The 100,032-nt window shown below is 52.0% G+C and carries 100 protein-coding genes and 1 pseudogene; 54 read left to right on the top strand and 47 right to left on the bottom strand.

Going from position 1 to position 100,032, the window contains the following annotated elements; genetic code table 11:
* Window positions 1-197 precede the first annotated feature (197 nt).
* Window positions 198-566, top strand: coding sequence for a hypothetical protein (locus KGB03_RS06815; protein WP_164484835.1), 369 nt, complete (start codon window positions 198-200; stop codon window positions 564-566).
* Window positions 567-605: 39 nt separating this feature from the next.
* Here KGB03_RS06815 and KGB03_RS06810 read toward each other — a convergent pair whose 3' ends face one another.
* Complete coding sequence (locus KGB03_RS06810) at window positions 606-1,376, bottom strand: hypothetical protein (RefSeq protein WP_124356277.1); 771 nt, start codon at window positions 1,374-1,376, stop codon at window positions 606-608.
* A 98-nt stretch (window positions 1,377-1,474) separates the two neighbouring features.
* Between KGB03_RS06810 and KGB03_RS06805 the strand changes: the two genes are divergently transcribed.
* The 3 genes from KGB03_RS06805 to KGB03_RS06795 all read left to right on the top strand — a co-directional run bounded on the left by KGB03_RS06805 (window position 1,475) and on the right by KGB03_RS06795 (window position 2,309).
* A complete protein-coding gene (locus tag KGB03_RS06805) occupies window positions 1,475-1,744 on the top strand; it encodes a hypothetical protein (RefSeq protein ID WP_223526639.1) in 270 nt (89 codons plus the stop codon).
* Entirely contained in the window at window positions 1,741-1,920 is a 180-nt protein-coding gene (locus tag KGB03_RS06800; RefSeq protein ID WP_223526638.1) for a hypothetical protein, read from the top strand. The genes KGB03_RS06805 and KGB03_RS06800 overlap by 4 nt, the downstream gene beginning before the upstream one ends.
* 83 nt (window positions 1,921-2,003) lie before the next feature.
* Window positions 2,004-2,309, top strand: a complete 306-nt coding sequence (locus tag KGB03_RS06795; protein WP_115487633.1) for a hypothetical protein — start codon at window positions 2,004-2,006, stop codon at window positions 2,307-2,309.
* 58 nt (window positions 2,310-2,367) lie between these two features.
* On the opposite strand, the gene KGB03_RS06790 is transcribed toward KGB03_RS06795, so the two are convergent.
* The 3 genes from KGB03_RS06790 to KGB03_RS06780 are packed head-to-tail and all read right to left on the bottom strand — an operon-like array spanning window position 2,368 to window position 3,833.
* Window positions 2,368-2,910 (bottom strand): hypothetical protein, encoded by a 543-nt coding sequence (locus tag KGB03_RS06790; protein WP_223526637.1) that lies wholly within the window; start codon window positions 2,908-2,910, stop codon window positions 2,368-2,370.
* 15 nt (window positions 2,911-2,925) lie between these two features.
* Window positions 2,926-3,462, bottom strand: coding sequence for a hypothetical protein (locus KGB03_RS06785; RefSeq protein ID WP_223526636.1), 537 nt, complete (start codon window positions 3,460-3,462; stop codon window positions 2,926-2,928).
* Complete coding sequence (locus KGB03_RS06780; RefSeq protein ID WP_008438373.1) at window positions 3,459-3,833, bottom strand: hypothetical protein; 375 nt, start codon at window positions 3,831-3,833, stop codon at window positions 3,459-3,461. Before KGB03_RS06780 ends, KGB03_RS06785 begins: the two co-directional genes overlap by 4 nt.
* Window positions 3,834-4,011: 178 nt before the next feature.
* On the opposite strand from KGB03_RS06780, the gene KGB03_RS06775 reads away from it, so the two are divergent.
* The gene (locus KGB03_RS06775; protein ID WP_411739985.1) at window positions 4,012-4,332 is read left to right on the top strand and encodes a helix-turn-helix domain-containing protein; all 321 of its coding nucleotides are present in this window, start codon (window positions 4,012-4,014) and stop codon (window positions 4,330-4,332) included.
* Between the two features lie 47 nt (window positions 4,333-4,379).
* Here the strand turns inward: KGB03_RS06775 and KGB03_RS06770 are convergent, their stop codons facing one another.
* Entirely contained in the window at window positions 4,380-4,571 is a 192-nt protein-coding gene (locus tag KGB03_RS06770) for a hypothetical protein (protein WP_057021746.1), read from the bottom strand.
* Window positions 4,572-5,000: 429 nt separating this feature from the next.
* Between KGB03_RS06770 and KGB03_RS06765 the strand changes: the two genes are divergently transcribed.
* Both KGB03_RS06765 and KGB03_RS06760 read left to right on the top strand, forming a co-directional pair.
* A complete protein-coding gene (locus KGB03_RS06765; RefSeq protein WP_032899769.1) occupies window positions 5,001-5,336 on the top strand; it encodes a hypothetical protein in 336 nt (111 codons plus the stop codon).
* 247 nt (window positions 5,337-5,583) lie between these two features.
* The gene (locus KGB03_RS06760; RefSeq protein ID WP_219022204.1) at window positions 5,584-6,054 is read left to right on the top strand and encodes a GNAT family N-acetyltransferase; all 471 of its coding nucleotides are present in this window, start codon (window positions 5,584-5,586) and stop codon (window positions 6,052-6,054) included.
* A 51-nt stretch (window positions 6,055-6,105) separates the two neighbouring features.
* Here the strand turns inward: KGB03_RS06760 and KGB03_RS06755 are convergent, their stop codons facing one another.
* A complete protein-coding gene (locus tag KGB03_RS06755; RefSeq protein WP_223526634.1) occupies window positions 6,106-6,765 on the bottom strand; it encodes a hypothetical protein in 660 nt (219 codons plus the stop codon).
* Window positions 6,766-7,256: 491 nt separating this feature from the next.
* On the opposite strand from KGB03_RS06755, the gene KGB03_RS06750 reads away from it, so the two are divergent.
* The gene (locus KGB03_RS06750; RefSeq protein ID WP_223526633.1) at window positions 7,257-10,022 is read left to right on the top strand and encodes a TrlF family AAA-like ATPase; all 2,766 of its coding nucleotides are present in this window, start codon (window positions 7,257-7,259) and stop codon (window positions 10,020-10,022) included.
* A gap of 35 nt (window positions 10,023-10,057) precedes the next feature.
* Here KGB03_RS06750 and KGB03_RS06745 read toward each other — a convergent pair whose 3' ends face one another.
* Genes KGB03_RS06745 through KGB03_RS06735 form a run of 3 tightly spaced genes read right to left on the bottom strand, consistent with a single transcriptional unit; the run spans window position 10,058 to window position 13,525 of the window.
* The gene (locus KGB03_RS06745) at window positions 10,058-12,283 is read right to left on the bottom strand and encodes a hypothetical protein (RefSeq protein WP_223526632.1); all 2,226 of its coding nucleotides are present in this window, start codon (window positions 12,281-12,283) and stop codon (window positions 10,058-10,060) included.
* Window positions 12,280-13,080: a hypothetical protein gene (locus KGB03_RS06740; RefSeq protein ID WP_223526631.1), complete on the bottom strand. Its 801-nt coding sequence runs from the start codon at window positions 13,078-13,080 to the stop codon at window positions 12,280-12,282. Before KGB03_RS06740 ends, KGB03_RS06745 begins: the two co-directional genes overlap by 4 nt.
* Window positions 13,081-13,090: 10 nt before the next feature.
* The gene (locus tag KGB03_RS06735) at window positions 13,091-13,525 is read right to left on the bottom strand and encodes a hypothetical protein (protein ID WP_008438352.1); all 435 of its coding nucleotides are present in this window, start codon (window positions 13,523-13,525) and stop codon (window positions 13,091-13,093) included.
* A gap of 1,144 nt (window positions 13,526-14,669) precedes the next feature.
* On the opposite strand from KGB03_RS06735, the gene KGB03_RS06730 reads away from it, so the two are divergent.
* The 5 genes from KGB03_RS06730 (at window position 14,670) to KGB03_RS06710 (ending at window position 20,517) form a co-directional block, all read left to right on the top strand.
* Window positions 14,670-15,179 (top strand): hypothetical protein, encoded by a 510-nt coding sequence (locus KGB03_RS06730; protein WP_124399777.1) that lies wholly within the window; start codon window positions 14,670-14,672, stop codon window positions 15,177-15,179.
* Entirely contained in the window at window positions 15,176-16,342 is a 1,167-nt protein-coding gene (locus KGB03_RS06725) for a hypothetical protein (RefSeq protein ID WP_223526630.1), read from the top strand. The genes KGB03_RS06730 and KGB03_RS06725 overlap by 4 nt, the downstream gene beginning before the upstream one ends.
* A gap of 79 nt (window positions 16,343-16,421) precedes the next feature.
* Window positions 16,422-16,973: a hypothetical protein gene (locus KGB03_RS06720; protein WP_223526629.1), complete on the top strand. Its 552-nt coding sequence runs from the start codon at window positions 16,422-16,424 to the stop codon at window positions 16,971-16,973.
* 122 nt (window positions 16,974-17,095) lie between these two features.
* Window positions 17,096-20,212, top strand: a complete 3,117-nt coding sequence (locus KGB03_RS06715) for a hypothetical protein (RefSeq protein ID WP_223526628.1) — start codon at window positions 17,096-17,098, stop codon at window positions 20,210-20,212.
* Window positions 20,209-20,517, top strand: a complete 309-nt coding sequence (locus KGB03_RS06710) for a hypothetical protein (protein ID WP_223526627.1) — start codon at window positions 20,209-20,211, stop codon at window positions 20,515-20,517. The genes KGB03_RS06715 and KGB03_RS06710 overlap by 4 nt, the downstream gene beginning before the upstream one ends.
* A gap of 365 nt (window positions 20,518-20,882) precedes the next feature.
* On the opposite strand, the gene KGB03_RS06705 is transcribed toward KGB03_RS06710, so the two are convergent.
* From KGB03_RS06705 to KGB03_RS06680, 6 genes are all read right to left on the bottom strand, one after another.
* Window positions 20,883-21,347 (bottom strand): hypothetical protein, encoded by a 465-nt coding sequence (locus tag KGB03_RS06705; protein ID WP_223526626.1) that lies wholly within the window; start codon window positions 21,345-21,347, stop codon window positions 20,883-20,885.
* 165 nt (window positions 21,348-21,512) lie between these two features.
* On the bottom strand, window positions 21,513-22,238 hold the full coding sequence (locus tag KGB03_RS06700; RefSeq protein ID WP_223526625.1) for a hypothetical protein: 726 nt from the start codon (window positions 22,236-22,238) through the stop codon (window positions 21,513-21,515).
* 105 nt (window positions 22,239-22,343) lie between these two features.
* Entirely contained in the window at window positions 22,344-22,697 is a 354-nt protein-coding gene (locus KGB03_RS06695; protein WP_223526624.1) for a hypothetical protein, read from the bottom strand.
* A 69-nt stretch (window positions 22,698-22,766) separates the two neighbouring features.
* Window positions 22,767-23,618, bottom strand: coding sequence for an N-6 DNA methylase (locus KGB03_RS06690; RefSeq protein WP_223526623.1), 852 nt, complete (start codon window positions 23,616-23,618; stop codon window positions 22,767-22,769).
* Entirely contained in the window at window positions 23,615-24,490 is an 876-nt protein-coding gene (locus KGB03_RS06685) for an N-6 DNA methylase (RefSeq protein WP_223526622.1), read from the bottom strand. Before KGB03_RS06685 ends, KGB03_RS06690 begins: the two co-directional genes overlap by 4 nt.
* Window positions 24,491-24,602: 112 nt before the next feature.
* Window positions 24,603-24,890 carry a hypothetical protein gene (locus tag KGB03_RS06680; protein WP_223526621.1) on the bottom strand — a complete coding sequence of 96 codons (288 nt, stop codon included), beginning with the start codon at window positions 24,888-24,890 and terminating at the stop codon, window positions 24,603-24,605.
* 258 nt (window positions 24,891-25,148) lie between these two features.
* Between KGB03_RS06680 and KGB03_RS06675 the strand changes: the two genes are divergently transcribed.
* The 3 genes from KGB03_RS06675 (at window position 25,149) to KGB03_RS06665 (ending at window position 27,872) form a co-directional block, all read left to right on the top strand.
* Window positions 25,149-25,580 carry a LexA family protein gene (locus tag KGB03_RS06675; RefSeq protein ID WP_223526620.1) on the top strand — a complete coding sequence of 144 codons (432 nt, stop codon included), beginning with the start codon at window positions 25,149-25,151 and terminating at the stop codon, window positions 25,578-25,580.
* Window positions 25,581-25,691: 111 nt separating this feature from the next.
* Window positions 25,692-26,585 carry an abortive infection family protein gene (locus KGB03_RS06670; RefSeq protein ID WP_223526619.1) on the top strand — a complete coding sequence of 298 codons (894 nt, stop codon included), beginning with the start codon at window positions 25,692-25,694 and terminating at the stop codon, window positions 26,583-26,585.
* 3 nt (window positions 26,586-26,588) lie between these two features.
* The gene (locus tag KGB03_RS06665; protein WP_223526640.1) at window positions 26,589-27,872 is read left to right on the top strand and encodes a Y-family DNA polymerase; all 1,284 of its coding nucleotides are present in this window, start codon (window positions 26,589-26,591) and stop codon (window positions 27,870-27,872) included.
* A 16-nt stretch (window positions 27,873-27,888) separates the two neighbouring features.
* On the opposite strand, the gene KGB03_RS06660 is transcribed toward KGB03_RS06665, so the two are convergent.
* Window positions 27,889-28,479, bottom strand: a complete 591-nt coding sequence (locus KGB03_RS06660; RefSeq protein ID WP_223526618.1) for a hypothetical protein — start codon at window positions 28,477-28,479, stop codon at window positions 27,889-27,891.
* A gap of 93 nt (window positions 28,480-28,572) precedes the next feature.
* Here KGB03_RS06660 and KGB03_RS06655 point away from each other — a divergent pair, with 93 nt between their 5' ends.
* The 3 genes from KGB03_RS06655 (at window position 28,573) to KGB03_RS06645 (ending at window position 32,692) form a co-directional block, all read left to right on the top strand.
* Window positions 28,573-30,918 carry a hypothetical protein gene (locus KGB03_RS06655; protein ID WP_223526617.1) on the top strand — a complete coding sequence of 782 codons (2,346 nt, stop codon included), beginning with the start codon at window positions 28,573-28,575 and terminating at the stop codon, window positions 30,916-30,918.
* Between the two features lie 115 nt (window positions 30,919-31,033).
* A complete protein-coding gene (locus tag KGB03_RS06650; protein ID WP_008438316.1) occupies window positions 31,034-31,615 on the top strand; it encodes a hypothetical protein in 582 nt (193 codons plus the stop codon).
* Between the two features lie 603 nt (window positions 31,616-32,218).
* Window positions 32,219-32,692: a hypothetical protein gene (locus tag KGB03_RS06645; RefSeq protein WP_124399789.1), complete on the top strand. Its 474-nt coding sequence runs from the start codon at window positions 32,219-32,221 to the stop codon at window positions 32,690-32,692.
* Between the two features lie 267 nt (window positions 32,693-32,959).
* On the opposite strand, the gene KGB03_RS06640 is transcribed toward KGB03_RS06645, so the two are convergent.
* The 4 genes from KGB03_RS06640 to KGB03_RS06625 all read right to left on the bottom strand — a co-directional run bounded on the left by KGB03_RS06640 (window position 32,960) and on the right by KGB03_RS06625 (window position 36,085).
* The gene (locus tag KGB03_RS06640) at window positions 32,960-33,418 is read right to left on the bottom strand and encodes a hypothetical protein (protein ID WP_223526616.1); all 459 of its coding nucleotides are present in this window, start codon (window positions 33,416-33,418) and stop codon (window positions 32,960-32,962) included.
* Between the two features lie 19 nt (window positions 33,419-33,437).
* A complete protein-coding gene (locus KGB03_RS06635; protein ID WP_223526615.1) occupies window positions 33,438-34,415 on the bottom strand; it encodes an AAA family ATPase in 978 nt (325 codons plus the stop codon).
* 303 nt (window positions 34,416-34,718) lie between these two features.
* Window positions 34,719-34,883: a hypothetical protein gene (locus KGB03_RS06630; RefSeq protein ID WP_181427915.1), complete on the bottom strand. Its 165-nt coding sequence runs from the start codon at window positions 34,881-34,883 to the stop codon at window positions 34,719-34,721.
* On the bottom strand, window positions 34,880-36,085 hold the full coding sequence (locus tag KGB03_RS06625) for a zincin-like metallopeptidase domain-containing protein (protein WP_223526614.1): 1,206 nt from the start codon (window positions 36,083-36,085) through the stop codon (window positions 34,880-34,882). Before KGB03_RS06625 ends, KGB03_RS06630 begins: the two co-directional genes overlap by 4 nt.
* Window positions 36,086-36,322: 237 nt before the next feature.
* Between KGB03_RS06625 and KGB03_RS06620 the strand changes: the two genes are divergently transcribed.
* The 4 genes from KGB03_RS06620 to KGB03_RS06605 all read left to right on the top strand — a co-directional run bounded on the left by KGB03_RS06620 (window position 36,323) and on the right by KGB03_RS06605 (window position 39,171).
* On the top strand, window positions 36,323-36,844 hold the full coding sequence (locus KGB03_RS06620; RefSeq protein ID WP_223526613.1) for a hypothetical protein: 522 nt from the start codon (window positions 36,323-36,325) through the stop codon (window positions 36,842-36,844).
* Between the two features lie 65 nt (window positions 36,845-36,909).
* On the top strand, window positions 36,910-37,278 hold the full coding sequence (locus KGB03_RS06615) for a histone-like nucleoid-structuring protein, MvaT/MvaU family (protein ID WP_223526612.1): 369 nt from the start codon (window positions 36,910-36,912) through the stop codon (window positions 37,276-37,278).
* A gap of 128 nt (window positions 37,279-37,406) precedes the next feature.
* Window positions 37,407-37,967: a hypothetical protein gene (locus KGB03_RS06610; RefSeq protein WP_223526611.1), complete on the top strand. Its 561-nt coding sequence runs from the start codon at window positions 37,407-37,409 to the stop codon at window positions 37,965-37,967.
* 79 nt (window positions 37,968-38,046) lie between these two features.
* Window positions 38,047-39,171 carry a restriction endonuclease gene (locus KGB03_RS06605; protein WP_223526610.1) on the top strand — a complete coding sequence of 375 codons (1,125 nt, stop codon included), beginning with the start codon at window positions 38,047-38,049 and terminating at the stop codon, window positions 39,169-39,171.
* Window positions 39,172-39,276: 105 nt separating this feature from the next.
* Here KGB03_RS06605 and KGB03_RS06600 read toward each other — a convergent pair whose 3' ends face one another.
* From KGB03_RS06600 to KGB03_RS06585, 4 genes are all read right to left on the bottom strand, one after another.
* Window positions 39,277-40,941, bottom strand: coding sequence for a DUF262 domain-containing protein (locus tag KGB03_RS06600; RefSeq protein ID WP_044268121.1), 1,665 nt, complete (start codon window positions 40,939-40,941; stop codon window positions 39,277-39,279).
* A 67-nt stretch (window positions 40,942-41,008) separates the two neighbouring features.
* Window positions 41,009-41,833: a GIY-YIG nuclease family protein gene (locus tag KGB03_RS06595; protein ID WP_223526609.1), complete on the bottom strand. Its 825-nt coding sequence runs from the start codon at window positions 41,831-41,833 to the stop codon at window positions 41,009-41,011.
* Window positions 41,834-42,045: 212 nt separating this feature from the next.
* Window positions 42,046-43,647, bottom strand: coding sequence for a tyrosine-type recombinase/integrase (locus tag KGB03_RS06590; RefSeq protein WP_223526608.1), 1,602 nt, complete (start codon window positions 43,645-43,647; stop codon window positions 42,046-42,048).
* Window positions 43,648-43,925: 278 nt separating this feature from the next.
* Window positions 43,926-45,092: an MFS transporter gene (locus KGB03_RS06585; protein WP_218536531.1), complete on the bottom strand. Its 1,167-nt coding sequence runs from the start codon at window positions 45,090-45,092 to the stop codon at window positions 43,926-43,928.
* A 297-nt stretch (window positions 45,093-45,389) separates the two neighbouring features.
* Between KGB03_RS06585 and KGB03_RS06580 the strand changes: the two genes are divergently transcribed.
* The 3 genes from KGB03_RS06580 to KGB03_RS06570 all read left to right on the top strand — a co-directional run bounded on the left by KGB03_RS06580 (window position 45,390) and on the right by KGB03_RS06570 (window position 47,307).
* Entirely contained in the window at window positions 45,390-45,734 is a 345-nt protein-coding gene (locus KGB03_RS06580) for a hypothetical protein (RefSeq protein WP_218536399.1), read from the top strand.
* 290 nt (window positions 45,735-46,024) lie between these two features.
* Complete coding sequence (locus KGB03_RS06575; protein ID WP_008074435.1) at window positions 46,025-46,216, top strand: YegP family protein; 192 nt, start codon at window positions 46,025-46,027, stop codon at window positions 46,214-46,216.
* A gap of 170 nt (window positions 46,217-46,386) precedes the next feature.
* Window positions 46,387-47,307 (top strand): LysR family transcriptional regulator, encoded by a 921-nt coding sequence (locus KGB03_RS06570; protein ID WP_218536400.1) that lies wholly within the window; start codon window positions 46,387-46,389, stop codon window positions 47,305-47,307.
* 62 nt (window positions 47,308-47,369) lie between these two features.
* Here KGB03_RS06570 and KGB03_RS06565 read toward each other — a convergent pair whose 3' ends face one another.
* Entirely contained in the window at window positions 47,370-48,074 is a 705-nt protein-coding gene (locus tag KGB03_RS06565) for a ribonuclease T2 family protein (protein ID WP_223526607.1), read from the bottom strand.
* 198 nt (window positions 48,075-48,272) lie between these two features.
* Between KGB03_RS06565 and KGB03_RS06560 the strand changes: the two genes are divergently transcribed.
* On the top strand, window positions 48,273-48,638 hold the full coding sequence (locus KGB03_RS06560) for a 5-carboxymethyl-2-hydroxymuconate Delta-isomerase (RefSeq protein WP_192406631.1): 366 nt from the start codon (window positions 48,273-48,275) through the stop codon (window positions 48,636-48,638).
* Window positions 48,639-48,641: 3 nt separating this feature from the next.
* Here KGB03_RS06560 and KGB03_RS06555 read toward each other — a convergent pair whose 3' ends face one another.
* The 3 genes from KGB03_RS06555 to KGB03_RS06545 form a co-directional block, all read right to left on the bottom strand.
* Entirely contained in the window at window positions 48,642-49,577 is a 936-nt protein-coding gene (locus tag KGB03_RS06555; protein WP_223526606.1) for a LysR family transcriptional regulator, read from the bottom strand.
* A gap of 131 nt (window positions 49,578-49,708) precedes the next feature.
* Window positions 49,709-50,626 carry a DMT family transporter gene (locus KGB03_RS06550; RefSeq protein WP_223526605.1) on the bottom strand — a complete coding sequence of 306 codons (918 nt, stop codon included), beginning with the start codon at window positions 50,624-50,626 and terminating at the stop codon, window positions 49,709-49,711.
* 15 nt (window positions 50,627-50,641) lie between these two features.
* Window positions 50,642-51,826 carry a cyanate transporter gene (locus KGB03_RS06545; RefSeq protein WP_223526604.1) on the bottom strand — a complete coding sequence of 395 codons (1,185 nt, stop codon included), beginning with the start codon at window positions 51,824-51,826 and terminating at the stop codon, window positions 50,642-50,644.
* 536 nt (window positions 51,827-52,362) lie between these two features.
* Here KGB03_RS06545 and KGB03_RS06540 point away from each other — a divergent pair.
* The 6 genes from KGB03_RS06540 (at window position 52,363) to KGB03_RS06515 (ending at window position 58,913) form a co-directional block, all read left to right on the top strand.
* Window positions 52,363-53,745: a glutamine synthetase family protein gene (locus tag KGB03_RS06540; protein ID WP_008153110.1), complete on the top strand. Its 1,383-nt coding sequence runs from the start codon at window positions 52,363-52,365 to the stop codon at window positions 53,743-53,745.
* 179 nt (window positions 53,746-53,924) lie between these two features.
* Entirely contained in the window at window positions 53,925-55,574 is a 1,650-nt protein-coding gene (locus KGB03_RS06535; protein ID WP_223526603.1) for a phosphoethanolamine transferase, read from the top strand.
* Window positions 55,575-55,650: 76 nt separating this feature from the next.
* Window positions 55,651-56,313, top strand: coding sequence for a class I SAM-dependent methyltransferase (locus tag KGB03_RS06530; protein WP_111450815.1), 663 nt, complete (start codon window positions 55,651-55,653; stop codon window positions 56,311-56,313).
* Between the two features lie 123 nt (window positions 56,314-56,436).
* Window positions 56,437-57,570 (top strand): ribonuclease D, encoded by a 1,134-nt coding sequence (gene rnd / locus KGB03_RS06525; protein ID WP_192406639.1) that lies wholly within the window; start codon window positions 56,437-56,439, stop codon window positions 57,568-57,570.
* On the top strand, window positions 57,567-57,860 hold the full coding sequence (locus KGB03_RS06520; RefSeq protein WP_007898694.1) for a YcgL domain-containing protein: 294 nt from the start codon (window positions 57,567-57,569) through the stop codon (window positions 57,858-57,860). Before rnd ends, KGB03_RS06520 begins: the two co-directional genes overlap by 4 nt.
* Before the next feature lie 120 nt (window positions 57,861-57,980).
* Window positions 57,981-58,913 carry a D-2-hydroxyacid dehydrogenase gene (locus tag KGB03_RS06515; protein WP_223526602.1) on the top strand — a complete coding sequence of 311 codons (933 nt, stop codon included), beginning with the start codon at window positions 57,981-57,983 and terminating at the stop codon, window positions 58,911-58,913.
* Window positions 58,914-59,039: 126 nt separating this feature from the next.
* On the opposite strand, the gene KGB03_RS06510 is transcribed toward KGB03_RS06515, so the two are convergent.
* Complete coding sequence (locus KGB03_RS06510; RefSeq protein ID WP_008153118.1) at window positions 59,040-59,633, bottom strand: nitroreductase family protein; 594 nt, start codon at window positions 59,631-59,633, stop codon at window positions 59,040-59,042.
* Window positions 59,634-59,798: 165 nt separating this feature from the next.
* Here KGB03_RS06510 and KGB03_RS06505 point away from each other — a divergent pair, with 165 nt between their 5' ends.
* Complete coding sequence (locus KGB03_RS06505) at window positions 59,799-60,248, top strand: YcgN family cysteine cluster protein (protein ID WP_223526601.1); 450 nt, start codon at window positions 59,799-59,801, stop codon at window positions 60,246-60,248.
* Between the two features lie 90 nt (window positions 60,249-60,338).
* Window positions 60,339-61,568 carry a hypothetical protein gene (locus KGB03_RS06500; RefSeq protein ID WP_218536408.1) on the top strand — a complete coding sequence of 410 codons (1,230 nt, stop codon included), beginning with the start codon at window positions 60,339-60,341 and terminating at the stop codon, window positions 61,566-61,568.
* Between the two features lie 142 nt (window positions 61,569-61,710).
* Here KGB03_RS06500 and KGB03_RS06495 read toward each other — a convergent pair whose 3' ends face one another.
* The 4 genes from KGB03_RS06495 to KGB03_RS06480 form a co-directional block, all read right to left on the bottom strand.
* Window positions 61,711-62,088, bottom strand: a complete 378-nt coding sequence (locus KGB03_RS06495; protein WP_192406642.1) for a DUF2892 domain-containing protein — start codon at window positions 62,086-62,088, stop codon at window positions 61,711-61,713.
* Window positions 62,089-62,180: 92 nt separating this feature from the next.
* Entirely contained in the window at window positions 62,181-62,651 is a 471-nt protein-coding gene (locus KGB03_RS06490) for an RNA methyltransferase (RefSeq protein WP_008153126.1), read from the bottom strand.
* 208 nt (window positions 62,652-62,859) lie between these two features.
* Window positions 62,860-63,231 carry a YajD family HNH nuclease gene (locus tag KGB03_RS06485; RefSeq protein WP_111450808.1) on the bottom strand — a complete coding sequence of 124 codons (372 nt, stop codon included), beginning with the start codon at window positions 63,229-63,231 and terminating at the stop codon, window positions 62,860-62,862.
* 48 nt (window positions 63,232-63,279) lie between these two features.
* Entirely contained in the window at window positions 63,280-63,966 is a 687-nt protein-coding gene (locus KGB03_RS06480; protein WP_111450806.1) for a spermidine synthase, read from the bottom strand.
* Between the two features lie 98 nt (window positions 63,967-64,064).
* Here KGB03_RS06480 and KGB03_RS06475 point away from each other — a divergent pair, with 98 nt between their 5' ends.
* Window positions 64,065-64,355, top strand: coding sequence for a hypothetical protein (locus tag KGB03_RS06475; RefSeq protein ID WP_111450805.1), 291 nt, complete (start codon window positions 64,065-64,067; stop codon window positions 64,353-64,355).
* Here the strand turns inward: KGB03_RS06475 and KGB03_RS06470 are convergent.
* Window positions 64,352-64,825: a cyclic nucleotide-binding domain-containing protein gene (locus tag KGB03_RS06470; protein ID WP_033053557.1), complete on the bottom strand. Its 474-nt coding sequence runs from the start codon at window positions 64,823-64,825 to the stop codon at window positions 64,352-64,354. The two genes, KGB03_RS06475 and KGB03_RS06470, sit on opposite strands and share 4 nt — an antisense overlap.
* A 221-nt stretch (window positions 64,826-65,046) precedes the next feature.
* Complete coding sequence (locus tag KGB03_RS06465; protein ID WP_223526600.1) at window positions 65,047-67,101, bottom strand: S9 family peptidase; 2,055 nt, start codon at window positions 67,099-67,101, stop codon at window positions 65,047-65,049.
* 216 nt (window positions 67,102-67,317) lie between these two features.
* Here KGB03_RS06465 and KGB03_RS06460 point away from each other — a divergent pair, with 216 nt between their 5' ends.
* Genes KGB03_RS06460 through KGB03_RS06450 form a run of 3 tightly spaced genes read left to right on the top strand, consistent with a single transcriptional unit; the run spans window position 67,318 to window position 69,178 of the window.
* Window positions 67,318-67,815 carry an MFS transporter gene (locus tag KGB03_RS06460; protein WP_111450802.1) on the top strand — a complete coding sequence of 166 codons (498 nt, stop codon included), beginning with the start codon at window positions 67,318-67,320 and terminating at the stop codon, window positions 67,813-67,815.
* Between the two features lie 31 nt (window positions 67,816-67,846).
* Entirely contained in the window at window positions 67,847-68,623 is a 777-nt protein-coding gene (locus KGB03_RS06455; protein WP_111450801.1) for a class II glutamine amidotransferase, read from the top strand.
* A 12-nt stretch (window positions 68,624-68,635) separates the two neighbouring features.
* Complete coding sequence (locus KGB03_RS06450) at window positions 68,636-69,178, top strand: DUF2937 family protein (RefSeq protein WP_218536411.1); 543 nt, start codon at window positions 68,636-68,638, stop codon at window positions 69,176-69,178.
* 162 nt (window positions 69,179-69,340) lie between these two features.
* On the opposite strand, the gene KGB03_RS06445 is transcribed toward KGB03_RS06450, so the two are convergent.
* Window positions 69,341-70,255: a LysR family transcriptional regulator gene (locus KGB03_RS06445; RefSeq protein ID WP_111450798.1), complete on the bottom strand. Its 915-nt coding sequence runs from the start codon at window positions 70,253-70,255 to the stop codon at window positions 69,341-69,343.
* 148 nt (window positions 70,256-70,403) lie between these two features.
* Between KGB03_RS06445 and KGB03_RS06440 the strand changes: the two genes are divergently transcribed.
* The 4 genes from KGB03_RS06440 (at window position 70,404) to KGB03_RS06425 (ending at window position 74,157) form a co-directional block, all read left to right on the top strand.
* Window positions 70,404-71,690 (top strand): MFS transporter, encoded by a 1,287-nt coding sequence (locus KGB03_RS06440; protein WP_111450797.1) that lies wholly within the window; start codon window positions 70,404-70,406, stop codon window positions 71,688-71,690.
* Between the two features lie 90 nt (window positions 71,691-71,780).
* Entirely contained in the window at window positions 71,781-72,533 is a 753-nt protein-coding gene (locus KGB03_RS06435; RefSeq protein WP_218536412.1) for a 5-oxoprolinase subunit PxpA, read from the top strand.
* On the top strand, window positions 72,530-73,234 hold the full coding sequence (locus tag KGB03_RS06430) for a 5-oxoprolinase subunit B family protein (protein ID WP_192406651.1): 705 nt from the start codon (window positions 72,530-72,532) through the stop codon (window positions 73,232-73,234). Before KGB03_RS06435 ends, KGB03_RS06430 begins: the two co-directional genes overlap by 4 nt.
* Window positions 73,231-74,157, top strand: coding sequence for a biotin-dependent carboxyltransferase family protein (locus KGB03_RS06425; RefSeq protein WP_218536413.1), 927 nt, complete (start codon window positions 73,231-73,233; stop codon window positions 74,155-74,157). The genes KGB03_RS06430 and KGB03_RS06425 overlap by 4 nt, the downstream gene beginning before the upstream one ends.
* A gap of 117 nt (window positions 74,158-74,274) precedes the next feature.
* Here KGB03_RS06425 and KGB03_RS06420 read toward each other — a convergent pair whose 3' ends face one another.
* Both KGB03_RS06420 and KGB03_RS06415 read right to left on the bottom strand, forming a co-directional pair.
* Window positions 74,275-75,453 carry a vWA domain-containing protein gene (locus KGB03_RS06420; protein ID WP_008153157.1) on the bottom strand — a complete coding sequence of 393 codons (1,179 nt, stop codon included), beginning with the start codon at window positions 75,451-75,453 and terminating at the stop codon, window positions 74,275-74,277.
* A 33-nt stretch (window positions 75,454-75,486) separates the two neighbouring features.
* Window positions 75,487-76,332 (bottom strand): AAA family ATPase, encoded by an 846-nt coding sequence (locus KGB03_RS06415; RefSeq protein ID WP_223526599.1) that lies wholly within the window; start codon window positions 76,330-76,332, stop codon window positions 75,487-75,489.
* 202 nt (window positions 76,333-76,534) lie between these two features.
* Between KGB03_RS06415 and KGB03_RS06410 the strand changes: the two genes are divergently transcribed.
* Both KGB03_RS06410 and KGB03_RS06405 read left to right on the top strand, forming a co-directional pair.
* Window positions 76,535-76,765 (top strand): DUF4160 domain-containing protein, encoded by a 231-nt coding sequence (locus KGB03_RS06410; protein WP_076030093.1) that lies wholly within the window; start codon window positions 76,535-76,537, stop codon window positions 76,763-76,765.
* Window positions 76,753-77,256, top strand: a complete 504-nt coding sequence (locus KGB03_RS06405; RefSeq protein ID WP_192406654.1) for a DUF2442 domain-containing protein — start codon at window positions 76,753-76,755, stop codon at window positions 77,254-77,256. The genes KGB03_RS06410 and KGB03_RS06405 overlap by 13 nt, the downstream gene beginning before the upstream one ends.
* On the opposite strand, the gene KGB03_RS06400 is transcribed toward KGB03_RS06405, so the two are convergent.
* Window positions 77,253-78,329 carry a DUF748 domain-containing protein gene (locus tag KGB03_RS06400; RefSeq protein WP_223526598.1) on the bottom strand — a complete coding sequence of 359 codons (1,077 nt, stop codon included), beginning with the start codon at window positions 78,327-78,329 and terminating at the stop codon, window positions 77,253-77,255. The two genes, KGB03_RS06405 and KGB03_RS06400, sit on opposite strands and share 4 nt — an antisense overlap.
* 126 nt (window positions 78,330-78,455) lie before the next feature.
* Between KGB03_RS06400 and cysK the strand changes: the two genes are divergently transcribed.
* Together cysK and KGB03_RS06390 are read left to right on the top strand one after the other, a co-directional pair.
* On the top strand, window positions 78,456-79,430 hold the full coding sequence (gene cysK, locus KGB03_RS06395) for a cysteine synthase A (RefSeq protein WP_134097854.1): 975 nt from the start codon (window positions 78,456-78,458) through the stop codon (window positions 79,428-79,430).
* Window positions 79,431-79,640: 210 nt separating this feature from the next.
* On the top strand, window positions 79,641-80,579 hold the full coding sequence (locus tag KGB03_RS06390) for an aspartyl/asparaginyl beta-hydroxylase domain-containing protein (RefSeq protein ID WP_008153168.1): 939 nt from the start codon (window positions 79,641-79,643) through the stop codon (window positions 80,577-80,579).
* Between the two features lie 53 nt (window positions 80,580-80,632).
* Here KGB03_RS06390 and KGB03_RS06385 read toward each other — a convergent pair whose 3' ends face one another.
* Both KGB03_RS06385 and KGB03_RS06380 read right to left on the bottom strand, forming a co-directional pair.
* Window positions 80,633-80,830, bottom strand: coding sequence for a hypothetical protein (locus KGB03_RS06385; protein ID WP_134097859.1), 198 nt, complete (start codon window positions 80,828-80,830; stop codon window positions 80,633-80,635).
* A complete protein-coding gene (locus KGB03_RS06380) occupies window positions 80,827-81,372 on the bottom strand; it encodes a hypothetical protein (RefSeq protein ID WP_223526597.1) in 546 nt (181 codons plus the stop codon). Before KGB03_RS06380 ends, KGB03_RS06385 begins: the two co-directional genes overlap by 4 nt.
* A gap of 456 nt (window positions 81,373-81,828) precedes the next feature.
* Here KGB03_RS06380 and KGB03_RS06375 point away from each other — a divergent pair, with 456 nt between their 5' ends.
* Window positions 81,829-82,692, top strand: a complete 864-nt coding sequence (locus KGB03_RS06375) for a DMT family transporter (RefSeq protein WP_218536416.1) — start codon at window positions 81,829-81,831, stop codon at window positions 82,690-82,692.
* Between the two features lie 187 nt (window positions 82,693-82,879).
* Here KGB03_RS06375 and KGB03_RS06370 read toward each other — a convergent pair whose 3' ends face one another.
* Window positions 82,880-83,788: a DMT family transporter gene (locus tag KGB03_RS06370; RefSeq protein WP_223526596.1), complete on the bottom strand. Its 909-nt coding sequence runs from the start codon at window positions 83,786-83,788 to the stop codon at window positions 82,880-82,882.
* A 129-nt stretch (window positions 83,789-83,917) separates the two neighbouring features.
* Here KGB03_RS06370 and aceK point away from each other — a divergent pair, with 129 nt between their 5' ends.
* The 3 genes from aceK (at window position 83,918) to KGB03_RS06350 (ending at window position 91,228) form a co-directional block, all read left to right on the top strand.
* Window positions 83,918-85,636 (top strand): bifunctional isocitrate dehydrogenase kinase/phosphatase, encoded by a 1,719-nt coding sequence (gene aceK / locus KGB03_RS06365; RefSeq protein WP_111450786.1) that lies wholly within the window; start codon window positions 83,918-83,920, stop codon window positions 85,634-85,636.
* 248 nt (window positions 85,637-85,884) lie between these two features.
* Window positions 85,885-89,796: an ATP-dependent RNA helicase HrpA gene (gene hrpA / locus KGB03_RS06360; RefSeq protein WP_223526595.1), complete on the top strand. Its 3,912-nt coding sequence runs from the start codon at window positions 85,885-85,887 to the stop codon at window positions 89,794-89,796.
* 310 nt (window positions 89,797-90,106) lie between these two features.
* Window positions 90,107-91,228, top strand: a complete 1,122-nt coding sequence (locus tag KGB03_RS06350) for a beta-ketoacyl-ACP synthase III (RefSeq protein ID WP_223526594.1) — start codon at window positions 90,107-90,109, stop codon at window positions 91,226-91,228.
* Between the two features lie 301 nt (window positions 91,229-91,529).
* Here KGB03_RS06350 and KGB03_RS06345 read toward each other — a convergent pair whose 3' ends face one another.
* Window positions 91,530-92,846: a putative porin gene (locus tag KGB03_RS06345; protein ID WP_218536419.1), complete on the bottom strand. Its 1,317-nt coding sequence runs from the start codon at window positions 92,844-92,846 to the stop codon at window positions 91,530-91,532.
* Window positions 92,847-93,128: 282 nt separating this feature from the next.
* On the opposite strand from KGB03_RS06345, the gene KGB03_RS06340 reads away from it, so the two are divergent.
* Window positions 93,129-94,253, top strand: coding sequence for a GNAT family N-acetyltransferase (locus KGB03_RS06340; RefSeq protein WP_223526593.1), 1,125 nt, complete (start codon window positions 93,129-93,131; stop codon window positions 94,251-94,253).
* Between the two features lie 112 nt (window positions 94,254-94,365).
* Here the strand turns inward: KGB03_RS06340 and KGB03_RS06335 are convergent, their stop codons facing one another.
* The 4 genes and pseudogenes from KGB03_RS06335 to KGB03_RS06320 all read right to left on the bottom strand — a co-directional run bounded on the left by KGB03_RS06335 (window position 94,366) and on the right by KGB03_RS06320 (window position 98,585).
* The gene (locus KGB03_RS06335; protein WP_223526592.1) at window positions 94,366-96,198 is read right to left on the bottom strand and encodes an ABC transporter ATP-binding protein; all 1,833 of its coding nucleotides are present in this window, start codon (window positions 96,196-96,198) and stop codon (window positions 94,366-94,368) included.
* Between the two features lie 82 nt (window positions 96,199-96,280).
* Window positions 96,281-96,838: a peptidylprolyl isomerase A gene (locus KGB03_RS06330; RefSeq protein ID WP_008153188.1), complete on the bottom strand. Its 558-nt coding sequence runs from the start codon at window positions 96,836-96,838 to the stop codon at window positions 96,281-96,283.
* A gap of 3 nt (window positions 96,839-96,841) precedes the next feature.
* Window positions 96,842-97,647, bottom strand: a pseudogene (locus KGB03_RS06325) (alpha/beta fold hydrolase).
* A 14-nt stretch (window positions 97,648-97,661) separates the two neighbouring features.
* Window positions 97,662-98,585 carry a LysR family transcriptional regulator gene (locus KGB03_RS06320; protein WP_074874335.1) on the bottom strand — a complete coding sequence of 308 codons (924 nt, stop codon included), beginning with the start codon at window positions 98,583-98,585 and terminating at the stop codon, window positions 97,662-97,664.
* A 49-nt stretch (window positions 98,586-98,634) separates the two neighbouring features.
* Between KGB03_RS06320 and KGB03_RS06315 the strand changes: the two genes are divergently transcribed.
* Both KGB03_RS06315 and KGB03_RS06310 read left to right on the top strand, forming a co-directional pair.
* Window positions 98,635-98,964, top strand: coding sequence for a 3-phosphoglycerate kinase (locus tag KGB03_RS06315; protein WP_223526590.1), 330 nt, complete (start codon window positions 98,635-98,637; stop codon window positions 98,962-98,964).
* Between the two features lie 229 nt (window positions 98,965-99,193).
* The gene (locus KGB03_RS06310) at window positions 99,194-99,793 is read left to right on the top strand and encodes an FMN-dependent NADH-azoreductase (RefSeq protein WP_223526589.1); all 600 of its coding nucleotides are present in this window, start codon (window positions 99,194-99,196) and stop codon (window positions 99,791-99,793) included.
* Window positions 99,794-100,032: the final 239 nt, after the last annotated feature.

Below are 100,032 nucleotides of genomic sequence, written 5' to 3'. Positions count from 1 at the left end.
CAGCACCAGCACCAGCACCAGCACCAGCACCAGCACCAGCACCAGCACCAGCACCAGCACCAGCACCAGCACCAGCACCAGCACCAGCACCAGCACCAGCACCAGCACCAGCACCAGCACCAGCACCCATCGTAGCGCCTGCAGTAGCCTCTGTTGAGCCTTCGCAAGGCATCGGGGATGATGAGTGGCCTGTCGTTGTGCCTGACGTGATTGTGCCCCTTGGTGTGAGCGAATCGTATGAGCCTGTGGGGCACGTCCAGGTTGAAGAGGATGTAAACCTGGATGTATGCATAGCAACGCCACCGGCTGCGCCTGTGGAACAGAAAGGCGGGACTTTGAGCGATTACAAGCGCTGGGCTCTTGAGTACAAGAAAGAAGAAGAAGCGCTTTTGCGTGATGCTTTTAAAACAGCACAGATTTTAGTCAGTTACGATTTTGACCCTACGGCAACAGAATTCGATTATTTAGAGAATGTGCTGAAAATGGCTTTTATCAAACGGGGAGTCTACAACGAATGTAGACATGAAATCTCAAGGCGTCTGTTCGACCAATTCATAAGTGAGTGATAAGCTTAAAAATAATAAAGGCCCCATATGGGGCTTTTTTTACACCTGAAGCCCTAGCTTGGTCATAGTCCCTTGAACTATGACAATGGTGTGAACTAAATCGACTATTAATGTAGAAGCGCAGAGTTGTCCCATAACGCCTATAAAGCTACGTTGTCCTGAACCCGTGGAAATTTTATGAAGGGCAAATAAAGCATTCACGAAAAATAGAAAGCCCACCATCTGTAAACCGGATATTACATTTTTAAGATTCCCTTCTAGCTCTCCTGAATGTTGCGAATCAATCATTGATTTCACCTTATCAAAGGTTGGTCCTGATATTTGACTGCTTGCAACACTCCAGCACATATCCTTATTTTTACCGATTTTCCAATCTTCAAATGCATCTTCATTGGTTATATAGCAAGCCCCTTTAGATTCTGAGTTGAAGGTTTTAACGACAGAATCCACGGTAGAAGTGATGTTGAGCATTAAAACACCAATGATCAAACCGAAAATCATCTTGTTCTTAACTTCGTGTTTGCCCTGTGCGCCTACTTCAGTGTAAAGAACCATATTTTTAAAGGCTATGACTATAAATATTAGTCCTCCAAATACACTGATTGTTTTTGTTAGCCAGATTATTATTGAAATTAAATATTGATATTCGTCCTCGTTGGAATTATCCATCACTGCGTCATAGTCATCGTCGTTGTCATCTGTTCCTACAAAACTGCTTGTTCGATCTGATGCTGTTTGGCCTGTTATTGGCTCTGCAAAGCTATTGGGGATTGTTGTAAGTGAAATGGCGACGATTGCTAAAAGAATCATTAGCCATCTTTTTATTGTTTTCATTGTTTAAGAAGGTTTGTTTCTCAAATTATACCATTTTTAAAATGCTATAATAAATACAAACAAACAAGCCAAAAATGAAAAAGGAAATAACTGTCGATGATGTAAATGCGCTAAATGCTTTTAGTCTTGAGGTCGAAGGTGATCAGCTAAAGAGACTGTCGATCCTGGTGAAAGCCAGAATCAAGGGGGATAAGTTTTTAAGCTTTACTAAGAAAATGCAGAAGATAACAAAAATCAAAGTGATGAATTTCAGAACGCCTATATTTATCTCTTTCAGTGAGTCAGCAGTTTCTGCGCTCCATGACTTAAGTCTTGAGCTTATCAGTATGGAGGCTGTTAAATGAAAATAGGGAAAAAGAAGCCATTTAATTATTACGATGATGATTTAGAGCCGATTAAACATAAAAAAACAAATGATGAGATTGACGAATGTTTGAGTCTGGATCTGAATATCCAGCTTGAGCGGAAAAAGCATCAAGATTTTAGAGAGAATTGGAAACCTATTAATACAGACCTTTGAGTCTGTTTTTTTTATTTTTGCTTAATGGTAAATTTGGTTGAAGTGAAATGCTATAATTCGCTTAACAACAAACTTTACTAAAAATGAATACATATGAAACGATTGCTTTAGAGCTGGAAGATAAGAAAGATAATGACTACGTTAAGGCTGTGAGGCTTCACAATCAAGAAGCCAAAAGAAGACGATTAGCAGAGGAATTGGCTAGATATGACTTGGTTGTTGAAGCTGACAGATTAGCTAATCTATATTTCCACAATTTTGAAGATGAATTTGCTCAAAGCCTTCCATCTACCAAGGACGCTTACCTTTTTGCAGTAGGTAAACTGTCTAAAATGAATTTAACACCCGATGAGAAGAAAATCATCAGGTTGAAAATCATCGGTGGATAAGGCTTAATCTCGTTGCTTTTTAGAAGGCAGTAGCTTTGTTCTACTGCCTTTTTTGTTCTTAAAAAATCCTGTCTTTGTATTTTTCTGTGAGTGGTATATCTCGTTTGATTTCGTTGACCTGTTGGAGCGGTGTTGTGCTTCCGTTTTTGTTGATTATATAAAGCTTGTTTTCTGAATCCATACCTAAATCGAATTCGTAAGGTCTTTCATCGTCTCTATCCATTTTTACTATTTTGATTGCATTATTGTATTTACTGGGTGTGAACGTACTTACTTGAGTTCGCCCTGGTGTACCGTCCACAAATAACTGCACCTTAATAAAGCGCACGCCCTTCATGTCTGAAGGGTTGCCCGTGTACTGAATATCACCTTCTGCATAGCGAGTAATGGTATATGCGTATTCGGTTTTTTGTTGGTCGAACTTTATGTATTTAGATTTGCCGACTTGATCTATTACTTTGTTACCAAAGCCCTGAATATCCGCGCTGACTTGGTTTTCATTGTAGCTATCGTTTTTCGAAAAGCTGGTGTCAGCTTGTACGACTGTGGCTGTTGAAAACAGCATAGCTGTAAATACGAGACTGCTGATTTGTTTGATCATGGTATGAAATTCCATTTAGAAAGCGTAAGGGCTTTTTTTGTCTTTTCTTGAAATGTACTTCTTAATTGTATCGACCTGCTCTAGGTGGGTCGTAGACGTAGGGTCGTCGATTAAGAACAACCGTTTGTCTTCATCCATTCCAAGGTCGAACTCGTAAGGGCGATCATCATTACGGTCCATTTTTACAATGCGGATCGCATTATTATATTTGCTAGGTGTAAAAGTACTGACCTGTTTTGGAAGCTCAAAACCGTCTTTGAAAGCTCTCACATTAATAAAAATGACACCATTTAGGTCTTTAGCATTTCCCGTGTATTGCACATCGTTTGAACCAAGACGTTCAATGATGTAGGCATATTCAGTTCCTTGTAAATCGAATTTTAGATACTTTGATTTTCCTGCCTGATCTAAAATCTGATTGCCGAAACCTTGTATGTCTGCACTCACCTGTTCCACCCGATAGCTTTCATTCTTCGAAAAGCTAGGGGCAGCATGAACAAGCGTGGCAGTAGAGAAAATCAAAGCTGAAAGCATTAGGTCAGTGATTTTCATTTAACGATTCCTCGCACCAGCATCGTTATTGAAATCACCGCAATGATGAAGATTGTCCATCCGAACACTCGGTCTCTTTGTTCTTGTGTGAATTTGTTGACGAATTTGGTGAGCGCGTACAAACCCCAAATCATCGGGAGAAGAAGGACGTACCCCAGGCCACTCTCAAAGCCCTGCGCACCCGCAAATACAAGGACGCAGACGACAAGGTAGATAATCTGGACAAGGTTGCCTTTCAGGCTGACTTCTTTCTGAAAGGTCTCACGCATTTCCTTGCCGTGGGCTTTGTCACGCTCGTTGGCCTGAAAATGGGTTTCGTGCTTCTGGCCGTCATACGACAACCATTTATCATTCTCATCGCGATCTGCCATTCCCTGAATCCTCAACCATATCGAACGTAGCGCCCCTGACAGACGGCATGGTGGCCGTCTGATACCTAAAGCGGAGTCTACGCCAGCCATCGTATTCTTAGCAAAAAATCCGATGGCACAGAGCGTTTGTAGACAAGGATTTTTACTGTGAAGTGCTTGTTTGAAATATGTGAACAGGCTGAAAACTGTGGTGCTTGCAAAAGCGATTAAGAAATACCGCCTAGGGAAGGGAATCACACAAGCGGAGCTAGCCAATCGGTCAGGGTTCGACCCCAAGACGATCAGTCGATTTGAAACGGGCGAGTACGTCCCAACCGTGGAGGCTGTGTACAAATTTGCTGAAATTTTAGGTGTGCCAGTTAAGGATTTTTTTGCGGATTTGGATGGCGAGATTGAGCAGAGGGCGTTTCTTTTTGAAGTTATCCACAACGCTGATGCTGATGAGCTTCGGAGGCTGGTTGCGTTGGTAGGGAAAGCTCGTAAGGCGCCGAAGCCCTAGAGTGTTCCTGGGCAGTGTTTTATAAGCCAGCCTTCACCCTCTCTGGATCACCTTTCTAATTTGTCTTCAACCTCTTGGAAGGAGCGAGCTATCTCCAGCAGCTCGCTTGCTGCTTGCTCATCGCCAGTTGCCTTCATACGGTCAGCTACTGCCACCAGATCAACGCCAGCCCACTTGAGGGTGGCTGCAGCTTCTTTAAGATCGTCGCGCAATGCTTGTTTGGGCTTCGTGAGGGGCATGGTGCTATCCGTAGATTTCAGTTCCTGGTGAGTAGACCAAGGGAGAATGAGGATCTCAAGAATCCACCCTGATCAATTGCGTTTGTCGCTACGAAGCTAGTGAGGAAGAACGGGCACGTTGCGTGCTATGGATGGCAGTGTTACTGAACGCATCCTGGCTATTCGATGTATCGATGGCTTGCATGAGACCGTGGGCCTGATTGCTGAGTAAAGCGAAGCCCCGAATTCGCCATACCTCCGGGGCTTCTGTTCTCACCACATCCCTCAATGTCAGCGAGCGTAGCGCGACGGTAGCAAAATGACCTGCGGGTGCCAACCCTCGCCGCGTTTCTGTAGGAAGCCTTGTAGGATATGCATAAGTGGTACTCCTTCGGGTAAAGTGTCGCCGCCCGATAATTGGATCCGGGCTCTACACCATGGAGTTTTTACGTGAAGTCTTTTAGCAAAATCATCGTTTCTGCAGCATGTGGTTTGGTTCTCGCGGGTTGCACTGGCACCGCCATGAAAACCCAACAGTACGACAGCAGCCAATATACTGTCGTTGGCCATAGTGAGGCGAGCGCCACTGGCCTGATGCTCTTCGGTCTGATCCCTATTCGTCAAAACGACCGTTTTGTTCGCGCACAGAGTTCCGCTATTCAGGCAAAAGGTGGCGATGCACTGATCAATACCCAAGTGCAGGAAAAATGGTTTTGGGCTTGGGTTCTGAACGGCTACACCACCACCGTATCTGGTGACGTGATCAAGCTGAAAACAGCCAAATAAGCAGCGTTCGGTTTCAGAGAGCCCGGTTCGCCGGGCTTTTCTTTTACTGGAGGTTGAAATGTGTGGTGCAGGATAAGGGGGGAGTATGGCTTATAGACTCGTACTATCCGATTTCTGCAGACAGATGTCTGCTAGAGCACGAATGGAGTATACAGGTGATGGCTAATTGCTACTTTAGTTCAAAAGCATTATCCTTGAACATGTAGGAACACTTCAGTAGTCACATTCATCAATAGGGATATATGGCATGAATAATTCTCTCCAAATTAAATGCTTTGAAGAAACTGAGCGTCCTGCAGCTTACCGTCAAGCGGAGGAGCTTTTTAAAAGCGGTGGGCAATCGCCTTTTTTGGAGGTTGGCTATTACTCGGGTATTGAAAACGAGCCATTACATTTATATTTAGATGATAAGCTAGTTGGAGTCGCGACCCTTCTACTTATGGGGGCGGGTGCGGAGCTTCACAAATTGTATGTTCATCCCGATTATAGGGGGCAGGGAGTTGGACGAAATGCCGCTAGAGCTTCAATAGACTATTTGTTTGAAAAGTATGATGTCGAGGATGTTAGCGTCAGCATCCTGGGTGATTCCGCTAAGTTCTGGTGGGATATCGTACAGTCTTATGGCGAGCGAGCGGTCTACACGGATTCTAACTGTTATGTCGTCAAAGATGGCGTGACTGCCAAAGATATTTATCCTTATCTTTTCGATAATAAGTAGCAGATTGTGGGTGATTGCACCCACAACTTTTCATATTATTTACCTACTGCATCAACGCGGCAGTGCCGTTGACGAACAGGCCGTCACTTGGGGATAAATCAGGCAAACCAGCGTCGATTTATGCTTTGGCTCAAAGCCGTGATCAATCATGCAGCGTTGCGCTTTGGCTGTGTCACCAATACTTGCAACGTCGAGATTTGACCCCAGCGGTTTGGCATAGCCGCAAGCGTACATCACAGGCAAAGCTTCACTATCATTCTCTATCTGGACTGAGAAATGCGGTGATGCTCCCTCCTTCCGCCAAGTGACTTGCATCCGTTCATCCCTGCCAGAATTCGGCTTGATAGGGTGAAATGCTTCGTCCTCCACAAATGGCAAAGCCTCGAGCTGGGACAGGCTTAGAGGATGTCCCTGCCTTTCCTCGACGCAGGCGGGCATGTCTTTCATTACTTCACAGTATTCAAAACCGTCTTTGCGAATGAAGCCATTACGCTTCATACACTGGAATTGCAGCACCTGTTCGTTGATTGGCAAATCCGTTATCGAAGTGCCTACCGGGTCGCCACATTCTGTCATTGCGGCTTTGACACCCTCAACAGAGGTAGAAGGGCGTTTCCACTGCGTAAATTCAGGTGATGGCGGGCAGCCGGTCAGTAAAAGCGCCGTCGCGATTAGGGCGGGGAAGGTAATGATGTGAGCTTTGCGGAACATGTTAATCCTTTAGGTACGTCAGGCTCCCCAACTGCTTCGATCCTTGGGAGCCTCCATTGACGATGATCATGACAGAAACCGAAAGAGCCTGGCAGTGCTGGAAAGGGTGAAGAGTCCATTATGCCTTCCTCGGTTTACTAGACGGTCGTATAGGGGTTCTATGCTTACCAGATGCTAAAAAATCTGGCTGATCCGGCTTTTCCAGCCTTGTGACCGTTGGAACTGAATGCATAGCCAGGGATGGTTCTGACCTTGCGGAGCAAGTGCCGGCGCATAGGTGTCGCTGTCCTTTACGGTAGGTCCGTTAAGAGAATCTGCGCACTCACGAGCCATCTGCCTCTACCTTAAGGCCGTCACCTCAAGCAGTCCCTGAAGGGCATCCGTTAGGCTGATAGTAGGCTTTCGCCATTACGGGTAAGCTCATAGCTCTCATGGCTGCAACCTGAACCTAGGAGGCAGTACCCGTTTGGCGTGCATAAGGATGAAGGTTGATGGTTCAGGTAGGAGCAAGATGGTGGAAACTCGACTTTCATACGCATACGCCAGCCTCGATGGACTATGGGCGCCATGAGCCTCATCTTCGCAACACCGTGACGCCGAGGGAGTGGTTATCATCGTTTGTCGATCAGGGGATAGAGTGTGTAGCGGTTACGGATCACAACACGGCTTCTTGGGTTGACCGTCTTCAAGTAGAAGCAGCAGTAATGAGGGAAGAGGGAAAGATTATTCATGTCTTTCCTGGTGTGGAAATTACAGCCAACGGTAATATCCATATTCTTGCTATTTTCGACCCTTCAAAATCATCTGAAATTGTCATGGCTGCTGTTGGAGCCGCGAAATTCAGAGGCGAGTACGGCAATAGTGATGCAGTGGCTGGTGAAAGCGCTGAAAATATTGTCGATGAAATCACCAAATTAGGTGGTATTGCAATTCCAGCTCATATCGATATGAAGGCTGGAATGTGTCAAATTCAGTCAAGCCATACCATCAAGCAGATCTGCCATAAGTCTTCTGCTGTAGAAGTCATTTTTCCAGAAGGCGGGCGTGGTCCAGAACATGATGAATGTTTAAGGCGGTACAAAGCCCTGGAGTTGGGTTTGGCCGAGGTCATAGGATCTGACGCGCACCGTCCAGATGAGGTGGGTAGAGCCTATACCTGGGTCAAGATGTCTAGCCCTACTATTGATGGTGTAAGGTTGGCGTTGGTTGATGGTGCTTCCTCAATCAAACGATCAAACACGGTTACAGGCAATCCAAATGCTGTTTCAAGTAATGTGATTCATTCTATATCTATTGATAAAGCAAAATATTGTGGTAGAGGTAAACCATTAGAAATTGTCTTTAACCCTTGGCTCAATTCTATCATCGGCGGGCGTGGTAGCGGAAAGTCATCTATCCTAGAATTCATCAGACTTGCATTAGGTCGGGATAAAGATTTACTAGATATACCTGGCCGTAATGAGGTTAAAGAAACCTTTACACGCTTTGCACAAAAGTCAGCAGATCGTGATGCCGATGGTGTTCTGCTCGATGAAACCTGTATCAGTTGTGTTATTCAGAAAGAGGGTGCTTATTACCTTCTGAAATGGGTTTCCAACGTTCCTAACGTGGCTATATTCAAGTGGGATGGTCAGGAGTGGAAAGCAGAACATGGTGATGCGCGAAGCAGGTTTCCGGTAAAAATATTTAGCCAAAAGCAAATATATGATATAGCAAGAAATCCGAGTGCTTTGATAAGAATCATTGATGAAACTGACGTTGTTGATTTGTTCGGTTGGAAAATGGCTTGGACAGAGAAAGAAAATAAATTCTTATCTCTCTGCGGACAGAGAAGGGTTCTCCAAGGTCAGATGGCTAACAAAAATGTTCTTGAAGGTCAGCTATCAGATGTAATTCAGAAGATTAATGTTATCGAGTCATCAGGACATGCCCAGGTATTGTCCGATTTTAATGATGCAATGAAAAAACATACAGCCATTGTAGATTTCAAAGAGTCATATTCAAATTTGGGAGAAAAGCTGTCAGAGCAAATGCGTACTGCTGATCAGCTTAAATTCAATAGTACAGTTTTTGCGGCTACGAACGAAATTGATGTTGAGGTGCTTCAACGTGTTGGTGCAATGAATCAGGCTTATTTGCAAATTAAAAGCCAGATTAATGCCCTTATTGCTGGCTTGAATAGTAGTCTTGATGAATTCAGTCAATGGCAGGCAACAAGTGCTTTTGGTAAGCAGCAAGATTCATCGTTTAGCCAATATGCATCTCTTGTCGCAACCCTCACTCAGAATGGGGTGGATAATCCCGATCAATATCAACAGCTCGTTGAAACCAAAAATGGCATTGAAAAGAAGCTTGCCGAGATAGAAGATTTTGAATCACAAGAGCGCTTAATGGCGGCTGAAATTAATTTGATTTATGCCGATTTAATCGAGTTGAGAAAATCACTTACGAATATGCGCAGAGATTTCGTTCGTCAGCATTTATCGAATAACCCCTCTATTAGTTTGTCTATAGAGCCTTTGTGTAATATAGATGATATGGAAGAATCTTTCCGGGAAGTCATTGGTCGTCCTGATGGTGCTTTTGCTAGTGACATACTTGATAAGGAAAAACAGACAGGATTCTTGTATTTCCTTTGGTTAGCTCTAATTGCTGAACATAATAATAACCCAGCAGTGCCAAACGATCTCACTCAGAATTTTACCTGTGTTCATGATTTTAAAAGCCAATTGTTTAAGTATGGAACGGGTCAAATCATGGGCATGCCCATCGGTAAACGGTTTTCAGATTTGTTGAGCCAATTGCAACCGCAAATTTTTGACAGACTTAACCTGTGGTTTCCAGATGATCGACTCGTTGTTAAATTTAACGATGGGAAAAGACTGAAAGATATTTCTCAGGGATCTGCTGGTCAGAAAGCGGCTACGGTACTCTCCTTCCTATTGTCCTATGGGAATGAGCCTCTGATTTTGGATCAACCTGAAGACGACCTTGATAACGGCTTAATTTCCTCGTTGATTGTCTCAAAGCTGCAGGAAAATAAGTCGAGAAGGCAAGTGATAGTAGTCACTCATAATCCCAATATTGTCGTCAACGGTGACTCTGAATTCGTTGTAGCTCTCCAAGACAAAGGTAGTATTGAGGTGGCTGCATCAGGCGGCCTTCAAGAGCCAGACGTTAGGCGTGAGGTATGCGAAATCATGGAGGGTGGTAAGCAAGCCCTAGAACAGCGATACCGCAGGATGATCGCTGTCTGACTTGGGCTTTACGGCCATTGTCATTGTGGTGGGGATTACATCTTGCCGGGCTGTACCGAATGGCGTCTAGGAACTGTTGGCTTACCCGTACCTGCAGATCCTGGCTGAACTGGCTTGTCCTGCTCTGATGCTGCTGGAGGCGTGACAATCCCTGGCTTCTGATCTTGCGCAGCAATTGCCGGCACATGTACTGGTGGTTTTGCCGGTGGTGCGTCCTCCAGGGTTATCCCAGCTCGTATAAGGATGCTGTCCAGCTCGTGGGCCGTTAGCTGCTCATCCTTGCGTAGATCGTCAATGACACGCTTCTTCACTGCCTTCGGCAGATCGTTCAGGTGCTGGACGTATGTGAAGTCTTGGAGGACTATCCCCTTGTGTATGCCATACAGGAAGCCATAAAGCTTCGGTCGAGCATCGACCTCACGATCCATTCTGTTGTTGGTCTGGATGAACACCTTCTTCGATTTGCCGGTTGGGTTTGTGGTTCTCATGGCTACCGCGTCCTTCACCCTCTGACGGTTAGCTACCACGAGCTTCTTGTACTCTTTGTCCATCATCGAATCGGCTTCTCTGACCAGCTCCGGTGAAGGGGTGTAGTCCAGAAGCGTTGTCCCGCAGATACGTGATGCAAGGTAGAGATTCGCTTGCGTCCTCGGGTTCGGCTCCCCTGTGCAGCGGATCTTGGAGTGGCCTCTGGCAACGTGGATACTCATAGTGATGAGAGCTGAATTCAGGTCAGTTTGGTAAGTCTCTACGGCATTCCCAACGATTGTGCATACGTCTCTTTGGTTGAATTTCGACACAACGGTGTTCCCCACGATCATCTGCTTTGTGATGGATGGGCCGTATCTACTGTTCTCGTTGAACCGTGTGATGAAATCCTGAAGGCTTTCAGTGTTGTCTATGAACCTGAATTTGATCTTCTTCTTCCTGCCGTCCCCAATGGAGATTGAGCCGTTCGCCGTGGCTTCTGTGACCTGCTTTTGGATGTTCTGTTTCTTGATCATCTGGTAGAGACTGTTGATAGATTCGACTTCTTCCATGTCAATCTTCATTTGGCTATCTATGACGACCCCGGATTTTTTGGCAGAGATTTTGAAGTCGAATTCGTCCAGGTAGATGGACCAGCCGCTGACTTTACGTTCGCCACTTTTGTTTTTGCTGATATTTGGCACAAGCCTCGCGCCTAGCTCTTGGTACAGTTTTTTGTTCAGCTCTTCAACCCCATCGCTCATGTCGGTGGCGTTTATTAGCGCCACTGCTTTTGAGACGATCAGGGACACATCTGTTTTCGTTTGATTGGCTTTGTATTTGTAAGCCGCATGCAACTCGAGCACACCCTTGGTATGAGCAGGAAGGGTGTCTATAGAAAGGAAGTCATCACCATAATCCTTGTGTTTTATCTTGATGTGTTGTTTCCCTTTGAGATAATCATCCACCACTTCAAAACCACTGTCCTGGAGGGCTTGTGTGAATTGTGGATAAGAGAAATTCTGCCCGATGAATTTCGAGGTGATTGACTCAATTCTATTTACTAGCTCAACGTCCTTACCGAAAACTTCCCCCGTGTTTGGGTTGGTCAACACGTCAATCGTTTTAGCACGGTCCTCATGCTCCATCTGTAAAAGAAAAGGATACACCTCTTCGAGGCGGAATTTTACGTCCCTCATTTTTTTGATTATGCCGCTGTGTTTTTTTCCGATATAAAAGGATTGTTTATATCCATCCAATCTACGTGTTGACATGTAAACGTGGGCATGTGGGTTTCCATCTTTCAAATGCACTACGATTTTGTATTTAAACGCGATATCCTTTTTTGAATTCGATAGTTCAAGGAGAGTTTCTTTTGCACAGCTTATCAAGAATTTGGCTTTCTCTTCATCTGTCTTGAAATGAGCAACCTCTTCATCTTTGCAGGCTACGATGAACGGAAAAATATTAGATCTATGGTCAAAGAATTCTGCTGCGCAAGCTGCGGCGTATAGGGCTGTATATTTTTCGTAATCTTTGTCTGATTTGAGTAAGCCAAGCTCCCTCATCTTGCTTGGAGTCTCCATGGAAACATCAAGATTGGTTTCCGAGAATTGAACCCCTTTGTGAGTATCTATCCCTAACTCTGAGAGCTTCGGAAGGTAAAGGTAAGCGATGGCATCCTTTATCCTAACTCGTCCCTTAATTTCCAAACTAAGTGTTTCAAGATTGTCTATTTTAGAGTTGGCGGTTACGCTCGCAAATTTTCGTTTTAGTGGTGGTCCTATTATCATTTATTTTCTCGTATTCTTATCGTTTTATTATTCCTATATTTCATGTGTAAAAGCTCCAACGCTTTTGATGCTTCAAGCATTGTGCGAACCAACAATCCTTTGTAGTCCTTTCCGATTTTCACAAGCTCATTCACGTCTCTGACGCGTCGATTCAGAAGGTCGTAAATGCGCTTTCTTTCGACGAAGAAGGGGTGCTTTGAGCTAACCCCAATCTTGAATATCTTGGCTTCTTCGATTGCCCTCACAATCTGAGTAAATGGATCGTCATCGTGTTTAAAAAACCAGTATGGTTCGTCCTCCAGCAGCGCAGATAGGCGCGTTTCGCTCTCCCTATAAAGCTCGGCGCTGCGTAAGAATTTGCGTTTGGCTACGGCCTCTACACCAGTGGTTTGTTCCACGTATTCGACGTGGACATACGTGAATTTTTCACTGAGCTGGTTCACCTTGACGTGATGCTTCAGAAGCATCGTAAGCACGTTGGGGAGCTTGACCGTCTTGGCTTGTTTAGATGTGTACTGCTGGCCAGCACAGAGGTTGAAAAGCTGCTGGATGTTGCTCTGATTCCTGTTGAACGTGTCCTTCAACGCCGCAACGCTTTTCTGATCTTTCAGAGGAATGTAAATGTCTTTATCCCTGTGGAGATTGGTCAAGAAAAGGCTCACGCCTTTACGATACTTGGCGACGATCTCAATCTCATTCACGACCTCTGGAAGCCGGGTGTAGCCACAGGCAAATACAAGGTTTTGCAAGTCGGCTTTAAACCGTTCAGAACACCTAAATCTAAGATACGTTTTCATAAATCAACCCTCACTGCTGATGAGGGTAATTATTATTTTGAGGTTGAAGTTTTGTTTTGAAAGCTTCTTTTAGTTTGGCGGTGTCTCGGATGTTAGTAAGGTTCTTCATTTCTTCTACAAAATCTAAAGCCTCAATTACTAATATTGAATATTCCAACTCGGAAATTTCTGAGGATATTTTACTTCTCGCATCGACCTTTGATTTTTTTGACGCTTCATTCTTTTTAATAGATTTTGTTAAGTCATTATAGGTTTTTCTTGCGGTAGATTTCGCGCTGTCGCTGGCCGATACCTTGTTTAATATTTCGTTGGCCTTGTCTCGTTTAGATCGAATAGTATTTTCTTGATCTTCGAATTTTTTTATCTCAGCAGCTAGCCTGTCAAAAGCAGCCTGCTTAGTTTTAATCTTTGCTTTTAGGTCTATAATCTTTTCGGAAATATTCATTTTTAATGTTGTTTGCTTGTACCTATTATAACATTTTTTATTTCGCAAATTGTTCGATTGGATTTCATTTGGAAAAGGTATATGGCGACGGCGCTGGCTATGGTGAAAATGATCAGTTCGTCTAAGTTCTGATGCGCGGTGTATGCGAGAACAAGCATGATTGTTGTAAAGCTGAAATTCAGTTTTAGAAAATCTGAAAAGTCGTTCCCGTAGGTCAATGCCCTTTGCTTAACCTTGCTCGAAAGATAGATCTGTTTGTACTCATAAATAGCGTTGTCGATTTCTATTTTTGAGGTGTTCAGTCTCGCTAAATTCATTGCCTGTGGAGTGTAATCTTCTGCCTTGCTTCGCACTGATTTGAACAGAGCTTTCCTGAATTTCGTGGGTTGAGTACGCTCGATTTCTTTAAGGCATAACCGCATGCTGTCTTCTACAGAGTTTCTATGGTCTAGGAGAATTTTGTATATTTCACCTTGCTTTAATTTTCGAGCTATCTTGAGAAATCGGAAATAGGTTTTTAGGTGTTTGTATATCATCGTGTTATCAGGTTGTTGTTCTCAGATTATAGCATTTGGGTAGCGCTCAATTTTCTATAAGATACCATTTTGGTGCTTTCACTTTTTTAATGATTCAAACCTGTTTTTCGATAACACTGATTCACTGAAAGCTTTATAAAATGCGGTATCCAAACAAGCGGAGCGCGATAGATTGTTGAAATGGACTTGTCCATTACCAACCTGACCTTGCCTGCTCTAAAAAATGCTTAAAAATAGCTTTATTGAATAACCAATACTTACCAAATGACGCATAGCTCTTGGTGGAATCCCCGCTATCGTGGTCATCCAATGGGGGAAGGGGGGAGTGAGGCATCCGACCGCTGCGCAGCCGGAATCAGCATCCCTAACTGGTCTGTTGGCCGTGGCCGGGATCGGCTGTGTCTGGATGGTTCGTGTACGTCATTCAGAAGCGGTAAGAGCTTTCCGTCAGATCCAATTTAGAGGTAGGACTGTGTGACGCTGGGGTGCCCTTGGATGGGATGGTGGGAGACGTGAGTTGCTTTGCTCCAGGGCGATGAGAGATGTGCTATCGGTGTGCCATTACCTTGGGTAGAATGCTGAAAATTTCACTCAAGCTAGGGATGGTTATGAAATCATATAAAGATTTAGAAACATATATGCCAGTTAGTCCGAAGTCTTTCTTAATTGGACTCATTGCTGGTTGTTTTTTTGTGCATTTTAAGTTTGATGGGTTTGTCCAAGAAAATGCATCTTTTCTGTTAATAAAGTGGGGCGCTGTGATTGGTGCGATTACTATGTTTGTCGCATTAATATTAAGCTTTATTCCTGATAAATTGTTGAAGGCAGCTGTTGTCGAAAAGATACTTGAAATAACTAATCTGTTTGTCGGGATAGGTTTGTTTTCTTTGGCGTCATGTTTAATGTTTTACTCTAAAACTGGATGGACCACTGAGCTAACGATTATGGCTGTCGGTGGATTGGTTTACTGGTTAGGAATAAACCGGGCATTTTATCAAATATCTCATGTGGAAATGTCAAACGGCAGTAGAGTATGTATTTGGGTTTTCTCAATAATCATCCTGGTGATTCTAGTTTATTTTCTCAAGGGAATGATTCTTGAAGGTAATCTAAATTGATTAAAAGAATTTGGGGTAACATCTGTGAGTACCCATGGATCTCCGGTGTCATTGGTGTTGGCCTACTTTTCATTTTAGGTATATTCATTACCTATGGCTTGACCCTCGGGCCGCTCTCTCACAAGCATGGAGCGTGGAGTAGCTTTGGCTCGATGTTGTCCGGTGTTTTTACCTTGTTTGGAACCACGGCAACTATAGCTACTCTGTTGTTCTTGAGTGCGCAATTTAAAGAGCAACAGAAAGTCACAGCAAAACAAATTGAAGCGTTAACGTTTGAACAGTATAAAAATCATCGAAGTCTTTTTATTACTAGGCTTGACGAGATTTCAGACCTATATGCAGGCCAGATTAAGTTTCGAAATCCTGACTATTTATACAATAAATTCTTTCCAAGAAATAATTCAAGTTTTTGCGAGTTCAAGCTTTCATCGGACTATGAAAATAAGGATCTAATTAAAATCTACAACTCTTTCAATGAGCTAACTAATTTATTCCAGGGTAAGCTGGATGAATATGAGGTTTTGGATATAGTTGGTTGTGTCGATGGGATCTCAGATTGGTTACAAATCAACTATATTTATGAACGTCGGGATGGTGATGTTTTGTTTGCCGATTGCCATCTCGGTCTAAATATTTACTCGCTGGATTCGAGTGTTTCTAGATTATTTACAATATTTAATGATTTGTTGTTTTTTTCAGGCGCTTCTAGAATTAAACCTATTGAGTATCTTGATTCCGATGAGCGAATAAAATTTGGATTCCTGAAGTTCTATTCGCGAGCATCTGCTCGAATGGAACCATACGTTGTATTTAACGATGACGATCTCTACTCTATTCATAATGTGTATGTCCTTGTTAAAGAGATACACTTAATAGATTGTGGTGTTTTAAATTTATTGGAATGGCATTTGGATGCTATTTTTAAATCGCATAGCACTCTTGGCGCCATTTACAATAAAGAGCTGCTTGAGAGTCTCGTTAAAGACAATATCAAAGAGATTGATTCAGTGTTGAAAAATAAATCTAACCTTAAGGAGATTGAGAAAATTGAACAGGTATTGTTTATTCTTCAGGGTATGAGTTCCCGATTCTTCAATGCGAAATTAAGTCAGCTGAGATTTAAGTCGGGTCTTCCAGGTGGGAAAGGTTTTATTAATAAGTAATGGAGTTTTATTTTTTATTGAAAGCCAATCTGTGACTTTGATTATGTTATAATTGGAGCATAAACAAACTTTACTACAAATGAAAAATCAACCAACAGATTCTGAAATCAAAAGTCTATTGCACGTAAAAAAGAATCTCCTTGAGGGTGTGGGCATGAACCTTGTTCGTATCTTGCCTATAGCGTTCTTAGGAGGATTCGTTATCAAGTCCAATATCTCTTTCTTCATAAAAGAACCCTTGAACCCAAGCTTCCTTTTCTACATATTCACGATGACGTTCCTATTGAGCTTGATCGGTTTGTTCTCCTTGGCTGCTCTCAGAGCGAAATGCGCTATCAAGGATGCTTCGTATACAGGCGGATTCAGTGGCGCTCTGAAGCAAGCTGGCGAGTTCCTAGCAGGCGATATTCTTTCACCTGGTGAGTACATCAACGAAAGGAGATTGGTCATCAAGGATGCTGCTGTGTGCTTCCTTGCCCCGTCACTGCTTGTCGCTGCTGTCGGGTTCGCAGGATTGCCTGTTTGGGTCAGCTTGATCGTATTAGGCGTTGCTGTGTGCCTCTGGTCTTCAAAGCTCAATGGTGTCCAGGCAGAGGCATACGGGCAGATTTTAAAGATCACTACTCAGTGATGTGCGATGGAATGAATGGGCTGCATGTGCGGCCTTTTTTTATGAATGAAAACAAAGAATATGCCTAACAGCTAACTCAAGAGTCCGAAATGGTATAATTAAGAAAACCAATCCAAAACCTAATGCGTCAATTCAAAATTCTGGCAATGCTTTTCCTCATGCTGGTTGGCTCCCAATCACATGCTTTCGAATATTCAAACCTTTGTGAAGTGATGAAAACGGCGACGCCTCAATCTAAAGGGCTTGCTTCACAAATAACGCCCGGAATATTTAGCTGTAATGAAGACCAAGCTTTAAGCGTTATCTATTCTCTAGAAGGTGGGAACTCTACCGCCTTATCTACCATTAAGCCGATTCTTAAAAGCGGCGGTATGAGTGAAGATCATTTTTCCACACCAAATCCTGTGCTTGATGCGTTCACGTCTTATATGTGGAACATGATAATAATCATTGTTGGCGCTTTGACTGGTTATATTGTGTTTAGATTTTTGGTTGACTGGTATCAAAGCCAAAGCATTCAAGCTTCGTTAAAAAATAACACTACTCGTATTGTCTCTATAGTCATGTTAATAGTCTCGCCCTGGACATTTAGCATGTTTGCACTGCTGTTTGCAACAATATCAATTATGTTTTCAAACAAAGAATTGCTTGCAGACAGTTTGGGCAAGCTTTCAAAGGTCGATGATTACAACGTAATCAGACCAGAAGAAAAAATGGTTTTTTCTGCAAACGTCGAACGTATTAACGATATTGCAACTGAAGACACAAGAACAATAGATGCCCTTTTCGCAAATAATCGTATTGCTCTTGGAGAAGCAGGCTATACGAAAGAAGGGATGCTTAAAATAATCGCTGGAAGCGGACTGGAAATTTCCAAAGAAGAAAACTCTTGGATTGATAGTGTCAATGTTGATGTTACTACAAATATAAAAAATATCGTTAATTTGGTAAATGAAGTCCACAACTATCCAATGAGAAAGACTGCTGATTACTCTATGAGCGATAGGGCATTGAAAGGATACCCAGCGAGCGTAGGTAAATTCGTTATTGGATCAAATGGTGGTGATGTTGAAACTCTTACTGGTCAAAGTCTTAATGACGGCACGATGAAGTCGATGTTCGAAAAAGGGGCAAAGGCTAGTACAGAGATGTTGGGAGGTTCTTCGACATACCTTAATAACGCTTTAAAGCTTGGTAAAAAATACTACGCTCAAATCAATGATGATTATTTTCAAACCTCATCAATGAATGTTGTTGATGGGAAATTTGAGGTGGAAGAACAATCTATAGTAGATGATTCTTATGCTAAAACCAAAGAGCTGATGGGTATTCTTGAGATTGATCAAATAGGTGTTAGTAAATCAGCAGATGCCGAAGTCATAAAAGCTAAGTTTGCAGCCAATATTTTGTCTGGATATATGGGGCATGATTTTGATAAAAATGGTGCTTCGTTTAGAAATATCCTCAATGCGTTTAAAAACACTATTGTCCGGGCTAAGCTTGATGAGTACTGCACTACACATTGGTTTGAGCATGAGGCTTCTAGACGTGCGATTGCAGTATTCAATGAATTGCCAAATGACACGAAAGGGCGTGATTTAAATCGTATGCAAGGCATAGATTTTGATATGCAGTGCGCGTCCCTCAATGCCTCATCATTAAAGATAGAAATTCTCGGTAGCCCAAACGAATCTGATGCCAAAAAATTCAAAGCAAAACAATTAGCCTATTTGACGGCATTTAATCGTGCCTATGATCTTTTTTACATTGGCGTGAAGAAGGCCCTACAGGAAAATAAAGAAGGCTTGGATATTCTCACTTATGAAGTGCTTTCAAATGTTCAAAGGGGAATATTAGGTGCTGCTTTGTCTACTCAAGCAATTACCCAATTCGAAAGCAATAAAAATCTCAGTTCACAAATACTCAAGAATTCTTTCTTTGTGTATTGGGATAATGCTGATGTGAAGAATTATGATTATGTAAATAAAAAGATCTTGTGTGGAATTACTGATGTTAAGCCTAATGGCGCAGATGGTGCCTGTAACCTGACGCCTTTCGCACCAGTCGATTACAAAGGTCTTTACCTTTCCCCGATCATGAACATCACGCCTTCGACGTTGACGGAAAACGACAGTTTTCTTAGTAGGATCGATTTATATAAACTCATTTTTGAGATGATTGGATTAGATTTTACGTCAATTAAGGAAATGGCCGGTTTCGATCCCAGCTTGTCTATTCCTAAAGGGCGCGCTCAATGTGCTTCAAATCCTCAAAGCTGCGAGAATAACTATCATATTGGTTTGGCTGCGGGAATGTACAAGCTTGGCTCTGAAATGTTTGATTTCGGTGTGAACATTATATTAATCAAGGCGCTTACAGGGGCTGCTGATGGTGCGCTTGATGGTTTGATGGAATTAATTGGTAATAGTGATTCGTCGTCTTCTGCTGGAATTAACACAAGTAAGTTTACAGGTAAGCTTGCGAAGTTCTTAGGAACGTTAAGTGGTAAAACCCTTCAGATAGTCGTTAAGTCGATGGATATTATAATGTCGGCGTATTTACCGCTTGGATATGTCTTTGCTGCCTTGGGTTTCTTTTGCAAATACATAATGCCAATGCTCATGTTTTTCATGATTTTGGGGCAATTGATTAAATTCGTCTATTTCGTGATTTTCTTCAAATTTATAGAAGTTCCGGTTCTTCTCAGCTATTCAACCATAAGCGGCGACAGTAAGTTCATCAAAATCATGGGCTGGAAATTCGTTTACCTTATTTCTTTCATGATGATCTTGATGTTGTTTATGCTTGTAATGAATTTCATGGGTAATAATCTAGACGCTAGAGCTGTGATTTGGGGAATCCTGGGCATGAGCGACGGAACATTTATTGGGGATATTCTTTCGATTCTTATGGTTGTGGTTTACGCAATCTACACATTGTTCATGATTTATAAACATGGAATCGACTCATTCAATAGAGTGATGAAAACTATATCGAATGAGGATGCCATACACGACGATTCAGTTTCTAGAATGCAAGCTTTCATCATGCACCCACAATTACAAAATGCCCTTCACGCAGGCATACCAATGCTAGGTAACGCATTTGATAAAGTGGTAAAGAATAACGCATGGGCTAAAAGCTATGATGCAGAGAGTAGAAAAAGAAAGGAAGAAATTCGCAAGCAGTTCTCAGAAGAAGAACGTAAAAACTCTACAACAACAGAAGGTGAAGCATGAGTGAGAAAACAAAACCAAAGCAATATGGACTTTTTATATTCGTAATTTTTCTAGGTGTTTTGAAGGTGTGGGAGGTATTCAGTATTGGTCCCGCTTTGATTACGGCATTCGCTTGCGCGATATTGTTTTTGGTCTTTCTGCTTGGTGTACGCATCAATCAGAATTTAGACAAAAAGATTGAAGAGCATGATGCTAAAAATCGAGCTGTGATTGACCACAATGAGAAGTTGATCGGGTTGGAAATGGCGCGCAAGAATGAGATCAAAAGGCAGAAACTGGAAAAGCTTGGGATAGGTGATTTGTGATGCACGTTAACGGTTTCACCAGAGCCTTTCTGTGCGGTTTCCTTGCCTTGAGCTTGGCGTCCGCCAGTGCTGGCAGTCATCGACTCCCTAGCGCGGCTATACAGCCTTGGCCTGTTGCTGTGATGCCTAGCGCTGTGGATCTGGAATCCTTGTCCATTGCTAACCTGGTGGCATGGCCTGTGAGCTGTTCTGCAGTAGCGTTCACTTTAGGGGAAGGGGAGATGACTAACGTGTTGAAGGCGCTGCTTGGCGAGGACGTCGAACCACTAAAGATTGCAGGTAGGTGAGTGTGGTTTCGTAGGATACAAAAAAAGCCCTGCTGGGCTATTTTGGTAATTCTTTGTTAATTGATTTGTTTCGATGAATTAGCAATGTCCTTTTATTTCTGATTTTATTTCAGCTTCCCAGTTTGATAATCTTATTACTTCTTGGATTGTTGATATTTGATAGGGGTTGAAATACAAACTTACATTTTCACGATAATCACTTAAATCTGATTGATAATATTCATTATATATTTCTAATTTCTCTCTGTCGTATTCAAATGTTGCATCCATTAAAGAACTATCTTCAATTTCAACGAATACTATTTCTCCTGTTTCTGCATCGCGTTTTGCTATCCATTGAAGCCTGATAGTGAAGTGATTATCGTCTCTTCTTGAGCCGTGTATTAATTCAATATATCCACCTGCGTAATTTTGTTCATTCCAAGTTTCATAATCATATTCATTTTCTTCATCATTCCAGATTGACCAATCTTCTACTTGTACTTTATATGTATATTTTAATGTTGAAAGGTCTTTTAGTGAAATTCTTTTAAGTGTGTTCATGTTGTTTCTCCGATTTTATTGTTTGAGTAGTTTAATTGCTCCCCATGTAAATATAGTACCATTTGTTTTTTTGAAAGTTAGGGTTAAGCGTAAAAAACCCTAATTTATTTTTTAAATAAAAAAGCCATTGCTGGCTCTATATTGTAATTCCTATGGGTGTGGATTTTACTTTGCTCCTCCTTGGCGTGTGCCTATTTCATTGAAAATGCTATAAGCGTTTATCCATTCCTTTTGGCTCAATAGTAATGTCGAGCCTGTTGTGTCTACAGATTTGTTTTCATGGTCGAGAATTACGACCAAGCTTGTGAATGTTAAAATCATTTTATTTTCATCATTGGTTACAGATGGTTCCTCGGGGCGAATATCTTGAAGTGTTATTGTTTTATCAATTGCTTCTCCGCCAATAACCTCGACCTCGATGTAATCTAAAGCTTTGATTTTATCGAGTTGAGAAGCTTCGAAGTTGAAGATTTCATATACTGATCCTTCTGCTGTTCTTGTGTCCCAATTTTTTGCACTGCCTCCGCTATTTACCCATCCAGAGATCAAGTCAATATCATCACCCAATTTTGCTCCACTATCACGGCTTGTAGCTCTGGCTATAAGTCTACCTCCCAATTTTATCGAATTTTGATTTGCGTAATACAATTCGGTAAATGTTACGCGAATGTCAATTTTAGGGCTGGTGGCGGAATCATCAGTACCAAATATATCAATCAGCAGTGTCCTGACTTTTTGATCTGATCTAGCGGGGAAGGTCCAGCATTTTAGGCTGTGATCAAATTTCCCACTTATGTTCCCTGCTGCTTTTACAAATTTTTCATCAAAAGGGCAGAATACGTTAATTACTTCCTTTTCTTCTTGTGTGTTTTTTTCGATTTTTACTAGCATAATATTTTTCTCCGGTTTGTTTTTTTGGAATGATTAATTTCCTTCCATATAGATATAGTAACATTTGCTTTTTCAAAAATTAGGGTTAAGAGCAAAAAGCCCTAATTAATTTGATTTTATTTTCAATAGCTGGGTTAGGCTTTCTTCAAAGTCTCTATTTAGCGTCTCTATTTCTTTCCAGGCCAAGAATTTACGGTAAAGCTGTTTTATAGCTCGGTCAGCATTCCCGTTGATTTTTCGTGGAAACCTTAAGCTTTCTTCAATCCCAATTCCTGTTGAGTACTCTTCAAATATTGGGTCTTTGGTAAGCACTGTTTTGGTTCTTGTTTTTTTCATCTCGGTGTAATAACCGATCCTTTCATCGCTCTGATTCGTGATGTAGGCTCGCATATACCCTTTATTGGAATACCTCTCTTCTATTTTGTAGCCTTGATTTACAATCTCGTCATATAGGTTCATAATTTTAATGGTTGTTTTAATTATCGTACCATTTGATTTTGAACTTGTTAGGGTTAGACGAAAATAACCCTAACTTTTATTTAAAATCCTATTGGTCAATGAATTCATGTGTTTGAACAGTTGAAGCTTTTCATGCATGTGCTGGTCATGAGCGAGCTTGACGTTCAAGAGAACCTTTTCAGGAGTCTTGATGACTACCATCGACTTACTATTAGGCTTCGTCTCTGTGAGCGCATTCGAGCAAATGACTCTCAGCTGATGAAGGTCATGCTCATGAACCACCATGCTCGATACGAACTGCAGGGCCGCTGCGCAACACATCAATGGGTCAATGTCGTTCACCATTAAATTGAGTAATTGCGTGCGGTGGCGTCCTACTCTGGCTTCTCTCTGTGCTCCTGGTAACGTCAAGCTACCTGCCCCACTGCAATCATCATGTATGACATACGGCTGGGTGCGCTTATCTCGGTCGGATTCGCACACGTCTATCAGGTTGCCAATCAGATTAGCCAAGTCTGGTGGAGTGAGGTACTGACCTAAACCATTGCCCTTCTGGTCATCAAGCCATATGTCTTCGATCAGCGAATGCAGCACGTCTGAGAACACAGGTAGGGCTTCTACAACCCCTTTGTAGATCTGCGCTGACCTTGCCAACGCTGCCAGGTTGATTGAGCTGAACAGCTTTGAGTCTAGACAGATGTAGGTATCGTCAATGAAGACGTGTTCGGTTAGCTCCAGGTCAGTGGCTCCATAATGACGGTATCGCGCCACAAGCTGATTCAGCATCACTCCAAGGTTGAATTTGATGAAGATGGATAAGGCCAAATCTCGTTTTGCTCGTTTGCCACCGGTTTGATGGCATGTGATCTGAAAGATTGAGGCTTTCAGGGCTTTGATTTGTTGTTCGATAGGTAGGCTCATGCTGCACCTACCAATTGCGTAGCGCTGTGTACTCTCCTGGCTTCGCTATCTCTAAGAGGTGTGACATTCGCCGGGTAGCCAAATATCTCGTAATAGCCATACGCACGAAGCTTCTCTTCACGAATCCTAGCGCGAGATTCGTAAATCTTGGCAGGGGTTATGAATCTGAAGAGGTAAGGATTTCCAGAAGTCCACTCTGTAATCACGTTTGAGCAGTGCTGTGTGAACTCGCAAAGGTCTATGTCGTTAATCACTGTGTTGGCAATGATCTGGAGGGTCGTGGTGCAGCACAGGAAAGGGTCAATGTCGTTCGCTATGACAGTGGCATTTTTCGCGTGATTAGGATTTCGCTCCATCATTTGCTGCAGTGGGGCCAACACGAATGCACCAGCCCCGCAGCACATTTCCATGACCTTGAATGGCTGGTCTGTCTGCATAGGCATGAGTTCGGAGCATCCGCTTGCGAGGCTTGGAGGTGTCAGACACTGCCCGAGTCCTTTCCCGCGCTTGCCCACGAGCAGTATGCTTTCTAGGAGAAGTGACAGAACGTCAGTGTATGCAGGAGCTATAGACACGATTTCAAAGTACTGTGCCACTGCGATACTGAGTGCTTCGGAATCGCAATCATCGATCTGTTTTGAAGAGATTTCGTAAAGGGAAGGGTGGATCACTATGCATTGCATAGTTTCTGCGTCTGACAAACCCAATCGCTTGTACCGTTCGATGAAGAGCTTTAGCTGAATATTCAGTGCACCTTTCACGAACAGCTTGAATGAGTCTTCTTGGTTTGTTCTATCGTTTTCAGGACGATTTTCGTAAATCTTAAATATGGTTTTTCTAAGAGTTTCGATTTGGTTTTTTAATTCATTCATTTTTCACCTATTCAGTAATGACGGCGAAAATATAGATCGAATTAAATGTAGTTGTCAAGATTATTATTATAGTATTGGTTCGGCGTTTGATTATAAGAAAGCCCTACAGGGCTTATTTAATTTTGCTTTGGTAAAACTTCTGATATGCGGTCTTTTGTAGTTTGTAATCTTCGCTATCATATTCACGTAGCTCTATGCTTCTATGATTGTTATGGTGGTTTAATATTGATACCTCTTTAACTAGTCTCATGAATTCAAGTGTGTATTTTTCTCCAAGTATTTTTGAATCTAAAATCGTAATTGCTATTTTTCCTTCTTTGTCGGTTTGTATGTTTAAATACGGTTCAAGTTCCTTTGGTGCTTTAATTTTTTTTGATGATTCTTGTGTGCTAACTATCATTCTTATCTCCGGCCTGTTGATAAAAGGTTTATTCCTTTTGTAGGCATATTATACCATTTGGGTTTTTTGAATTTTTGCGTTAAATAATAATCTTTCGTCAATTAATTCTTTTCAGCTTTGGTATCGCTGTTCGCGTTTCGTCTGAATACGTCTGTTAGGCTTTTTCGAAGCTCGTCTGTCGGACGGATCTGTAGGTCGCTTGTCGGCTGCTGGCACGTCGCCCCATACTGTTTGCATGTACAGTGCGAGCAAGCCCCCATGTTTTCCATCCTCGGTCCCATCCATCCCCCTGTAGATCCTCTGCGAAAGCCCATCGTGGGCAGGGTTTCGTGTGGGTTTCCGTCCCCAGCCTTGGAGTACTCCGAACCGCCTTTGAGCCTCGATGAGCTGGTGTGCCTGCGTGAGCCTTCGCGTTGGTTGCTGCGTGCTGACGGTGATTCCCTACAGGGGATTGGGATCTACGATGGTGACGTGCTGGTTGTGGACAAGGCTCTGGAGCCTTTGGATGGTGACATCGTGGTCGTGGTCATTGGGGCTGATTTCTGCTGCAAGGAGTACAGAGAGCGCCTAGGAAAATCCCCAATTCTGCTGGCCCACAATCCCCTCAATGCAAGCATTGAGGTGGGAGAGTGGGAAGACATCGAACTGTGGGGTATCGTCCTGCACAACCTCCACCGTGTGTCTCGTTGATTAGGTGTCTCATGACTACAAGAAAGGAAGCGCTTTTTCGTTTAACCAAGCAAATTCTTGATACACGTATCTACATTCTGGAAAAGCTTAAAGAGCGGATGGTTGCAGAAAATGAGTGATGACGGATTTTCTGAGCTGGCAGCTCGATCAGCGAAGGTCAAAAACGAAAACCTGCAACTGCTGCTTGGGTTGAGAGCTTTCGAGCGAAAGCTTCTCGATTTGGTTGAGGGTCTTGGCTGTGGTGGCAGCAGTGAAACCATCGTATTTGATGAAATTCTTGACCAAGAAGATGAGCCCATTGGGCACACGCTGTGCTATCTCACTTTCACTGGTCGAGAGCTGAAAATCTGCTGGAAAGAGGCACCTCGCCCAAGTGAGTTTGATTACTGGAATTACTGCACGTTGGAGGAAGCTGGCACTGATATGCAGAGGCGCGTCAGTGAAGACAAAGTTCTGAATTCACTGGTAGCTGATCTGCTGGTGAACCTGGATAGGGAGTACCTGAAAACGGCCTCTGTAGTTCAGTCGCTTTCTCAGTTTGTAACTGTCGAGAAGGCCGCGATGGATGCCGATCTCGATGGGCTCTTCCAGGGCAATAAAATGCTCTCGGATTCCTGGTTGAAAGCTCGGGGATGTGTGCTGACTGATCCAGAGCTTTCCATCACGTTGAGCTGCAGCCACATAGAGACAGTGCTGAAAGCATGCCTGAAATCATTAGGTGAAACGGGCTACCAGAAAGACGCGATTGAGAAGCTTGGTAGCAAGGTTTTGGACATCCTGAAAAAGTCCTCGGTTATCGACGAAGCTACCTCGCAAATGATGCGTGGTGTAGGCACCATCTTCCTCGGCGTAGGGACCATCCGTAACGCCCAAAGCGTCTCTCATGGCAAGGATGATGAATACACCCCACCTACGTCAGATCTAGCTCAGACAGTGAATCATCTTGCCGGTGTTGCCTCTGTCTTTGTGATGAAGCAGACCGACCTTGTGTTGAAGGCGAGGTGATTGATGGCGGTCTTCTGTCTGGTCGATTGTGATTGCTTCTACGTGAGCGCAGAGCGTCTTTTCGACCCTACGTTGATCGGTGTTCCCGTGGTCGCATTGTCGAACTCAGATGGTTGCGTCGTTTCCCGCTGTCCAATTGCCAAAAGCAAGGACACGGCCAACGGCGGGCTGGGGATCAAGATGGGCGCGCCGTTCTTCGAAATTAAGCACCTGATGAAGTCTCACGGCCTGCGAGTGGTCAGTTCAAATTACGCCTTGTACCAAGAAGTCAGTAACCGTGTGATGCGTGTTTTAGAGACGTTTGCGCCTCGGATCGAGGTGTACTCGATTGACGAAAGTTGGCTGGACCTCACCGGCGTCCAGGGCGACTTGGAGAAGCTTGGGCGTGAGATCCAATTGGCGGTAAAGAAGCAAACCGGCATAGGCGTAGGTGTAGGGTTTGGGCCTACCAAGACCTTGGCAAAAGCTGCCAATTTCAGCGCGAAGAAATGGCGCAAGGAAACTGGTGGTGTCGTGGTCCTCATGGATGCAGAGCGCCGTGACAAGCTTCTGAAATGGATGCCTGTAGATGAGATATGGGGTATAGGCCGGAAGCTCTCTGCAAGCCTTCAAGCTATGGGAATCCATAAGGCTATCGACCTTGGCGGGTATGACCGAAAGAGCCTGCGTAAGGTGTTCAACGTCAACGTTGAAAAGACTTCAATGGAGCTGGAAGGGGTTAGCTGCTACGCGCTTGAGGACTCCCCTGAACCCAAGCAAACCATTGCAAGCACTCGATCCTTTGGTGAGCGTGTTACTACACTGCAGGGGCTTCGTGAAGCCGTTGCAACGTATGCGAGTAGGGCATGTGCAAAGCTCCGGTCGGAAGGGCAGCTTGCTTCCTGCCTCCAGGTCTTCATCCAAACGTCCCGCTTCGATGACAAGCCCTACAGCCGTGCTGTGATCTGTGGCTTGCCGGTGCCCAGTAATGACACACGGGAATTCGTAGCACTGGCTTTGGAGGGATTACAGAAGATCTATGTACCTGGTTATCGCTATGCCAAGGCCGGGATCGTGTTGAGCCAATTTGTCAGTGGTGACGGGTATCAGCCGGATCTGTTTGCACCGGAGCCTAGGCGAAATTCAGAGACGTTGATGAAGGTGTTGGATGGGATCAATGCTAGGTATGGCCGGGGTAGCATCAGGCTTGCTGTGGAGCCACCCATTCCCCAATGGGGAATGAAAAGGGATTATTTGAGCGACAGTTATGTCACTGACTGGAATCAGCTCAAGAGGGTTAAATGCTGAAGCCTTCAAGGCTTCATTAAGGCTTCATTTTTCGGCGGTTTTTCGAATTGGCAATGGTCAGCTCTGTATCAATTGCTCGGTCGAATTTATCAACGGCAAGTTGATTGTTCATTTTGAAAAAGTCGTTTAAGGCAATTTTGAATGGACCAACACCATCAAACACTCGGTCGGCAAACGCTTTATCAGCCTTGATAATCGCCTTGTAGTCATCCCCTTTCTGTTCATATTTTCTCTGCAAATCCCAAAATCCTGTGTGGGGGATTCCTGATTGTTTGAAGAAATTGGCTGTGATTCCCTCTATATTGTCTGTGTGCTGTAAATTGCCTAATGAGCGAACTGCTTGTTTAGTCAAGTAAGCGTTGCGACCAATAGCATCAGCTATTGTCTGTATGGCTTTATGCAAAGTATTGGTGTTATCAACGCTGTCAAATACAGCAAAGTCGTTGCCATTTATATTCAGGTTCTTAAATGGTTGAACAGATTGAATGTCGCTTGTTTGAAATCCCAGCTTTATAAAGCTCGTTTTGATGAACTCGGGAACAAGCTTTTGACCTGGTTGGTTGTCGAATTTTGCTCTCAGATCTTTTAGTTCTTTTACTATATCCATGTTGGTGTTGGTTGTTATGTTTGAAGTATACCATTTAGCTTCTTAAAGAAAGGTTTTCAAATGGTATAATTAAGTAAAACGAACTCTATATAAATGAACTCCAAAAAGATAATTTCTTTGATATTTCTGCTTATGGCATTTCTTTCGCCATTATCCCAAGCAGAAACGTATCAAGACGCCCAACAAGCTGACTGCTACTACGCCACTTCTGACATGGTTGGCAAATGCGCAGGTCATGAGAGTAAGCGAGATTTCGCATTTAGCTCAATTGCAAAGATGATTACCCCCCAATCAGTAATGGTAGCTGGGCTGGTCCTTGCGCCATATCTCGGGGATAACGACACATTGTCAATTGTAGCTGACAAGTCAAAAGAGGGCGTTGCAATACAAGGGGTTATGAAAGACGCAGTAGGGATATTTGGGATAGTTTCTATATTCGTTTGTGGTTTAAACATATTGGCAAGGTTATTCAAGAATGCTGCCAATGCTGAATATGGCCTAAAGGAGAATAAATTCCTGGTCTTTTTAACGTTGGGTGCGGTTTTGTTTTTGGTGGGTAACGGGTGGATTATTCATTTGGTTCTTGCGGCCTTGATAGTCAATTTCGTCTTGTTGAAGTCGACCGTTATGTTTTTCATGCCATTTTATATAAACGCTTCTATTAAAGATGAGTCGGCCTATGTCACGAGAGGCGTTGTTCAGGCTGAAAGCATTTATAAAATGGAGATAATCAATGCCATTCAGATGGCGTCAAACGACTTGGCGCTTCGTAGACAGCTTTTGGTAAAGCACAATTTGGTAAAAGACGTTCAATCAGGCAAGTTTAGATTCGTAGAAACTGATTTTTCTCGCTGTCTCGAAAATCAAGCTCCAGCATCTAAATATGATGGAAGCTCTTTAAAAGTTGGTGAGATTACTAAGACAGCCCAGTGCCTAACGAAGCTGCAAGTGAATGTTTATAGCGCCGGTATCATCAATTCATCAGGTCAATTAGATGTAATCAAAGATGCCAACCTTAAAATATTTGACATGGCTTATAAAGAAGCTAGAAAAATGCAGATGTTCATGTGCAGCACAGGGCTTGATAAGGCTGATAATCGCGTGAGATACGCTGATAGTGAATTGCTGCTAAATGACTGCCTGGATATGAATGAAGATGGAACCGTGGCAGGCAAGGATTCGTTCGTTCATGAATTTAGAGACACCGTTTCTATAGAAGAGCTTCACAATGGACGTGACCAAATGCTGAATGTTGTGAGGGCCACTGTTGATCCTGTGGTTCAAGTCCTCTTGCAGGGAATCACACCAGAAAAATTCACGTCAGATATTTTTGCTTCATTCATTGGCTTGATGAATCTAAATAACTATCAAAAGAAAATGACTAACGCCATTGATGCTAAATACTCAATCTTCAAAATCAGCGTTAATCAGAATTTCAACGCTTCGGATTCAGCAGAAGCATTGAATGAAAATGATAAGAGTCAAATGAATCAAGAAATGATAGACACTATGAAGGTGCAAAAGCTCTTTGATATAAATAAGTCTATTTATGAAGTCTATTTTTCGCAGGCAGAAAATAAACTGGGCGCTCTCGCACTGGATGGGATTCAGGCACTGCTAAATAAATTAACGGCGCGTTATTACGAAAACTTGGGGTTTCAATTTAAGTCTTGCTTCAATACAGATTCAAATTGTGTGTCCCCGGTGCTAAACGTCCCAGCATCGCTTTGGAGCAATGCGTCAGAATATACGCAGGTCTCTTTGGTTGTTTACTATGGTTCTGAAATAATAAGAAATGGAATTTTAACTTTTAATAAAAACGAAAGGTACATGACAAACCTTCTTTCATATATATCTACAGCGTCGATGTTCATGTATGCGTTCTTCATGGCTAATCAGATATTAATAGGTCTGCTGCCTCTTCTATTGCTTTTAGGTGAGATTGGCGTAGTGGTTGCTAGTGCGCTTGAAATAATAGTGACAATGAGCGTCAGGCTGGTTAAGTCGATTTTCATTAATAGAAATGAACAAGAAGCATTTGACGTACTGAAAAATATTATGCTTCAACTGGTTTGGATTTGTTTCAGTGGAACAATTGTAGCCACCTTGTTCTTTGTCGGGATGACGTTGGTGTCTGTTGTCATTGTGATAGTCAACGAGTTTGTTGTTTATTTGTCTTCGATATTTTTCTCGGGCGGAACAGGGTTCATGTTCGATGTTATGAGATTGTTCGTGATGCTTTTCTTGCATTGTACTATTACTATAATGATGTTCATCGTTTTATACAGTGGAATTAAATCTATCTCGGCTGCATTCAAGGATATGTTGGTTGCAAAAGATTTATTTACAGATAAAGCCATGGGTGAGCAAGCGAATACTCAAGTTAACTCAATGAGCGAGAAATTTAAAGGAGTGCTACCGTTACAACGAACAAGGTAAATGGTTATATCCTTTAATTTATATATTTCTAAAGAGTTAGATCTGTTTGTCGGCTAACTCTTTTCTTTGTCAAAGTAAATGCTATAATGGCAATAACTAGAAGAAGGTGAATGACATGAAATGGATGAAGAAGGAAAAGATAAGGTTAAATTTCTTACAAAGATTTATCTTCTTTTATGCTGTCATTGGTTTTTTACCATTGCTAAATGGTTTGCTTTACAGCGGCATGGCTAAAATAAACTCTACCTATTTCGATGATCACCTTACCCTGATTCGTCTCGGGCCGATGATCTTCTTCTACGTGACGTTACCTGTTTTCTATCTGATCAACCAAATGGACTACAAGCCAAACTACTTCAATCCAGACGTGTGGGACAAGCGCATAAAGACGTTTAAGCTCATCATGAGTGTCATTGTTTGGGTGTTCATTTACAGATCAATGGTTGTCTTCTTCTTCGGTATTAGGTTTTGGGATTTCACTGGCGAGCTTTCTGCCGTGACGTACCTTCTCCATGGTTATTACACAAGCGAAATTGTCCATGCTCGTGCAGAATTCTCATTGAGTGATCCATCAACGATGTTCGGCTCTATGTTTGCTTTTACAATAATTTGGCCGGTTACTCTGCTGGTTGGAATGTTCACTTTGGTGCTGATGAAAAATAGAAGCTTACGCAACGACAATAGAAGAACTGCATGAATACAAATGTTTGGATTTGAAAAGGCCACTCTTCAGTGGCTTTTTTATTGGGTTTGATTTGGTGTTTGCATTACGGCTTTGCCGTAGAGGGGTGATTTATCTGGTTTTGTACGTTGATAATTTATTGAGTGCGCTCGTTGGTAGGGAAGTACAGTAAAAATCCAACAATGCATTTATCGGCGGTTTAGACAGAATCAACACTTGTTCATTGGGGATAATCAATTTCTGGTCAGGCAATATTAATCGGGCTTGGTTAGGTAAAACCAATTCATGTGAGTTGTTCATAATGGCAATGGTTTGTTTAGTCTAATTATACCATTCTGGTTATGCCTTATTTGCCATTAGCTAACGTATTCATAATTATTTATTAAGTGTTTATTAGGTGGATATGAATTACTTCATAAGTGGTTACGAAATACTTATTAAGTGGTTGTTAAATCATTGGTTTTTACGGTTTGGATACGGCTTGGTGAGGCTTCCGCACACGTCCTGTGTTGAAATTAGCAGAGCAATGCCTCGCAAAAAAACCTAGAATTCAAGACAGAGCGCCTATCCGTGGGCTCTGATAAGCTATTTCCACGGTTGAAAAGGACGGCGGGTGACATGAAGGAGTCGTACAAGCTGTTGGTGACACTCAATAAAAACGAGCTTCGCCCTTTGCTCGATGAGAAGAAGATCCTGCTATCTAGTTTGTACAGTCAGGCAATAGCGCACTGCATTGACCACGCGACCAAGCACCGTGACTACACGCTATTCGTAGCTTTGGTTGAGGTCTTCGATACCCGCGACTACAAATTGTTCGTGTCAGGTTGGGTTTGTGAACGGCTTGGGTTGTTGAGCAAGATGGGACCGAACGGAGCTGTCTTTGCTCGCAGTGGGAATCCGCCGAACGAGCGCATGAGCTGGAAGGTAAGTCTTGAAGAGTTCGCGGCAAGGAAATTCAAGATTGCTTTGCCCGCGAAAAAGCTAGTCCACGACACCAAGCCGGTCGAGAAGGGTAAGAAGAGCCCCAAGAAAATAGACATGCTTGATTCCTGGGCGCGGCTACCTGGGAGTTACGGTAGCGGTAAACGCTAAAATCTGTTTCTGATACATTTATGAAGTAGATGTGAAACCCCTATGAGGCTCTTCATAAGCATTGAGCAAATGGCTATGAGCTGGTTCTGAGCTGTTGATGAAACGCATGTGAAATGGTTCATAAGGATTTATTAACCACGTCAGAACTGTTTCATAAGTGTTTATGAAGTGCTTATGATGTAGTTCAGATCCAGTTCAGATCGGTGATTATGAACGTTCAGGCGAAAAAAAGCCCCGGTTAAGGGGCTTGGGTTTTTTGAGTCTCTATCAGTCGATGGTGCGTCTGAATTCTGCGTCTACGTCATCCAGGTAGGATTTCAGAACAGGGTCTGTCAGAGCCTTCAAGCGCAGAATGCACATGCGCTCAACGTCAACGCTGACTGAACTGCTCACGTACCCTTTGCCATAGCGCTTGTTGTTGGTGATGGACTCGAAAGCCTTGATAGCGCTATCGGTCTTGTCTGTGAACGCAAAGCTGCGAACGCTCAATTTGTTGCCTTCTGGCAGGGCTTTGTGTTCCTTCAAAGCTTGGTCGATTTTGAAAGCCAAGACCTTTTGATCGTGGATAGCTTTTTCAGCGGCTGCTTGCTCGATCTCTGCTTGAATCTGTTCTGGTGATATTGGAGCTGTCTCTACCAAAGTGATTTCAGATTCTGGTGGTGTAGTAGGTGCTTCCGCTCTTTTAGCTTCTGCACGGGCTTTTGCTGCTTGTAAGTCAAATGTCATGATTGTTATCTCCTTTTAGTTAGTTTGTGATTGATTCGTTTTGGGCAGTGGCGACCACTGATGTTTCATCAATGGCTTCAAGAATCGCTTTCACCACAAGATTGAATTCAGCTTGGGCAATTTTGGCCGATTCAGTCGTGGCGTTATAAATGGTCTGCCCTTTGTTGAATTGGTTAGGGTATATCGAGCGGAAAATCAAAGGTGCTTCCAACGGCTTCTGGTGTTCACCAAACGCATCACCGAATGCCCTAATGTCTGCATCAATTTGGTTCTTACGGTCGATTTCCTTCAAGGCTTTACGTTCTGCATTACGGGCAAGTCTTGCTGCAGTCGTGGATGTATCCGTCAAGGTGAGGTTAGCGCTGACCTCTTTGGAGTTTGCCTTGATGCGTGCTGGATCGAAAGCCAACAGAGAGCGTACCTTTGTGGTGAATTTTCCGCCTAGGCTCACAGCGTCGTATTTCAAATCCTCAATGATTCCCGACACGGTAACGGCAGTCACTGCGTTCTGCGTGTCGCCCTTGTAAGGTGTAATCACCAAGTCACTAAAGCTGATGAGCCTTTTAATTTCCTTGATTGGGTTGTTTTTCGAGTCGAGAACCTTGGCTGGAACATCTACAATAATAAAGTCAAAGTGAGCGTAGTCACGTTTGATTACATCAAATTGTGCGTCCAGCTCATAAAGGCTGCGGGCAATAACGATAGGACGGTTTTCAAGTGCGAATTCATCGTACTCAAGTTGATCCAGCAAGGACTGGTTTATAGCTCTACCTTTATTTTTAAGCAATTCCACCTTGGCTTTGTTTTTGATAATGCGTTTTTCCGTTACTTCTTTGTTCTGCTCGATGTGCATTTGAATAGCTGGAACGCCATCAGTGTCGATAATCAGCGTGCGATAACCTTGAAGCGACAAGGAGTGGCTGAGATTTGAAATGGTCGTGGTTTTAGTAATGCTTTTATGACTGATTAAGGCCAAAATTTTAGCTGGTTGGTTCATGATTAAATTCCTTTAGTTTTGGTTTGTTTTTAAAATAATAACATTTAAAAAAAGAAAACAAGCCGTTAGTGTGAAATATTTCATAAATAGTTATGAAATACTTATGAGGTGCTTCATAAGTGTTTATGAAGTGCTTAATAACGTGGTGGATCATGAATTAATTTTTGGCTTCAGTAAAATGATTGATCGCTGGTTTTTAGACTGAAGGGATATCAAAACCTTTCATTTACTGATTTGCGGATATCAAAACCAAAAAAACAGGAATCTCTTCCTGTTTATTTTCTAAGATCACATTTTATTTTCTTAGTAAATCCTTTCTGGCGGAATTTCTTTATACGGTTCATTTGTGGATTCCTCCACAAAGCATTCCTCCGTAAGCATTCCTTGCTCGTAAAGATCTATCAGCTCTACGTCTCCATCGATTAGATCTTCAAAAGCTTGTTTTCTGGTTTTCTCGAAAATATTCATATTTTCAATGTCCTCTTTTTTTGTTGTTGTATGGGTGTGGCAGTCTCTACCTGTGAAATGTTGCTGCTAACGGTTGGTGGCTTAAGCTGTGGCGTGTAATCCGTATCAGCCCGAGATAAGCGCTGTTTGATGAAGTCAGAAACAGGCAGGGTAGGGTCTAGGTCGTACTTGGCTTTGAGGTCATTCTCTAGCTTGTAGATGATCTCGTTCGCTGTGCGGTCTGCGTCTGCGGCAGCTTTGAATACCTGATCAGGCTTGTCTCTCAAGCCCTTCAAGGCCCAACCCACATCGTAGGTCTGGTGGTTCTTGAAAAAGGCATCGTCTAACTGTTCGCGCATACCGTCTGTGAGGTTGAAGTTCAGGTGCTTGATGACACCTTGTGCTGAGAGATTTGCTACCAATTCTTCATAAGCTCGGTGTTCATCGCTTTCTGCATATTTTGCGAGGCTTTCACGGTTCTTGCGGCTTGCTACGCCGTATGAGTGGCTGACTTCGTGGAGAAGCGTCGATAGCTCGTGGAGGTCGCTCTTGAAGTAGCCAGACGGGGCCATGTAGATGGTGTCTTCACTTGGTGAGAAGTAATTGCTGTGTTCCGCCCCTGCGTGCCTTTTGAGCGGTGTGGGCATCGTATCCATGACTGACTGAAGCACCATCTGTACTTCGGCTGGGGTTGGGATCTTGGCCCGTTGCGCCATCTGCGCTTTTATCTTGGGTGGTAGCTCGCCTGTGAACTGCTGCAGGTTGAACACCGGGGATAGCTTTGAAGCACGTCTATAGATGGCTTTGCCTTCCGCATTGTCCTGGTCATCGTTACCTCCAGCACCTGGCTTTTCGCCGTCCTTGATGAACCCGATCTGCATGCCAAAGTGGTGAACAACGAAGTCAGCCTTTTCCCCTTTGTTCGACAGGCCAGCTTCAAACCCTTGCTTCGCCGTCATGTAGTAAGGCAGTTCAAAGCCTTTCTCTTTGCCAAGCATCGAAAGGAGCATGGAGTTTTCGAGGTTGTAGACTGTTCCTGATACCGGATTCAGGTATCGAATTTTGAAGCATGGGGAGTTCCAAACAGGCACGTCTGGATTTTCAGACTTGAGCATCGCGTGGATGCTATCGATCTTATCCGCAAGGAATCCCTCGAGTTTCTCTTTACTGTTGTCGATGTACTCCTTTTTTTCTTTGTATGATTTTCGTTTAGCTACTGCCATTTGAATTCAGTTTGTTATATGAGTGATTTTACCATTTGTATTTTAAAAGGCATTCGCTACGCGAAATAAAGACTGGGGCACCGTGTTGAGACAAACTGTTAGGCATTGCAGGGAAAAGCAATTTTTAAGCTATATCTGCCGGGTTTTGCAGGCACTAAAATATTTCTTGGATCGATCTTGATTGATCCTCAAGACTGGAGCTATGGTTTTGCCTCAAACCAAAATTGAGTGATTCAAATGAAAAGGATTTTGACTGCTGCAGTTCTAGCCATGTGCGTAGCTTCTGCAAGCCATGCTGACGACCGTTTCACCTTTGAGAAATACCCAGCCTCTGTGGTTTCCAGCAAGGCTCTGGCAAAGGTAGATTGGTCGAGTAACAAAGCCCTGGCAGGGCAGTGGCGCATCAAAGAATCCATCGAAGGTACCGTTGGCAAGAAAGCCGATTTTGCAGGGCACTTTGTGGTTGCTACTTATGGTTGCGGCACTGGCTGCCAAGCCACGGTCTTCGTAGATGTGAATGATGGGAAGCTCTACAAAGCACCTATGCAGTTTCCAAGCGAATCAGATGCGCTAGCCCCTGCTAATGGTGGGGTTGCTCACAGGCAAAACAGCAATGCAATTTTCATGAGCGATTTGCGTTACTACAAAGCTGGTAGCCCGGACATGATGCAAAATGATGGTGTGGTGCTTTGGAATGAAAAGGCAAAGAAATTTGAACTTATAGCCAAATCCAAACCTTTTCTGGTGAAGATGGATTGACGACTTTTCAGATTTAAATGATTTCATGTATCATCCAACCACAACCAATTTATAAGGTATGAGCAATGTCGAAGCTTGCAGAATTCCGTCAGCTTGAAAAGCACCTAGCTGAACAAATGGCTCAGTTGGAAGCATTGAAAGGTGATGCTGGTCTGGCTGAAGAGATCAAATTTGAAGAGAAGCTGCGCAATCTTCTTGGTCAGTACGGCAAAAGCCTGCGTGATGTGATCGCCATTCTCGATCCAGCTTCGCTTAACCGCAAAGGTGCTGCTCCTGTAGCTGCCAAAGCAACCCGTCGCGAGCGTGTGGTTAAGGTTTACAAGAACCCGCACACTGGCGAAACAATCGAAACCAAAGGTGGAAACCACCGTCAGTTGAAAGAATGGAAGAGCAAGTTCGGTGCAGACACCGTTGAATCGTGGTTGAGCAAGTAACACCAGCTATCATGCCGCCGCAACGGCGGCATGTGCCTCACCTGTTCTCCTTCTGCCCCTAAATCTATGATGACGTAATTGGGTGTACTATCCCATTCTCGTTGCGTTTGAACAGGGGTACGACAAGGATGAACAAGGCCACAGCCGCTTTTCTATGGATTTTTTTCTGCGCTGCCTCTCAAGCCCAAGAATTCGACTTCAATGGTGCTGTGTTGGGAATGAAGCTCACTGAGTTTCAAGCTCTTCCCGTAATTAATGGAAAGTTGACCCCTGACGGCAAGGCCGGTTGGTGTGACCAGAGAGCAGGGAAACTGGTGTGTCATCGCGTTGGGGATGATCCATTTGGGCAAATCTATGGTCCTGCATTGGGCGACTACCACTTCGACAAAGACAAAAGCGGTGAGCTTCGCCTTTACATGATTATGCTCATGGCCGACCGTAGAAATTATCCTATTGCTGAGTCGGGACTTACCCATAAATGGGGAGCTGGCAAATCGGTCGTCTCAACTGCAACCAACGGACTAGGGCAAGAAATCAAGGCTACTACTCTGAGCTGGAACAAGCCGGATTCCGCTATCACGCTTGAGGCCCCGTGTGGGAACGTCAAGTACCTTTGCCTGACATACACGCATAAATCCCTAGCTAAAGAAGTCGCGGGTTCAGCACCACCTTCAGGATCTGGCTTTTAGGTGAATTTGATATTTGAACGGCAACGTATCGTCACCTGTTGTAAATATCGAAATGACCATGAATTCGAAGGAAAATAAAATGGCGTATGAAACCGGGCTAGGAAATAGAAATTCATGTGCAGTGATTCTTGATCCATTTTATTTATCTAAACTCATGGATGAGGAATTTAAAGAGACGGGAGAAATACAGCTTCATTATTTAAAAGGGATTGGTAGCTATCTAGATTCTGTCCGTGATTCATTAGACATTCAAATTAAAGGGCTTCGTGATGCGGATATTTATCATGAGCAAGCTCACTACCAAAAAATAGCAGATGATCTTAAGCATGAAATCGACCTTCTCACCGAAGAGGGTAGGTCTGATGACAGTAATCTTAATAATAAATGGTGGTCTGCGCATTTAGTTGCTGAGAACGCAAAAGATCGGAACGTAGGCGAACCACTTAATCAGGAACGATATCAGGATTTAGCATCGGTCGAAATCCACGGGTTTTTAAAATTTGTTGAGAATGGACCCGGTTTGCGTCTCATCCAGCCTAATGCGCTGGAGCTTTTTGCTGAAATTGCAAATGGACTTCGATTTAGTGGTGGTTTAGAAGCAGTCAATGAATTTATATCTAGACTCACCACTTTAAGTCTTGAGGTCAGCAGGTTTGAGTCCGCTTTTGTAAAAATATACAATCAAATTGACTTGATAAGAAACGCTTTTTCTTCGCAGAAAATAACATACATCAATGGCGAGATTGATTACGCAAAAATATATAGAATTCTCAAAAAGAATTTTGGTTATGACTACCCGCATAGCTTGATATGGTGGGGGGCAGTTGTTTATATCGCGATGAATACGACGGAAACTCTGGAAACCTATCAACCCTCCACGCTTCAAGTTGGCTTGGGTTTTGAAAATCACGTAGAGAAACTTTATAGAGGTTTTGGATACTCCGTTTCCACCACGCCTTCTTCGGGTGATTTTGGAGTCGATTTAATAGCTATTTCAAACACAGAAAAAATTGCAATCCAATGTAAGAAATACGCTACTCCCGTTGGACCTGATGCGGTCATGCAAGTGTATTCTGGTGCCGCATACTATGAATGCACCCGTTTTGCGGTTTTTTCAGTTAACGGCTTTACTAATGCTGCTACCGAAATGGCAAAGAAATTGAGAGTTGAATTGTTCAATATCGACGCATCTGATATTGCTTAGTGAAGGTTCTCAGTATGTTGAACATAATGGTGATGAAAGAGCCAAAAGGTATTAGGAAGCTGTGCTTGCAGTTTGCAACTGCCAGCATCAGCTTCCTTATGTGCTTTATAGCTCTGGATTTAGCGCTTCATTGAGAGCAGCAGCAATCGCGGCAGATCGTTTGTCAATAAACTTGTCATAGTCATCATCAAGCACGCCGTAGGTTTTTGGGCTACCAATGAAGTGCGACTTCAATGTTGCTGATAGTTTTGAATTAGTACCTTCGAATTCTCCCACATACAAGCTTGGTGCCTTTGCACGAATCTTATTATTTGAAGCCGAATCAATCAGAGTGATATTGGCAACCAAATTTGGTTCGCTCTCTTTGAAATTTTTATTAACGAAAGCCTTGGGGAAAAAGTGATGGTAGTTTCTGCTGGACGCAATTTTCAGGTTTGAGTTATCCAATATCACGTCGCTGTTATCGTCAAGGTTTTTAGGCTTTTGAGAGGCGAGTAAACAAAGTATAGTTTTAATGTACGAATTACCCGCAGAGAACCAGGTTTCAGCAATGTCTTCAGCAGATACTGTAAGCTCATCCCCTGGGTATTTAGGTTTGCGCTCCTTTAATATTTGAGCAATTTTTTTCAAGTCTTCCGCTATTTTGGTTTCGGTTGAGCCACTATAACGCCAGTTCAATCCGACCCAATAGAAAAATTGCTTCAATAACTTTGACTGTGTTTCAGTTGGACGCTTGTTGTCATTTTTGTAAAAGAAATAAGTTAGCGGAACTAGTAATGAGGAATAGGGGAGAAGTTGGGATACTGGAACGTGTAGAGTTGTTCTGATGAAATCAACCGCAGAAAACATTGACGAAACCATTGGGTCCCAATTCGTAATGAACTTCTCACGTCCAATTTTTAAAATATCTTTAGCGCGGATACTACCTACTGCAATGGCTGCGACAGCCTGAAGCACTGTAGCTGCAGGAATCGTTTCAAATTTTGCTCTGACTAAACTTTTTGAAACCTCATCGCTACCATAAATTAACTCTTCATACTTCAAAGCAAGGTCAAACCCCCTAGCTTCATCGTAGGTCATAGCTACCATGATTTCAAATAAGGTCAGCGGTTTACCGCCTGTATTTATCCGGGCAAATACGTCACAAGCAATTTCAATTGGATAGTCTTTGATAGTGATCGTTGCAAAGTCATAGGTTGTTAAATTAGTTTTGTACTCTTGAAATTTCTTGGCTTTTTCTTTTCCGATATCTTCAATGAAGTCTAATGCGTCCGAGGTTAGGAGGTCATGTACAGAAACATAAATTTTGTCCTCCTCTTGCTGGCTCGTTACGATCTGTTCGTCGGTCAAAGGATCGTAATCAAGATTTACATAAATATCTTTGTAATCAATTTCCTTTTTGTCTTTGGTTATGCGAATGCCCTTGCGAATAGCATATAGGGAGGTGATGCGTTGCTGACCGTCCAGTATGTATTGCGCATAGTCCCCTTTAGGCGTGTCTGGTAACTTATGATTGCCAATGTCTTTTACGGACCGCAAGGTATCCTTGGTCTTCCATAAGATGAACGTGCCGATTGGATAGCCTTTGAGAATGCTGTCGATTAATTTGGCACTTTGTTCTTTATCCCAAACAAATTCACGTTGAAACATCGGCAGTTTAATTTGGCCAGAATCAATTTCAAGGAAAAGCGCTTCATATTTTTTGACGGCGTTTTCCGGTCGTAGAAGAAATTGAGGTTCTGCCTGGATTACCTTGCTTTTAACTGCCATGTATATTTCCTTATAAGTATTGCTTTCACAATAGTAATGAATGATTTTTTAAGGTTTTGTATTCTAGTCAGTTGCCATTCAATCCACTGTCACGAGTCAATAGTCTCTTTTTCCAGTGAATTTCCTTATCCTTCATCTCGTCTGCGCCAGTGTGCTTATCGGCAATTTCTAAGATGCTGAACCTGAAATGTTCAGACAACGACTCACCCCGTTTCAGGTGAAGGTCACGTATTCGGGTGTTACCGCCATGCCCATTCTTTGAGTAAGTCACCCAACGATCCCACAAGCCACCTGTGCCCGTGGCAGAGCCTACATATAGCTGGTGTTCACCCCCGGTGCGGTCGGATATCAGGTAAACGCCTGCAACGCTGCTCAAAGCAGTCTGCCACGACACGATCCCTTCCCTGGCGATGATTTTCAATTCTTGGAAGCTAATGTCTACATCCTTAAAGCCGGGGAATCTCCCCACGGTCATTTTCCTTTCTAGGATTTCGGACAGCTTCATCGTGGGCATGCATGTCTTGAGGTACAGGTAGTTGGCCCTTGGTTTTTTGTATTCCAAGACCAAACGTCCCGCCAGCTCTTCGAACTCTGGCACACGGCGGTATTCGTAAACGTAGTCACGATTGACCTTGCCTTGGCGTACCTCCTTCACCTTCAACGAATCGTAGATCCCAGCTAGGAGCCATTTCTTGGACTCTGGGATCTCAACAAGGCCGATGACGTATCGGCACTCGAAATTCTTCCTTGACTGCCACGACTGCCACTCATCAAAGTCACCAGCCAGGTACACGTCCATTGGGTGTTCGATCCCGTTGTGCTGTGCCAAATGGATCTTGGTGTTATCGGGTGTCAGGGAAGGCAAGAGGCTGGTCAGGAACTGCATGAGCATGTTGGTAGAGATCCTCGGGCGATTCGAGAATCTAGCATTTGACGCATTCCGCTGCGCGGGGATATTTGCCTACCGGGTGTGATGAGTAGATGCAGGGTTTCAAAAAACAAAAAAAAGGCGCTTCAGCCCGGTCTTTTTGGATACTGAGACGTGGGCTGAACGGAGCCAGTGGTAGCGGGGTTTTGGGTAGTGATGAATAGAAGATACTCTACCTAGTCAGCAAATTCATATTTCAACTTTTTTATCGCCTCAAATTTCTGTTCTGGAGACGCACCGTCACTGTAGATGTCCCATGTCACTTCACCAGTTTCATGCCCAACAATACATTTGACGGTCAATTCTGCAACGCCAGCGCGTTGGAGCTGTGTAATTACCGTGCCACGAAAGCTGTGAAAAACGTACTGTTCGTTGAAACCCATCGAAGTTTTCAATCGCCCAAAAGCCTTGCTCAAAAAATCTGACCTAATTCCATACTTGTTTCCAGCCGGGGAGGGCACCAAGAACCCATCCTTGGAGTTTTCTTTCATACGCTTAATGATTGGGAGTAAATCAGGATGGATCGGCACCTTACGAATTGAGGAACGGGTTTTACCATCATCCAAAGAAATACAGTAAACACCTTCGTCATCCACCAAATCTCGTTGAATTTCTAGCTGGCATATTTCTTCAATTCTCATGCCTGTGAAAGCACCAACGCGAATCGCATCCATCAAGTGTTGCCGGTTTTTACCTTTAACTTCTTTAGCTTTGGCATAAATTTCTTCGGCTTGTTTAACCGTGTAATTTTTACGCTCTGCTTCTACTTGAGCTTTACCTTTACGTGATGTAGGGAATTCGTGGTTTTGAAATGGGGGTTTCATATTCTGATATTTAGCTTCGAAACGTGTAAGGTTATTCATTGCCCATTTGTAAAATGTATTGCCTGCCAAAACGTATTGTTTCTTTGTTTTAGGTGAAAGGGATGTTTGCGACTCAAGGTAGAGACGCACGCTTTTATGTTCCAATGGCAATTTTTCTTTTTTTAGCCAATCGTTAATCTTCTCCAAGCGGCTAACTTGCATGTCTACTGTCTTGTCAATGACTTTCCGGATCTTCTTTTGATACTCTGAAAACTTTTCTAGGTTTGCTTTGGTGAAGGGCGTTTCAGGTGCGTGTGATTCATAATGTTTAGCGGATTCCACCACATCTTTTCGCTCTGTAATGGTGAACTCATCTGTTTCGGAAAGTTCTCCCATAAGCATTTTTAAATCAAGCTGAGTGGTTAATCTGTTTAAGTACTTTACTGCGGCGACGATGGTTTCAAATCCTAACTTACCTTCCTTTTCAATGATCATGCTGTGTTTGACGTACCAGACATCAAACTCTTCTATAAGGTCTTCATATTCCTGATCAGAAATATAGCCTTGAATATGAAGGTGCATAACCCTTTCTTTTTGTTCATCCCTTTTCATTACTAATTCGGTTTCGCCAAATTCAGCGCCATTGCCGATCAGGTCGTTTACCAGTTTGGCTAAATAATCCTTTTCTTTTTCCGCCTTTGTAGCCATGTACGACACGGCTACTTCTTTAACCTCTTCAAAATCCATATTCAGCTTTAAATCACCGCTTTCGTCACGCAGCAATTTTCGCTTCGTTTCTATCTCAGCTTTCCACCGCTTGATGTGAGGGATTTTGAGATTTTGAGCATCGGCTTTGGAGCCAGTCTTCAAGGATTGGGAAAACTGACTCTTCCCGAAATATTCTCGTAGGTCCTCTGGGATGACGAATCTGGCGTGCCATGTGCCCGCTTTGAGGATAAGATTGTCCGCTGCCATGCTAGGGCACGCCTTTTTCGGTGGAGATACTGTTTTGTACCAGTATTTTGTACCAAAATGAAGCGGGATCTTCGCAGGGCTTGGGGTGTAAGGGCTGTAGAGAAGGTGGCGTATTATCCCTATCTCTCCGCCATTATTGAATAAGACTAAGCCCCTGAAATTGTTAAAGATTTCAGGGGCTTTTTCGTTTCTGGCGTTTCGTTTAGGGCAAATTTGCCGACTGTTTCGCCGGCGAGCGGTACGACTTACTCGCGAAACACAGGTGATATTGCTCTTTGCTATCGAACCTGAACTCTCGCCTGGATCACCCACAATCCCAGCAACGTCAGAGCAGCAAAGCCGCCACCCATCAAGAACGTGCCTTGGAAGCCTACCGTGTCCCACAGTGCTCCAGCGATGACGCTGGCCAGCAGCAAGGCCAACCCGGTCAACAGGTTGAACATGCCAAATGCCGTCCCGCGCAGTTCAGCCGGCGCGCAATCGGCGATCAGGGCGGCGAATATCCCTTGGGTAAACCCCATGTGCAGCCCCCATAGAACGACGCCGACGACCAAGCCTCCGATACCCGGCGCGAACGCCAGCGTCAGGTCGGCAGCAATCAGCAATATCAGACCTGCACCGAGTACCGCCACGCGGCTGACACGATCAGACAAGGCCCCGGCGGGATAGGCTGACAGTGAGTACGCTACCGCCATCAGGACAAGCACCGCTGGCGCCCACATCGGCGCGAGCCCGACGGCCTGGCCGCGCAGTATCAGAAAGGCTTCGCTGAAACGCGCCAGGGTGAACACCGCAGCGACACCCACCACCCACCAGTAACCAGCGCCCAGTCGGGCTAATTCCCGCCGGCTCAAAGGCGCACGCACCCGGTGCGTCCCTTCCACTGCTTTGGGTTCATGAACGAACACCAGCAGCACCGCGACGGCAAGGAAGGCCGGGATGACGGCCACCCAGAACACTGTCTGGAAGTGGTTCGCGGTTAGCCACATCAACCCGATCGCCAGCAACGGCCCCAGGAATGCACCAACGGTATCCAGCGTTTGCCGCAGGCCGAAAGCTGCGCCCCGTATCGCGGGCGGCGTGATATCGGCCACCAACGCATCGCGCGGGGCGCCGCGAATACCTTTGCCAATACGGTCGATAAAGCGAGCCCCGATCAGCCAGTCCAGCGAGCCCGCCAAAGGAAAGATCGGTTTGGACAGTGCCGCCAACCCATAGCCCAACGCCGCGAGCAGTTTGCGCTTGCCCAATCGATCGCTGAGTGCCCCGGAGAATACCTTGGTGATCGAGGCCGTAGCCTCGGCTATGCCTTCGATGAGACCCACGGCCAAAACAGAGGTCCCCAGTACGGTGACCATGTAGAGCGGCAACAATGCATGGATCATCTCTGAGGAGATGTCCATCAGCATCGAGACGAAGCCCAGCGCCCAGATGCCGCCAGGCATGGTGCGCCAAACGTTGCCGGTTGACGTTTTCTTGATTGGCGCAGTAACCGAAGTGCCATCTGACTTGTCGGTGGTTTTCATCATGAGCCTCGAAATCCTTGTTTGGCACAGGCATCTAGCGCCTCGCACCCCCGCAGCCGCGTTGCCGCTACCTCCGCCAAGATACGCTGTATCGATGAGTGATTTCGATCAAACAGATTGCGCCGATCCCACATCAGTTCGTTCTGGCTTACGGTGTAACCCTGGTCATTAGCTATCATGCAATACAGGGCAAATCACCGGATGACGGGGGAATGCATGAACAGATGGCGACGGATTTGGGTGTTTGTGAAGCTGGTGGCAGCATTTGCGGCATGCCTGGCTGTTGCTGTTCAGGCTTTCAGCTACATGTTGGAAAGCCCCGATGCAGCGCAGATGCACCCTTTGAGCATTTTGGTGGTTGGACTGATCTTTGGCTTCGTCACCTATGGAATCCTTTCACTGATTGAAAGGCTTGTGCGGGTTTTCCTGCCCCATCCTGTCCCAGTCACCACCACGGTAGCGGCTCAACCTCAAACCGACCTTGAGGAAGATGCCGTGGTGATGGAAGAACAGCCTTTGACCCTGTCAGCTGACGATTCAACTCAGCAGAAAAATCACTGAACAGTCTGTAAGGCATGTATTGTCGGGCGATCACCAACGGCTTGAATCAGCGTTTTTGCGTCGGACCAGATAGCATCGCAGCGTAAGAAAAATATGCCTCTTCAAGGGAAAAGTTACTCAGCGCAGTCACCCAATTTACCGCCCCCCGAATCTGTTGGTCGTCCCGCCAATCAAGGCTGAATCTGCGAAACATCCCCTGACATTGAAAGACCCTGCTGCAAAAAATCCTCATCTACTCTCGTTTCGCAGATCACTGATCTGCGGTCATCAGCAATCGCAAGGAGCGAGCAATGTATTTCGAGATTTACAGGCAAACCCGTGGCATCGCACAGACCGGCAAAGGTCAATGGCGGTGGCGTTTGAGGGCGGGTAACCATGAAACGATTGCCAGTGGGGAGGCTTACGTCAACAAGTCTGATTGTGTGCATGCCATCAGTTTGATCAAAGGGACCCATGATCAGACCCCGGTCAAGGAAATCTAGGCTTCAGGTGGTGAAGCTGCTCAGCCAGAGCAGCTTCGTTTCAACGGGCGGTCTCATGGTTATGAGTGCCGCTGCCGGATTGCGGATTAAACACAAACTGCTTGAGTCGCATAGACGCCGATTGCGACAGCTACCTAAACTGTCATCAGATTTGGGAGCGGGGTCAGTGGATGAATCGTAACGAACTACGCAAGGCCGACATCAACCTGATGGTGGTGTTTGAAACGCTGATGCTCGAACGCAACGTCACCCGGGTGGCTGAAAAGTTGTTTCTCGGCCAGCCGACCATCAGTTCGGCGCTCAATCGCTTGCGCACGATGTTCAACGACCCGCTGTTCATTCGCGTCGGCCATCGCATGGAGCCGACGGCACGGGCCGAGGAGATTATTCTGCACCTGTCGCCGGCGTTGGATTCGTTGTCGGTGGCATTGAGCCTGACCCATGATTTCGACCCCGCCAGCAGCACCATGACCTTTCGTATCGGGCTGTCGGACGATGTCGAGTTTGGCCTGCTGCCGCCATTGCTGCGTGCCTTGCGCCAGGAAGCACCCAAGGTGGTGTTCGTGGTGCAGCATGTCGATTACTGGCGGATTCCGGATTTGCTGGCGTCCGGCGATATCACCGTTGGTATCAGCCAGACTCGCGGGCTGCCGGCCAACGCCAAGCGCAAGTTGTTGCGGCACATCCTGCCGAGCATTTTGCGCGCGGACGCATCGGACACACCGTTGACGCTCGATGAATATTGCGCACGACCGCACGTGCTGGTTTCCCACACCGCCAATGTCAGTGGTTACGCCGATGAGTGGCTGGCGGAGATTGGTCGCACGCGCCAAGTCGTCCTTTCCGTGCCGCAATACAGCTCGTTGCCGGCCTTGCTTGCTGGGACCGATCTGATCGCCAGCCTGCCGGACTACGCCGCCGAAGCGATGGCCGCGTCCGGCCAGCTGTTCAAGGAACCGTTTCCGTTCAAGACGCCGACCCTGGATCTGTCGATGGTCTGGCTCAGCCATGTCGATACCGACCCGGCCGAGCGCTGGTTGAGGTCGCGGCTGGAGGCGTTCATGAGTGAGCATCCTGGGTCGCGGATCTGAATCTTGCCGGGCGGGGCAGGTGACGAGCGAGCCGGAACTCGCTCGGATCGGGAGGCAAGTGATCAAGCCGACGGGATATGGGTTTCCTGCAACTGACACTTTTCTCCGATTTGCAGCTTGTTGTCCTGAGTGTAAGGCTGCCCCTGCCTATCGATCAGGAAAAATACTTCGAATAGATACTGTTTGCCGCCTAAGCTCGCACAACGAAATGAGGTGTTGGACGGGAACAGCGTTTTTAACTTTTCCAGATCAAGGGATTTACCCTGATATTGGTTGAACTCTGGACTGTAGTGGACGGCGTCGCGCAACCTCACGAAATCTTCGAAGTATTCCCGTTGGCTGGTGCCATAACAGGTGCCGTGTTTTTGCCATTCGTGTTTCATCAGGTATTCAGGCGACTCGGTGACAATTTCAGAAAAACGATTGTCGGCCTGGGCCTGCGCCTGGACTGTTGTTGATAGTTCGCAAGCGACTTCAGTCTGATTACATCCTGCGGATTTGATGCAGGAAGAGGGGTGGCGATTGGCCGATTGAGCGGTGCTGTTGTAATACGGCCAGATGCCGTGCGTGTAAAAAACGTTTTTAGGTTTGTTACATCCGGCTGTGGCGGGCTTCAGCAGACAAAATGTCGGCTGCCAAGTGACGGCATAAGCGAGGTAATCGAAGTTTGCACTAGGGGCTCCTTCCTGGCTTTCTTCGTCAGGGTCAAGAGCGTGCGCGCAGAAAGAAATAACAGACAGGGCCATTGAGGCGTATAGACGATTCATAGTGTTCAATCCTTGATTCAGGCTTTTCCGGGTTACCTCCTCACTGCGGGAGAGGACGCTTGCTGTTTCAGCGTCATGATCAATTAACGGCACACTTCTAATTTCAGACCTGATCTGGAAACGATAGTAGAGTACGGAGCATTAGGAAAACCGTCTTCATCTTTGATTCCGTCCCGCCATTAATTCAGGAGCTCAGTCATGCCTCACCTGCACATGGAATACACCGCCAACCTGCCCGAGCTCAATGCCGACGTGGCGTTGATCCGGCTCAATAATACGTTGGTGGCTTCCGGTCAGTTCGCTGCCGAATACGACATCAAGAGCCGAGCGGTGAAGGTTGAGACGTTCAAGGTCGGCACGGTGTCAGGCGAGCGAGCCTTTGTGCATGTAAAACTGGCGCTGTTGAGCGGTCGTTCGCCGCAGATCAAGCAGCAGTTGTCCGAAAGTTTGCTGGCGGTGGTGCAGGAGCTGTGTGAATGGCCGAAGGACATTGAAGTCCAGCTGGCCGTGGAAATCCTCGACATCGATCGAGAGTCCTACACCAAGATTGCCATCAGCCACTGAGTTTCAGGCCATTTCCTGCTCGGTGCAGGCCTTGACCACTTGCTCGCGCAGCCAGGTGTTGGCGCTGTCCTGATCGACATTCTGGCTCCACTGCATGTCGAGGCTGAAACCCGGCAAGCCGTTGGGCGCTTCGCAATGATTGAAGATCGCATCGTTGGCCAGCAATTGCTGGATACGCCGAGGCAGGGTCAGGATGAAGTCGGTGCCGGTGATCATCTTCAGTGCCGCGCTGTAGCTGTTGGAGCGCGCGACGATCTGCCGTTTTTGCGCCTGCTGCGCCAGCCAGCCGTCGACCATGTTGGTGGTGGAGGTCCAGGGTGTCGGGAATACGTGCCGGCGTTCAACAAAGGCTTGCAGGCTTAAACGCGGCTCCGGCGGTGTGGCACGTTTATCGAAGACACAGACCAGGTCGTCCTCCAGCAGCATCCGGGATTTGAAATCGCCGTGACTGCGATGAAAGTTCGGGCCGAAGCAAATCACCAGGTCGAGGCTGCCGTCGCGCAGTTCGTCGGCCGGGATGTCGGTTTCGAACTTGTGCATGTTGACCATGACTGGAAGGTCGGCGAAATCGAAGCTTTTCAACAGGCGCGGCAGGATCAACTGCTCGAAGTATTCCGGTGCGCAGATATTGAAGGTGACGGGTTGCAGGGTGGGGTCGAATGCTGGCGCACCGGCGTGACACAGGTTGATGCTTTCCAGGATCTTCAGCACGTGGGCGTACATGGTGCTGGCTTTGTAGGTGGGGCGCATACCCGCGCGGGTATTGATGAACAGTTCGTCTTCGAAACTGGTGCGCAGCTTTTTCAGGCAGTAACTCACGGTGGACTGGCTGACGCAGAGCGCCTCGGATACACCGCTGACGCTGCTTTGCTCATACACGGCGATAAACACCATGAGGTCCTGCATATCGAGCTTTCTAAGCAAGTTACTGTTCAACATCCGTTCGTCTCGCTGTGCTCCTTGCGCTGACTGTGCGCAAACGTGTGCGAGTGATCCTAACGGAACGATGGTGCCAGGAGAATGCCTTGTAGGCGTTTTCATGGAAAGTTGTGGGGCAATTCCAGAGGGCTTCAGTCCTGAACGGCTGCAGGCACCCCTCGACGACTGGACATCAGCAGTGCCCACATACCGACTCCGACCAGCAGCGCGCCAATGATTTCCAGCGACAGTGGCGACTGACGTAACCAGAACCAGTGAAACAATGTAAGAAACAGTGTGCTCAGGTAAATGTAGGAAATGACCGAGGAGGGGGCGATAACGCCGATGGCCCGATGCAGCAGCCAGAAGGTCGCCAGCGTGGCGAACACCGCCAGGTAAATCAGCCACCAGAAATCGCTCACGGTCAGCAATGACGCCGATCGCCAGCCGCCGCTGAACCCACAGAATGTCAGCAGAAACAGCGCGCCGAACAGCATGTTCCAGAACGTCATGCCCACCGGGCCGCGACCCTTGAGGCTGCGAGTCTTGAGCCGTTGACTCAGGGGCGAATAGAGCGCCATCGCCAGGCAACCGATGCCATACACCGACACTGCATACAGCGAAGGCAGCTCACCAGGGCCTGCGCCTTTCAAAACCAGTAACACGGCCCCGGCAGCGGCAATCAGCATCGGCAGCACCCGTTGTTTCAGGTGGCTGTCGGGCATCAAAACGGCTTCGAACAGCAATGTCAGCAGTGGCACCAAGGTGAACATCGTCCCGGTGTTGACCGCCGAGGTATAGCGCAGTGCCTCGAACAGCGAGCCGAAATACACCGCCAGCAGCAAGCCGAGCACGGCATGGCCGAACAGTCCGCGGGCGGTCATGGCGGTATCGCCCTTGAACAGCAGCAGCGGCAAAAATACCAGGGCGCAGAACAGCAGGCGCAAACCGGTCAGCAGGATCGGGTCGATGGCTTGGCTGACCTGTGCTGCCGCAGAAAACGATGCAGCGATCAACAGTGCCCAGAGCAACATGCCGACGTGAGCGGCGGCGAAACCGGTGTGTTTCATGGTGGGGTTTCCGGGTCAGTGAATGTGTTGGGCGTAATGCCGCGGATCGAAGCGCAAGACCATCAGGATCATCAGTGCCATGACGCCGGTCAGTGACCACCAGGCCCATTCGAAGCTGCCGAGCTGATCGCGGATCAACCCGGCAATCAGCGGCGAGAGACCGGCGATCAGGTAGCCGATGCCTTGCACGAACGCGGTCAGGCCACCGGCACGCTGGGGATTGTCCAGATGATCCAGGGACACAATCAGGCTCATCGGGAACAGTCCGCCGATGCCGAGCCCCAGCAGACATGGCCATAACAGAGCCAGGTGTTGCGGACTGAGAACAAGCCCGCAGAAACCGGCCATGATCAGCGCCAGCAACACCACCAGCACCACGCGCCGGTCACGGCTGCGGTTGGCGATGGCCGGTGTCAGCAGGCCGGACAACACTTCCATGGCGGTCAGGAAACCCAGCAGCAACCCGGCGTTTTGTTCGCTCCAACCCTTTTCCACGTAGTACGGCGCCAGCCAGGCCAATACACAGGTGTAGGACGCCGTGCCCAGGCCGAAGAAGATTGCGAGCAGCCAGGCGCGGGAATTGCCGAAGAAGGAGCCATTGCGCTGCGCCTGAGCAGTCTGCGCCGGCAGCCTTTCACGTTGCACGCACCACAACAGCAGCGCTACCAGCGCCAGTGCCGCCCAGATCGCCAGGCCTACGCGCCAGCTGCCAGTGCGGATCATCACCAGCGGCGCAAACGACGCCGCAATCGCTGCGCCGCCCATGATCGACGTGACGTAGAGCCCCATGCAGACGGCAACGTTGTCGCTGAAGCGGGATTTGATCAGCGCCGGCATCAACGCCTGGATCAGCGCGATACCGATACCCGCCAGCACGGCGCTGAGGATCAGTTCGGCCGCCGAATCGAGGAATAACCGCGATACCGTGGCCACGCCGATGATCAGCAGCGAGAGCACCACGGTGCGTTGTTCGCCGATTCGTTGGCTGACGCCCAGCCCAAAGAACATCGCCAGCCCCATTGCCATCACTGGCAGCATGGTCAACAACGAGGCCAGGCTGAAACTCAGTGCAATGTCGCCGCGAATCGCCGACAGCAAAGGACCGACGGCGGCCATGGACGGTCGCAGGTTCAGGGCGACAAGAATGATGCTGAACATCAGCCAGAGGGCGGGGCGGGAGATTACGCGAACGTTTTCCATCTATCGGACCTTGAATGACAAGGAGCCGATTAGGCGCGCGAGGCCTGCGGGCCGCAAATCAGAAAGTCCGGAGCAGTATTTAGAAATTAAATACTTCTGCCGCGACATTGAACCCTGTGGGAGCGGGCTTGCTCGCGAAAGCGGTGTGTCAGTCGCTACTCATGTGGCTGACACGCCGCTTTCGCGAGCAAGTCGAATCGTCGAATCGTCGAACCGCCGCTCCCACATTGGATAGTGGTGTTTTGGAGGTTGATTGTTTAGTCGTATCGCAACCAAAGTTCTTCAAATCCCGATTTAACGGCTTATCTACCCGTGTGACGCTGCAGCTCATCTGTTTCCTGTGGTTTTTTCTATGGACGGTTGTCCCGTCGCACTTCCCTGCGAATTAGCCTTTTGGGCGCTGTGGCACTGCCGTCACGCGCGCCCACCGGATTCCTGCATTTCCCGTTGATTGTTCTTACAGGTCCCGCGCTATGCGCCGGGATCAAAGCGGCGACGCCTGTGCGTTTGCCTGACGCGGAAATAAGAGAATTCCCATGAGTGTTGCCACGACATCTTTCGCCTCCAAGCAAGAAGCCCTGACCTTTCTGGAACAGAACCCGGATATCGAGATGTTCGAGTTGTTCATCCTCGACAACAACGGTGTACCGCGGGGCAAGTTGCTGCACCGCGATGAACTGCTGGCGGTGTACGAAAGCGGGCGGCCCTTGCCGAGCACCATTCTTGGCCTGACCATCAACGGCGATGACGTGGAAAACTCCGGCCTGGTCTGGGACGTTGGCGATATCGACTGCCGGGCGTACCCGATCAGCGGCAGTTTGACGCGCATGCCGTGGCGGCTGATTCCTACGGCGGCGGTGCAGGTCAGCATGCACCCGAAGGAGGGCATGCCCGCGACGATTGCCGATCCACGGCATCTGCTGGCGAAAGTTATCGAAGGCTTGCAGGCCGACGGTTATTACCCGGTGATGGCGGCAGAGCTGGAGTTCTACCTGCTGGATCAGCAGCGCGACAGCAACGGTCGACCGCAACCGGCGCGGGATGTCGATGGCGGACGGCCGCGAGGGACTCAAGTCTACGGATTGCGTGAACTGGAACAGATCGAGCCGTTTCTGGCCGATCTCTACAGCGCCTGCAAACTGCAGGGCATTCCGGCGCGCACGGCGATTTCCGAATACGCGCCGGGGCAAGTGGAAATCACCCTCGAACACCGCACCGATGCCTTGCAGGCGATGGACGAAGCGGTGCGCTACAAGCGACTGGTCAAAGGCGTGGCGCACAAGCACGGGATGACGGCGTGCTTCATGGCCAAACCGTTCGATGACCTGGCGGGCACTGGCATGCACATGCACGTCAGCCTGGCGGACAAGGAGGGCAACAACCTGTTCGCCAGCGAAGCTGCGGACGGCACGCCGCTGCTCAAACAGGCGGTCGGCGGGATGCTCAGCACCTTGCTCGATTCGTTGCTGCTGTTCTGTCCGAACGCCAACTCTTACCGTCGCTTTCAAACCAACAGCTATGCGCCGCTGGCACCTACGTGGGGCGTGGACAATCGCACCGTGAGTTTGCGCGTGCCCGGCGGGCCGGCGTTTTCCCGGCATATCGAACACCGCATCTGTGGCGCCGACGCCAACCCGTATCTGGCGGCCGCGGCGATTCTGGCCGGGATCCATCGCGGTATTCGCGAACAACTCGATCCTGGCGCGCCGGTGGAGGGCAATGGGTACGCCCAGGCCACGGAACTGTTGCCGACTGACTGGTTGACCACGTTACGAGCGCTGGAAGGTTCGAGCTGGGCACGGGAAGCGTTCGGCAGTGAATTCCTCGGTGTATACCTGGCGGTAAAACGAGCCGAGTATCGACAGTTCATGGGCGAGGTCGGCGAGCAGGATTGGCGCTGGTATTTGCATCAAGCCTGAACAGAACCTGAATCGTTCTCAAATAAGTTAGAGATTTTGGCCCAACGCCATGAGCCAACCAATCGTTGGCTTCTTTTTCACAAAATATTGATGGTTGGCTGACTAAAATTAGTGCTGTCACGGTAAATGAAATTTTCACATTTGCCGAAGGCGCTTCTTTTCAGGAACAACCGATCATAATGTTGAAGATTAAAGCCGTGCGGCCCGAGTGGGTAACACTGATTGCCAGTGCCTTCCTATTAACGGGCTGCAACCTTGTTCTCTGGCAACACCTGTTTGAGATCACGTCATCTGACGGCCAAGGCATCGTCATGCGCGTGGCGTTCGGCTTGATGATTCTGGCTGCCTTCAACATTGTGCTGACCCTACTGGCGTTCCGGCCTGTGCTCAAACCGGTCTTGACCCTGATCTTTATGATCAGCGCCGGGGTGGCGTATTTCATGGCCCAATACGGTGTTTTGATTGACACCGGGATGTTGCGTAACTTTGCGCAAACCAATGCGACGGAAGTGCGTGACTTACTCTCGATCAAGTTGCTTGTTTATATTGTTTTGCTCGGTGTTTTGCCGTCCTTTTTGTTATGGAAGACGCCGGTTAGTTACCGTCGCTGGCACCGTGAGCTACTCAGTAAAATTCTCGTGAGTGTCGCATCGGTTGCTGTGATCGGGGGGGTCGCACTGGTTAACTATCAAGGCTTGTCCTCATTGTTTCGCAATCACCATGAGTTGCGCCTGATGGTGGTGCCGAGCAACTACATCGGTGCCTCGGCCGGCTATCTGCGTGAGCAGGTCGTCTCTGCGCGGCAACCCTTCGTCACGCTGGGCGAAGATGCCCAGCGAAATCCCGCCTTGCGAACCCACGGCCGCAAATCACTGACCGTACTGGTGGTGGGCGAAAGTGCCCGGGCCGAGAACTTCGGCATCCTGGGGTATGACCGTGACACCACGCCCAAACTGAGTAAAGAAGCTGGCTTGATCGCTTTTACCGATGTTCATTCCTGCGGGACGGAAACAGCGGTGTCGGTGCCGTGCATGTTCTCCGACATGGGCCGCAAGAATTACAACGCCAGCAAGGCAAAAAACCAGGAAGGCCTGCTGGACGTGCTCAAGCGCGCGGGTCTCGATGTGATCTGGCGCGATAACCAATCGGGCTGCAAAGGCACGTGCGATCGGGTCACCCTCGACGACGTCAGTAACCTGAAAGACCCGGTACTGTGCGCCAATAGCGAATGCCGCGATGAAATCCTGCTGCAGGGTTTGCAGCACTTCATCGATACCCTGAATAAAGACACGGTACTGGTGTTGCACCAGATGGGCAGTCACGGTCCGGAATACTTCAAGCGCTACCCGAAAGAATACGAGCGCTTCACCCCGGTCTGTGAAAGTAACGCCCTGAACAATTGCAGCCGCGAAAGTATCGTCAATGGCTACGACAACACCCTGGTGTATACCGACCACGTGCTGTCCACCCTGATCGATTTGTTGCGTAGCAATCAGGGTAAAGTCGACACCGCGATGCTCTATCTGTCGGACCACGGCGAATCCCTGGGTGAGTACAACTTGTTCCTGCATGGCACGCCTTACATGCTGGCGCCGGAACAACAAAAACATGTCGCGATGCTGGCCTGGTTTTCCGACAGCTATCAAAAGTCGTACTCGGTGGACGCTAATTGCCTGCAACAGAGCCGCGAAAAACCCTTGAGCCAGGACAACCTGTTCCATTCGATGCTCGGTTTGCTGGAGGTCAAGAGCAAGGTCTACAACCAGGACCTGGATATGTTTGCCGGGTGTCGCGGTGCGGTGACCGACGGTGTGTTGGCCAAAGAGTGAGTGCTTCAACCTTTTTTCCACGCACCGGTCGCTAACCTGCGGCCGGTTAGCGTTTTTCCCCCGAGAACCATTGCACATGTCTGCTCAATCCCCATCCGCCATCGAGCTTGAGATCGCCCGGCGCTACGATCAGGAGCACGCCCGCGTCTGTCTTCAGCCGCGACCCCGTGGCCTGGCCGGGCGGTTGACGTTCTGGCGTGACGAGCAACTGGTGCGCAATGCGCTCAAGGCTGCCGGCGAACCGGGGTTGGTGCTTGATTTGGCCTGCGGTGTCGGGCGCTACTGGCCGGTACTGGCTGAGCATGCAAACCGGGTGATTCTCGCGGCCGACCCGTCGCAGGACATACTCGATCATGCCCGCACCCACCATCCGCAGAACTTGCTGGAACGGGTCAAGACCTTTCAGAGTTCAGCGTTCACCATTGGCTTGTCGGCGAATGCGGTTGACTGCATTTTTTGCATGCAACTGTTTCAACACATCGCCTGCCCTGAGCATCGTTTGGCCATGCTTAAGGAATTCCATCGGGTCAGTCGCGATACGGTGATTGTGGCGGTACGGGTCGATGCTCATTTCAAAGGCCGGCGCATAGATGTACAGGGCGTTCCGGTCCGACCGTTGGTCAGCAAGGCCGAGGTGGAAGCCGAGTTCAAGCGCGCAGGTTTGCGCTTGCTCAGTCATCAGGACTTCCTGCCCGGCTGTGCGCGGATGCGCGTCTACGTACTGCGTAAGGCCGGCTAGTCTCCGCTTATCAGACATTTCTTGCTGTTCGGCAGGCATTTTCGCTAAAGCTCTTGTTCAGTGGATGCGAGGAAATCGCCGGGGGCGATATATACTGCGCGCCATTCTTCAAGGGAGAGCCGTGTGGCCATCGATATTCACTGGATTCGCGACAACGATAGCCTCGGTCAGTTTTGCGCTGAGTGGCAGCAGCTGCCATTCGTTGCCCTCGACACCGAATTCATGCGGGTCGACACCTTTTATCCGATTGCAGGCCTGCTGCAGATCGGCGATGGCGTACGCGCTTACCTGATTGACCCGCTGAGCATCGACAACTGGCAGCCGCTGGCCGCGTTGCTGGAAAACCCGGCCGTGGTCAAAGTCGTCCATGCGTGCAGCGAAGACCTCGAAGTCCTGCTGCGCCTGACCGGCAGCCTGCCAGTGCCGCTGTTCGACACCCAGTTGGCCGCCGCTTACCTGAACCTCGGTTTTTCCATGGGCTATTCGCGGCTGGTGCAGGAAGTGCTCGGCATCGACCTGCCCAAGGGCGAGACCCGTTCCGACTGGCTACAACGTCCACTTTCCGACACCCAAATCAGCTACGCCGCCGAAGATGCCTTGCACTTGGCGGAAGTTTTTGTGCAGCTGCGTCCGAAACTGTCTGACGACAAGTACGCCTGGGTCCTGGAAGACGGCGCCGAGCTGGTGGCCAACCTGCGCCGTGAAGTTGATCCGTATGAGGTCTATCGCGAAGCCAAGCTGGCCTGGAAGCTTTCCCGCGCCCAGCTCGCCGTATTGCGTGAACTGTGTGCCTGGCGCGAGCGCGAAGCCCGCGCCCGTGATCTGCCGCGCAACCGCATCGTGCGGGAGCATTCCCTGTGGCCGCTGGCGCGGACTCAGCCGGACAACCTTGGCGCGTTGGCGAAAATCGAAGACATGCACCCGCGCACCGTGCGTCAGGACGGCGAGTTTCTGCTTGATCTGATCAAACGCTCTGGCAGTGTGTCGCCAGATCAATGGCCGCCAGCAGTGCCGGAGCCTTTGCCGGTGGACGCCGCCGCACTGGTCAAACAGCTGCGTGCGATCGGCCAGGCCGAAGCCGAGCGCCTGAACATTGCGCCGGAGCTGATGCTGCGCAAGAAAACCCTGGAAGCGCTGCTCAAGAGCGGCTACCCCAACGGCCCCTACCAATTGCCTGATTCGCTGCGTGGCTGGCGCCGCGAATTGATGGGCCAGGCGCTGCTCGACAGCCTGGCCACCGCCGGAGAACAGCCTTGAAGCGTATTTGTTCCATTTATCGAAGCTTGAAGAAAAACGAGATGTACCTCTATGTGCTCAAAAGCGATGCACTGGAGCGCGTCCCGGAAAGTCTGATGGCCGCCTTCGGCAAACCGCATCACGCCTTCGACCTGGTGCTGACCCCGGAGCGCAAACTGTCGCGCGAGGACATCACCGTGGTACTGGAAAACCTTGAGAAGCAGGGTTACCACTTGCAAATGCCGCCGGCCGAAGACGAATACATCGAACACTTGCCGGAAGAATTGCTGCGCCGCAACGACCCGATGTGACCGGCAGACAGGCTCTGTTCAGAGCCTTTATGAAACACTGGAATGATTTTGGCGATGGCCAGGCCGATGGAGCGTTACTCCATTGGCGGCCGACTGCTCTGTTTTTGAAAGGTTTGAACCATGCGCGTTCTGATTGCTGAACACGACCACCCTGTGTACGCCCAGCTGTTGCGTCAAGCAGCGCCCGACCTGGAAGTGCTGACCAGCGGCGACTCCGCCGAACTGGCCAGCCAGGCCGCTGATTGTCCGATCTGGCTCGGTCAGCCGGACTTGCTGGCGACCTTGCTGCGTCAGGGCCACGAGCCACAATGGCTGCAATCGACCTGGGCGGGCATTACGCCGCTGCTGGCCGACGGCTTGCCACGTCACTATCGCCTGACTCGGGCGGTGGGGATTTTTGGTCAGGTCATGGCCGAATACGTGCTGACCTACATGCTCGGCCACGAGCGCGAAGTGCTGCCGCGGCTGGTCAGCCAGGTCGAGCGCAAGTGGGACAGTCGCCAGGGCCAAAGCCTGGCTGGCCGCAAAGTGTTGATCGTTGGTACCGGTGATATCGGCCAGACCGTGGCGCAGTTTCTTCTGCCGTTTGGCGTCGAGTTGTACGGCATCGCCAGCGAAGCCCGCGAGCAGGCGCCGTTTATCGAAGTCGGGGCATTGGCTGATCTGCCGCGTCTGGTGGGTGAAGTGGATTACGTGATCAATCTGCTGCCCAATACACCCAACACCCACGACCTGTATGACGCGGCGCTGTTCAAGCAGTTCAAGCCGACCGGGTTGTTCATCAACGTCGGGCGTGGCGTGGCGGTGGTCGATGCGGACCTGGTGGAGGCCTTGAAAGAAGGGCATCTGGCCGGTGCCGTGATTGACGTCTGCCGTCAGGAGCCGCTACCGCAACGTCATCCGTTCTGGACCGCCTGGGGCCTGCTGCTGACCGGCCACAGCTCGGCACCGACCTCGCCATCGATGATGGTGAACCTGTTTGTCGAGAACCTGCGGGCGTATCAGGCGGGTGAGGCGTTGCGCGGGGAAGTGGATTTCAATCGCGGGTATTGAATTCACCCTATGAACCTGTAGGAGCCGAGCTTGCTCGCGATGGCGATCTCACAGTCAACGATGATGTTGAATGTGATGGCCTCATCGCGAGCAAGCTCGGCTCCTACAGTAGATCTTCGGTGTGGCTTAGAGGGTGAAGTCGCCTTCGGCGGCCAACTCGCTCAGCGGACGACGTGGGCTTGGCTCTTCACGCGCTTGCAGGTACTCCGCCAGTGTCGCCTTGTCGCCCAGTTTGCCCACCGCTACCGCTGCGTGCAGCGCATAACCCTCAGGAATGTTCAGCTCCTTGCGCGTCAGGTCCTGGTCGAAACCGGCCATGCCGTGGGTGTGCCAGCCGCTGATGCTCGCTTGCAGCGCCAGATGGCCCCAAGCGGAACCGGTGTCGAAGGTGTGCCACAAGGCCGGGGTTTCTTCGGTGGCGCCAGGTACCGCGAAGGTGGTTTTCGAGATCACGATCACCAGTGCCGAGGCGTGCTGCGCCCAGCCGCGGTTGAACTCATTCAGCAGGCCCAGGAAACGCTCCCAGTTCGGCGTGTCGCGACGCGCATACAGAAACCGCCAAGGCTGCGAGTTGTACGCCGATGGCGCCCAGCGCGCGGCTTCGAAGAAGCTCAGCAGCGTTTCTTCCGGGATGCTTTCGCCGGTAAAGGCGCGGGGCGACCAGCGGTCTGTGAACTGAGGGTGGATGGCATAGTCGGCAACGCGTGGATTAGCGCTCATCAAGTGATTCCTTGCTACGTTTGAAAGAAAGGGGCGACGCAAAACCCTACTGGGCGGCGCAATAACTGACAAGCTCCTTCTACCGGCAGTCGCCAACGCTTGGCCCACAAGGGCCTTGGCACTAGACTGGCGGCCTTTTCACCACCTGATGTTGATGCTTGAGCCATGGCCGCCAAAGTCGAACCGTTCTGGATACGCAAAACCCTCGATCAACTCGATCAAGAGGAATGGGAATCGCTGTGCGACGGCTGTGGCCTGTGCTGCCTGCAAAAGCTCGAAGATGAAGACGACAACAGCGTCTACTACACGCGTATCGCCTGCAAACTGCTGGACCTGAAAACCTGTCAGTGCACCGATTACCCGAACCGCCGTGATTTCGTCCCCGACTGCATCCAGCTCACGCCGGGTAAGGCTGACGAGTTCAAATGGTTGCCGCCGACCTGCGGCTATCGACTGGTCAGCGAAGGCAAGGACCTGCCGCTTTGGCACCACCTGGTGTGCGGTGATCGCGATGCGGTGCATCACGCGCGAATTTCCCAGTCCGGGCGCATGCTCGCCGAAGGCAGCGTGGCCGAAGACGATTGGGAAGACCATCTGATTTTTCGGGCGGGTTAATTACCACTCACAAAATGGGTAGTGATTACTAGAATTCAGGGCTGCTACGCAGCCTCGCGCGAGCAAGCTCGCTCGCCACAAGGAGTGTGTATGGCTGTGGGATTGCGGCTGGCGTTGGCCTTTGGGCTTTTGGCCCTGAGTTCACCCGTGTGGGCGGTGAAGAAGGTTGATCTGGATTACCACGTGCGCCTGTTGCCGCAAAGCGATCAGGCTGAAGTGCGACTGACCCTGGCCCAGGGTTCGGCAGTACGCAGCCTGGATTTTGACCTGGGCGACGGTAGCCAATACAGCGATTTCAAGGCCGACGGCCAATGGCAGTTCACGCCGGGCAAGCAGGCCCGTGGTGTCTGGCGTCCGGCCGCCGACAAGGCCAGCCTGACCTACCGCGTACGCATCAGCCAAGGGCGCAAGAGCGGCAGCTTCGATACGCGCATGACGCCAACGTGGGCGCTGATGCGCGGCGACGATCTGGTGCCGGCGGCCAAACTCGATCAGCAGGATGGCATTGAGCTGGTTTCACGCCTTGAATTCGAATTGCCCACCGGCTGGAAAAGCGTTGAAACGGCTTGGCCGCGAATCGGCAAGAACAAATTCCGGGTCGATAACGTTTCTCGCTTGTTCGACCGGCCCACGGGCTGGATGCTCGCCGGCCACCTCGGTAGCCGTCGCACGCGGCTTGGGGAAACCGAAGTCACCGTCGCCTCGCCTCAGGGCCAGGGCATGCACCGCATGGATGTGCTGACGCTGCTGACTTTTGTCTGGCCGCAAGTGCAGGCGGTGTATCCCCGTCATCCCGTCAAACTGTTGATCGTCGGTGCCAACGACCCGATGTGGCGTGGCAGTCTGGGCGCTCACGAATCGATCTATCTGAACACGCGTCTGCCGCTGGTCAGCGAAAGCGGCAGCAGTGCACTGGTGCGGGAATTGGCGCAGGTGTTCGGACTGATCAACGACCAACAGCGCAGTGACTGGATCAGCGAAGGTTTTGCCGAGTATTACGCCATCGAACTGGTGCGCCGCGCCGGCGGCATGAGCGATGAGCGGTATGAGAGTTTGCAGAAGAAGTTGGCCAAGGACAGCCAGAAGGTCACGACCTTGCGTGGTGATCAGGCCAGCCCGGCGCAGGTGTCGAAAGCGGTCGTGTTATTGCAGGAACTGGATCGCGAGATTCGCCTGAAGACCCGCAACAAGCGTTCGCTGGATGATGTGTTGCGCGGGGCGATGCATTTGCAGAGTGTGGATACCAAGGAGTTTGTTCAACTGGCCGAAAGCGTGATTGGCGAGTCCTCCAAAGTCCTCGATACCGAGTTACTTCAGTAACACCGCCATCGTCGGAGCGCCGCCCGGAGCAAGCCCGCTCCCACAGTGATTGGCGGCGATCATAAATGTTGTATACGCCGCATAACCCTGTGGGAGCGGGCTTGCCCGCGAAGAGGCCGTAAGCCTCACCACATCTTCTGGATCAAACCCCGGTTTTAGGCGACTTCAACGAATCATTACCGGTCACGGTAGCGGTATTGGTCGCCGCTTCGGCATTCGCCTTCAACCGGTTCAGCTCTTCACCCGCCCGCTGAATCTTCGCCCGCACGTTGTTCATGTCCTGACGGCTTTTCTCCAGCAGGCTTTTCGCCGAACTGTGCCCGGTAATACCACGCGCCAGGGCCACACCGCCGATCGCCACTTGAATCAACCCGAACACACCACCGCGACGCAGGCCCTTGCCGAGCATCACCACGCCGCCGGCCAGTGAACCGATACGTTCCCAACCCTGCACGTTCTGCTCCGTGTGAGTCTGGAACGGGGTGGATTCGATGCGTTCTACGCGTTTGAGTTCGCTCATGATCTGTCTCCTGGCTGGAATGACTGCTTCAAGAATAGATAATTAAGCTGACTGCCGAGGCGGGCGGCTTGTTCCATCGGATATGTGCTGAATCAGCGAAACTTTGCCCCGGAACGAGTGTTGAGCCCCTTGGACATGCGGTCATAGAGCACGACGTTGACGGTGGCCGCCAGGTTCATGCAACCGGTGGTGGGGATGTAGACCACGTCTTCGCACCAGTCGCGAATCTCTTTATCCAGCGAGCCGTCTTCCGGGCCGAAGATGTATAGCGCGCGGTCTGGATGGGTGTATTCCGGCAGCGAACGGGCACCTTCCACCAGTTCCACAGCGACTGGAACACAGCCCAGCGGCAGGATTTTTTTCAGGTCGTCGATGCCGATCAGCGGAATGTCGTAGTGGACGCGCTTGGTGTCGGTGACGAAGTCGGCGGCGCGTTCATAACGCTTGCCGGTATAGAACACGGACGCCACGCCATAACAGCCAGCGGCGCGCATCACCGAACCGACGTTTTCCGGTGATTTGGGGTTATACAAACCAATGCAGCTGTACCGTTTGTCTGCCACGAGCGGGGTGCCTTCGGGGAAAAAACGGCGATTATACGGGGATTGGGGGAGGGTGGTCAGTTTGTAGATTGGTGGTGTCTGGTCGGCCGTCTTCGCGAGCAAGCCCGCTCCCACATCGATCTCAGGTGAATACACTACTGGCGTACGCCACAGATCAATGTGGGAGCGGGCTTGCTCGCGAAGGGGCCGGTTGAAGCACTGAAGATCTTCAGTCTTCTTTCTTCATCAACCCGGCCAACGCGGCAAACGGGTTATGTGTCGCCTTGGCGATTTTTGGCGAGCTCAGCGAGCCTTCACCGAAATACTGCTGGTCGGTGTACCGCGAGTGTTCGTTGTCGTGGCAATACAGGCACAGCAATTCCCAGTTCGAGCCATCCTGAGGGTTGTTGTCGTGGTTATGGTCGCGGTGGTGCACGGTCAGTTCGCTCAGGCGCTTGCCGGAAAACTCACGGGCGCAGCGACCGCACACGTGCGGGTACATTTTCAGGGCCTTGTCGCGGTAACCCATTTCCTTGTCGCGCTGGTTGTCGGCAAGGATGCGGTCCAGTTTCGACGTGTTGGTCGGTGTTGACGAACTCATGGGTTCACCTTTGTAAAAGACTAATGACGGTATTAATCGCAGTTTAGCTCAGCCCTTGAGCTTCTCGGCAATCCAGATGGTGTGACGGGTGCCTTTGTTGCCGTGGGCGAAGACCTGGACTTCCTCGGCCTTGAAGCCGGCCTTCTTCAGTTTGTCGGAAAACTGTCGGTCAGCGCTCGCGGACCAGACGGCCAGCACACCTTTGGGCCGCAGGGCCTTGGCGCAGGCGCTCAGGCCGCCAGCGGAGTAGAGCCAGCTGTTGGCCTTCTGGGTCAGGCCTTCGGGGCCGTTGTCGACGTCGAGCATGATTGCGTCGAAACCTTGCGGCTCGGCTTGCAGGACGTTGGCCACATCTTCCATGCGAATGACCGTGCGCGGGTCCAGCAGCGGGTTCCCGGCTTTCTCACCCAGCGCGCCACGGTTCCACTCCACCACCCCCGGCACCAGTTCGGCGACCACTACTTCAGCGGTCTTGCCCAAATGCTTGAGGGCCGAGGCGAGGGTGAAGCCCATGCCCAGGCCGCCGATCAGCACGCGCGAATTCGGCCGGCCGGCCACTTTACGGCACGGGATCTCCGCCAGAGCGTCTTCCGAGCCGTGCATGCGGGTGTTCATCAGTTGCCCGCCGTCGCCGCCCTGGATCTTGATGACGAAATCCTCACCGTATTCGAACAGGCACAAGGCACCGCCATTTTCAGGAATTGGAGCGGTGTCGAGCAGAACGAAACGTTTCATGGGACTCACTTGAGGAGAAATTGGCATAAGAGGGAGAAGGCAAACACGCGCCGTTGGGAGTAGCCTGCAAAAACACAAAAAGGCCAACGGAGCCATTGATGAAGCGCACCATTCTAACGGTCATTGCCTTGGCCGCGCTCTCGATAACTGCAGTGCAGGCCCAGCAGTTGCAAACCACCCCCACTAGCCCTGCGCCGCTGCCCGGTTCGCCCGGCACCGCGACCCCGACACCGTACCCGCAAATCACCCCGACCAGCGTGCCCAAGGTCGGGCCCGGCAGTGGCGGCCCGCCGTTGGTGCCGATTGAAATGCCTAGCCCGCCGACCAAGGACCAGCCACTGCCGGTGCCGGAGCAAACCCCGTCGAAAGCCAAACCGCCCGGCGGTTAAACCTGCTGCGAGAGCAGTTGCCCATCGGCCATGCGCAGGCGTTTGGAGAGGGAAACGGCGAGGGCGCGGATGATTTTTGCGGCGATTTTCGGCGCGTCGTTGAGCATCTTTTCCAGCGAATCCTTGCCCAGGTTGAGCAACTGGCAATTACTTGCGGCCACGCAACTGGCCGAGCGGCGTTCGCCGTCGAGTACGGCCATTTCGCCGAACGCCCGACCGCTGCGCAACGTTGCCATGGTCACCAGGTGACCGTCGCTGTTGGTTTTCTGCACCGCCACCTGGCCGGTGTGGATGATGCACATGAAGCTGCCGGCATCGCCCTCATGGAAAATCTCTTCGCCCTGAGCAATGGTGCTGATGCTGAAGTAGCCCGAGGCCGCGGCGAAGTCCGCCGGCAGCAGTTGATCGAACAGGCCACAGTCCATCAGCCAGTCGCGAATTTCGTTGTTCAGTAAGGTCGGTTCTGACATGTCGTCACGGTCTTTTTCTTGTGTCTGTTGCTGTTCCGGATCTGCAATCCACCACACACATCCCCAGTGGGAGCGGGCTTGCTCGCGAAGAGGCCATCACATTCAACATCAATGTTGTCTGACACACCGCCTTCGCGAGCAAGCCCGCTCCCACAGGGGATGTGTGTGGTGTATCGGCGTCCAGTGTTCAGAGTTAAGACCCGCACGCCGAACGGAGTTCCTCAGGCGATGCCCAAAACCTTGAAAACAAATGCGTATTCGAGTGCTACGTCACGCAATCCCTGATAACGACCGCTCATCCCGCCGTGCCCGGCACCCAATTCGGTCTTGAGCAGCAGGGGATTTGCGTCGGTTTTGGTCGCGCGTAATTTCGCCACCCACTTGGCCGCTTCCCAGTACTGCACGCGACTGTCGTTGTAGCCGGCGATCACCAGCGTCGCCGGATAAGCTTGTGCGGTGACGTTTTCGTACGGGGCGTAGGCCTTGATCCGATCATAGACGTCCGGTTCTTCAGGATTGCCCCACTCGTCGTATTCGGTGACGGTCAACGGCAGGTCCGGGTCGAGCATGGTGTTCAGCACGTCGACGAACGGCACTTCGGCAATCGCAGCAGCAAACAACTCCGGCCGCTTATTGAGCACGGCGCCGATCAGCAGGCCACCGGCGCTGCCGCCGCTGATCGCCAGTTGCTGTGAAGTCGTGAAGCCATTGGCGATCAGGTGTTCGGCGCAGGCGATGAAGTCGCTGAAGGTGTTGTGTTTGTGTTCCTGCTTGCCGGCGCGATACCAGGCTTCGCCCAGTTCACCGCCGCCACGCACGTGAGCAATGGCGAACGCCACGCCACGGTCCAGCAGACTCAAGCGAGCGTGGGAGAACCACGGGTCGAGGCTTTCGCCGTAAGCGCCATAGCCGTACAGATAAAGCGGCGTCGGCTTACCGAGTGCTTCGCGTTTGACGACGAGGCTGATCGGCACTTTCGTACCGTCAGGTGCCGTTGCCCACAGGCGCTGACTGACGTAGGCATCGGCGTCGAACGGACCGAGCACCGGGGTTTCCTTGAGGACTTTCTGCTCGCCGCTGCCCAATATCAGTTGGCGGATTTGCGCCGGACGGTTCAGCGCTTCATAGCGCAGACGGATCCTGTCGCTGACGAACTCCAGGCTGTTCTGCACATGAAGGCTGTAGGCCGCATCCGGTAATTGCACGCGGTAGCTCGGCAGGTCTTGTGGATGAACTTCGATGATTGGCAAGCCACCCTCACGCAAACTCAGGGTCATGGCGCCGGCATTCAGGCTCATGCCTTCGATCATCACCGTGTCGCTGTGGGGGATCAGGTTCTGCCAGTCGGCCTCGGTCGGCGCCACGCCGGTGTCTACGGCGTGGTACAGGGCAAAGTTGATGCCGTCGCGATTGGTGCGAATGAACCAGGTCCATTGACCGTCGAGCGCGCCGTGATCGACGTCGTACTCATGGTCTTCAACCCTCGGTGCGATGCAGGTAAACGCCTGTTGCGGCTGGAACGCGTCGAGCACCCAGACTTCGCTGGTGGTCTTGCTGCCCAGGGACAGCAGTAATTGCTGCTCGGAACTGGAGCGGTAGCAATGCATGAAGAATCGACCGTCCGGCTCATGGAACACTTCTTCAGCCGCTGTACCGTCCAGCCGATAGCGGAACAGTTTGTGCGGGCGATGGGTGTCGTCCAGTTCGCCGAAGAACAGCGTCAGGCTGTCATTGGCCCAGGTCATGCTGCCGTCGCAATCCTGGAATTCCAGTTCACTGACACGGCCGTTGGACAATTCCTTCACGAACAGCGTGAAAATCTCATCGCCCGTGGCGTCAATGCTGTAGGCCAGACGCTGGTGGTCCGGGCTGATACTGAAGGCGCCCAGGGAAAAGAAGCCGCCGTTGGCCAGTTCATTGGGGTCCAGCAGCAGTTGTTCCTGGCTTTCGTCGAGCTGCAGGCTGTCATCGGCAGGGCGCGGGCAGCGGTAGTGGCGGGCATATTCATCACCGGCCGTGGTGCGCGTGTAATACAGGTACGGACCCCAAGGGGAGGGCAAGGACAGGTCGGTTTCGAGAATCCGGGCCTTGATCTCTTCGAACAGGGTTTCACGCAACCCGGCCTGATCGGCGGTTTGCGCCTCTTGGTAGCGGTTTTCCGCTTTCAGGTAGTCGAGCACCGCGTCGGTGTCGCGCTCCTGCAGCCAGGCATACGGGTCGTCGCCTTCGGCCTTGTGGGCGATGGGAGCGTCGGAAACGTTGACGGATAGGGGCATGAAGGACTCTCGAACAATGTACAGAATAAGGGCTTCGCAACGTGTGGGAGCGGGCTTGCTCGCGAAGAGGCCAGCAGTTTCAACATCTCTGTTGACTGACACATCGCTTTCGCGAGCAAGCCCGCTCCCACAGGGGGTGCGTTTTTCAGACTGGCATTGGAGCAAGCCTGACGTGCGAAAAGTCGTTACTATAAGCGCCTCTTTGCCTGCCTTGCCATGGACACCATGACCGAGAACGACTATCTGATCGCTTGGGGCCTCTACGCCTTCGCCGCTTTGGGCTGCCTGTTGGTGTGGATGCGTATCACCCGCTGGATGTGGCGCTGGCTGCGTGAGCCGCTGCGGCTATTGGTTGCTGTGTTGCTGTTCAGCCCGACCATCATTGATCCGGTTAAGGAAAAGGTTGCCCCGGCCATCGCCATTACTGCCCTTGATCTATTGTTCAAGGTCGGCAACAACGCCTGGCGCGCAATTTCCGACCTGTTCATGTACGGCATGATCGCCTTCGGCATTTACCTGGTATTTGTGGCGATCCGTTTCCCTATCGAACGTGCGTCCAACGCTCGCAAGGAACAGGCTGCCGCTGCCAAGGCTGCGGCCAGGTCCGATGATCCTGAAGAGGATCATCCCTTCGGCGGTGCGGGCGATGATCGTTACGGTCGTCCACCGGTGCCGAGCAACCCTCAGCGAATGCGGGTCGAACCGCGACTGTAACCTGCCCCTGCCTTTGAGCGAGAATCCGAGCATGTGTGAGTTATTGGGCATGAGCGCCAATGTGCCGACCGATATCGTGTTCAGCTTCACCGGGCTGATGCAGCGCGGCGGCCGCACCGGTCCGCACCGTGACGGCTGGGGCATCGCTTTTTACGAGGGCCGTGGCCTGCGCCTGTTTCAGGACCCGGCGGCGAGCTGTGAGTCCGAGGTCGCGAACCTGGTGCAGCGCTATCCGATCAAGAGCGAAGTGGTGATCGGGCACATCCGCCAGGCCAACGTCGGCAAGGTCTGCCTGTCCAATACCCATCCGTTTGTGCGTGAGCTGTGGGGCCGTAACTGGTGTTTCGCCCACAACGGCCAACTCGCGGACTTTCAACCGATCAAGCGTTTTTACCGCCCGGTCGGCGATACCGACAGCGAGGCGGCGTTCTGCGATCTGCTCAACCGCGTGCGCGCAGCGTTCCCGGAACCGGTCGAGGTCGAAGAACTGCTGCCAGACCTGGTGGCCGCCTGCGCTGAATACCGCAGCAAAGGCGTATTCAACTGCCTGCTCAGCGATGGCGACTGGTTGTTCTGCTATTGCTCCACCAAACTGGCGCAAATCACCCGTCGCGCGCCATTCGGCCCGGCGCGCTTGAAGGACGTCGATGTGATCGTCGATTTCCAGGCCGAAACCACGCCCAACGACGTGGTCACGGTGATCGCCACCGAACCGTTGACCGAAAACGAAACCTGGACCCGCTACGAACCGGGCCAATGGAGCCTCTGGCGACGCGGTGAATGCGTCAGCCAGGGCAAGACCGAATAAGGATTTCCCTTCATGTTGCTCAGTTATCTACGGCTGGTGTTGTTCGCGGCGGGCCTGTTGATCGGTGTCCAGGTGCCGGGATTCATCAACGACTATGCCAAGCGCGTCGAAGCGCATCTGATTGAGGCGCAGACCGGTCTGAGCGGTTTTCAGGGCACGGCGAATCAGTTCTTCAAGGGTGACATGCAGGCATTGGTGGCCCATTACCGCGCCAGCGAAGACCCGATCTTTCGCAGCGATGCCGACAGCCTGAGCACCTTATTGACCCGTCAACTGGCCCTCGATAAACAGTTCCAGGCCATGCAGGGGCCGTGGTACATCCGCTTCCTGCAGGTTGCACTGGCGGCTGATCCGGATATTCGCAAGGAAACCTGGAATGGCTACAGCTACCAGATCCTGCTGACGCCGGAAGCGATGATCTGGGGCATGAGCGGGGCGATGCTGTTGTCGTTCGGCATTGAATGCCTGTTCCGTCTGATCGACTGGGTGGTGCTGGGCGGCAAACGCTTGCGCCAGAGCCGGCCGATCGAAGATCGGGATGTGCGCGGGTTGTAAGGGGGTTACGCGATCTCTGTGGCGAGGGGGTTTACCCCCGTTCGGCTGCGCAGCAGTCGTGAAACCGGCACACGCGGTTTACCTGATACATCGAGGCGTCTGGTTTTGGGGCCGCTTCGCGACCCAACGGGGGTGAACCCCCTCGCCACAGGGGGGCGGTGTTCAGCGGGCTAGGACGATGTAGTTCTCACCCACCTTCTTCGCATACCCGTCCAACACCTGCTGACACAACGCCACGATTTCTTCGACCCACTCCACGCCAACCCGCCACGACACCACCACCTGCAAATTCGGTGGCCGTTGATCGATGGCCAGCAAGGTCAACTCCCCCCGCGCCAGTTCCTCGGCGACCAGCACCGGTGGCAGCGCGCCAATACCGAAACCATCCCGCAGCAACCGGGTGATCGCCGATACCGAGTTCACGCAGTTCAACCGTGGCGTCAAGATGCCGTTGGCTTGCATCAGGGCGAGAATCTCCTGATGCGGATGGGAGTTTTTCGAATAGGTAATGATCCGTTCCCGCGCCAGATCGGCAATGCCTGAATACTCGCGGTTGTAGATCGAATTCGTAGCCACAATCCAGCCCATCGGGTGACTGGCCAGCTCAAGGCTGCGTACGCTTTCCTGACGCAACAGGTCGGTTTGCAGGATCAGATCGAGAAAGCCTTTTTGCAGCTGATCGCAGAGGTTGAGCGCGGTATCGGCCACTAACTCGATTTCCACCAGCGGATAGTGATCCATCATTTGCGCCACCAACGGGCTCAACCAGGTATGGATGACCGTGTCCATCACGCCGATGCGAACCCGTCCGACCTTGCTCGAGCGGGTTTCGATCGACTGCTTGAGGGCTTGCATGGTGTCCATCATTTGCTCGGCGTACTCGAGCACTTTCAAGCCTTCGGGCGTCAGGCTCACGCCGCGTGAATCGCGCAGGAACAGCTTCACCCCGAGCTCGCCTTCAAGCACGGCAATGCGGCTGGAAATCGACGCCTGGGTGGTGAAGAGCTTGTCCGCCGTCAGGCGAAAACTCTTGAGTCGGGCGACCCAGACAAAGGTCTCGAGAAACTTCAGGTTCATAAGGACAAATTTTTCTTATGTCTAGAGCGGGTTTTTATTAGTTGGACGCAGCAGGGCAGGGAGCCCAAAAATCAGGTCATCCGGTTCCCACGATAGGCGTCGTCGGGGCTCAGAACAATACCAATAAAAATTAGCGCGGAGATTTGCCATGAGTGCGCCCGACACGCTCGACATCCCCAAAGCCACGGTTCGTCCAGGACCTTTCGACTGGTACCACAATATCAACAAGCAGGAGCGCCGCACCTTCTGGAGCTGCAAGATCGGCTATGGCCTGGACGGCATGGACACCCAGATGCTCAGCTTCGTGGTGCCGACCCTGATTGCGATGTGGGGCATCACCACCGGCGAGGCCGGGTTGATTCACACCAGCACCCTGATCGCCTCGGCCATCGGCGGTTGGGTGGCGGGGATTCTCTCCGACCGCATCGGTCGCGTACGCACCTTGCAACTCACCGTGCTGTGGTTCGCCTTCTTCACCTTCCTCTGCGGTTTCGCCCAAAACTACGAACAACTGCTGATCAGCCGCACGCTGATGGGCTTCGGTTTCGGCGGCGAATGGACCGCTGGCGCGGTGCTGATGGGTGAAGTGATTCGCGCCAAGGACCGCGGCAAGGCTGTTGGCATGGTGCAATCCGGCTGGGCATTGGGTTGGGGGCTGACGGCGATCCTGTATGCGCTGCTGTTCTCGGTACTGCCGCCGGAAGACGCCTGGCGCGCACTGTTCATCCTTGGCATTGTGCCGGCGATCTTTGTGATCTTCGTCCGTCGACTGGTCAAGGACCCGGAAATCTATCGCGAAGCCAAGGCCAAGCAAGAACCCGGCAACCCGGCAAAATTCTACGAGATCTTCGCTCCCGGCATCCTTTTCACCACAATTCGCGCGTCGGTGCTGACCACCGGTGCTCTGGGCGGCTACTACGCGATCACCTCCTGGTTGCCGACCTTTCTGAAGAACGAACGCGGGTTGAGCGTACTCGGTACGGGTGGTTATCTGGCGATGGTGATCATCGGTTCCTACGTCGGTTACGTCATCAGCGCGTATTTGACTGACATCCTCGGGCGTAAAAAGAACTTCATTCTGTTCGCGGTCGGCTCGTTCACCATTGTTCTGCTCTACACCCAATTGCCGGTTAGCAATGGCGTGATGCTCTGGCTGGGCTTTCCCCTTGGCTTCTTCGCATCGGGGATTTTCAGTGGCATGGGCGCGTTTTTGACCGAGCTGTTTCCAACGCGGATTCGTGGTTCGGGTCAGGGCTTTTGTTACAACATCGGCCGGGCACTGGCGGCATTGTTCCCGCTGTTGATCGGCTTGATGAGCCAGAAGGTGCCATTGAGCGTAGGAATCGGTGCCTTTGCGGCGGTGTCCTACGGGGTGGTGATTCTTGCGGCCCTGAGCCTGCCGGAAACCCGTGGCAAGCAACTCGAAGCCCAATAACTTAATGCCCAGCAACTGATAATCTGCGGGCCTGCCGTTACAAAAAGTGTCCCGCAGTTAAAAAGAATAAAGCTGAAAGGAGTGTTCACCGTGAGCCGCCTGCTATTGAACTGCGACATCGGCGAGAGTTTCGGCAACTGGACCATGGGTCTGGACGCCGAGGTCATGCCCTTCATCGATTGCGCCAACATCGCCTGCGGCTTCCACGCCGGCGACCCTAGCATCATGCGCAAGACTGTCAGCCTGGCCTTGAGCAACGGCGTGCAGATCGGCGCACATCCGGCGTATCAGGATCTGGTCGGCTTCGGCCGCCGCTCCATGGCCTACACCGCCCAGGAACTTCAGGACATTGTGCATTACCAGATCGGCGCCCTCGACGGCATTTGCCAGGCTCAGGGCGCGCGGGTGAGTTACGTCAAACCACACGGCGCGATGTACAACGACATGATGGCCAACCCGGCGCAATTGCGCGCGGTGCTTCAGGCCGTGGCGTCCTATGATCGTGAGTTGCCGCTGATGTTGATGGCCACTCGCGACAACAGCGCAGCCCAGCGATTGGGCGATGAATACGGCGTGACCCTGTGGTTCGAAGCCTTCGCCGATCGCGCTTACGACAGCGCGGGAATGCTGGTCTCGCGGCAACTGCCGGGCGCAGTGCATCACGATCCCGAGACAATCATCGAACAAGCCCTGACCATTGCCCGCGGCGGCAATCTCACGGCCAGCGATGGCAGTGCCTTGCATTTGCAGGCCAACACCCTTTGCGTACACGGCGACAATGCCAGTTCGGTAGCCGCCGTGCGGCGTATTCGCGAAGCACTTGATCAGCAGAGCGCGCCATGAACCTGCGGGTAGAAGTGGTGGCGCTGGATTGTTTGATGGTCCGTCTGTTTGATCAGATCAGCGAGGCCAACATGCCGTGGATGCTCGCCGCCAGTGAAAGTCTGCGTGCTGCATTCGCCGGGCATCTGATCGATCTGGTGCCATCCTATACGACGTTGATGGTGCATTACGACCTGACCGCGTTGAGTCCGGCTCAGGCTCGGGAGCTGATCGCCGAGGCCTTGATCGATCTGTCGCCCAACGCCTGCACCCGCGGCAAATGTCATGTGTTGCCGGTCTGGTATGACTTGAGCGTTGGCCCGGAGTTGAGTCTGTTGTCCCAGCGCAGCGGATTGGCCGTGGATGAAGTGATCCGCCGCCACAGCGCGCGCGAATATCAGGTGTTCGCCTTGGGTTTTGCGCCGGGTTTCGCCTTCATGGGGCTGGTGGAAGAAGCGCTGGCCGCGCCGCGATTGAACACTCCGCGTAAAAAGGTAGCCGCGGGCAGTGTCGGCATCGCCGAACGGCAAACGGCCGCTTATCCGGTGGTGTCCCCCGGTGGCTGGAATCTGATCGGCCGCACCCCGGCCAAATTGTTCGACCGCGAACGCGACGGCTACAGCCTGATGCAACCAGGCGACACGGTGCGCTTCGAAGCCGTCAGCCATGCCGAATTCATCAATCTGGGCGGTGATGACACGCCGTTGGAGGCGCAGGCATGAGCCGTCTATCAATAGAAGCGAGTACACCGCTGTGCCTGTTACAAGACGCTGGCCGTTTCGGCGTGCGGCATCTGGGCGTGACCCAGGGCGGGGCGGCGGATTGGCGATCGATGTCGTGGGCCAATTGGTTGCTGGGCAATGGCCTGGATGCACCGGTGATTGAAATCACCCTCGGTGGGTTCACAGTCGTTGCCGAAGAGGATTGCGTGCTGGCTTTGGCTGGGGCAGATCTGGGAGCTCAGGTGGATGGCGAGTCGTTGGCGCCGTGGCGCAGTTTCAGGCTGAACAAAGGTCAGCGATTGCAATTTACTCAGCCGCTGCTTGGCGCCCGGGCATATTTGGCGGCCCCGGGCGGATTCGATGCGCCAAAGGTGTTGGGCAGTAGCGCAACGGTGGTCCGTGAGGAGCTCGGTGGGCTTGACGGTATGGGCCGGGCGTTGGCCAAAGATGCGCAGTTGAGCTATTCGGGCAGCTCGCTGTTACTGCTGCGGGAGTTGGCGCGCGAACAGGTGCCGGACTTCAAACTCAACGCGCCGCTGGACCTGGTGCTCGGTGCCCAGATCGGCGAGTTCAGTGGACAGAGTTCGTTTGACGCGTTCAACAGCATCTGGACCCTCGACAGCCGTGCCGACCGGATGGGCATCCGCTTGCTGGGAACGGCGTTGCAGTATCAGGGGAAGCCGATGATTTCCGAAGGCATCCCGCTGGGCGCGGTTCAGGTGCCGCCGGACGGGCAGCCGATTGTGCTGCTCAATGATCGGCAGACCATTGGCGGCTATCCGCGATTGGGGGCGTTGACGCCGCTGGCGCTGGCGCGACTGGCGCAGTGTCTGCCGGGGACGCAGGTACGGTTGAAACCGGTGGTGCAGGATGTCGCGCATCGCGAACACGTCGAATATCTGCGACGATTCCTGAATAGCTAAAAGCTTCGCGAGCAAGTCGAATCGTCGCACCGCCGCTCCCACATTGAATCCCTGTCGTACACAGATCAACTGTGGGAGCGGGCTTGCTCGCGAAGGCGTCAGTCCAGACAACAACGATTACTTGGAGAGAAACCGCATCCCTTCCTCCAACCCCCGCAACGTCAGCGGATACATCTGATCGTTAATCAAGTCCCGCACGATGTTGGTCGAAGACGTATAGCCCCACGTATCTTTCGGATACGGGTTGATCCAGATGACCTTCTTGTACTTCTCCATGAACCGCTGCATCCACACATAACCCGCTTCTTCGTTCCAGTGCTCGACGCTGCCGCCGGCCTGGGTGATTTCGTACGGGGCCATGGCGGCATCACCGATGAAGATCACTTTGTAGTCGGCGCCGTATTTGTGCAGCAGATCCTGGGTCGAAGTGCGCTCGGACGTGCGGCGCATGTTGTTCTTCCATACCGATTCATAAACGAAGTTGTGGAAGTAGAAATACTCCAAGTGCTTGAACTCGGTCTTGCAGGCCGAGAACAGCTCTTCGCAGATCTTCACGTGGGCGTCCATCGAGCCGCCGATGTCGAACAGCAGCAACAGCTTGACGGTGTTGCGCCGCTCCGGACGCATCTGAATATTCAGCAGCCCGGCATCGCGGGCGGTGTGGTCGATGGTGCCATCGATGTCCAGCTCTTCCGCCGCGCCCTGGCGCGCGAATTTGCGCAGCCGTCGCAGGGCGACCTTGATGTTGCGCGTGCCCAGTTCGACCGAATCGTCGAGGTTCTTGTACTCGCGCTGATCCCAGACCTTGACCGCTTTGCCCTGACGTTTGCCGGCATCGCCGACCCGAATGCCTTCCGGGTTGAAACCGCCGGAACCAAACGGGCTGGTGCCGCCAGTGCCGATCCACTTGTTACCGCCGGCATGGCGTTCTTTCTGTTCTTCGAGGCGTTTCTTGAACTCTTCGATCAGCTTGTCCAGGCCGCCGAGGGACTGGATCGCTGCCCGCTCTTCGTCGGTCAGCGAACGCTCGAACTCCTTGCGCAACCAGTCTTCCGGGATCAAGGCCTGAAGGTGGTCGTCGAGTTTTTCCAGGCCGTTGAAATAGGCGCCGAAGGCCCGGTCGAACTTGTCGAAATGCTTTTCGTCCTTCACCAGAATCGCCCGGGACAAGTAATAAAACTCGTCCATGTCGGCGAAGGTCACGCGCTGTTTCAGGGCGTTGATCAGGTCGAGCAGCTCCCGTACCGAGACCGGTACCTTGGCTGCGCGCATTTCATTGAACAGGTTAAGCAGCATGGCTATCGCCCTCTATCTTGTTAAACAGAGGGATCAGCGAGTGCCGCGACGGCTCATGAACGCCAGACGCTCAAGCAATTGCACGTCTTGTTCGTTCTTCACCAACGCGCCGGCCAGTGGCGGAATAGCCTTGGTCGGATCGCGCTCGCGCAGCACGGCTTTGCCGATGTTGTCGGCCATCAGCAGCTTCAGCCAGTCCACCAGTTCGGAGGTCGATGGCTTTTTCTTCAGGCCCGGCACCTTGCGCACGTCGAAGAACACGTCCAGCGCTTCGCTGACCAGGTCTTTCTTGATGTTTGGGTAGTGCACATCGACGATCCTCTGCATCGTGGTGCGATCCGGGAAGGCGATGTAGTGGAAGAAGCAGCGGCGCAGGAAGGCGTCCGGCAGTTCTTTCTCGTTGTTGGAGGTAATGATGATGATCGGGCGTTTCTTGGCCTTGATGGTCTCGTCGATCTCGTAAACGTAGAACTCCATCTTGTCGAGTTCTTGCAGCAGGTCGTTCGGGAATTCGATGTCGGCCTTGTCGATTTCGTCGATCAGCAGGATCACCCGCTCTTCGGATTCGAAGGCTTCCCAGAGCTTGCCCTTTTTCAGGTAGTTGCGAACGTCGTGAACCTTTTCCGTGCCCAGTTGTGAGTCGCGCAGACGGCTGACCGCGTCGTACTCGTACAGGCCCTGATGCGCCTTGGTGGTGGACTTGATGTGCCAGGTGATTAGTTTGGCGCCGAAGGACTCGGCCAGTTGCTCGGCGAGCATGGTCTTGCCCGTACCCGGCTCGCCCTTGACCAGCAGCGGACGCTCCAGAGTGATGGCGGCGTTGACTGCCAGCTTCAGGTCATCGGTGGCGACGTAGGCCTGGGTGCCTTCGAACTTCATCTGCTAATCCTCAAACGGTAACGCCGACCTGAACGAGGCAGGGCGGGGCGCAATAATTGTAGTACCCGACTATAACGCGGTGCCTGGGCGACTGTGAACGCAGACGGCTTATTCAGTCTCTGAATGGAGCGTCACATCTTGACTCAGTTTCGGCCGCTAGCCAGTATTGAACTATCGCCATTTTGGCGATAGCTTGCGGGGCATGTCTACTAAATACCGATTTCGCGATACATACCGCATTCAGTTACGCGAGAAGGATCACCCGCCGCCCCATGTTCACCTGACCGGTGGCGGGCTCGACGTGATGCTCAGCCTGGAAACCGTCGAAGTGATGGTGGGCAAGGCGCCGCCGCTGATTATCAAGGAAGCGCTGGCGTGGGTCAGGGCCCATCAGGTGCAATTGCTGGAGGATTGGAAACGATGTTACCCATGAAGCGACCACGGCTGTCGGCCGTGCAGGCGTTGCCGGATCACCGCCTTATGCTGACCTTTATCGACGGTCAGCAACTCACTCTCGATTTGAGTCGGGACCTGCGCGCCTACCCTGGGTTGCAGCCATTGCTGGAGGTGGTCGCTTTCGAAAGAGCAACCCTGGGTGATGAAGGCTGGAGCGTCGAGTGGCCCGAGCTGGACATCCAGATCGGCGCAGACACCCTGTATCTGGATGCTCTCGCACAAAATGCAGTAGACGAAAACACCCGGATCTTCATCGACTGGCGCGCTCGCACCGGGCTGCCGCTCAATCAGGCGGCCGAAGCGTTGGGGGTCAGTGCCCGCAGCATCACGCGCTACAGCAGTGGTCGTGAAGCCGTTCCGCGATCGCTGGCACTGGCCTGCCTGGGCTGGGACTTCTTGCAGCAGCAATCGAACCCGGCGCGGGCGGCGGAAGAAACCGGTCGTTACACCGTCACACGCAAGTCTTAGCCGGCATCCGGTTTCGGCCGTTCGTACTGGGCATTGAACGCCTCGATGAAACCATTACGCAAAATCTGCAAAAAAGCCTCGAATGCGCTGATATCTTGTTGATGCACGCTGCCTCTGAGCTGGACGCGAGTGGCGAACTGGTTTTTCGGCTGGTTCTTCAACACATTCTCGGTACCCCCGACGAGTGCTTCCCAGATGGAGCGAAAAATCCCTTTGTCTTTGTTTTCCACGTCCTGTTGCCAATTGAACACATCGACGTCCCGCAATAGCGGCTTGATGTAGCCGGTGAGTTGACCCTTGTTGGCTTCGGCTTCGATGACCAGGTCTCCATGGCCGGCATTGAAGTCGAACTTGCCGTAGGCCGAGGCGAAGTCGTTCATGCGTTTGAGTTCAAGGTTCTTGGCGCGCAGGCGAAATTCGAAGTCCTGGAAGTCGCTCAGCGGATCGAAGGTCGCCGTGGTTTCCAGCGGTGCATGCCCCAGCAATAGAGCCTTGCCGTCGAAGCGAGCGTCGCGTTTGCCTTTGGTGTCGACCACGTTGGTCAGGTTGTAAATGCTGGCATTGACCTGAGTGGCATTCATGTTCACGGGCGGTTTTGAATTGAAGTTTCGGAAGGTGACCCGCCCGTCGTTGATCCGCACTTCGTTCAGGGTAATCGGCAGCAATTTTTCCAATTGTGCCCGCCAGTCGGTGCCTTCACCGGTCTGGGAGTTTTTCTTGTTGGCACCGCCGTCGACGAAGTTCACCTCGGGTTTGTCGAACTGCGCCTCGGCCACCACCGCGTGGTCATACCAGAGTGAGTGCCAGCTGACGGAGAGGTCAATCAATGGCGCGTTGACGAAAGGCACGGGGACCTTGCCATTGACCTTGACGATTTTCAGTCCATTGATTTTGTAGGCGCCGCGCCACAGGGCCAGGTCCACGTCGGTAATCTGCCCGCGGTAGTCACCCATATTCGCCAATTTTTCGTTGAGGTAGTCGCGCACCACGTAGGGCAGGGCAATGTGCAGGGCAACCAGCAGCACAACGAGGCCGGCGAGGGTCCACAGGGGCCAACTGTATCGACGCTTCATGGCGGCAAATCTCTGGCGGTATAAAGCGATTGACTGCTGCGGTTACGGGACGTTCGACTGACTGGACGACCAAGGGCAACAGGCATACCTTGGAGAGCTTATTTAACGCTGTATAAGGACCCAGCCATGAGCCGTATCTACGCTGACAACGCCCATTCCATCGGCAATACACCGCTGGTGCAGATCAACCGTATCGCCCCGCGCGGCGTGACCATCCTGGCCAAGATCGAAGGGCGTAACCCCGGTTACTCGGTCAAGTGCCGGATCGGTGCAAACATGATCTGGGACGCCGAAAGCACCGGCAAACTCAAGCCTGGCATGACCATCGTCGAACCGACCTCAGGCAATACCGGTATCGGCCTGGCGTTCGTCGCTGCGGCTCGCGGTTACAAACTGATGCTGACCATGCCGGCGTCGATGAGTATCGAGAGACGCAAAGTGCTCAAGGCTTTGGGGGCCGAACTGGTACTGACCGAACCGGCGAAGGGCATGAAAGGAGCGATCGAAAAGGCGGCTGAAATTGTCGCCAGCGACCCGGCTGCCTACTTCATGCCGTCGCAGTTTGAAAACCCGGCCAACCCGGCCATCCACGAAAAAACCACCGGTCCGGAAATCTGGAACGACACCGACGGTGCAGTCGACGTACTGGTGGCAGGCGTCGGAACGGGTGGAACCATTACCGGGGTTTCGCGGTATATCAAGAATACCCAGGGCAAACCGATTATTTCGGTGGCGGTGGAGCCAGCGGTGTCGCCAGTCATCACCCAGGCAATGGCCGGTGAAGAGATCAAGCCGAGCCCTCACAAGATCCAGGGTATTGGTGCCGGCTTTGTGCCGAAGAATCTTGATCTGTCGATGGTCGATCGGGTCGAGTTGGTCAGCGATGAAGAATCCAAGGCCATGGCCCTGCGCCTGATGCAGGAAGAAGGGATTTTGAGCGGCATTTCCTGCGGCGCCGCCATGGCGGTGGCCGTTCGCCTGGCGGAAACCCCGGAAATGCAGGGCAAGACCATCGTGGTGATCCTGCCGGACTCCGGTGAACGCTACCTGTCGAGCATGCTGTTCAGTGATCTGTTTACCGAGCAGGAGAATCAGCAATAGGCGTTGCGGTTTTTGATCCAGTGGGAGGGGGTTGATTCAGGTCAGCCCCCGTTCAGGAACCTTATGTTAAGAAGTGCTTTATTGCGTAATCCTTAACACTGAATGTTGAAATGCACGGGTGTTTCCCGAGGCCGGTAATGTTTATCATGACGGGCTGCCACGTCGGGTAAATGGCGTTATGCAAAGTTGTCTACTATCAAGGAGTTGTTGATGACCGTTTCCCTTGCCGCAAAGGCGTCGCTGTTGTTGCTGTTCTTCGGCAGCACTCTCTATGTGCATTTGCGCGGCAAGGCGCGTTTGCCGGTGTTGCGTCAGTTCGTCAACCACTCGGCGTTGTTCGCACCCTATAACGCCTTGATGTACCTGTTCTCCAGCGTGCCGTCCAAACCCTATCTTGACCGCAGCAAGTTCCCGGAACTGGATGTGCTCAAGGACAACTGGGAAGTCATCCGCGACGAAGCGATGCATTTGTTCGACGAGGGTTACATCCGCGCCGCCGAAAAGAACAACGACGCTGGTTTCGGTTCGTTCTTCAAGAAAGGCTGGAAGCGCTTTTACCTCAAGTGGTACGACAAACCACTGCCATCGGCCGAAGCCCTGTGCCCGAAAACCGTGGCATTGGTCAGTAGCATTCCCAACGTCAAAGGCGCCATGTTCGCGTTGCTGCCAGGCGGCAGCCACCTCAACCCGCACCGTGATCCGTTCGGCGGTTCCCTGCGTTATCACTTGGGGCTATCGACACCGAACTCCGACGATTGCCGGATCTTCGTCGACGGTCAGGTCTACGCCTGGCGTGATGGCGAAGACGTGATGTTCGACGAAACCTACGTGCATTGGGTCAAGAATGAAACCGACAAGACTCGGGTCATCCTCTTTTGCGACATCGAACGACCGCTGAGCAACCGCCTGATGACCCGCCTCAACCGCTGGGTCAGCGGTTTTTTGGGTCGCGCCACTGCACCGCAGAATCTTGATGATGAACGTGTTGGCGGGATTAACCATGTTTACGCATGGAGCAAGAACTCCAGCGACAAGTTCAGCGGTGTGATCAAACAGTGGAAGCGTCGCAATCCCAAGGCCTACCGTGTGCTGCGACCAGTGTTGGCGGTGGTGGTGTTTACGTTGTTGGGGTATTGGTTGTTTGGGTGATTGCGTGCAAGAAATGAAAAACCGCTCATTGGAGCGGTTTTTTTTCGCCGAAGTTATGGTCGCCCGGCGAGCACGTCAGGTTCGCCTTCGATACCCGTCGCAAGGACCTGTAAAATGCGCCGCTGACTGGCCGTCAGTTCTACTTTGACAGGTTTGTTTTCCTGGGCAGAGGAGCGTTTTCTTATGTGCGGGTTTCTGATGACTCCGTGCATATTTCCTCCGTTATCGGTCATTAATTGAACAGTTTTCACGATACTAGGCTCTCCACAGTTTTGACAAGTCGACCTTCAGCGTCTTCGTAGAAATCGAGTCGTTTATAAATAGAAATTGCACCTTCCAGCGGTTCCTGTACTTCGATGAATCTACTACCGATAATCACGGCGTAATGTTCGATGGCCGAAACAGCGAGGGCCGCAATCCGGTTTTTTAAAGGATGTGCTTCTTGCGGTCGCCCTTCCAATCGCACGATGCGGATTCGTTGCCGACTGTTGTTCGGATTCGCGAAGCATAGTCCGCACAATTCCTCTTCGAACCAGATGGCAATATCCAGAGACAAAGGCTCCTTTGCTTTCCATCCTATGACCTCATTCCATAAAAAGTGTGGATCCTCCCAGCGCTCGCAAGCATCCAGCGCCTGCGCATTGATGGCGTCAAACCGCACCCGCGATAGATCAATGTCCGTTGGGCCTGCCAGTTCCAGTTCATGTTGCAACTGAGCAGCGCTGATAGCAGCAAGCGTTCTAGCCCTCGATCGATACAACTGATACCGAAGATGCGTCCGTTCCCTTGGCATGTGATCTCGTGCATTCCCTGTCCCTCATAGCGGGCGTTTGCATTTCTCTCCAAGGTAGATTGCGGTGCTGCAGCTGTCGTTACTGGCCCTTTGACCAAGTCATTGCAATCTATGTCGCGGGCTGGTTATAGTCGGCGCTCGCCTGCTTTCCCGAGCACGGCCCTCAAAAAAGATCAGCCCATGCCTGCATCCCTCATCAACGCGGTAGTCGATTCAGCGGTCAACGCTGGCGTCGTGCCGTGCGGGAATCAGCAGCCTGCGCAGATCAGTCATTACCCCCCACCTGTCAGTAGCTCGCCGGTGTGCGCAGTCGTATCACCGCCAGGCGTTGGCTTTTCGGGCTGATCAGCTTTTTTCTGCTGTTCCCACGCCCGTCTGAAAAAGCGCCCGCTTGAAAAAACTACTGAATTTCAGCTTCGGCTGAGTTGGCTTTTTGCCTGACTACAGGTGGTATTCATGTTTGTCCTTTCGAAAAACACCGCGCTCGCGGCGGCGTCCACGAGCCTGTTCGTTCTGCTGTGGAGCAGCGGGGCGATTTTCTCCAAATGGGGCTTGGCCCACGCGTCCCCCTTTGCCTTTCTGCTGTTTCGCTTTGCCATCGCGCTATTCGGTCTGGTGCTGCTGGTGCCGTTGCTCAAGTTGAAGCTGCCCAAGGGCGGCAAGCCGATGGTGTATGCGATGGCCACGGGTGTGGTGTTGCTGGGGGCTTATCAGATTTTCTATCTGCTGGCCCTGGACCTGAAAGTCACCCCGGGAGTGATGGCGACGATCATGGGCGTGCAGCCCATTCTCACGGTGGTGATCATGGAGCGTCAGCGATCAGCCAGCAGAATGTTTGGTCTGACGCTGGGGTTGGCCGGGTTGATCATGGTGGTTTACCAAGGCATCGGTCTGGCCGGTATTTCGCTGGCCGGGATGCTCTTCGGTTTGCTGGCACTGGCGAGCATGACGTTCGGTTCGATCATGCAGAAGCGCATCACCGACAATCCACTCGGCACGCTGCCCGTGCAGTACCTGGCGGGGCTGTTGCTCTGCGGAGTCTTCGTGCCGTTCCAACCCTTTCATTTCGAACACGGCACCGGTTTTATCGTACCGGTGTTGTGGATGGGATTGGTCGTGTCGGTGCTGGCGACCTTGCTGCTGTATCGCTTGATCGCCCGGGGCAACCTGGTCAATGTCACCAGTCTGTTTTACCTGGTGCCGGCGGTAACGGCGGTGATGGACTACCTGATTTTCGGCAACCGGCTGGCGGCGTTGAGCATGCTGGGCATGTTGCTGATCATCATCGGTTTGGTGTTCGTATTCCGTAAAAACGCTTGAAACAAAACAAGGCGCTGCAGAACGCCAATCCGCTGGGGATTCGGCGGTTGGTGGATGGCGAGGTGAGTCAGTCAGCTTTGTAGCGTCTGAACAATCGCCTTCGCGAGCAAGCCCGCTCCCACAGGTTCAGCGCAATCCCTGTGGGAGCGGGCTTGCTCGCGAAGGCGTCATCAGCCGCACCACAACTCTACTTGGTCGCCCCCCCAACAGCCTTCACCACCGATGTCTTCAACACCAACCACAACGCCGCCGCAATCAACACCCCGCCATAGATGTGCGCCATCGACAACGGCTCATCCAGCAACAACGCCCCCCACAACACCCCGAACGGCGGAATCAGAAAGGTCGTGGTCATCGACTTCACCGGCCCGACCGAGCTGAGCAGGCGGAAGTAAATAATGTACGCAAGCGCCGTACATACCAGCCCCAACCCCAGCAGCGACAACCAGACACTCCAGCCGCCCCAGCTCTCCGGTGGCTGGCTGATCACGCTGTAACCGAACAGCGGCAACAGAAACAACGTCGCGCCCAGCATGCTGCCCACCGCCGATAGACGACTGTCGAGACCTCCGGCCTGATCGAGCCAGCGGCGCGCGAGGAATCCGGCGAAACCGTAGCAGGTCGTGGCGAGCAGGCAGGCGAGGGCGCCCATCAGCAGTTCCATGTCGAACGCCACCGGACCGGCTCGGGTCAGGATGCCCACGCCAAGCAACCCGAGGAACACGCCGCCAAGCTTGGCGGCGGTGAGCCTTTCATGGAAGAACAGACCGCCGATCAGCACGCCCATCAATGGCGTTGTGGCGTTGAAAATCGCCGAATAACCGGCCGGTAACACTTGCGCAGCCACCGAATAGAGGGTCGCCGGAATCCCTGAGTTGATCACTCCGAGCAGCATCACGGTTTTGAGTTTGCCTTTGAAATCCCAGCTGATGCGCATCAGACCGAGAATCACCAGCAGGCCGGTAGCGGCAATCGATACGCGGAAAAAAGCAGTGGGGATTGTGCCAATCACCGGGGCGATGATGCGCATGAACAGAAAGCTCGCGCCCCAAATGGCGGCAAGCGATAACAAACGCAGAGTATCGACGGGGTTCACAGCACGTTCCTTCCTTGATGGGCGCGCAAGTGTCGCGCCAGTCAGGACGCAAGGCAATGGTTGCGTTGCGTAACAAAGGGCCACTAAGCTCAGGCCCCACGATAAGCATCAGCCGCCGAGGTTTTACCTATGCCGCAGCAATGGCCAGCCGCCGACATCGCCCGAATGATCCTCGATGGCTTTGACGATTACCGCGAGCATTTCCGCCAGATCACCGACGGCGCCCGGGCTCGCTTCGAGCAGGCCAAGTGGCAGGAGACGCAATCGGCGTCGGCCGCGCGGATCAATCTCTACGAAGAAAAAGTCAGCGAAACGGTGGAGCGGCTGCGCATCGCTTTCGACGCCGACACGCTGGATGTCAGCTGCTGGCCGCTGGTCAAAAGCGCTTACATCACGCTGATCGACCTGCGCTTCGACGATGAACTGTCCGAAACCTGGTACAACTCGATCTTCTGCGGGCTGTTCAGCCACGACTTGATCAGCGACGGCTGCATGTTCATTCACACCACCCGGCCGAGCCTGCGCCGGGCCCGCGCCGCACAAACCCGCACCTACAAGCCTCAGGGGCAGTTGTCCGGGATGCTGGCGAGCATTTTTGCCGACTACCGCTTCAGCGAGGATTACGCCGACCTGGCCGGCGACCTGCGCCGCCTCGAAGCTCAACTGCGTGAAAACCTGCCGGACTGGGTCTGCAAGGACCCGGAATTGAGCGTCGAACTGTTTTCCTCGGTGCTTTACCGCAACAAAGGCGCGTACCTGGTCGGGCGCATCTACACCCAGGACGAACAATGGCCGCTGGTGATTCCGCTGCTGCATCGCGAAGGTCGCGGGATTCAGATCGATGCGCTGATCACCGATGAAGCGGACGTGTCGATCATCTTCTCGTTCACCCGTTCGTATTTCATGGTCGACGTGCCGGTACCGGCGGAGTTCATCGGTTTCCTCAAGCGCATTTTGCCGGGCAAGCACATCGCCGAGCTGTACACCTCGATCGGCTTCTACAAACATGGCAAGTCCGAGTTCTACCGGGCGCTGATCAACCACCTGGCCAACACCGACGACCAGTTCATCATGGCCCCGGGCGTGCGTGGCATGGTGATGAGCGTGTTTACCCTGCCGGGTTTCAACACCGTATTCAAAATCATCAAGGACCGCTTTTCGCCGTCGAAAAACGTCGACCGCGCCACGGTGATCGAGAAGTACCGCCTGGTGAAAAGTGTCGACCGGGTCGGGCGCATGGCCGACACCCAGGAATTTTCCGACTTCCGTTTCCCGTTGAGCAAGTTCGAGCCGGCCTGTCTGCAAGAATTGCTCGAAGTGGCCGCGTCCACCGTGTCGGTAGAGGACGACACCGTGCTGATCCGCCACTGCTGGACCGAACGGCGGATGACGCCGTTGAACCTGTATCTGGAGAACGCCAACGATGCTCAGGTCCGCGAGGCGCTGGAAGATTACGGCCTGGCGATCAAGCAACTGGCGGCGGCGAACATTTTCCCCGGCGACATGCTGCTGAAGAACTTCGGCGTCACGCGTCACGGGCGAGTGGTGTTTTATGACTATGACGAGATCTGCTTCCTGACCGAGGCCAACTTCCGGCATATCCCGCAACCGCGCACGCCGGAAGACGAGATGGCGTCGGAGCCGTGGTATTCGATTGGGCCGCTGGATGTGTTTCCTGAAGAGTTTCCGCCGTTTTTGTTTGCTGATTCCGGGCAGCGCAAGTTGTTCGATCAATTGCATGGTGAGTTGTACAACGCCGATTACTGGAAAAGCCTTCAGGAAGCGATTCGCGCCGGGAAGGTGATTGATGTGTTCCCGTACCGCCGTAAGGGCCTCGACAACGAATAGTCCCGCTGAGTGAACCCCCTGTGGCGAGGGGATTTATCCCCGTTGGGTTGCGAAGCGACCCTAAAACCATCCAGCGCGGCATTTCAGATAAACCGCGCTGACCGGTTTACGATTGCTTCGCAACCGAACGGGGCGGTGCGACGTTTCGATAAATCCCCTCGCCACAAAGGCAGGTTGAGTTCGTCGCCGAGCCCCCAAATCTGCGACAATCCACCCCCTGCGCCACTAGACGACTTATTGCGTACCTGATGACTGACGAATCGCCTTCCATCGACAAACTGCTGAAAAACCTCGATCACGCCATGCTCGCCGACCGCCACCGGCTGCGGCGGCAGTTGCTTGAGCTGCGCAAAAAACCTGACGAGGCCAAGCTGGCCCAGTGGGTGACGCGCACGCAGGCGTCCTGTGATCAGGTGTTGGCGCGGCGGGCCAGCCTGCCGGTGATTCGTTACGACGACAGCCTGCCGATCGCCGCCAAGCGCGACGAAATCAAAGCAGCGCTGCTCAAGCATCAGGTGCTGATCATTGCCGGTGAAACCGGTTCGGGTAAAACCACCCAGTTGCCGAAGATCTGCCTGGAAATCGGTCGCGGCCAGCATGGCCTGATCGGCCACACCCAGCCCCGTCGAATCGCCGCCCGCAGCGTGGCGAGCCGGGTCGCCGAAGAACTGGCGACGCCGTTGGGTGCGTTGGTCGGCTATCAGGTACGGTTCGAGGATCAGAGCGATTCCAACACCCTGATCAAACTGATGACCGACGGCATCCTGCTGGCGGAAACCCAGAACGACCGCTACCTCGAACGCTACGACACGATCATCGTCGACGAAGCCCACGAACGCAGCCTGAACATCGACTTCCTGCTCGGTTACCTGAAAACCCTGTTGCCGCGTCGTCCAGACCTGAAAGTCATCATCACTTCGGCGACCATCGACCTGGAGCGTTTCTCCAAGCACTTCGATGACGCGCCGATTGTCGAAGTCTCCGGCCGCACCTTTCCCGTGGAAACCTGGTATCGCCCGCTGACCCTGGAGCAGGACGAAGAGGGCAACCGCGTCGAGGACGACTTGACGGTGGATCAGGCGATCCTCGCCACCCTCGACGAAATCGCCGCGTTCGAACGCAGCGAGCGCAAGAGCCCCGGCGATGTGCTGGTGTTCCTGCCCGGCGAGCGCGAGATTCGCGACGCGGCGGACATGCTGCGCAAGGCCCAGCTCAAGCACACCGAGATTCTGCCGCTCTACGCACGGCTGTCGCCGGCCGAACAGCAGCGGATTTTCCAGTCGCACCCAGGTCGGCGCGTGGTCCTGGCGACCAACGTCGCGGAAACCTCGCTGACCGTGCCGGGCATTCGTTATGTGATCGACAGCGGTACCGCGCGCATCAGCCGTTACAGCTACCGCGCCAAGGTCCAGCGCCTGCCCATCGAAGCCATTTCCCAGGCCAGCGCCAACCAGCGTAAAGGTCGCTGCGGGCGGGTCGAGCCGGGTATTTGTATTCGTCTATACGGTGAAGAAGATTTCATCGGTCGCCCGGAATTTACCGATCCGGAAATCCTGCGCACCAACCTCGCGGCGGTGATTTTGCAGATGCTGCATCTGCGCCTCGGCGAGATCACCGATTTCCCGTTTATCGAGCCGCCGGATGGCAAAGCCATCAGCGACGGTTTCAACCTGCTGCAAGAACTCTCGGCGGTCGACCGCAACAGCCAACTGACGCCGCTTGGCCGCCAATTGGCGCGGCTGCCGGTGGACCCGCGCATGGGCCGCATGCTGCTGGAAGCGGCGAAACTCGGCAGCTTGCAGGAAGTGCTGATCGTCGCCAGCGCCATGTCGATTCAGGACCCGCGCGAGCGTCCGCCGGAACGTCAGCAAGCGGCGGATCAGGCTCACGCGCAATGGAAAGACGTGGACTCGGATTTCGCCGGGCTGGTCAATCTGTGGCGTGGTTTCGAAGAACAGCGTCAGGCGCTGACCGCCAGCCCGCTGCGCAATTGGTGCCGCAAAAACTTCCTGAATTACCTGCGTCTGCGCGAATGGCGCGACTCCCATCGGCAGTTGAGCCTGATCTGCCGCGACATGCAGTTGAGCCTCAACAAAGAACCGGCGGATTACCCGAAACTGCACAAAGCCGTGCTCTCGGGGCTCCTCAGCCAGATCGGCCAGAAAACCGATGAAGGCGATTACCTCGGTGCGCGTCAGCGGCGCTTCTGGATTCACCCGTCATCGGGTCTCGGTAAAAAGCGTCCGCAATGGCTGATGGCGGCCGAACTGGTGGAAACCACCAAGCTCTATGCGCGCATGGTCGCCAAGATCGACGCCGACTGGATCGAGCCGCTGGCTGGGCACCTGATCAAGAAAAACCACTTCGAACCCCATTGGGAGAAGAAGCGAGGTCAAGTCGTGGCGTTCGAGCAGATCACGTTGTTCGGGCTGATCGTGGTCGGTCGCCGGCCGGTGCACTACGGGCCGATCGACCCGGTGGTGTCTCGTGAGTTCTTCATTCGCGAAGGTCTGGTACGCGGCGAGATTCAGTCCAAGGCCAAGTGCCTGACAGCCAATGCGCAGTTGCTGGAACAGCTCGACGAACTGGAAGCCAAGGCTCGCCGTCGCGACATTCTGGCCGACGAAGAAACCCTGTATGCCTTCTACGATGCACGACTGCCGGCGGAGATCCACCAGACTGCGACCTTCGACAGCTGGTATCGGGTCAACAGTCAGAAAGACCCGCAGCTGCTGATCATGCGCGAAGAAGACGTGCTGGCCCGCGAGGCGAGTGAAGTCACCGCTTTGCATTACCCGGACACCTTGCACATCGGTGATCTGGAGTTGGCGCTCAGTTACCACTTCGAACCGAACCATCCACGCGACGGCGTAACCCTGCGCGTGCCGGCGCCGTTGTTGCCGATGCTGCCGTCTGAGCGCCTGGAATGGCTGGTGCCGGGCGTAATCGAGGCCAAGTGCATTGCGCTGGTGCGCAACTTGCCCAAAGCCCTGCGCAAGAATTTCGTACCGGTGCCGGACTTCGTCAAAGCCGCATTGCAGCGCATGACTTTCGCCGAGGGCTCGTTGCCTCAAGCGCTGGGTCGTGAACTGTTGCGCATGACCGGTGCGCGGGTCAGCGATGAAGCCTGGGCCGAAGCGTCGCAGCAGGTCGACAGTCATTTGCGGATGAACCTGGAAATCGTCGACGGCCAAGGCAAGTTCCTCGGTGAAGGGCGCGATTTGGCAGAACTGACCGCACGCTTTGCCGAAGCCAGTCAGGCTGCATTGGCCGTGCCGCAAACCGCGAAAAACCAGCAACCGGTGGAGCCGAAAGTGTTTGCCGCCGTCGCCGAGAAAACCCAGCAGAAGATCGCCGGGTTATCGATGACGGTGTATCCGGCGCTGGTGGAAGAGAGCGGCACGGTCAAGGAAGGACGTTTCTCGACGCCGGCCGAAGCCGAGTTTCAACATCGCCGCGCCTTGCAGCGTTTGCTGATGCAGCAACTGGCCGAACCGGCGAAGTTCCTGCGCAGCAAGTTGCCGGGGCTGACCGAATTGGGCCTGATGTACCGCGACATGGGGCGCGTCGACAGTCTGGTCGAAGACATTCTGCTGGCCAGCCTCGACAGCTGCATTCTCGACGGCGAAGACCCGCTGCCACGGGATGGCGCCGGGTTGGCCTCACTGGCTGAACGCAAGCGCGGTGGCTGGACCGAGCATGCCGAGCGCTTGGCCAAGCTGACGCTGGAGATTCTCAAGCTCTGGCACGGCCTGCAAAAACGCTTCAAGGGCAAGATCGACCTGGCGCAAGCCGTGGCCCTGAACGACATCAAACAGCAACTCAGTCACCTGGTGTATCCGGGCTTCGTCCGGGAAACCCCGATGCAGTGGCTCAAGGAGTTGCCGCGTTATCTGAAAGCGGTCGAGCAGCGCTTCGAGAAAATCGGCGCTCAGGTGCAGAGGGATCGGGTCTGGAGCGGCGAGTTGTCTGGCCTGTGGACGCAATATCAAACTCGCGCCAACAAACATGCCCAGGAAGGCAAACGCGATCCGCAGCTGGAACTCTATCGCTGGTGGCTGGAGGAATACCGGGTTTCCCTGTTCGCCCAACAATTGGGGACCAAGGTGCCGATCTCCGACAAGCGCCTGAACAAGCAATGGACCCAGGTCGAACCCTGAACCCTGTGGGAGCGGGCTTGCTCGCGAAGGGGCCGTCAGCTTCAACATCAATGTTGACTGATACACCGCTTTCGCGAGCAAGCCCGCTCCCACATTAGGTACGCGTTACTCTCGCAAAAGGCGCCAAAACCCATTGTTTATGGCAAACTTCGCGCCTATAAACGCCGGCCCCGCGGTTTTGAGCCTTCACAGGCCTGGGCGGATCGGAATAAAGCGATGCCAGGTTTGCTCCCCCTGACGGGAGCAGATCCTTTGTGTGTTGGTACGTCGGTGCCAACACTTTCTGCCTGAACAGATTAGAGAAACGACCATGCATAACGTCGTCATCAGCGGCACCGGCCTGTACACCCCGGCCAACAGCATCTCCAACGAAGAGCTGGTGCAGTCTTTCAACGCCTACGTCGCGCAATTCAACGCCGACAACGCTGACGCCATCGCGCGCGGCGAAATCGAAGCGTTGACCGAGTCCAGCGTGGCGTTTATCGAAAGGGCGTCTGGCATCAAAAGCCGCTTTGTCATGGACAAGGAAGGCATCCTCGACCCGCAACGCATGGCGCCACGCCTGCCGGAACGCTCGAATGACGAGTGGTCGGTGCTTTGCCAAATGGCCATCGGCGCCGCCGAGCAAGCCTTGCAGCGTGCCGGCAAGACCGCCGCGGACATCGACGGCGTGATCGTCGCCTGCTCCAACCTGCAACGGGCCTATCCGGCCATCGCCATCGAAGTCCAGGAAGCCTTGGGCATCCAGGGTTTCGGTTTCGACATGAACGTTGCCTGCTCCTCGGCGACCTTCGGCATTCAGGCTGCGGCCAACAGCGTGCAACTGGGCCAGGCCCGGGCGATCCTGATGGTCAACCCGGAAGTCTGCACCGGTCACCTGAACTTCCGCGACCGTGACAGCCACTTCATCTTCGGCGACGCCGCGACTGCGGTGATCATCGAACGTGCTGACCTGGCAACGTCCAAGTACCAGTTCGACATCGTCAGCACCAAGCTGCTGACCAAGTTCTCCAACAACATCCGCAACAACTTCGGCTTCCTCAACCGCGCGGCGGAAGAGGGCATCGGTACCAAGGACAAATTGTTCGTGCAGGAAGGCCGCAAGGTGTTCCGCGATGTCTGCCCGATGGTCGCCGAGCTGATCGCTACGCACCTGGAAGAGAACACGCTCAACATCGGCGACGTGAAACGCTTCTGGCTGCACCAGGCCAACCTCAGCATGAACCACCTGATCGTCAAGAAGCTGCTGGGCCGCGAAGCCACCGAAGAAGAAGCCCCGGTGATTCTCGACACCTACGCCAACACCAGCTCCGCCGGTTCCGTGATTGCGTTTCACAAGAACCAGGACGATCTGGCTGCAGGTTCGCTGGCCGTGCTCAGCTCGTTCGGCGCTGGTTACTCGATTGGTAGCGTGATTCTGCGCAAGCGCTGAGTTTGGCTTAAAAGATCGCAGCCTGATTTTTGGCGAGGACACTTTCCTGTGGCGAGGGAGCTTGCTCCCGCTCGGCTGCGAAGCAGTCGTAAAACCAGCGAGTGGGTTTTGTCTGGAGGAATACATGGGGCCGCTTCGCGCCCCAACGCGAGCAAGCTCGCTCGCCACAAAGGTCCGGCTGTGTAGCGGGAAATGAAAACAGCCTCGCGTTGGTCTATCGGACGGATGATGGGGACCGATACCACAACGCGAGTTTGTAAAAGCGCCTCGGGCTTCCTTGCCCGAGTCGTGTAGCGGGGAATCAGAACTTCGCTTCGGCATCCAGTTGCAGGGTGTTGATGTCGGAGTCTTTCAGGTTGGCGTTAGTGTAGTCAGAGTTAGCCATGAAGTACGTCGCGCCGAGGTTGAAGTTCTTGTCCAACTCGTAGCTCACTTTCAGCTTGCTGCCGCGCGAACCGGTGAAACCGTTGGCGAAGTCGGAGTCGGTGAAGGCGCCGACCACCGCGTTACGCTGTACGTCGCGGTAGTTGTAGTCCACTGCGAAGCCGTAGAACTTGGTCTTTACACCGGCCAACCAGGCAGAGTCCTGATCGTTGCTGGCGTCCTTGTTGTTCACGTACTGACCGTACAGCGAGAGCGGCATAGGCAGGCCACCGATGTCGAGCTGGCCGAAGCCTTCGTACAGTTTGAATTGCTCGTTCGGGCTGTTGCCGTTGATGGCCAGTGCGGCTGGAATGCTGGTGCCGCCTGTGCGGATGTCGTCGTCGTTGTCGTAGCCGTAGATGCTGCCACCCAGGGTCAGTTTCAGGTTGTCGGTGATAGCGAAGCGCGCGCCCAACTGGCCGGCGTACAGACGCAAGTCGTGCTTGAACTGCACGCCGTCGCCGTCGACGTTGTCCTTGAGGGTGTAGTGGCCGGCGCTACCGAACAGCTCGGTGCTGGCGCCCAGCGGGTATTTGTAAGCCAGCGACAGACCTTCCGGGCTGATGTCGCTATCCCAGATGATGTCGCCCATGCTCACCCATTGCTGCGGCATCTTGCCGCCAACGATGTGCAGGTTCTTGATGGCGTCCGGGTGGTAGTCGACGTAACCCTGGTCCAGCCAGATCTGCTTCTTGTCGAAGTAATTGTCCAGACTCTGGTTGGTGGAGCGAGCGTCGTCGTTGTTGCCGGTGGCGATACGAATACCGGTGTCGACCTGAGGGTTGATCTCGCTGTAGGCACCCAGGCGGGCACGAATGCGCTGACGATCCTGGTCTTTGCTGTTTGAAACGCCATCGTTGTGGACGTTTTCCTGACGGAAACGCACATCACCCTTGAATTGGGTCTTGGCGGCCCACGCCAGTTTTTGGTCGAAGGTACTCAGTTCATTGGTTTTCTTCGCAGTCGCCGCGATCTGCTCGTTGGTCTCTTGTTGAGCCTGGCGGGCGATTTGCTGGTCTTTCTGATCCCTGGCCAGCTCGGCTTGCAGTTCGGTGTACTGCGCAGGCGAAATCGAGCCGTTTGCCTTGAGCATGTCGAGCAGTTTGGCGTCGACTGCGGCGCTGGCCGGTACACTCATGGCCAGCAGCAACCCGCCACACAAGGCTGCCGCAGTTTTCGTGGAAGCAAGACGCATATCAATCTCCGAAGATGTAATGGGATGACTGAGCCATCCAGGACACAACCGACCTTTGAGGGCGGAAAACAGTGACCAGGTTTAGAACCCGGCGCTCTAAAAACAGGCGCCAGTATCGCGATGGTTTATGACAGGGCAGTGGCAATGTGATGGCGTCTCGATGACGATACAAAGTCATCGAGAACTATTGAGCGAGAGCGCTGTCGTCGAATTGCTCGTGTGGATTTTTTGGCGATGGGCGATACTCGCCGGGCTTTCACGCAAAGAAGTAGGAAAGAACTGATGCCGCTGCAACGTCTGGAAAGTCTGTCTGAAATCGCGTCGCAGACGTGGGATGCCCTGGTGCCCGAGAATCAGCCCTTTCTGCGCCACGCCTTTCTCAGCACGCTGGAAGACAGCGGCAGCGTCGGCCCTCATTCCGGCTGGCAACCCGAGCATTTGTTGCACATCGAAGGCGATCGCCTGATTGCCGCGCTGCCCAGTTACCGCAAATGGCATTCCTACGGCGAGTACGTGTTCGACCACGCCTGGGCCGATGCCTGTGAGCGTGCCGGGATCGATTACTACCCCAAGCTGCTGACGGCTGTGCCGTTCAGTCCGGTCAGTGGCCCGCGTTTGCTGGCGGCCACGCTCGAGGACGGTTTTGAACTGTTGAAAAGCCTGCCGGGCTACCTTGAAATCGAACAACTCTCCAGTGCCCACATCAACTTCACCGACCCGTTCACTGACGCAGCCTTGGCCGAGCAGCCGGGCTGGTTGCAGCGAATCGGCTGTCAGTACCACTGGCAGAATCGCGGCTATCGGGATTTTCAGGACTTCCTCGACGCTCTCAGTTCGCGCAAGCGCAAACAGATGCGCAAGGAGCGCGAGCAAGTGGCGGGGCAGGGCATTGATTTCGAATGGCTTGAAGGTAGGCAACTCGATCAGGCGCAGTGGGATTTTGTCTATGCCTGCTACGCCAACACCTACGCAGTGCGTCGGCAAGCGCCGTATCTGACGCGGGAGTTTTTCAGTTTGCTGGCCGAGCGCATGCCAGAGTCGATTCGTGTGGTGTTGGCCAAGCAAGGCTCACGGCCGGTGGCCATGGCCTTCAGTCTGGTGGGCGGCGACAGTTTTTACGGTCGTTATTGGGGCTGTCTGGCGGAGTTCGACCGTCTGCACTTCGAGACCTGTTTCTACCAGGGCATGGATTACGCAATTGCCAATGGCTTCCAGCGTTTCGATGCCGGTGCCCAGGGTGAGCACAAGTTGATTCGCGGGTTCGAACCCGTGATCACTCATTCATGGCACAACTTGCGTCATCCCGGCCTGAAAGCCGCCGTCAAAGACTTCCTGCAGCAAGAGCGCGCTGGTGTGTTGGCGTATGCCGAGGAAGCGAGGACGGCTTTGCCTTACCGGCAAGACTGAAGGGGGCAAGATCGTTCCCACGCTCTGCGTGGGAATGCAGCCCGTGACGCTCCGCGTCACTGGACGCTCTGCGTCCCTTGAGGCATTCCCACGCAGAGCGTGGGAACGATCATCAATCGATGCCGACAAATCCACCTGTCTGGTGCTGCCACAACCGCGCATACAACCCGCCATGGGCCAGCAGTTCGGCGTGGCTGCCGGTTTCGGCGATCTTGCCTTTTTCCAGCACCACCAGCCGGTCCATGCGGGCGATGGTCGAGAGCCGGTGAGCGATGGCAATTACGGTTTTGCCCTGCATCAGGGTTTCGAGGCTTTCCTGGATCGCTGCTTCGACCTCCGAATCCAGCGCCGAGGTGGCCTCGTCCATGATCAGGATCTGCGCGTCCTTGAGCAGCACGCGAGCAATCGCAATCCGCTGACGCTGACCGCCGGAGAGTTTCACCCCACGCTCACCGACGTGGGCATCAAAACCGGTGCGACCTTCGGAGTCCGACAACAACGGGATGAACTCGTCGGCGCGGGCCTTGTGCACCGCCTCCCAGAGTTCGGCGTCGGTGGCGTTGGGTTTGCCGTACAACAAATTGTCGCGGATCGAACGATGCAGCAGGGACGTGTCCTGGGTGATCATGCCAATGCGCTCGCGCAGGCTTTCCTGGCCGACTTCGGCGATGTTCTGGCCGTCGATGAGGATGCGTCCGCCCTCCACGTCATAGAGGCGCAGCAGCAGGTTAACCAGGGTTGATTTGCCTGCGCCGGATGGACCGATCAGGCCGATTTTCTCACCGGGCTTGATGGTCAGGTTGAGGTCACCGATGATCCCGCTCTTCTTGCCGTAGTGGAAATCCACGTGCTCGAAACGCACCTCTCCACGGGTGACCGCCAGCGGTTTGGCCTGCTCGCGATCGGTGACGCTGACCGGTTGAGAGATGGTCTGCAAACCGTCCTGAACCATGCCGATGTTTTCGAAAATGCCGGTGACCACCCACATGATCCAGCCGGACATGTTGACGATGCGGATCACCAGGCCGGTGGCCAGGGCAATCGCGCCTACGGTGATCAGCGACTGCGTCCACAGCCACAGGGCCAGGCCGGTGGTGCCGACGATCAGCAAGCCGTTCATGCTGGTGATGACCACGTCCATGCTGGTGACCACCCGGCCGGCCAGTTGGGCTTTTTCGGTTTGTTCCTTGATCGCTTCGCGAGCGTATTGCTGCTCGAAGTTGGTGTGGGCGAACAGCTTCAGGGTGGTGATGTTGGTGTAGCCGTCGACGATCCGCCCCATGAGTTTGGAACGCGCATCGGAGGACACGACCGAACGTTCCTTTACCCGTGGCACGAAGTAGTAAAGGGCACTGATGAAGGCGACGATCCAGGTCAGCAGCGGGATCATCAGGCGCCAGTCGGCTTCGGCGAACAGCACCAGCGAACTGATCGCGTAGATCAGCACGTGCCACAGCGCGTCCACCGCTTGCACGGCTGAATCGCGCAGCGAGTTGCCGGTCTGCATGATGCGTTGGGCGATGCGCCCGGCGAAGTCATTCTGGAAAAAATTCAGGCTCTGTTTGAGCACATAACTGTGGTTCTGCCAGCGGATCAGGCTGGTCATGCTGGGGCTCAGGGTCTGGTGCACCAGCAGGTCATGCAGGCCGACAAAAATCGGCCGGAACACCAGGGCTACCACCGCCATCCAGGCCAGTTCGATGCCATGTTCCTTGAAGAAATCGACGTTCGGCGTGCCTTGGGTCAGGTCGATGATGCGGCTCAGGTAACTGAACAGCGCCACCTCGATCAGCGCACCGATCAGACCGACGATCAGCAGGACGGCGAAACTCGGCCAGACCTGCTTCAGGTAATAGGTATAAAAAGGCAGAACCCGATCCGGCGGCGCGGCCGTCGGGGCCTCGCGGAAAATGTCGATCAGTTTCTCGAAACGGCGATAAAGCATTGGTTCTCCGCCCGCGCACGGGCTCTCCTTTGAACAGTGTGAGCGGCGCACTCCGGCAGCCGCTCAAGACTTCCTGTGTAGCTTAGTCGATGACTTTGGCCGACTTGATGAACACAGGGTCGGCTGGCACATCTTTCATGCCGCCACGGGTGGTGGTTTGCGAGTTGACGATGACGTCTACCACGTCCATGCCTTTCACGACTTTACCGAAGACCGCATAGCCGTCACCGCTGTCGAGGAAGTCATTGTCCTTGACGTTCACGAAGAACTGGCTAGTGGCCGAATCAGGATTGGAGGTGCGGGCCATGGACAGTGTGCCACGGACGTTATGCAGACCGTTTTTGGACTCGTTCTTGATCGGTGCCTTGGTTTCTTTCTGCTGCATTTGTTGAGTGAAACCACCGCCCTGAATCATGAACCCTGGAATCACACGGTGAAAAATCGTGTTGTTGTAGAAGCCACTGTTGACGTAATCGAGGAAGTTTTTGGTACTGATCGGCGCCTTGACCGGGTCCAGTTCGATTTCGATCTGGCCATTGGTGGTCTCCAGCAGCACGTGCGGCGCCTTGGCGGGCGTTGCGGCCATCAGGTTGGCGGCAAACAGAACGGAGCCAGCGACGAGGGCGATTTTTTTCAGCATGGGTCAGTGATCCTGAGTGAGGTGGTGTCGACTGCGGTGAGAAACTCGAGCAGCGTTTGGTTGAATATTTCGGGTTGATCCAGCGGGGTGGCGTGGCGCGAATCGGCGATCACCACCAGCCGCGCATCGGGCAGCAGTTTTACGTAGGTCTCTTTCAGCGAGACCGGTGTGTAGTCACGGTCGGCGCTGACGATGAGCGTTGGACAGGACACCTTCGAAAGTCGTTCCTGAACCCCCCAGCCAACGATTGCATCGAAGCTGGCGAGATAAGCATGTTTGTCGTTTTTTGCCCAGCGCTCGGCCATTTTTTGTCGCAAATCTGCCTGTTCCGGTTTCGGGAACAGCTTGCCTCCAAGCGTGGTGCCGATGGCGCCGAGACTGAGTACGCGCATCAGGCTCCAGCGCTTGAACCACTGCCAGTAATCATCGCGGCTGCGCAGTTTGACCTCGGGCGCGCTGTTGACGATGCACAGGCTTTTGAGCAATTGCGGCTGGTCCACGGCCAGTTGAAAACCGATCATGCCACCCATGGAAAGTCCCACATAATGTGTCGGGCCGAGGTTCAAATGCTCCATGAGGGCGACCAGGTCGGCGCTGAACCCGGCGATGCTGTAGCGCTCGCGGGGTTTGTCGGAACGACCGTGGCCGCGTACATCCGGGACGATCACCCGGTAGCGGGCCGCCAACGCCGGGATCTGCTTTTCCCAGTCCAGGGTGCTGGAGCCGAGTCCGTGGACCAGCAGCAACGGCGTGCCGTGGCCATATTCCTCATAGTGCAGGTTGCAACCTTCATGTTCGAAATAGGCCATGCATACACTCCTTGTCAGGCTTGTTCAGGGGCGGCGAAAGGTGCATCCAGCGGCGCGGTATCAAAGGTGCGCAGCAGTTCGATGAGAATCTGCGTGGCCGGCCCCAAGGGTTTGTCCTTGTTCGAGTACAGGTAGAAGCTCGGGTTGCGGCTGCCACCCTGGTCCAACGGTAGCAGCTTGAGCAGGCCTTCCTTGATTTCCCGTTCAATCATGTGCCGAGGCAACCAGGCGAAACCCAGGCCGCTGCTGACAAACGTCGCCGCGGTGGCCAGGCTGCCGACGGTCCAGCGCTGTTCCGCGCCGAGCCAGCCGACGTCCCGAGGCTGCTGGCGACCGGAGTCGCGGATGACGACTTGCAGCTGGCTTTCCAGGTCCTGGAAATTCAGTTCGCGGTTGAGGCGGTGCAAGGGATGTTCGGGATGGGCAACCGCCACGAATTCGACGTCGCTCAATTCCGCGCCCAGGTAACCGGGAATGCTGAAGCCACTGATGGCCAGATCGGCCACGCCTTCGAGCAAGACTTCTTCCACCCCCGACAATACTTCTTCGCGCAGACGCACCCGGCAGCCACGGCTCTGCGGCATGAACGCGGTCAAGGCGCGAACGAGGCGGGCGCTCGGGTAGGCGGCGTCGACCACCAGCCGCACTTCTGCTTCCCAGCCCTGTTCCATGTGATGGGCCAGGTCTTCCAGCTGGCTGGCCTGTTTCACCAGTTGCCGCGAACGGCGCAACAGCACGCCGCCGGCTTCGGTCAGCACCGCTTTGCGGCCGTCGATGCGCAACAGCGGTACGCCGAGTTGGTCCTGCATGCGCGCCACGGTGTAGCTCACCGATGATTGCGAGCGGTGCAGCGCTTCGGCGGCCTGGGCGAAACCGCCGTGGTCGACCACGGCCTGTAACGTTCGCCATTGATCAAGGGTCACGCGGGGCGCTTTCATGAATAGCTCCTCTTGTCCTAAGCTGGCAGTCCTTATTGGAGACTGCTGAATGAAAAAGCTTTGTGGTGTGGTATCGGGTTGTGTGCTGCTGGCGATGCTGCCGCTGACGGCGTTTGCCTATCCGATCGACGTTGAAAAACAACTGAACGGCATGAGCATCGACTACAACGCGTATGACACGGATAACGACATCGCCTCCATTCAGGTGAACAACTACGGCACCACCGATGCGGCCTGTAAGGTAGTTTTCAACAATGGCCCGGAAGCGCCACGTACCCGCAATATCGAAGTCGCCGCTGGTAAACACAAAAATGCCACCGCCAAGTTCAGCCGAAGCATCATCAAGATGCGTATCAAACTGACCTGCACCCCCAATTGACATTACAACCCTGTGGGAGCGGGCTTGCTCGCGAAGGGGTCGTGTCAGTCGACATCAATGTTGACTGACATACCGCTTTCGCGAGCAAGCCCGCTCCCACAAGGTACGCTCTGCTTATAAACGAATTTATTGATGGTTTATAGCAGTTATTTGCGCTTTTTCATCGATTTAACTCTGTTTAACCTTCACTCCATCGACTTACAACATTCTCAGATGGAGGCTACATCCCATGTCCCGCGTTCTGATCATCGAAAGCAGCGCTCGTCAGCAAGACTCGGTTTCGCGTCAACTGACCCAGACCTTCATCAGCCAGTGGCAAACCGCGCACCCGAACGACCACATCACCGTTCGTGACCTGGCCGTCAACCCGGTGCCGCATTTGGATATCAACCTGCTGGGCGGCTGGATGAAACCTGCCGAGCAGCGCAACGACATCGAACAGGCTTCTTTGGAACGCTCCAACCAGTTGACTGACGAATTGCTGGCTGCCGATGTACTGGTCATGGCCGCGCCGATGTACAACTTCGCCATCCCGAGCACCCTCAAAGCCTGGCTCGACCATGTGCTGCGTGCTGGCGTGACCTTCAAGTACACCGACACTGGCCCGCAAGGCTTGCTCAGCGGCAAACGTGCCTACGTGCTGACTGCCCGCGGCGGAATCTACGCCGGCAGCACCGCGGATCACCAGGAACCCTACCTGCGCCAGGTCATGGCGTTCATCGGGATCCACGACGTGACGTTCATTCACGCCGAAGGCATGAACCTGGGCGGTGACTTCCAGGAGAAAGGCCTGAGCCAGGCCAACGCCAAGCTTTCCCTCGTCGCCTGAGGTTTTAATCGCCAGATAATCCCTTGATGTTCAAGTGACCTGGCGCAACCCCTTCATGGCTTTACGCGCATCGAACCTCCCTTTGCACTTGTTGCTCCTGAGTGCTGTAGCCCGATTGAACGCTTAGCGAGATCGGGCTTTTTTTTGCCTGCGATTTGGTGATGAGCACACAACCCTTGTGGGAGCGGGCTTGCTCGCGAATGCGGTGTGTCATTCAATAATTATGGCGACTGGCACAC

Source organism: Pseudomonas sp. BF-B-26 (genome assembly GCF_019956495.1).
In the GTDB taxonomy this organism is placed as follows: domain Bacteria; phylum Pseudomonadota; class Gammaproteobacteria; order Pseudomonadales; family Pseudomonadaceae; genus Aquipseudomonas.
The sequence above is the reverse complement of the archived record's forward strand: the minus strand, read 5'-3'. Positions and strand labels throughout refer to the sequence as shown.

Coding starts and splice junctions, on each gene's coding strand:
- KGB03_RS06480 (WP_111450806.1), bottom strand. CDS start 63,966: ATGAAACGTTTCGTTCTGCTCGACACCGCTCCAATTCCTGAAAATGGC.
- KGB03_RS06635 (WP_223526615.1), bottom strand. CDS start 34,415: ATGAACCAACCAGCTAAAATTTTGGCCTTAATCAGTCATAAAAGCATT.
- KGB03_RS06555 (WP_223526606.1), bottom strand. CDS start 49,577: ATGTTGAACAGTAACTTGCTTAGAAAGCTCGATATGCAGGACCTCATG.
- KGB03_RS06720 (WP_223526629.1), top strand. CDS start 16,422: ATGAAAAATCAACCAACAGATTCTGAAATCAAAAGTCTATTGCACGTA.
- KGB03_RS06740 (WP_223526631.1), bottom strand. CDS start 13,080: ATGAAAACGTATCTTAGATTTAGGTGTTCTGAACGGTTTAAAGCCGAC.
- KGB03_RS06655 (WP_223526617.1), top strand. CDS start 28,573: ATGAACTCCAAAAAGATAATTTCTTTGATATTTCTGCTTATGGCATTT.
- KGB03_RS06600 (WP_044268121.1), bottom strand. CDS start 40,941: ATGGCAGTTAAAAGCAAGGTAATCCAGGCAGAACCTCAATTTCTTCTA.
- KGB03_RS06540 (WP_008153110.1), top strand. CDS start 52,363: ATGAGTGTTGCCACGACATCTTTCGCCTCCAAGCAAGAAGCCCTGACC.
- KGB03_RS06420 (WP_008153157.1), bottom strand. CDS start 75,453: ATGCTGCTTAACCTGTTCAATGAAATGCGCGCAGCCAAGGTACCGGTC.
- KGB03_RS06675 (WP_223526620.1), top strand. CDS start 25,149: ATGTTTTCCATCCTCGGTCCCATCCATCCCCCTGTAGATCCTCTGCGA.
- KGB03_RS06575 (WP_008074435.1), top strand. CDS start 46,025: ATGTATTTCGAGATTTACAGGCAAACCCGTGGCATCGCACAGACCGGC.
- KGB03_RS06760 (WP_219022204.1), top strand. CDS start 5,584: ATGAATAATTCTCTCCAAATTAAATGCTTTGAAGAAACTGAGCGTCCT.
- KGB03_RS06400 (WP_223526598.1), bottom strand. CDS start 78,329: ATGAAGCGTCGATACAGTTGGCCCCTGTGGACCCTCGCCGGCCTCGTT.
- KGB03_RS06695 (WP_223526624.1), bottom strand. CDS start 22,697: ATGAACCTATATGACGAGATTGTAAATCAAGGCTACAAAATAGAAGAG.
- KGB03_RS06565 (WP_223526607.1), bottom strand. CDS start 48,074: ATGAATCGTCTATACGCCTCAATGGCCCTGTCTGTTATTTCTTTCTGC.
- KGB03_RS06535 (WP_223526603.1), top strand. CDS start 53,925: ATGTTGAAGATTAAAGCCGTGCGGCCCGAGTGGGTAACACTGATTGCC.
- KGB03_RS06475 (WP_111450805.1), top strand. CDS start 64,065: ATGAAGCGCACCATTCTAACGGTCATTGCCTTGGCCGCGCTCTCGATA.
- cysK (WP_134097854.1), top strand. CDS start 78,456: ATGAGCCGTATCTACGCTGACAACGCCCATTCCATCGGCAATACACCG.
- KGB03_RS06505 (WP_223526601.1), top strand. CDS start 59,799: ATGGCCGCCAAAGTCGAACCGTTCTGGATACGCAAAACCCTCGATCAA.
- KGB03_RS06315 (WP_223526590.1), top strand. CDS start 98,635: ATGAAAAAGCTTTGTGGTGTGGTATCGGGTTGTGTGCTGCTGGCGATG.
- KGB03_RS06515 (WP_223526602.1), top strand. CDS start 57,981: ATGCGCGTTCTGATTGCTGAACACGACCACCCTGTGTACGCCCAGCTG.
- KGB03_RS06630 (WP_181427915.1), bottom strand. CDS start 34,883: ATGAATATTTTCGAGAAAACCAGAAAACAAGCTTTTGAAGATCTAATC.
- KGB03_RS06470 (WP_033053557.1), bottom strand. CDS start 64,825: ATGTCAGAACCGACCTTACTGAACAACGAAATTCGCGACTGGCTGATG.
- KGB03_RS06410 (WP_076030093.1), top strand. CDS start 76,535: ATGTCTACTAAATACCGATTTCGCGATACATACCGCATTCAGTTACGC.
- KGB03_RS06340 (WP_223526593.1), top strand. CDS start 93,129: ATGCCGCTGCAACGTCTGGAAAGTCTGTCTGAAATCGCGTCGCAGACG.
- KGB03_RS06545 (WP_223526604.1), bottom strand. CDS start 51,826: ATGGAAAACGTTCGCGTAATCTCCCGCCCCGCCCTCTGGCTGATGTTC.
- KGB03_RS06595 (WP_223526609.1), bottom strand. CDS start 41,833: ATGCTCATGCAGTTCCTGACCAGCCTCTTGCCTTCCCTGACACCCGAT.
- hrpA (WP_223526595.1), top strand. CDS start 85,885: ATGACTGACGAATCGCCTTCCATCGACAAACTGCTGAAAAACCTCGAT.
- KGB03_RS06450 (WP_218536411.1), top strand. CDS start 68,636: ATGTTGCTCAGTTATCTACGGCTGGTGTTGTTCGCGGCGGGCCTGTTG.
- KGB03_RS06770 (WP_057021746.1), bottom strand. CDS start 4,571: ATGCCCCTCACGAAGCCCAAACAAGCATTGCGCGACGATCTTAAAGAA.
- KGB03_RS06705 (WP_223526626.1), bottom strand. CDS start 21,347: ATGAACACACTTAAAAGAATTTCACTAAAAGACCTTTCAACATTAAAA.
- KGB03_RS06570 (WP_218536400.1), top strand. CDS start 46,387: ATGAATCGTAACGAACTACGCAAGGCCGACATCAACCTGATGGTGGTG.
- KGB03_RS06795 (WP_115487633.1), top strand. CDS start 2,004: ATGAATACATATGAAACGATTGCTTTAGAGCTGGAAGATAAGAAAGAT.
- KGB03_RS06650 (WP_008438316.1), top strand. CDS start 31,034: ATGAAATGGATGAAGAAGGAAAAGATAAGGTTAAATTTCTTACAAAGA.
- KGB03_RS06585 (WP_218536531.1), bottom strand. CDS start 45,092: ATGCCTGGCGGCATCTGGGCGCTGGGCTTCGTCTCGATGCTGATGGAC.
- KGB03_RS06335 (WP_223526592.1), bottom strand. CDS start 96,198: ATGCTTTATCGCCGTTTCGAGAAACTGATCGACATTTTCCGCGAGGCC.
- KGB03_RS06350 (WP_223526594.1), top strand. CDS start 90,107: ATGCATAACGTCGTCATCAGCGGCACCGGCCTGTACACCCCGGCCAAC.
- KGB03_RS06625 (WP_223526614.1), bottom strand. CDS start 36,085: ATGGCAGTAGCTAAACGAAAATCATACAAAGAAAAAAAGGAGTACATC.
- KGB03_RS06320 (WP_074874335.1), bottom strand. CDS start 98,585: ATGAAAGCGCCCCGCGTGACCCTTGATCAATGGCGAACGTTACAGGCC.
- KGB03_RS06645 (WP_124399789.1), top strand. CDS start 32,219: ATGAAGGAGTCGTACAAGCTGTTGGTGACACTCAATAAAAACGAGCTT.
- KGB03_RS06375 (WP_218536416.1), top strand. CDS start 81,829: ATGTTTGTCCTTTCGAAAAACACCGCGCTCGCGGCGGCGTCCACGAGC.
- KGB03_RS06660 (WP_223526618.1), bottom strand. CDS start 28,479: ATGGATATAGTAAAAGAACTAAAAGATCTGAGAGCAAAATTCGACAAC.
- KGB03_RS06310 (WP_223526589.1), top strand. CDS start 99,194: ATGTCCCGCGTTCTGATCATCGAAAGCAGCGCTCGTCAGCAAGACTCG.
- KGB03_RS06465 (WP_223526600.1), bottom strand. CDS start 67,101: ATGCCCCTATCCGTCAACGTTTCCGACGCTCCCATCGCCCACAAGGCC.
- aceK (WP_111450786.1), top strand. CDS start 83,918: ATGCCGCAGCAATGGCCAGCCGCCGACATCGCCCGAATGATCCTCGAT.
- KGB03_RS06805 (WP_223526639.1), top strand. CDS start 1,475: ATGAAAAAGGAAATAACTGTCGATGATGTAAATGCGCTAAATGCTTTT.
- KGB03_RS06345 (WP_218536419.1), bottom strand. CDS start 92,846: ATGCGTCTTGCTTCCACGAAAACTGCGGCAGCCTTGTGTGGCGGGTTG.
- KGB03_RS06730 (WP_124399777.1), top strand. CDS start 14,670: ATGAAATCATATAAAGATTTAGAAACATATATGCCAGTTAGTCCGAAG.
- KGB03_RS06495 (WP_192406642.1), bottom strand. CDS start 62,088: ATGAGCGAACTCAAACGCGTAGAACGCATCGAATCCACCCCGTTCCAG.
- KGB03_RS06605 (WP_223526610.1), top strand. CDS start 38,047: ATGGCGTATGAAACCGGGCTAGGAAATAGAAATTCATGTGCAGTGATT.
- KGB03_RS06715 (WP_223526628.1), top strand. CDS start 17,096: ATGCGTCAATTCAAAATTCTGGCAATGCTTTTCCTCATGCTGGTTGGC.
- KGB03_RS06745 (WP_223526632.1), bottom strand. CDS start 12,283: ATGATAATAGGACCACCACTAAAACGAAAATTTGCGAGCGTAACCGCC.
- KGB03_RS06615 (WP_223526612.1), top strand. CDS start 36,910: ATGTCGAAGCTTGCAGAATTCCGTCAGCTTGAAAAGCACCTAGCTGAA.
- KGB03_RS06685 (WP_223526622.1), bottom strand. CDS start 24,490: ATGAATGAATTAAAAAACCAAATCGAAACTCTTAGAAAAACCATATTT.
- KGB03_RS06665 (WP_223526640.1), top strand. CDS start 26,589: ATGGCGGTCTTCTGTCTGGTCGATTGTGATTGCTTCTACGTGAGCGCA.
- KGB03_RS06810 (WP_124356277.1), bottom strand. CDS start 1,376: ATGATTCTTTTAGCAATCGTCGCCATTTCACTTACAACAATCCCCAAT.
- KGB03_RS06750 (WP_223526633.1), top strand. CDS start 7,257: ATGGTTCAGGTAGGAGCAAGATGGTGGAAACTCGACTTTCATACGCAT.
- KGB03_RS06710 (WP_223526627.1), top strand. CDS start 20,209: ATGAGTGAGAAAACAAAACCAAAGCAATATGGACTTTTTATATTCGTA.
- KGB03_RS06640 (WP_223526616.1), bottom strand. CDS start 33,418: ATGACATTTGACTTACAAGCAGCAAAAGCCCGTGCAGAAGCTAAAAGA.
- KGB03_RS06440 (WP_111450797.1), top strand. CDS start 70,404: ATGAGTGCGCCCGACACGCTCGACATCCCCAAAGCCACGGTTCGTCCA.
- KGB03_RS06610 (WP_223526611.1), top strand. CDS start 37,407: ATGAACAAGGCCACAGCCGCTTTTCTATGGATTTTTTTCTGCGCTGCC.
- KGB03_RS06735 (WP_008438352.1), bottom strand. CDS start 13,525: ATGAATATTTCCGAAAAGATTATAGACCTAAAAGCAAAGATTAAAACT.
- KGB03_RS06390 (WP_008153168.1), top strand. CDS start 79,641: ATGACCGTTTCCCTTGCCGCAAAGGCGTCGCTGTTGTTGCTGTTCTTC.
- KGB03_RS06405 (WP_192406654.1), top strand. CDS start 76,753: ATGTTACCCATGAAGCGACCACGGCTGTCGGCCGTGCAGGCGTTGCCG.
- KGB03_RS06500 (WP_218536408.1), top strand. CDS start 60,339: ATGGCTGTGGGATTGCGGCTGGCGTTGGCCTTTGGGCTTTTGGCCCTG.
- KGB03_RS06430 (WP_192406651.1), top strand. CDS start 72,530: ATGAACCTGCGGGTAGAAGTGGTGGCGCTGGATTGTTTGATGGTCCGT.
- KGB03_RS06485 (WP_111450808.1), bottom strand. CDS start 63,231: ATGAGTTCGTCAACACCGACCAACACGTCGAAACTGGACCGCATCCTT.
- KGB03_RS06380 (WP_223526597.1), bottom strand. CDS start 81,372: ATGCCAAGGGAACGGACGCATCTTCGGTATCAGTTGTATCGATCGAGG.
- KGB03_RS06590 (WP_223526608.1), bottom strand. CDS start 43,647: ATGGCAGCGGACAATCTTATCCTCAAAGCGGGCACATGGCACGCCAGA.
- KGB03_RS06425 (WP_218536413.1), top strand. CDS start 73,231: ATGAGCCGTCTATCAATAGAAGCGAGTACACCGCTGTGCCTGTTACAA.
- KGB03_RS06620 (WP_223526613.1), top strand. CDS start 36,323: ATGAAAAGGATTTTGACTGCTGCAGTTCTAGCCATGTGCGTAGCTTCT.
- KGB03_RS06415 (WP_223526599.1), bottom strand. CDS start 76,332: ATGAAGTTCGAAGGCACCCAGGCCTACGTCGCCACCGATGACCTGAAG.
- KGB03_RS06790 (WP_223526637.1), bottom strand. CDS start 2,910: ATGATCAAACAAATCAGCAGTCTCGTATTTACAGCTATGCTGTTTTCA.
- KGB03_RS06670 (WP_223526619.1), top strand. CDS start 25,692: ATGAGTGATGACGGATTTTCTGAGCTGGCAGCTCGATCAGCGAAGGTC.
- KGB03_RS06460 (WP_111450802.1), top strand. CDS start 67,318: ATGGACACCATGACCGAGAACGACTATCTGATCGCTTGGGGCCTCTAC.
- KGB03_RS06330 (WP_008153188.1), bottom strand. CDS start 96,838: ATGCTGAAAAAAATCGCCCTCGTCGCTGGCTCCGTTCTGTTTGCCGCC.
- KGB03_RS06445 (WP_111450798.1), bottom strand. CDS start 70,255: ATGAACCTGAAGTTTCTCGAGACCTTTGTCTGGGTCGCCCGACTCAAG.
- KGB03_RS06800 (WP_223526638.1), top strand. CDS start 1,741: ATGAAAATAGGGAAAAAGAAGCCATTTAATTATTACGATGATGATTTA.
- KGB03_RS06530 (WP_111450815.1), top strand. CDS start 55,651: ATGTCTGCTCAATCCCCATCCGCCATCGAGCTTGAGATCGCCCGGCGC.
- KGB03_RS06700 (WP_223526625.1), bottom strand. CDS start 22,238: ATGCTAGTAAAAATCGAAAAAAACACACAAGAAGAAAAGGAAGTAATT.
- KGB03_RS06680 (WP_223526621.1), bottom strand. CDS start 24,890: ATGATAGTTAGCACACAAGAATCATCAAAAAAAATTAAAGCACCAAAG.
- KGB03_RS06755 (WP_223526634.1), bottom strand. CDS start 6,765: ATGTTCCGCAAAGCTCACATCATTACCTTCCCCGCCCTAATCGCGACG.
- KGB03_RS06560 (WP_192406631.1), top strand. CDS start 48,273: ATGCCTCACCTGCACATGGAATACACCGCCAACCTGCCCGAGCTCAAT.
- KGB03_RS06785 (WP_223526636.1), bottom strand. CDS start 3,462: ATGAAAATCACTGACCTAATGCTTTCAGCTTTGATTTTCTCTACTGCC.
- KGB03_RS06550 (WP_223526605.1), bottom strand. CDS start 50,626: ATGAAACACACCGGTTTCGCCGCCGCTCACGTCGGCATGTTGCTCTGG.
- KGB03_RS06455 (WP_111450801.1), top strand. CDS start 67,847: ATGTGTGAGTTATTGGGCATGAGCGCCAATGTGCCGACCGATATCGTG.
- KGB03_RS06510 (WP_008153118.1), bottom strand. CDS start 59,633: ATGAGCGCTAATCCACGCGTTGCCGACTATGCCATCCACCCTCAGTTC.
- KGB03_RS06780 (WP_008438373.1), bottom strand. CDS start 3,833: ATGGCAGATCGCGATGAGAATGATAAATGGTTGTCGTATGACGGCCAG.
- KGB03_RS06580 (WP_218536399.1), top strand. CDS start 45,390: ATGAACAGATGGCGACGGATTTGGGTGTTTGTGAAGCTGGTGGCAGCA.
- KGB03_RS06690 (WP_223526623.1), bottom strand. CDS start 23,618: ATGAGCCTACCTATCGAACAACAAATCAAAGCCCTGAAAGCCTCAATC.